The sequence below is a fragment of the Petroclostridium xylanilyticum genome (assembly GCF_002252565.1).
GTDB lineage: Bacteria > Bacillota > Clostridia > SK-Y3 > SK-Y3 > Petroclostridium > Petroclostridium xylanilyticum.
In genome coordinates this window covers 173,014-288,356 of the sequence record NZ_NPML01000029.1, presented here as the reverse complement: position 1 = coordinate 288,356, position 115,343 = coordinate 173,014, and the positions used below count along the sequence as shown (strand labels likewise).

Genomic DNA, 115,343 nt, shown 5'->3' with positions numbered 1-115,343 from the left:
CCGCTTCGGAAATAAGAAAATATCTCTCACCTGTACCCTGATGAAATAAAGCGGTAGGATGGAACTGCACAAACTCCATATTTTCAACCCGGGCTCCGGCTCTTATTGCCGCTGCGATTCCATCCCCTGTTGCCCCTGCAGGGTTGGTGGTATATTTATAAACCTGCCCGATCCCACCCGAGCATATCACTACATTGGGTGATATATATAATTTATAACCCTCATCATATACTACTACCCCGGCAGCCTTTCCTTCATGGGTAACAATATCAACTAAAAAAGTATTCTCTTTCAAAGTTACATTTGATTTGGTTGCAACAAGAGAAAAAAGTGTTTTTTCAACTTCCCGGCCTGTAGAATCTCCTCCGCAGTGGAGAATTCTGTTTTTTGTATGTCCGCCTTCCCTTGTTGCGTGCAAACGGCCGCTATCATCAGCATCAAAATGAACCCCGGCAGATATCAGCCTCTGAATATCCTGCGGTCCTTCACTTACAAGTACTTTTACAGCTTCTGCGTTACATATTCCTGCACCGGCATATAACGTATCATTATAATGAAGTTCAAACTTATCATCATCCTGCACCACTGCCGCAATCCCCCCCTGTGCAAGATACGAACTGCAGCCGTCTATTTTCCCTTTGGACAAAACAGTACAAGACAATTTGCCATCAATATTGAATGCAGTATAAAGTCCGGCAATTCCACTTCCTATGATTACAACATCACAATAAACCTTTTCTAATGCTTCTATTTTACCATAGAATGCAAATCTTCTCACGGCTCTCTCTCCTAAAATTATTTATTAACCTTTTAATCTATATAAGTATTACTAAGTACTTTACATTGTCTATTTTAGTTCACAGTTCACGGTTCACAGGATTTTCTTGGCTAATTTCTGTGAACTGAGAACTGTGAACCGTGAACAAAATAACAATAATGTAACATACTTAGTGTTATATATTTAGTGTTATATATTTAGTGTTATATATAGATAACATACTTAGCCTACATTTAACATTTTATTAAGAGAGCTATATGCCCTGCTTATTTCCTCTTGGCTAAGCTTTATTTCATATGTCATATTCTCCAAAGAATTTAGCACTTCTTTCAGTGTTGTCTTTTTCATGTTTGGGCATATTAGTTTTTGTGAAAGAAGATAGAATTTCTTGCCGGGATTATTTTTTTGCAGCCAATGCATAATCCCTTGTTCGGTGCCAATAATAAATTCTTTGTCATCGGAGTTGGTTGCATAATCTATGATCTGTGCAGTACTTCCCACAAAGTCAGCTTTTTTAACAACTTCTGGTGTACATTCAGGATGAATAAGCAGTTTTGCATCTGGCAGCACCCTCTTTGCTGCATCTACCTCATCTACCTTTACCCTTTTATGAGTTGTGCAAAAACCATTGAATAAGATTATTTCTTTATCCGGAACCTGCTGTGCTACATAATTTCCCAAATTCTCATCAGGAATAAAAATAATTCTTCTGTTAGGCACCGACCGTACCACCTTTAATGCGTTGGATGAAGTACAGCATATATCACTAACTGCCTTCACTTCTGCTGAAGAATTTACATAACAAATTACTGCTGCATCGGGGTATTGTTTTCTTAACTCTGCCACATCCTCAGCAGTTATCATTTCAGCCATAGGACATCCCGCATCCCGGGCAGGCAATAACACAGTTTTTTCCGGACTTAAAATTTTTGCACTCTCAGCCATGAAATGGACTCCACAAAACACAATTATATCGCATGTCATTTCTTTTGCTTTCTTGCTAAGCGCAAAGGAATCTCCTACAAAATCCGCAATATCTTGTACTTCCGGAATCTGATAGTTATGCGCCAGGATAACCGCGTTTTTCTGTCTTTTTAGGCACTCTATCCTATTTATGATTTCCTTCATAATAAACTCCCCTTGTCTATTCACATGTATTTACACATGTATATACTATAATATAACACTTTGCGTTATATTTCAATGTTAAATTATCCAAGACGCTTTAATAATATGTTATATTATATAGAACACACTAAGTATTTTACACGACTGGCCAGAAATGCGACAGACGAACCGTCCCCAAGCCGTATTCCTTCTTACGTGCCCGTATGTAATGTTTTTAGTGTGTTTCATATAGCAGGCAAGTCGCTAAAAAAATGGTAATATTGCATAAATATTGTCTTAATCACGTCTATTTCTCTACATTTTTGTTAAAAATATGATATAAGTTTGATGTATTATCACAATTACATTCTCACTTAGAATGTTTTAAAATAATATCATAGTAGTAAATAAGCAGGTGATTCTATGAAAACAAACGCTAAGTTTTATTTTATGGGTTATGAAGATTTCCAGCACGATGAAAAACCAAAAACATATACTTTACTTTTTGCTTCTGATAAAGCAACTTCTTTATATGAAGCTCTAAAAGAGTTTGAAGAATATGAAATGAAAAATAAAAAGAAGTTTAAAGTGGTAAAAATTCTTGAAGGGGTTCCCGACTCTGAGTTCTAAAGGAGGCACTTTGATGAAAGCAGTTGTGTTTGATGCATCTATTCCAAAGTATTTGACAACAATGGTATTGGGAGCCATCCATAAAGACCTTTATCATTCTCCCCTATCCTGCATTGCATTAAAAGAAATTGACGCTCCTGCTTTGCCCAGTGAAGATTGGGTAAAAATTAAAACCCTTTACGGCGGCATCTGTGGAAGCGATTTAAATATGATACTATTGCATGATAGTCCTTCTACATCTCCCTTTGTATCTTTTCCTTTCGTAATAGGGCATGAAAACCTTGGCATTATTGTAGAAAAAGGAAAAAATGTAAAGGGATTTGACATTGGAGATAGGGTGGTGGCAGATCCTTTGCTATCCTGTGACACCAGACAAGTCTCCCAACCGTGTACAAACTGTGAAAAGGGAAACTATTCTTTATGTGAAAACATTACTAAACCGCCTGTTGCTCCGGGAATCAGTATTGGGTTCTGCAGGGATACGGGTGGAAGCTGGGGAGAATACTATGTTGCCCACCAGTCCCATCTGTATAAGGTTCCTGATCATGTAACAAATGAAGAAGCAGTAATGATAGATCCCATCTGTTCCGCCTTACACCCGGTAATGAATAATTTCCCTGGCGATAATGAAAAAGTATTGGTTGTGGGCAGCGGAGTGATAGGATTGCTGGTGATTGGCTGTATACGTGCTTTAGGAAGCAAATGTGATATTACAGTTATGGCAAAATACCCTTTTCAAGGAAAAATAGCGCAGAAAATGGGAGCAGATAGAATTATATACACCAGAAATACGGATTATTATGATGAATTCAAGAAAATTACCAATGGCGAATTATATCAGCCTATCCTGGGCAAACGGTTTATGCTGGGCGGATTCGATAAAGTTTTTGATTGCGTTGGTTCTTCTTCATCGATAGATGAGTCATTGAAATTTACCCGTGCCAGAGGAACCATGATTTTGGTGGGATTGGCCAGCTACCCTAAAAAAGTAGATTGGACTCCTGTATGGTTTAAAGAATTGAAAGTAACCGGTTCCATGTATTATAGCACAGAACTTTACCAAGACGGAAAAACAGAAAAGGCTTATAAAATTGCCTTGAATTTTTTAAGGGACAGAAAACTTGATGTAAGAAATATGGTCACCCATATCTTTAGAATCGATGATTATAGGCAGGGTATAAGGACAGCTATTGATAAAAAGAACAATGAATGTCTTAAGGTCGCTTTTAAATTTTAAAGGCAGTGAATAAAACCACTGCCTTATCACATCTATCCCATCCTGCGTTTAATAAAGAATATTTCTTTTTCATTCTCAAATTCCTTATTTGCTAAAAAATCTACAGCCCGTTCGATCTGCGTAAGTTTTTCCATTGTTTCTGTATGCCGCTCTGTATTATCCGCCACCTGTTCATAAACTGCCTGCATGTTCTTATCCAGCTTGTCCAAACGTGCATTAACCTCTCTAAACCTATCATCTACTTGCTGCTTTAAGTCTCCAACTTCCTGTTTTAGTCCCCCAACCTCCTGCTCTAAGCCGCCAAACCTTTGTTCCAGACCATCAATTCTTTGCTCCAAGCCGCCAAATCTTTGTTCTAGACCATCAAATCTTTGTTCTAGGCCATCAAATCTTTGTTCTAGGCCATCCAATCTTTGTTCTAGGCCATCAAATCTTTGTTCTAGGCCATCCAATCTTTGTTCTAGGCCATCAAATCTTTGTTCTAGGCCATCAAATCTTTGTTCCAAGCCAGAAATTTTATTCAAAATTTCCTTTAGGATTTCTTCCACAATGCCCACGCCCCTTTCCTACCTGTTCATCATTTGTTCACTTTACTATATAATATATAATCTCATATCAAAAGTAAAGGGCGTATTTAATGAAAACAAAGGAAATTAGGAATAATATTCTTCACTTTTAATTTATACACCTAAAAGTAAAGCTTGCTCTCCAAAATTTTCTTTGCCCTCTCTACCTGTTCCTGGCTAGGCGATTCTACACCATGCAGGGGATATTTTTCCCCGAGCTTCTCCCACTTGTATTCTCCCATCGAGTGGTATGGAAGCACATCTATTCTTTTAACATTCTTCAATTCCCCTATGAAGTCAGCTGCTGCTGCAAGATCGTCTTCTCCATCGGTATAGCCGGGTACCAAAACATACCTTATCCATGCAGCAATACCCTGTTCGGAAAGGTATCGCGCAAAAGCTTGAATTTTTTCATTACCTACACCGGTAAGCACTTTGTGCTTGTCTCCAATAGCCTGCTTTATATCCAGCAGCACTAAGTCGGTATACTGTAAAAGTTCCTTTACCTTCTCTATATTTGCAAAACCGGAAGTATCCAATGCAGTATGCACTCCAAGCTCTTTACATCTTTTGAATAACTCTGTTACAAACTGTGCCTGGAGTGTTGGTTCTCCACCGGTAACAGTAATACCGCCTCCAGAGAATTTTATAAATTCCATATATCCTTTTAAATCTTCAATGATTTCATCTACTGTAACTTCCCTACCGCCTTTGGGGTTCCATGTATCCCTATTATGACAGTACAAACACCTCAAAGGACACCCCTGCATAAAGACAACGAATCTAATCCCCGGACCGTCAACGGTACCGAAAGTTTCTATAGAATGTATTCTACCTTTGATTGGTTCACTCATATTTTCACCCCCACGTGATATGAATGGGCGTATATTTTAGCTTTAAAGAATAGTTCCCCATTAATTAAATCTTCTGATGAAACGTCCTGTTAATTACATCCAACTGCTGCTTTCTTGTCAGCTTTATAAAATTCACCGCATATCCGGAAACTCTTATAGTAAGTTGCGGATATTTCTCAGGGTGTTCCATTGCATCCAGTAACATTTCTCTTTCAAATACATTTACATTGATATGATGTCCGCCTTTGCTGAAATATCCGTCCAACAAGGCTTTAAGATTGCCAATTCTATCTTCTGTATTTTTACCCAGCGCTTTTGGAATAATGGAGAAGGTATAGGAGATACCATCCTGCGCATATTCATAGGGCAGCTTTGCAATAGAGCTTAATACTGCCAAAGCACCTTTTATATCCCTGCCGTGCATAGGATTTGCTCCTGGCGCAAGGGGTTCACCCGCTTTTCTTCCGTCTGGAGTATTTCCGGTTTTCTCACCGTAAACAACATTAGATGTAATTGTCAAAATAGACAATGTAGGTATGGAATCCCTGTAGGTCCTCTGTTTTCTTAATTTATTCATAAACATTTTAACCACATAGGTCGCTATGCTGTCTACACGCTCATCGTTATTTCCAAACTTGGGGTAATCTCCTTCCACTTCATAGTCTACCACAATACCTTCTTCATTTCTAATGGTTTTTACTTTTGCATATTTGATTGCGCTTAAAGAATCAGTAACAACGGATAACCCTGCTATTCCACAAGCCATTGTCCTTAAAATTTCTCGATCATGTAATGCCATCTGTATTCTCTCATAGGCATATTTATCATGCATATAATGGATCATATTGAGTGTATTGATGTATAACCTTGCTACCCAATCCAAAATTGTATTAAATCTCTCCATCACTTCATCATAATCCAGGTATTCCGACTTAATGGGAGCAAACTTTGGTCCCACCTGAATACCGGTCATTTCATCACGGCCGCCGTTAATTGCATATAGCAATGCCTTTGCAAGATTACACCTTGCCCCAAAGAACTGCATCTGTTTACCCAATCTCATCGCTGATACACAGCAGGCAATTCCATAGTCGTCTCCGTAATGCCTTCTCATAATGTCATCACTTTCATATTGGATGGAACTGGTATCTATAGACACCTTGGCACAGAATTTTTTGAAATTCTCCGGCAGATTTACTGACCAGAGTACAGTCATATTCGGTTCGGGTGCAGGGCCTAAATTATATAATGTATTCAAAAATCTGAAGGATGTTTTGGTCACCAGAGTTTTTCCATGAAGGCCCATACCGCCAATACATTCAGTTACCCAGGTAGGATCTCCGCTAAACAGCCTGTCATACTCTGGAGTACGTAAGAACCTTACAATCCTCAGCTTGATAACAAATTGGTCAATGAGTTCCTGCGCTTCTTCTTCGGTTATTTTTCCTTCTTTTAAATCCCTTTCAATATATATGTCAAGGAAAGTAGAAACTCTTCCCAAGCTCATAGCGGCACCGTTTTGTTCTTTTACTGCTGCAAGATAAGCCAAATATAGCCACTGTACCGCTTCTTTTGCATTGGCTGCCGGCATGGATATATCAAATCCATAGCTTTTTGCCATTTCTTTTAACTCATGGAGAGCTTTTATCTGTTCGGTTACCTCTTCCCTTTCCCGGGTAGCTTTTTCATCAAAAAAGTCGTATTCCATCATTGCTTTTTCTTCTTCTTTTTCCTTGATAAGAAAATCTACACCGTACAATGGAACCCTGCGGTAGTCACCAATGATTCTTCCTCTACCATAGGCATCGGGCAATCCGGTAATAATGCCAGCCTTCTTCGCTCTTCTCATTTCGGGAGTATATACGTCATAAACCGCATCATTATGAGTTTTTCTATATTTCGTAAAAATTTCTATAACATCCGGATCTATTTCACATCCATATGCCTCGCACCCTTTAAGAATCATCCTTATCCCCCCAAAAGGCATAATGGCTCTTTTTAACGGTGCATCCGTCTGCAATCCGACAATTATTTCATTTTCTTTGTCAATATACCCAGGTCGATGAGAGGTAATGGTAGATATTGTATGTCCATCTACCGCCAATGTCCCACCTCTTTTCCTTTCTTCTTCCAACAACTCGGTGATCTTGGTCCAAATTTTTTTTGTCTTTCCAGTAGGCCCGACAAGAAAACTGTCATCTCCTTCATAAGGAGTTACATTTTTAATAATAAAATCTCTAACATCAATCTCAGAATTCCAATTTCCTTTATTAAAACCTTTCCAAGCGTCCATAAAATTTTCACCCCATCTACCAGTCATCTTCTATTAATGTTAAAATTTAAAAAAAGTTTAAATAAAAAGGTTAAATTGCAATTAAGTCTAATCTCTTAACTATATAGTTCACAGTTAACAGTTCTCAGTTCACAGTAGTAAACGATTTAACAGCTTTTACTGTGAACCGTGAACTTATTGACTTTATCTGCCATGTAAAATCATTATCAGTAAATATATAATTCTTAATCTTTATATATATATATATATACCCATTTTACCTCAAACAAATCTATAAATATTCACTTTAATGATTTATTTTTTGTAAAGTAAAACTAAAATTACTTCTTTAAATCCGGGAGATTTTTACTTTTTTTTAATTTAAGCCAATATTTTATTGTCATAGGAGATATTTCTATTCCATACGCCCGCAATCTTCTGGAAATTTCTTTTGGCCTAATATTAAGTCTACTCCACCTCAATAATTCTTCTTTATGCTGCTCAAGGATTATAAGAGGATATAACTTTTCTTTATTTTCAGGAATATCAGACCACCCCCATCTATTAGATATTGATAAAGAGAATTTCTTTACGCTTTTCTTTTTTCATATCTATTCCTGCTAACCAATTCAAAAATTTTTATGTTAATTTATGGTACATATCTTGCATAATCTTTGTTCAGCACCTACAAATCCCTATTATATATTAAAATTCTACATATGTATAAAATTTCCTTCTTAAAACCCAAACTTTTGTTCGACAGCCTTCGACAGATAGAATAAAATTTTTTACTGGTAATTTGGTTTTGCATTAAAAAATTCAGCTATATAATGGAACTTTTTGAGAATATCTAAGTCTATATGTGTAAATTATAAAATTTATCAAGAGGTGATAAAATTGAAGAGAAAAATTGCCCTATTTGTAACACTATTCATTTTAGTTACCGTACTAATACCTTCTCAAGTTTTTGCGGAAGGTGACAAAGGCCTGCAAGAGGCCATTAAAGCTGCTAAAGGAAAGCTCTCTATTCCTGACAGTTTTACTGAATTTAACTATAACGTCATTACTGAAGACGACAGACAGGTTTGGTATTTAAGTTGGAACAGTAAAAACGGGAATGACGGCAGTATAAGTGTCAGAATAGACGACCAGGGAACTATATTAAGTTACTATTATTACAGACCTTATGATTATAATCAAAGAAAACTCCCTGCGGTAAGCAGACAGGAAGCCAAGGTTAAAGCAGAAGAATTTATCAAAAAGATTAATCCTGATGCTTTGTCTCAGGTAAAGCTTGTAGATAATCATCAACAAAACTCGCTGATGGAAGTTGCCTATTACTTCAATTTTATTAGAATGGTAAACGGCATCCCTTTTGATGCTAATAATATATTTGTGGAAGTAAACCGTGAAACCGGAGATGTACAAGGCTATCAATATAATTGGTTAAAGAATTTGGCTTTCCCTGCCGCTGATAAAGCAATATCACTTGAAGAAGCACAGAAAGCCTATAAAGAAAAACTAGGCCTGAGACTTATATATGATTATACCGTTGACAGTGACATGGTAAAGGCTTATGCTGCCTATGCACCCAAATACAATTCCAACTACTGTATAGATGCTTTCACAGGAGAAAAAATAAATATCAGCCCTATTTACTACTATGCAGATGGCCGCGGCGGCGCCGAATATAATATGAAGAGGAAAATGGCATCTGAAGCCAAGGCAGAACAGCCAGCACTCTCTCCTGAAGAACTAAAGGCAGTTGAAGAAATTTCTAAATTGCTCAGCAAAGAAGATGCCGAAAGAAAAACGAGAAGTTATAAAATATTGGAATTAACCGATGATTTTAAATTAAACAACGCAAATCTTTCACGAGATTGGCCATTAAAAAAAGATTTCACGTGGTATCTTCATTTTGTTAAAGAACCAAAAGATAAAAATGATGAATATCAATACTTAAGTGTCAGGCTTGATGCCAGAACCGGTGAAATTAGAGGCTTTTATAGGAATACCTCTTACAAGGATGGCGATGCAGCAAAATTTGATGAAGCAGCTTCCAAAGCAGCTGTTGAGAAATTCTTAAAGGAGCTCTATCCTGACAAATTCAGCACTGTTGAATATGATGACAGTGATATTAATCGTTATATCCCTTATGCGGCGAATGAAAAACCTACCCAGTACAGCTTTAGATATACAAGAAAAGTGAACGGTGTCCTGTTCCCTAACAATTCGATAATGGTAAGCTACGATGCTGTAAACGGAAAAATTATCAATTTTGACATGACCTGGTTTGACTTGGACTTTCCATCAGTAGATAAAGCTGTTTCTTTAGATCATGTATATGAGAAAATGTTTAAAGAAATCGGCCTGGAACTGCAGTATAAAGTAACATATACTGATGAGTTAACTTCAAAAATTGTTCCTCCCGACTATTCAAACCGAAAAACTGAAGTAAAGCTTGTATACAGTGTAAAACAAGATAAACCTTTATTGTTTGATGCGAATACAGGTATAATACTGGATTATGATGGAAAGCCCTATAAAGAAAATAAACCTGTTGAGTACACGGATATTTCCGGCAGTTTCGCTGAAAAGCAGATAATAGCACTGGCTGAATATGGTATTGCACTGGAAGGTACGGAATTTAAGCCTGACCAGGAGGTTAGTCAGAAAGATTTTTTCCGCCTTCTTTCAAAAACATTGAATTATTACGGACCGTACCCGGCCTCTAATGGCAGCAATAAAGATATAGATGAAATGTACAGTTTTTTAATTAGAGAAGGTATTGTAAAAGAAAATGAGAAATCTCCTGATTCAACGTTAACCAGAGAAGACAGTGTCAAGTTTATCATAAGGGCCTTAAAATATGATAAGGTTGCTGATATTAAAGGAATTTACTATTGCAACTTCAAAGATGCAGATAAAATAAATGCTGATTTGATTGGATATGTTGTAATTGCCAACGGGCTTAAAATAATAAATGGAAACAATGGCTATTTTAACCCCAAGGATAAATTAACCAGAGCTGAAGCTGCTGTAATGATTTATAATTACTTGCAGAGATAAAATGACATCATAAAAGCACAGAAATACCCCCAGGGCGTATATTTTATTTTTGAAGAATATTATTAACAGGCTCTAAACCTTTCCGCAACGTTCTTTCCATAATATTCTTCAAAAATATTAAATGCGCCCATCCCCCGTGCTTCAACTTTTTAGTTATATGTAGTTTCTCTGTTAAAGTCTCAGTGTTCCCGTAGAAACTTCAATACTTCCTCATAGGGTAACGGCTTGCTAAAATAGTATCCTTGTACCTTATGGCATCTGAAAGCTTTACTCTCTGTACTTAACTGTCTTTTTTCTTTTCTTGTCATTATCTTTTTAGCCCCTTTACGATAAAATAGTTATTTACGTCTATTTCTATTTTATCAAAATCCTTGTGTTGATGAGGCTTATTAACTCGAAAAATTTTTACTCTTCAAAGCTGCTTTATTTCTTTATTTTCTGCTATTCTTTACAGATTATTATACACCTATTTCTCATTAAGTGATGTTAAAACCGCGTAACCATCACTTATCTGGATTCTGGCAGCACTCCCGTTCAATACTCTAAAGCGCCAGCTGCCTTCAATGGTCATACCTAATAAATAAGCAATAATATTTCTTATGCTTCCAAGGTGGGTCACAATTACAACTTTACCTTCCTGATGCTTATTAATAATTTCATCTACTGCTGCTGTTACCCTTTCAAAGGTTTCTCTGGCACTCTCGCCTTTTGGAATCTTAAAGTCAATCCAGTCCTTAACCCACTTGTCATGAAGTTCTCTATGCTTTTCCTTTATTTCATCATAAATAAGGTCTTCCCATATTCCAAAATTCCGCTCTTTTATTGCATCTAAATTAATAATATTTTTTCCATGGTATTTATTGATTGCATGTGCAGTTTGCATTGCCCGTTTTAAAGGGCTTGAATATACCTGGTCAATTGGCTCATTTTTTAAAAGATTTGCAATGTGCTCTGCTTGTTTAATCCCCTGCTCATTAAGCGGTATATCCGTCCAGCCTAAATGCGTACCTTTAATATTGCTATCTGTTTCTCCGTGGCGTATTAAAATTAGTTCAAGCATACAACATTCACCCCATTCAATAATCTTTCCACTATTTTAATACTAACATTAACACCAGAAAAATAGTTTGGTTTAATTCACATGCGGCCCCGCAGGTATCTCCGGTCATCCCTCCAATTTTGGACGTTACAAATTTTACAAACAGATAGGTAAATAGTATCGCTGCACCTACAAAAATAAAGCCTTTTATATTGAATAATGTAAAAGCTGCCAGCAAAGAAATCATGGTTCCAATGATTATTTCATTGATGCCGCATATATCAATAAATGCTTTTCCCAGCCCCTGTCCGCTTCTTGCATAGGTAGCCATTCCTGCAGAACAGACGGAACCTAGCCGCCCTATAGCAGGCATGAAAAACACTGCTTTAAATGCTGCTTCTTTTGAAATAGCGTCTATACATGCTATATTTAACAAAAATACAGATACGATAGTAATTACGGCATTGGTCCCCACCCTGCTGTCCCTCATGATTTCCAGCATCCTGTCCCTGGAACGGTTGCTGAAAAGCCCGTCAAAGGTGTCACCAAGACCGTCAATATGCAATCCGCCTGTAATAAAGGCATAAAAAATAACGGCAGCAACTGCGGGAAATATGCCCTGAGTGATATAACTTGCTCCATAATATACTGCTGCCATTAATCCACCAATGAGCATTCCTACCAATGGTGCAAAAGCCAACCCCTTGCCAAAGTCTTCTTCTGTTACATCTAAAGTTATGGGGATGGGAATTCGGGTTAGAAATTGTGTCATTAGAATGATACGCTTTATCATACAACCTCCATCTACTTATGCCTATTTCTATATAGCCGCACTAATTCTTAATTCTCAATTCTGAATTCAAATAACTCCCCACTATTTTCATATTAGCAGATTATTTAATTCTTACCGGTATCCCCGCTACCACCAGATATACTTCTTCTGCCGCTGCTGCCAACTGCTGGTTTACCCTGCCGGCGATATCCCTGAAGATCCTGGCTAACCGGTTTTCAGGGACAATCCCCATGCCCAGCTCATTGGTAACCACCACAACAGGTACATTGATTTCCCCAGACACCTTTATAAGCTTATTGATTTCTTCTTTAACCTGCAGTTCCAGTCCATTAACTTTATCCATATTACAAGTATTCCAATCTATATCCCCATTACTGAATAGAATATTGGAAATCATGATTGTAATGCAATCTAAAAGTATGCCCTGATGTCCTTTATATATCTCTTTTATCTTTATGTCCAGATTTTTATAGGCTTCCAGCGTATCCCAAAAAGAGGGCCTTTGTTCTCTATGCTTTCGGATCCTATCCTTCATTTCGTCGTCAAAGGGAATAGAAGTGGCAATATATAAAATTTTTGTCCCCAGTCTGGAAACCAGATTTTCCGCGAAGGTGCTCTTCCCGCTTCTGGCACCTCCGGTAACTAATATTATTTTTCCCATTGCTCAATTCTCTCCAATACTTGCTCAAAAGTTCCGACCACTAACGGGTAATCTATACCGGGCCGTGTAATAACGATGATGGGAATGCCTATATCCCGGGCTGCTAATATTTTATCTTCAATCCCTCCAATATTTCCGCTTTCTTTCGTAACTACTACGGCAGTATTGTAATGCTTAAACATTTCTCTATTTAATTCCCGGCTGAACGGTCCCTGCATCGCAATGATTTGTGATGGCTGCAGTCCAAGCCCGATACATTTATTCATGACCTGTACACCGGGAAGTACACGGGCTGCAATTCTTGTCCTGTCATTTATCCCATTTATGAAAATATCAAGGCTGTTGCTGCCTGTCGTAAGAAATACCATCCCGTCCATTTCATTGACTTTCTCAACTGCCTCATGGTAGGAATCTACAAGGACTACGTTTGAATATCCTTCCACGTTCGCACTATCTCTTTCATACCTTAAATAATGGATGGACGTTTCTCTGCAAGCTTGAATAGCATTTTCAGATACGTTTTTTGCAAAAGGATGGGTAGCATCTACAACAACAGAAATCCCCATCGTCATAATAAATTTTTTCATATCCGCCAGCTGTAACTTTCCCTGAATAACTTTAACATTTTCAGCCTGCTGTACAAGTGCAGCCCCATATTCCGAAGCAACCGATACTGTCACATCGTAGCCCTGGAGCCCCAATTGGCAGGCTATTTCCCTTCCGTCCTGCGTTCCCGCCAATACCAGTATCATAATTGATACCCTCTTGGGGTGATCATTTTGCCATTGTCAATATAAGTGGCAGAATTCCCTATAATAACCAATGAAAGCATGTCAATCTCATAGTTAAGCATTTCTTGAAGGTTAGTAACCTGTACCTGCTGCCCGTTCCTCCGGGCGTTTTTTACAATTCCTACGGGTGTAGCCGGGGATTTATATTGTAACATAATCTCCCGTGCTTTTTTAATTTGTTCTGTCCTCTCGTGGCTTTTCGGGTTATATAAAGCAATGATAAAATCTCCTTGCGAAGCATGCTCCAGTCTCTTTTCAATAAGTTCCCACGGTGTTAAAAGATCGCTTAAACTGATAACAGCAAAGTCATGCATAATGGGAGCACCTAATACGGTGGCTGCTGCATTCACAGCCGAAATACCGGGAATAATTTCAACCTCTATTGGCTGCTGTGATTCTTTTACCACCTCAAGCATGATCCCTGCCATTCCATATACACCCGCGTCTCCACTGCTGACAAGGGAAACGGTTTTACCCTCCAGAGCCTTTTCCAGGGCAAACCGGCACCGGTCAACTTCTTTTCTCATACCCGAGCTTTCTATTTCCTTACCTTGTATTAAATTTTCTATGAAACTGATATAGGTCTTATATCCCACAATTACTTCCGATTCCTCAATAGCCTGCACCGCCCGGAAGGTCATATGTTCGTAACTTCCAGGACCTAGGCCGACTACATAGATTTTGCCTTTCATTTACAAACCTCCCTCAATTCTCTCTCCGCTGCCACCGCAACTGTTACCCCATCTTTTTTATACTTACTTCCTATCAATCTTGCATTTTTTCCCGACAATATTGCAGCCGGTTCTGCTGCACAGCCGACCCCTATGGTGTCTTTCACAAACTGCGAACATTCAAACTGGTGTTCAATTTTCTGAATATCTTTTCTGGCAATTATTTTTAGAGGAACTTGCAGTTCTTGCGCAAACCGGACCAATCCTTGTTCATCTTGTTTTACATCTACAGTTGCAATATGTTGAATACATTTTTTACTGATATGTAAATCCTCCAGACATTCCTTTACTGCTTCTGCTATTTTTTGCTTTGTTATCCCCCTTCTGCAACCAATTCCTAAAATTATACTTTTAGGTCTTAGGTAAACACTTGGAATAGAATAGTCTTCGAAAATATAATGGGTGAGAAAAATCGCACCTCCATAAGTTGAATCTATCCCTGTAATACTATCAACGCTAATAACATTATCAGGTAAATCAAAAAAATTATCATACTCACTGTAAAATGCAACTTTTTTGCCGTTTACGATAGCTGCAGTCACGGCAGTAAGAAATTGATCGTTTTCGATACCACACCCTAGCCTTTGAGCAAATAAATCCACTGCGAGGGTATTATTCACATCACTTGCTGTTGTTATTACAGGGTTTGCCCCTGTTATCCGTGCAATTTCAAGTGTCAATTGATTCGCGCCTCCAAGATGTCCGGACAAAAGGCTGATGACATTCGTACCTTTTTCATCCATCACCACCACTGCCGGATCAGTCCGTTTGTCTTTTATAAATGGTGCAATAGTTCTTACCACGATTCCTGCCGCCATAATAAATACAAGAGCATCGTATTGATAAAAAATTGTTTCCATCAGTTCAAGCAGTTTACTTTTAATAGGGTAACATTTATTTTTATCGCTGCAAAATTTTTCGGGAAGATAAAGATGGGCACCTGTTGTTTCAGCCAGTTTTGCTGCCAGTTTGCTGCCCCCCAATGTCAAAGCAATAACAGCGGTCCTCATTCCTTTGCACTCCTGAATTCATGGCTGAATGTCTTATCATACAGCTTTGATAACTCATAATCATTTCCCAGGAAATCTCCTACGACAATTTGTGCTGTCTTTGTAATATTCTCATTCTTTACTTTTTGTGCTATATCTTTTAAAGTGCCCATGACGATTTTCTGGTCAGGCCATGATGCCTTTTGAACGACTGCTGCCGGGGTATCAGGCGGATATCCCTCCAATAGTTCCTCTACAACTCTATCAATCATTCCCACACTTAAGAAAATAGCCATGGACGCACCATGTCGTGCAAGATTTCGCAGCTGTTCACCTTCCGGCACTTCCGTCCTTCCCTCCAGGCGGGTAAGTATGACAGTTTGTGAAACACCGGGCAGCGTAAATTCTTTCTTTAGAGCCGCTGCTGCCGCAACAAATGAACTTACCCCAGGAACAACTTCGTACCGGATTCCCATTTCATCCAGGGCATCCATCTGCTCCCGTATTGCTCCATATATACTTGGGTCACCGGTATGTACCCTGGCAACCGTTTTATCCTCTGCCTCAGCTTTCCTCATTACCTCCAAAACTTCTTCCAATGTCATTCCTGCACTATTATATATCTCTACATTTTCTTTTGCACCATTCAGGACTTCTCTATTCACCAGTGATCCGGCATATATAATAACATCCGCCTCTTTTATAAGTCTCTGTCCTTTTATAGTAATTAGTTCGGGGTCTCCCGGCCCCGCACCGATAAAATACACCATACTTTGTCTCTCTCCTTTAATCATTCTGCATCTATTAATTCTGTATTGACTTTTTCACTATTATCATAGACAAATAATTTACCTTCTGCCCTATGAATTTATCTAAATCATATTCTATAATTTCTTCGTCCAATCCACACCTGCTAACCAATACGGATTTTTCCTTTAGTCGGTGACGTTCAAGCACTTCCACCAGCTGTTCATAATTTCTTGAAACCTTCATGAGTACTATATTATCAAAATCAACCAAAATTTTATCCAGGTTTTCGCATTCATAGGCAGATGGGATAATAGCTACTGTTTCTTTTCCTTCTGCAAGGGGTACATCTATCCGGCTCGCCGCAGCACAGAAGGATGTGATGCCCGGCACTGTTTCCGCTTCATAGCCTTTATCTTTAATTCTCCTAAAAATATAAATATATGTACTATAAACCATGGGATCACCCAGGGTTAGGAAAACAACATTTAAATTCTTATCCAACATGCTGCATATCTGTTTTGCTGCATCATCCCAATGCTTACTTAACTCACTTTCATCATAGGTCATTGGAAAGATAAGTTCAATAATTTTTTTATGATCAGCTAACAAAGGCTTTACAATATTTAAGGCCACACTTTGCTTTTCCATTGCTGTCTTAGGAGCTACGATGATTTCACATTCATCCAGCAGCCTTTTTGCTTTTAAAGTAACAAGCTCGGCATCCCCCGGGCCAACACCTATACCATAAAATTTTCCTTTCACAAAATTTCCCCTTTCCTACAGGTGTATATTTTTTAGTTGATGCGGCTTTTCCTTCGCTGCGTTAACAGGCTCTAAGCCTTTTCGCAACGTTCTTTCCATAATATTCATCAACTTAAATTATATGCGTAACCTTTCCTGCCGGATATAACATATATGGGATTCAATCCTTGAAACATATGTCTTTTACCCACTTTTTTCGCTCTTGCCACCGATACGCATACTACATCTATGTCCTCATATTCATGCTTCTCCAGCCAATTTAAAGTGTCATAGACCGTTTCTATGGTAATACAGTTTGTTACAATCAGGCCGTTGACTTTCAATACCTTATCGGAATAATCCAGTATTTCTTCCAACTGCTCTCCTGCCCCTCCTATCATAATCCTGTCGGGAACAGGCAACTTATCCAACACTTCAGGAGCACTGCCTTCTATTACTTCGATGTTGTATACCTGGAACTTTTCCATGTTTTTAGTAATTAATTCGATTCCTTCGGGATTTCTCTCTATTGCGTATACCTTTCCCCTTTTGCATTGAAGAGCCATTTCAATGGAAATAGAACCGGTGCCTGCTCCGATATCCCATACTGTCATATCTTCTGTCAGCCTTAGCCTGGATAGGGTAATTACTCTGGCTTCCTGCTTTGTCATGGGCACTTCCCCGCGAATGAATAAATCATCAGGAATACCGGAAGTTGTATAATTCCACACTTTATCATTTCTATGACTCATTTTCAATCACCATCACACTCATTTTAAAATTATTCATTTGAGAGATTTCTTCCAGGCTTCCCTCTACAATTCTCTCATCCTCATAGCTGAGGTTCTCTCCCACTGTTACTTTCTTGTCCTTTATACCGTTTGCTATCAGATACCGGGCAATTGCATCAGGAGAAAGCTTATAATCAGTAAGCAATGCTACTTTTGAATTATTTTTTACAATATTAATAAAATTCTCATCCATCCTGCCGTGTAAACTGGTTACATAGGCATCCTGCCACCATGTCTTCATTTTACAAATGAGATATTGTATGGAACTGATTCCAGGAATTACTTCCAATTCCTCTCTGCTAAAATAGCCGGACAAATAATTTAACATGCTATAAAATCCGGGATCTCCCGAAACAAGTACCGCAACTTTATGGGTATCTTTTTTCGCCTTAATAAAGTCAACTACTTCCCGAAGATTATTTTTTATTATCATGGTTTGCTTGCCCCTGGTATCAAATATGTCCAGATTCCTTTGCCCACCAACCACTACTTCCGATTGTCCAACAATTTTTGTCACAATTGGCAGTACATAATCCGGCGAACCAGGTCCTACTCCCAGTACATATACTTTATTCATACTGTTTCAACTCCTGTAAAATGCTCTTCGCAGTGTCATCCATGGCAAGAATACCTTTTTCAAGAGTAAATATCACTGTACCCATTTGCAGCTTGCAGCCGCTTTTCTGCCTGCACCGTTCACTGACTCGTCTCGCAATCATACCATATATTCCTGTAATTCCTGCCTGCTCCAGTAATTGCACTGCTTCTTCAGTGGTATTTGAGTTTAATAACGCCTTTACCGTGTCCCGGTCTGCTCCCTGTGCAGCAGCATAAGCCGTCATGATCTCTGCCCGTGCATCAGCCATATGGCTATGGGTATAAAAGATACCGGCTGCAACCTTAACCAATTTGCCCAAATGTCCTATCAGAAGTACTTTCTCGAATCCATACTCAACACATTTCTCCAGCATATATCCAATAAAATTACTTGTCCTTACAATAATATCTTTATGAATATGTAAACTTTCTATAGCCAGCTGTTCTCCATAGTTGCCCGGTACCAGAACAACCTTCTTATGGCCTGCAGCTGCCAGCATGCTTAGTTCCAGCGCCAGCGACTCTCTCCATGCCTCCTCTGACATAGGCTCTACAATCCCAGAGGTTCCCAGTATCGAAATTCCCCCTGATATTCCTAACCGCGGATTGAAGGTTTTTTTTGCTACTTCCACTCCCTCAGGGATGCTAAGGGTAATCTCTACTCCTTTACCCTTTGGAAGTACTTCACCAACTTCTTTTAATATCATTTGACGCGGAACAGGATTAATGGCCGGTTGTCCCACTTCCACCTGCAAACCTGGACGGGTCACGGTTCCGATTCCTTCGCCGGCTTTTATAACAATTCCTTCTTTATCAATAAGCCGTACACCGGCATATATATGAATTCCATGGGTTGCATCCGGATCATCACCGCCATCTTTTACTACACAACATTTCACCGCATTACTGCTGCGTTCTATTTGTTGTATTGGCAGGGTGATCCGCCAACCCCTCGGCGTATCGATTTCAATGGAATATATATCCCGATTTTCTATCAACATCATGGTTGCAGCTTTACTGGCTGCAGCAGCACAGGAACCGGTCGTAAAACCCCTGCGCATCTTTTTACCATTCACAATTGCATAAGGTTGAAATTCCATGACATTCACCACTTATCCCTACTATTCCTTATCTCCCATCATATACAATAAAGCGTTAACGATTGCAGCGGCTACGGTACTTCCGCCTTTTCTGCCATTGGAAATAATATAAGGAATACCCAGTTCCTTTATTGCCTCCTTGGATTCTACTACATTTACAAACCCGACGGGAACACCAATAATCAGGGATGGCATTGCTTTTCCTTCTTCAATCAATTCCTTTAACCGGAATAATGCAGTAGGGGCATTTCCAATTGCAAATATCTTATTCTTTGGATTTTGCACGGCTACATCCATGGAAGCCATAGCCCGGGTGATTCCTTTCATTTTAGCTGCGTGAGCCACCTCTTCATCAGAAATAAAACAGTGCACTTCCCCGCCAAACTTTTCTAATACCGTCTTGTTAATACCTGAATAAGCCATTTTTGTGTCAGTAATAATATTACTGCCTTTCTTTATTTCATTTAATCCAATTTCAACCGCCCCTTGGCTTATCTCCAGGATGTCTGCATATTCAAAGTCCGCAGTAGTATGTATTACCCTTTTAATAATTTTCGCTTCCTGGTCTGTAAAGTCTCTTTGTCCCAATGTTTCCGTAATAATTTCAAAACTTCTGGCTTCTATGGCTTTAGGATCATGTATATATTCCATCGGTTGCTTTCACCTCTTCCAGTGTTTTCACAAATTTCTCCAGAAATATGTCATTGCTCCTTTGATCTTTAATTGCAATTCTTATATATTTTTCATCCAGAAAAATAAAATTGGCGGCATTTCGTACCAATATGCCCTTCTGGGCCATTTTTTCACATAAATTGTAACTTGTTAAGCGGTCATCAAGCAGCTTTATTAAGATAAAATTGCAAAAGGGTTCGTATACTTTTATGCCATTTATACTGCTTAATTTACTAAAAAATCTCAGTCGTTCAGCCTTAATCCATTTTTTTGTTTCTTCAATATATTTCCTATCCTTAGGAAGTATTTCTGCAGCCAGGCTTGCCATATTATTTAAAGTCCAGGGCTGCTTTTTTAATTCCAACCGCTTGATTAATCTTTCACTGCCTATGCCGTATCCCAACCTTAAACCGGGGATGGCAAAAATCTTTGTAAGGGCTTTTATTATAAACAGGTTTGGGTAAACACTCAATTCATCAACCATCGATATATTAAATTCCTCATCCACAAAGTCTATAAACGCTTCGTCTATTACTACTGTTATTCCCTTTTCCCTGCAGAAATCCAAGATATCCTTCATCGGCTTTCTTTCAATGATCTGACTGGTGGGATTATTGGGATTACAAAGGACAAGCATTTCAATGTCTTCTGTAAGAGATTCCATCAAATCCCTGCTGTCAAGGATATAATCTTCTTCCTCTTTTATCCTATAGTGTTCTACCTCACAATCGGCAAATAACGCTGCCTGTTCATATTCTGAAAAGCTTGGACAGGGAATAAGCACTTTTTTTGGCTTCAGAACCTCCATTATTAAAAAGATGATTTCAGTAGCACCATTTCCCATAATAACATTAGACTCATTTACATGGTTGAATTCAGCAAGGCTTCTTTTGGCTCCGGTATAATCAGGATCAGGATAGCGGGTCAAAAGATTCATATTATTCATAATTGCTTTCTGTAAAGATTCAGGCACTCCCAGTGGATTAATATTGGCACTGTAATCCAATATTTCTCCAATACTTATACCATATTCATCTCTGGCTCTGTATACGTTGCCACCATGAACATCTTTCCGCAAGTTCATAAATTATCTCCATTTCCACCTTTATTATTTTTCTGTTGACTAGGATGTGTATCATCATATACTCCATGTCTTGCCGTCGGCTTATACCGGCATCCGTGCCGGGATAAGCCTAAAATCGCCCTCCATGGCGATTTTCCGGCTGCAACATTCCATATATGATGATACACATCTGCGACAGTGCGGTTGTGTCTCACGCTCTCCCGCTACTTAATGAGTACATACCCTATCCCAAACAATATTAAACTTAAAAAAGATGTAGCATACATAATCCTAATCGCACGTGCAATATCTTCAATTTCCAGAGGTCTCTTTTCGTCTCCGATCGCCGGTTTATACACTTCTTTTCCAAAATACACATTGGTGCCACCCAGTCTTACTCCCAGTGCCCCGGCGACAGCTGCTTCGGGGTAGGCACAGTTGGGACTTTTATGGTTCCGGCGGTCTCTCCACATAATTTTATATCCTCTTGAAATGTCATATCCAATAATGCCGGAAGCAAAGGGTATCACCACCCCCGTAATCCTGGCAGGAATATAATTTGCCAAATCATCCAGTTTAGCAGCAGCCCAACCGAAATTGATATATCTATCATTCATATAGCCCACCATAGAATCCATCGTGTTAATAGCTTTATAAATAAAAGCCAGGACCGGACCACCTATAAAAGCATAAAAAAGAGGTGAAACAATCCCATCCACGATATTTTCAGCCACCGTTTCCACTGCAGCCCTTATTACTTCTTTCTCCGTCAAACTTGATGTTTCTCTGCCTACAAGATATGATAAATATTTTCTCGCTTGAGGCAAATCATTATCTTTTAGGGCAAAAAATACTTTTCTGGTTTCTACAGCCAGGCATTTGGTAGCAAGGCAGGAGAAGAGGAAATAGATAGTTAGTATCGTGAGTAATGGGTAGTGGGTGGTGGGTAGTGCTTGTTTAAAAACCCATACGTCTATCTTTTTCGCAAAGTATAGCAGTATACTAATTATCAATAGAACTGTAAGCAAAACGATCATTACCAGAAATATTCCCGCTATTTTTTCTGTTTTTGCTTTATTTAATTGTTTGGATCTATCTATGGCATTTCTTAAGAATTTTTCTGTTTTGCCAATAAGATTTCCTATAAAACAAATAGGATGGGGTAACCAATGGGGGTCACCAATAATAAGGTCAATTATATATGCAATAGATATGTAATACACCATAAAACCCTCTCCACTAATGCAATAAAATCAGCCCAGTTGCTAACTCTTAATTCTAGATTTTTATAAAAATTATAACATCCGTTCGGACATGATACAATGAACATTTATATGATTATTGGTAATATTTAATTTGATAAATATTATTTACTTTTGAATTAAAAAGACTCTGAAGCTACTGCAAAGATTAATGCCATAAGAGAGGCTATTGAGAATGCAGGACCCGACGATTTGGTCGTATTCATGGATGAATCTGATGTCCATTTGTTCCCTCCTTTGAGGGCGATGTGGATGCCGTCTGGAAAGCAGGTGCGCATCCCTACCCCAGGGAATAATAAAAAGAAAGCAATCTTTGGAGGCATGGATGTGTTGAAATGTGACTTTCAGAAAGATTGCCAACTAATACCACCTTAGTTGTTTTATATAGTATGGTTTATCATCAATACTACAATCGAATATAAACAAATACAAATTACGCACTAATGATTTTAAATACTTAATGTATACACTTTTATTTAATTCTTCAATGCTGAAACCGGATACATTAATAAAAGAAGCACTTGTAAACCTTTTTCGATCAGATAATATATATTTGACATATTCATCATTTTTAAAGCAATTATAATCTTGTTCATCATCCTTGATTTTGTCAGAATCAATATATTCATAAAAAGCTGTTCTATTGCAGTCACATAGAAATGATTTTTCTAACGTAAAAAATTTAAGAATAGGATTAATTTTATCATTCAATATCATGTCTTTAAAAATATCTTTTACAAATTTATTTATACCATTTAATTGAATGATATATGGACTACCATTTTGATCAAAAGGGACAACTACGCGCATAAAAATGGTTGTTAACTTATTAATTTCATCTTCAACCGATTTATTATCAGATATCGTAATTGAACTTACAACTTTAGCATCAAATTCTCTCTCAAAAAAGTATTGATCAGCTAATGCTATTTGAATATTTAAGTTATTGCTTATGATATTTTCTATAAAAGACACATCTATATCCCCTGAGTTTTCACGGCTGTATACTTTTATATCATGTTGTGGAATATGATTTGCGGGATAATGTTTCACCTTTTCATAATTAATTTCTAAAAACATTTTAACCATCCATTCATAAAAATTTTTTTATCCATAAAATTTTTTTATAAGACATAAGAATTCTTTCTATTGAAGAATACGTATTATGGCAGTTACATTTGCGTATGTTTTCGGAAATAGTATATTAGTAGATTTAATATAAATGTTACCGTTTACAGCTGTCAAATTTGGTGTAGTACTTGTCGCTTCCCAATATAAATCTGCTTGTGAGTTTGTCCAATTTCTCACACCAACATGAAAGGTTACTACATCTACTTGAGAGACCGCACTAGTCATCTCCCCTTCAGAAGGCGCACTACGCATTTTGTCTTCTTGAGACATATATTTATAACTGCCATCCGGCTGTTTAACAAAAGTAACAGTAACTCCATCAGAATTCATTGATAAATCTAATACAATTTCTTGGTCTTTAACCGCATAATCGTTAGGACTTGCATAAGCAGTTATTGATATAAAAAATAAACAAACCAGCAACATTATTGGTAATAACTTAAATTGTTTCATAATTAAAACCATCTCCTTTGTTTATAATATATATTTTATATGGACCCATTAAAAACACAAGATTAATATACTATACTTTTCATAAATTTTTTGTAGAAATTTGTAGATTTTTAAAAATTTTTTATGAGCAATTTAGAGGATGTGACATGGGGACCTGTGACATGGGGACGGTTCTACAAGCAGTCAATCGGAAGTTTTGCCCGGTAAGCAATAAAGGTCAGTTTTTTCGCAGTACTAAAGTACTGCTAAGAAGCTGACCCTTTTGCATCACTTAACCTGGGCAAAATTTTCGATTGCGGAGAAGAAGGAAATCGCGGATGTCTGTCGCTATATGGGAATTCAATATTTTTCTTATTCACTTAAAAATATCGAATTGGTTATCTATATATATTACAATAAAGATTTTACATTCGCAGGCATAACCTGTTTATGACCTGCTCCGGAACATTGTTAATTGAATTAATGAAACCCCTTACAGCTTCACGAATCTGTTTTGCAGAGGAGTAGAAGACATTCTTAATTACATCTGATTTCAACCATCCCCTAGCCCTTCAATCATATTAAGTTTCGGGCTATAGGGAGGTAAGAAAACAAGAAGACCATTTTCTTTATATTTATTAACGTAAGTACCTACCGTATGCCGGCATAAGTCAACCATATTGGATATATCTATATTGATATATCCTTTAAGGTGATAACGTACAACCATATAACGCTGGTATATCCGTTTATCCTTGGTTTTGTTAATAGTTTCCTTATAATTTAAAAGCACCGTAGAACATTGCTGCCAAGAACGGTAAAATGCCAAGACCTACGCCGATACTACCGGCTCCACCGGCAGCAAAACCTGCAGCAAAGGCTGCCTGGTTAGCAAATCCTAATGAAATGATTAAGCCAACAACCAAACCACCTATAGCTCCAATTAGAACTAATGAAGAGTAAACCTTAGGCAACTTAGGAACAGGAATATCTTCAGGAGCTAAGATATCTGACCATAGCAATCCCCATTTTTTAATTCTAGGATAAAGCAGTACAAGAACTACAGGACCTAATACAGCAGAAATAATAGCATTGTTGACAGTGATAATTGTTGATAATGCTGCAAAAGGAACCATTTTTAATACATCAAGTCCCCATGCAATAACAATAGCACAAGCAGTGCTTGCTACGACAGTTGCAATTTCAAATTCGACAAACTTTTTAGCTGAATTGATGGTAGGAGTTTTGTCATCTTCTGGCAAGATCCCATATCTACCCCATATTTTATAAGGAATATAGGCATATAGGAAATTACCAACAAATCCAAACAGTGAACCAATTCCAAAGGTACCGAAAAAGTCACCGATTAGATTTCCAATAGCTGACCCCCAGGCACCGGCTGGTCCGAACAGAAGCCCTAATAATACAGGAAATAGGTTTGCCGGCCTGATTTCAGTGAAACCAGGAATTAATGGAATTGCCTTAAAAGGGATTAACACCGCTGCATAAATTGCTGCGGAAAGGGCGGTTAGTACAACCATCTTGGTGTACTTCCACATACGTAATGCGTCTTTCATTTTATCGACCTCCACTTAATTTTATTTACTAAACCTCTTTCGCTTCAACAGACTACTCAAGGCTATAGTATCACACCTTGTACAACTCCATAACCTATGATCCTTAGATATACACTAATAACAATACAAATAATACTAAGAGATATTATAAAAAAGTCTATCTTGCTAAATTTAGAATCTATAATGGAAGAACGAAATTTTTGCGCCCCAAAGCCTTTGGATTCCAAAGCCATACCAAAGGTATTGGTACTTCTTATAATGGATAAAAAAACCGGAATAAGAAGAGGTACGAATTTTTTTATTTTCTGGATTATATTCCCTTCATCTGCATTTAGGCCTCTTGATTTTTGAGCTTCAATGATAGTATAACAATTTGCAATAATGGTGGGTACTAACCTGATCGCCGTTGAAAACGCAAATGCAGCTTGATAGGGTAACCCCAGCTTCATAAGCCCAAGGGATATTTCCTCTATTTTCGTTGATGAAAGGAAAATCATTCCTGCTATAATCATTATATCGATTTTTATTGCCATTGCAATACCATAAAGCAAAGATTCAAGTTCTACCGGACCAAGTAATGGAGTAGTACCCTGTGCAAAAAAAGCCCACATGATAATTGTAAAAATACCAATGGTTAGCAGAATAAACCATATTCTCTTTAAATTTCCCAGTATCTTCCCTGTTGCACCATATACAATCACTGCCAGGCTGAATACTGTTAATGAAATTGGAGAACTAAATAAAATACCTATTATAAAGCTGGCAATCAGTACAATTATTTTCGTCCTGGGATCCAATCGGTGCATATAAGTATCTTTATTGAGATATAAAAACAAATTCATATTGCTTCTACGGCCTCCTTAAGCAAGCAATCATTTCATCAATGGATAAAACGGTATTTCCCATTTTATTTGAAAGTGAAACAATATGCGGGACTTTCAAAAAGCAGTCCTTAAGCATATCTTCCATTTTAAATATTTCTCTTGTTTTTCCATATGCAATAAGATTGCCATTTTTCATTACAGCAACCTTGTGTGCATATTCTGAAACCACCCACATGCTGTGGGTAACGATAATAATGGTATGTCCGTTTTCATTTAGACGCTTTATCAATTCCATCATTCTTCGCTGCTCGCTATAATCAAGGCCTGTGGTAGGCTCATCCAATATAATCACATCAGGTCTGGCTGACAAAATTGAAGCCACAGCAACTCTTTGCCTTTCACCTTTTGTAAGAGTAAAGGGATCTTCCTTTTCATATCCCTGTAAATCTACAGCTTCCAGAGCTTCTTTTACTCTTTGCTCAACTTCCTCCTTGGACAATCCTCTTATTTTAGGGCTAAAAGCAACTTCATCATATACTGTTTCAGCAAAGATTTGATGATCGGGGTTTTGGAATACATACCCTACCTTTTTTCCGATTTGAAAAACATCGTGTTCTTTCGTATTTAAGCCACACACCTGTACATTTCCCGAGGTAGGTTTAAGCAATGCATTTAACAGCTTAACCAGGGTTGTTTTTCCGCTGCCGTTCTGCCCGAGAACAGCAAGAAATTCCCCATTTTTTATTTCCATGTTTACATTCTTTAAAATTGGCCATCCTTCAATATAGGAAAAGCATACGTCCTCCAATTTAATAAGAGTGTCCCTGTAAGCTTTTTCCCTTTTAAGGTCTGATTTCAATATTTCATTATACTGCTTTTCATCAATAACATATCCCAGTTGGTTGATTTTTTCAAAACCTTCCTGAGGTGTCATGGGCAACTCTTCCTTATAACCTAACCGCTGGAATAATTCAGGCACCTGTAGAGGCATTAACCCTATCGATTTCATCTTTTGAACATCAGATAGCATATCCTTGGCATTTCCGTCCGCAATCACTTTACCGTCCTGCATAAATATAATCCTATCGGCATAAAGGGCTTCCTCAGTTTCGTGTTCAATGATGATTAATGTTAGATTTTCATCTTTTCTTAACCTGGAAGCGATTTCAAAAACCTCGCTTTTACCAATAGGGTCCAAGTCTGTTGTCGGTTCATCCATACATAATATTTGAGGCATTACCGACATTACCGATGCTATTGCAAGTCTTTGCTTTTGTCCACCTGAAAGAGTAGAGGGTTCACGTTCCTCAAAGCCTTCCAGCCGAATCAATTTTAAAAGATTATTAATTCTTTTATTAATTTCATCAACGGGCACATTAAAATTTTCGGGGGCAAAAGCTATTTCCAGCTTTACATTTGTAGAAAAGAGCTGAGCTTCAAAATCCTGAAAAACCAAGCCTATATCTTTGGCAAAAGAACTGACTTTATTTTTTCTTGTATCATTGCCAAGAACTGATACGGTTCCTTCAAGCTTTCCCCTGATAAAATGAGGAATCAGACCGTTCAAAGCCGTTACCAGCGTAGATTTCCCTGCACCACTGGGACCCATAATCACAACAAATTCACCTTTTTTGAAATTTAAATTAATATGGGTTAGTGCAGGTTCATTTGTTTTGTTATCCTCAAGGGTGCTATAGGTAAATGAAAGATCCTTAATTTCTATTGCGTTCTCATTAGTACTCATCATGTACACGACCTCTTTTGTAAAACATATTTATAGTAAATGCTTTTATATAAAAAATACATTAAATTCCCTCAATATCCAATTATATCATCAATTTATAATAGTTACAATCGAGTGTTAAAAAATTTTGCAATACAAAAGATATTTCATACTAAAATAATTTGTATTTACTATTTTGTGATCATAAAAAGTTAAAGCCTCCCCCAAAAAGCATATAAAAATATACTTTTTCGAAAAAGGCTCTATTATCAGCGAAATCCTTTGAGATGATTTTATTTAGCTATCCGAATGCGTTTCTTTTAATTCAAATTATTCACAGTATTGCATTTGCCTCTTTAGTCTCTGCGCTGCTTCTTCACTTTTTAAGATGGATACAATGGTAAAGGCAAATTCCATTGCAGTTCCCGGTCCCTTGGAAGTAATGAATTTTCCACATACATTCACCCTATTGTCCTTTACGACTGCTCCCTGTAAGTATTTCTCAAAGCCCGGATAACAAATTGCCTCTATATCTTTTAAATATCCCTTGTTCCCAAGAATCATAGGTGCAGCACAAATTGCCGCAATCCACTTCCCATTATCTACCCCATGCTCCAAGAATTGCTGTACTTTTTCATTTTTTTCAAGGTTTGTCGTCCCCGGCATCCCTCCCGGCAAGATGAACATATCTGCATCCTCAGCTTTTACCTCTTCAATTAAACAATCTGCCAGCACAGGAATACCATGCCCACCTGTCACAAACTTGTCTTTAATGGAGACCGTCCTGATCTCAATATCTGCACGTCTTAATATATCTACTACTGTAAGAGCTTCTATCTCTTCAAAACCATCTGCTAAGAAAATATACACCATATATATCCCTCCCTATATCATTTATTATTTAAGTTTCATAAAGATTTTGCACACATCAATAATAATCATTTATAAAGTTATTACATAATGGAAATAATTTATTAGCTTTTTCGATATCTTTCATGCTCTGTGCCTGCAGCATCCCGAGGTGGTAAGCTTGTACAGGAGAGATAAAACCCATAACCAGTTGTGAAAAAGTATTCATTGAACACTCCAAACCAGCTTGTCTATTGCCCTCATTTGCTATTTTACCACAACAAATATTAAATGTGCCAGTGTTCCATACTGCTAAAGGGTCCTGCACCTTGATACTTATATCTGGTACTTCAACAACACCACAAAGTAATTCCAATATCTTTTCTACATCCAACACTCTTGCCATTACAAAAGGACTCAGAACAATATCACGTCTTGGCTCAGAAAGGAGTACAAAGGCCATATCGTCCATCGGAGCTTTCCAGGTAATCCTTTGTGCCTGGGCAGAGTGGGAGAAAACAAACCACAAAAGTCCCCTGTATGCCTCCCTGTTTGTATATCCCATTTCATGGATGTTAAATACCCCTGAATGGATAGAATACAGGATATATCCTTCAGGTACGCCCTCCTCACCTTCAACCAGGTACGCCGCCCCACCTTCAAAGGAGTGGTCGGTGTAAATGCTTCTCCAGTCTTTATCGCTCCTTACGATGGAACCATTTTTATCAGCGATAAATTTGGCATATATTTTCATAATAGCATCCATATCACTATCAATATTAACCGGTCTCAATTTTCCATACTTTTTGGTTAGAGGTTTGAGATCTGGCATTTCTATCTTGTAAAATTTATGATAGTAACAGGTTTCCCAGCCGTATTTCCTATAGAAATCATATTGGAATGGGAGGAGAATATTAATGATATTTCCTCTTTTATGCATTACTTCAATAGACTTTTTAAGCAACGCCTCCATATATCCTTTACCTCTTGCCTCCGGCAGGGTTGCTGCACCTACTATGTAAGAAATATCTATGACTTTCCCATGAAAATTTAATTTATAAGGCAGCATTTGAAGGCTTGATACAGGGACACTATCCTCATACACCACCAGTGTATTGGCAGCACTATATTTTTCCTGAAAGTACCATGAAAGAAAGGGATCTTTATCTCCAAAGCAGTAACTCCACATTTCTTTAACTTTGATTTTATCTTCTACATCTGCAAATCTTATCTCCATTTTATTCCAACCTCCATAAGCCGCTTCAACAGGTCACAAATATCTCTTAAAATAACTTAAAGAGCGGTTGGGTGGATTTTACTCCCCACTGCCCACTCCCCACTATTTTTATATCATTCTTTAAGAACAGCTATAGACTTTTCTATCATCCTGACCGGCCGGTAGGAAAGTTTTGCTTTCCTCAACCCTTCTATCCCCATATCTTCTTCACGGTTAATATACTTAACGTTGCTCCACTCTTTCTCACAAAATTTTTGATTAATCATTGCGTATGATCCCTGTATATCCGGGTCTGCTTTTTCCACATGAATAACAGCCATATCCTTCGCAAATTGTTCTCCAAAGGTAAATGCCACTACTTTATTATTTACCTTTATGATACCACCCTTAAATTTTAATCTTTCAAAATGATTCAGTGCATCAATAATAGCAGCTTTTTCCTGCTCCAGACCCTCACTTTCGTCACAATTCCGTTTTTGACACCATTCTTCCTCCGCTGCAATACATTCATCTACCAACTCTGCCGTCAGAGGATGATATGTATAATCGTATGTGGATAAAAACTTGTTAATATGATTCCTCTTTGCATGAAATTTTTTACCTTCAAGATAAATGAGGTCCTCACTCAAATAGACATAGTCATATAAACTTCGTTCAGGTTTGAAGATAAATTTTCCGGGTAACCGGCTCTCAATTTCACTTATCATATCATTGGTAAGCGACTTGATAATTAGTTTGTTCCCCTGGCTGTCGAAGTATGTTATTAATTCTTCTATAACCGGCGTAATATCTCCTGTTCCTACCGGCATCAATGTAAAAGGATTGTTATTTTTATACTGTGCAAAAATGCAAAGGAAATCATTGATAATTGCGTATTTAATATTATAGCTGTTGCGCCACATAAACAGGTTAGTAAAAGTAAAATCCGAAATTTCGTACTGCTTCATCGAAAAGTATTTATCAAATAATTCTTTGTTGTCAATTGTAATGTCTGATAATTGAATCATTTTCCAAGCTCCCGATAATAATTTTTGTATTAATATAAATTACTATTATTTTACCATCTAATTATAACAATTAAACCGGAAGTTTTCAATGCAAGTTATTTCCCTGGGGTGCATATTTTATATTTGACGAATATTATGGAAAGAACGTTGCGGAAAGGCTTAGAGCCTGTTAACGCAATGAATATATATTCTTCTCATGACAGCTCTTAAAAATCATATCTAAAATACTTTACCAAAATCCTTTATCGTATATTTATTGCATTTATAAAATGAGGATCATCTACGCTTGCAATGATATCATTCAAAAAGCGTTTAGCTTGAAAACCTGCATTAAATTATTATTGATATGCTATATCAACATATGATATAAATATACAGAGAAACTGTACAATTCTAACAGGAGATGATTATCATGGAACAACGTAATTCTTTGGAGACAAAAGCAGAACAGACATCATGGCAGGGAGAACCTGCGGTACACTTTTGTGCCGGTGGTTATGAAGCATTGATGATTCCTGGTGTAGGAGCAAACGTCATTGAGTTAAAAGATACTGTTAGAGGATTAAACTTACTTAGAACTCCTAAAGATGCAGAGAGTTTTAAAGCCAGACCACAAGTGTATGGTATTCCTGTATTATTCCCACCAAACAGGATAGAAGATGGAACCTTTGAGGCTGCCGGAAAAGTTTATCACTTCCCTGTTAATGAAGTAAACCGCAATAATCATATCCATGGTTTTTTACATACCCGTCCATGGAAAGTAACAAAAATAGGTGCTGTTTCCAAGGGGATTGCAGAAGTAGAAGTTACTTATAAAGCAGACAGCACTTCGGATTTTTATAATTATTTCCCTCATGAGTTCGAATGTAAACTATTATACCGTTTATCCAGCGCAGGTTTAAAACAGACGATCTCCATTACAAATAACAGCAGCAGTCCCATGCCGATGGGCTTGGGCTATCATACAGCTTTTAGTGTCCCGTTTCACCCTGAAAGCACGGGTGAGGATTATAGAATGTGGGTATCAGTAAATGAAAGATGGGAATTAAGCGAGAGAATATTGCCTACCGGTAAACGCTTGCCTCTCACCGAAAAAGAGATGTCATATCGAAATCAGGGCATGCCCCCACTAGGCGACCCTATCGATAAGCACTATACGGTATTACCTTTGAATATAAACGGAAAAGAATTCCATGGAGCAATTCTTGAAGATACTTCTAAAGGACTTAGGTTGGTTTATGAAGTAGGGAAAGGCTTTAAACACTGGATGCTGTGGAATATGGATGGCAACAGCGGCTTTGTCTGTCCTGAACCCCAAACCTGGGTGGTTAATGCGCCTAATGTAAAGCTTCCTGATGAAATAACAGGGATGAAATTATTAGCACCGGGTGAAACATGGGAAGAAACCTGTAAAATATTTGTGCAGGAAATTTGATTACAATAAAAGGGTAAAGTGCTTCCTTTACCCTTTTATGATTGCATATATTTTTTCCATATCCAGGTTTTCCCGTACTATTTGCGCAAGCCGGTCGTATTCTCTCTCCTTAAACTCTTTGAAGGACATTTGTTTACCATCAATACGTTCCAGCCCTTTTAATTTTCTTACATTATTGAGCAATCCTCTTAGAAAATCAGTGTTATCAAAAATACCATGGATATAGGTGCCAAAAACATTGCCTTGACTGTTGCAGAATCCATCTGCGACCATCACTTCATTGTCCAGCCTCTTATAGATCTCTATCAAAGGTATACACCCTCTACCCTGTTCACTAATGCCCATGTGGATTTCATAACCGTCTATGTCATACTGCTCCAACCCTTGAAGATAAGGACTTTGTGCAGCATGAACTTTTGCCTTTACCCTGGTAGTAATTTTTTTACTTTCAAAAGTTGTCGTCATATTTAATAATCCTAATCCTCTGATACTATCCAGGTTAGATTCGGTATGTAAAGGGTCATTGATTTCCTTACCCAACATTTGATAGCCGCCACATATTCCTATAATAAGCTTTCCTTTTTGGCTTAGATCATTGATTTTTCTTTCAAATCCGTTTTCCCTAAGATATGCCATGTCTTCTATCGTATTCTTTGAACCAGGAAGTATCAAAACATCCGGTTCCCCTATCTGTTCAGGTTTCGAAACGTATTTTATACTCGCGTCCGGCTGATTTTCCAGGGCAACGAAGTCAGTGAAGTTTGAGATATGAGGTAGTCTGATGATTTCAATAAGTATTTCCTGTGAACCTTGGGTCTTCTTGTGAAATCTTTCACTTACACTATCCTCATCCTCAATATTAACATCCGCATAGGGTATTACCCCTAATACCGGAACCTTAATGATATCTTCCAGCATCCTTAGACCTGGTTCAAGAATTTTTACATCTCCACGGAATTTATTGATGATGACGCCTTGCACTCTTTTTCTTTCTTCTTCAGTCAGCAGAAGCATTGTTCCGGCAAGTGAAGCAAAAACCCCACCTTTATCAATATCTCCTATTAAAATAACCGGGGCATCCGCCATCTCTGCCATCCCCATATTTACAATATCTTTGTCCCGTAAATTTATTTCTGCAGGACTTCCGGCACCTTCAAGCACAATGATGTCATTTTGGGACTCCAGCCTGTCATAAGCCTCCTTTACTTTTTGTGCCAGTTGGGGTTTGAATTCGTGGTATTCTGCTGCCGACATATTGCCGTATACTTCACCCATTACAATTACCTGCGCTTTTTTATCGGTTGTCGGCTTTAAAAGGACGGGGTTCATTTCTACTGCCGGCTCCAGCCCGCAGGCTTCCGCCTGGACAACCTGTGCCCTGCCCATTTCCTTACCGTCACTGGTGATGTACGAGTTCAAAGCCATGTTTTGGGCTTTAAAGGGCGCCACTTTATAGCCATCCTGCTTGAAAATTCTGCATAAAGCGGCTGTCAGCAAGCTTTTGCCAACAGAAGAACCGGTTCCTTGCAGCATGATGCATTTTCCTTGCATATGTTTCACCTACCTTGTTTAGTTCGAAGTTCGGAGAGATTGTGTGCGGGAAAATTCATACGTTTGAGCGCTTGCTAAGAAGTGTTGAGCTACTGCCGGATTACTCCAGAAGTGGACGTGAGCGTATCCTGCAACCACATTATGCATAGCATAACCGCACTGCCACGTTGATAACAATCCGCCATCTCTCATTTTACTTACATTATAGCAGCATTCAACCCCTTTAGCATCTACAATTGACCGATGAAATTCATGGGCTCTGAATTTCAGGCCTTTTTGCCCAATGATGCAATCTCTATTTAACTCTACATTTACATAGCCAAACCGCTGCAGTTTTCCGGTCATTTTACTGCAGCCCGGAATAACGCCAACCATTTGATATTTTTTACCTTCAAAATCCTCTATGCTTTTGGTAAGATACATAAGACCTCCACATTCTGCATAAACGGGAAGGCCACTCTCAATGTGCTGCTTTATGGATAGACGCATGGATTGATTCTGCTCCAGCTGTGCGGCAAAGACCTCCGGAAATCCTCCCCCTAAATATAATCCGTCTATTCCTTCCGGAAGTTTATCATCATTCATTGGACTGAAATAAACAAGCTCCGCTCCTAATTGTTCAAGAAGTTCAAGATTGTCATGATAATAGAAATTAAATGCTTTATCCCATGCTATGCCAATTTTTACTTGATTCATTTTCTGCATGCTTTCAACCGGATTTTTGAATTCATCTATTTTACTAACATGATGAGATATCTCAATGAGCTTGTCTATATCTACATATTGTTCAACCAAACAACGGATTTTTTTTATCTTGCTATTTAAGTCATCCATTTCCACACTGGGCACCAGTCCCAGATGCCTGCTTGAAAGACTTATTTCAGAGTTATTTGGGATATATCCTACCGCAGGTATTCCCGTATCCTTCTCAATAACGGTCTTAAGAAGCTCAAAGTGTTTTTGTCCGCTTACTTTGTTAATAATAACACCGGCAATTTTGACATCCGGGTCATAATGTTTATACCCCATCACCATTGCAGCAGCACTGCTTGATATGCCATTACCGTTAATGATCAATATTACCGGAGCATTAATAATTTTTGATATATGTGCCGTACTTCCACTGTCTTTTTCAGTTCCAAATCCGTCATACAGTCCCATTACACCCTCAACAACAGAAACATCCGCCTGCCGGGAATTTCTATTAAATAAATACCTTATTGTATTCTCATCCAACATCCAGCTATCCAGATTTCTACATTTATTCCCCGTTACATGGGTGTGATAGGCCGGATCGATATAGTCGGGTCCTACTTTGTAAGGTTGAACTTTCAAACCACGTTTTGCGAGTACAGCCATCAACCCAATGGATATGGTTGTCTTGCCTGCTCCACTTTGGGCACCGGCAATGACTAATCTTGGTAGTATCACAATAACCACTCCAAGTAAAAATCCTGAACAAACGTGTTCAGGATAGTATATTATTTATGTTTGATTATAGCATGAACCTATTAATCAAACAATGCAATATTATTATATAAATAGTAAAATTCTATTCAAATAATGCATATCATTATCAATTGATAACAAATATCTGTAAAAAATAGTTGCAAATTCTATATTTTTAGCATATATTATATATTATTATACTTTTCAAATGATAATGAGGTGTTGACGTGGACAATGAAAAGAGATTTGAAATTGGAAACAGGATATCTAAAGTTACTATAGCAGTTAATGTAGTTTTAACCATTATAAAACTCATCATCGGAATAATAGCCCGCAGCAGTGCCATGATTGCCGATGCAATACATTCCCTATCCGACGTATTGAGCACCATTGCTGTCATCATCGGACTTAAACTATCCAAAAAGGATGAAGATGAACATCATCCCTATGGGCATGAAAAAATCGAACCGATTATGGCAAAATTGCTTGCTACCATATTGTTTATTACGGCAGGAGCTATCGGATATACCGGCATTAAAACCATCATACATAGAGATTTCTCTACCCCGGGTACAATAGCTGTATACGGTGCAATACTATCAATTGTAGTAAAGGAATGGATGTATCAATATACTGTGAAAGGGGCTAAACAAATAGAAAGCACAGTCTTACTGGCAGACGCATGGCATCACCGTTCAGATGCTTTCTCTTCCATTGGAGCACTCATAGGAATTGCAGGTGCCATCATGGGATATCCGGCGTTAGACCCCTTAGCTTCATTGGTGATTTGTATTTTGATAGGCAAAGTAGCCATAGATATCTACTGGCAGGCTATAAAACAGTTAATTGACCATGCAGTGGATGCAGAAACCACAGAAAGTATCCGGCAGGATATACTAAACACGGAAGGTGTTATTCAGATTGATGACCTTAAAACAAGGATACATGCCAACAAATTATATGTAGACGTAGAATGTTCGGTGGATAAAAACTTATCTTTTGCGGCTGCCCATGAAATTGCGGAGCAAATACATGATACAATTGAAAGGAACCAGAAAAATGTTAAGCATTGCATGGTGCACGTAAATCCTTATGATGGATAGGGGAATGACCTATTACCACCTTACCTTTTACAAAAGTATAAACCACCTCAAACCTATCATTTATTACGACTAAATCGGCATCTTTCCCCTGTTGTATACTCCCTTTACATTTGTCTATCCCTATAACCTTTGCCGGGTTAATGGTAACCATTTTTACAGCGTCTTCCAATCTTATTCCAAACTCTACAACCTTCTTAAGACATTGAAGCAGCGTGACAGTACTACCGGCGATGTTTCCATCTTTTGTTCTTGCAACACCATCTTTTACAATAATCTCCTGTCCACCTAAATCATATTTATCATCTTTAAGACCTGCAGCCCTCATGGAATCACTTATTAATACAATTTTATCTGCCCCAACCAATTTATATACCAGCCTGATAATTGCAGGATGGAGGTGTATACTATCACAGATTAGCTCTACTGAAAGACCGCTGTCCAGTACAGCACCAATTATTCCTGGTGCCCTGTGATTCAAACCTGCCATTCCATTAAACAGATGGGTTGCATGTTTTGCACCATATTCTATAGCCTTTAGAGCCGTATCATAATCAGCCCCTGTATGTGCTAAAGAAATAACGATATTATCTTTTGAAACTTCCTTTATAAATTCCATTGCCCCATCAATCTCTGGAGCAATACTTATGATCCTGATATTTCGTCCGCTTAATTCCTGCAGTTCAGTTACATCCGTTATAGAAGGCAACCTTAGGAATTTCTCATTCTGCGCACCTTTGTATTGTTTGGAAAAATAAGGTCCTTCCATGTGTATTCCCACAATATCTGCACCTTCTACGCCTTTATCAATAGCGTTTCTTATGTTTAAAAAAGCATTTTTTATTGATTGGTAAGTTTCTGACATGGTTGTGGGTAAAAATGAAGTTACTCCATTCATCGCCATAAACCGGGACATGTTGTTTAGCGCTTCATATGTGGCATCCATCGTATCATATCCTGCACATCCATGCGTATGGATGTCAATGAACCCCGGTAATATCCTGTACCCGCTTAAATCAAGAACTTCATCATGATTTGTTGTATTATATTCATTTTGTATATATAAATTATCTATCTTACCGTTATTCACCTCTATATCAAGATTAGAAAAGGCAAAGACTCCATTAAGGACGCTGGCATTTTTTAAAAGCATGGCAGCTCACCTCACAACTAGTAATTTCATGATACTAACTTATAGGCCGCTTCCTCATCTACAATAATTGTTGTATCGGGATGTAACTGAAGTAATGAAGCAGGTATGTTCGTAGTAATTTTACCATTAAGTATTTTACCCATGATCTCCGCTTTATTCTTCCCGCTAATTAAAAGTATAATTTTTTTCGCTTTGAGGATGGTAGCCATTCCTACAGTAATGGCCTGGGTAGGAACCTGGTCAATACTATCAAAAAACCTCGCATTGGCACGGATTGTATCTATAGAAAGCCGGGTTAAGTGGGTCTTGGAATTTAATTCTGTTGCAGGTTCATTAAACCCGATATGTCCGTTTACCCCAATCCCCAGTACCTGTAAATCTATCCCACCCGACTGTTCGATCATCTTATCATAATTGCTGCATTCTTCTTCTGCATTTTCCGCGCTACCGTTAGGAATATGAATGTTTTGAGGATTTATATTTACGTGTTTGAAAAAATTTTCATGCATATAATAATTATAACTCTGCGGATTATCTTTATCAATTTTATAATACTCATCCAGATTAAAAGTTTTTACCTGTGAAAAATCTGCCTGCCCGGCTTTATACATTTGAATAAGTTTTTTATACATGCCAATAGGTGTTGAACCTGTAGCCAATCCCAGCACTGAATCGGGTTTTTGTCTCACCTGGCTAATAACCATATCGGCAGCAATGTTGCTCATTTCATCATAGTTTTTACAAATAATTTTATTCACAGATAACCCTCCTATACTTATAGTGGTCTATACCAGTTAATTATATTATATATCTTTTTAGCGAATAACTCAATAGATTTTGAAGGATTTTTTAAATACTTATAGAAATAATAAATATGTATTTACCGGGTGCATTCAATTGAGCTGATGAATATTTGAGCTTATTCTAAAATTATAAGGTGGTAACTATGTTTATTGATAAACAAAGTCCTATTCCCGCATACTTTCAGTTGAAAAATTATATTTTGGACCAGATTTCATCGGGACAATGGCAAAAGGAACAGCCCATACCTTCAGAACGTGAGCTCAGTGCACTGGCCAGGGTCAGCAGGATGACCGTACGACAGGCTATCAATGAGTTAGTAAATGAGGGTATCTTATACCGGCTTAAAGGAAAAGGTACATATATCACTAAATCGAAAATTGAACAAAGGAATATCATGAGCTTTTCTGAAATGGTTAAAAGTAAAGGTATTACACCAGTCACTGAAATACTGGAGTTTGAGAAAAATGCACTATTCCCCGCCATTGCAAAGATTCTTGGCGTTGAAGCCGAAACAAAATTCTACAGGGTTAAAAGGCTTAGAAAGGCGGAGGAGATTCCTATAGGAATTGAAGAAGTATTTATTCCTGAAAAGTATTGTCCTGACATTGACAGGTTTGACTTAAGCGGCTCATTATATAGAATACTGCTTGAACAGTATCAATATAAAATTGAACGGATCAATTTAAGTATAGAGGCAGTACTTCCAACCGAGAAAGAGCATCAATTGTTACAGGTAAGCAAAACTATGCCTTTATTGAAAGTATCAGGTAATAGTATTACAAGTACGGGATTGGAACTTTTTTACGAAGTAAGCTACTACAGGTCAGATAAATTATCTTATAAAGTAAGCATTTTTAACAGAAAAGATTACTAACAAAAACTCTTAGCTAGTAATAGCCTTTATTCTATTATTTTTTACTTGCTGGTTTATATGTTTTCTAGTCAATTATATTTTACAGCTTGATTTGTATGATGGGAAGAGGTATTTTGCCTCTTCCTTTTATTTTTGCCAATAATAATTATACTCTAAGATTGGCTATGACAAAAGCAGAAATGCGACAGGATATACTCCTCTGTCGTATCCTTTTATTCTTTATATATGCTAGTTATTAAAATATGCCCTAATAAAATTGAGGTAAATATTTCAAAACTTTCACTATATAATATTAATTTCAAAAATGATGGTAAAAAAGAAAAATCCATTAAATAATAAATAGTCTCATAAAATATAAGAAATAAAGAAGGTATTCCCACAAGAACTAACTTTTCTAAATTTACTTTCCATTTTCCTTGTTTTTTAATTTCATTTACTATATAATCTATATTAATTATCATTCCGAAAAGAATAGATATAATAATGCTGCTATAAAAATAAGGAAAGTGTATAAAAGTTTTACCTTTAATATTGTGAAAATACTTTAGCAACCATTGGGTAGAGTAAATATATACTAATAAAATTAATAAATATATAATACTTTTTTTAATTCTATTCACCTGCATATACCTTTCCCCTTTACTATCAATTAATTACAAATATTCATAATGCTGTTAAATATAAAATGCTTTTCTATAAAAATCTATAAATTTATATAAATTCTTTTGAATTAATGGGCAAATACACCAAATTGCCCATTAATTCAAAACATTTTAATACCTTAATAATTAGCAGAATACTCTTTCTTATTGATTTGAAGATATTTTATTTTAATGATACTATTAAAAATCAACTTATGTTTTTTAAATAAATCTATATATTTCTTTATTTCCCAGTATAATTCTACCATAATGTTACTTAAATCTCCACTGTACTTTAGTATAGTCTTTTTCAATCTACCGAAATCAAATTAAGCTGCAAAGCCTTCATTTTAGTGTACTCCTTTCAAAATTTGGTGTATTTTTGTCGGGATAGGACAACAACTAAAGCGCTATAAATTAACTCCTTTCTATATGAATCTCCCTTGCATAAATATCCCATCGTGGTGTATAATTAAACATGAGCGCTCTTACCACTTTGTGTAAGGGGCCCGGACACCTTCAAGTCAAATGAGTTTTTAGCAGGAATCCATTGACTTAAAGGTGTTTTTATTTTTAAATGGTAAAAAACCAATTAAATACAGAAAGTAGATATGCCTAATTTACTATGGGCAGCAGATTACTTTTTTACATATTATGACTAAATCTTTTATTTTTTGCTATTTTTATTTATAATTAATCTAACATACTTTTGAGAAATAGTCCATAGCGAATAATGACTTGTTTTGTCGAAAATGGTATTATTATAAAAAAGATGAACTCTTAAGGCAAAACAATCGTTTTAGGAATGAGTTAATAAACATAATTATTAAAAATATGCATTGCAAAATGTAGAATTTATAGAGAAAGCCAAATAAAACAAAAGAATAGACTTGATAGTCAGATTATGAAAATTTCTAGTGTTCTAAATCAAGTATTAGTAGTATAATGATAATACAAACGGAAATAGCGGTTATAATCAATTTATACATATCATTAAGTATAGGAGGGGATAGCTGTGGATGAAAAGCGTAGGAGCCGGAGAGTTCCTTTTAATTCGAAAATATCAATTGAATCACTTTTCAGGTCGGGCGAACAAGAACCTATAAAAATCAATGCGGATATTATTATTACCAATATCTCAAAAACCGGGATCGGCTTTATCTCAGAGGTTGATTTGCCGGTAAATCATTTCTTTAACAGTAAAATTGTCATAGATGATGAGAGAATGTTCTATTGTGTGCTGAAAATTGTAAGGAACAAAAAAATCAATAAAGGCTATCAAATTGGTGCCGAATTTGTTGGCCTTGCAGAAGTATTAGGACACCATATTGACGATTACATAGGAGAATTTGATGAATAAATAGACAAAAGCGCATTAGCTATTTTCATACGACCCAAAATAATACATGGAAACGGTTTTTATATCACGCCATCAATCAAGCGCAACAGCAAAACCGTTTCCATGTATCATTCCATGCTTAACTTTCATTGAGTTTTAGAGTCATATATCCATGATGTCCCATTCTATTTGATTCCTGCAAATAAGTGGCAAGCAGTAAAATGCCCTTTTTCAACTTCTTTCCACTGCGGCTCCTCTTTTGTACAGATATCCATTGCTTTCGGGCATCTTGTGCAAAATGCACAACCTTTAGGCGGATCGAGAGGACTCGGTACTTCCCCTTCCAGTACAATCCGTTCCCTCTTTCTTTCAACTTCCGGATCAGGAATGGGTACCGCTGAAAGTAACGCCTGGGTGTAAGGATGGAGCGGCTTATTATATAATGTATTACTTTCTGCCAACTCTACCATGTTTCCAAGGTACATTACCAGTACGCGGTCTGAAATATATCTGACCATTGACAAATCATGAGCGATGAATAAATAAGTTAACCCCATTTTGGCCTGCAGCTCCTTAAGAAGGTTAACAACCTGTGCCTGAATGGATACATCCAAAGCCGATATTGGCTCATCGCAAACAATGAACTTCGGCTCTACTGCAAGTGCCCTGGCAATTCCTATTCTCTGCCGCTGGCCGCCGCTAAATTCATGCGGAAATCTTCCCATGTGCTCCGAAGCCAGTCCTACTAATTTTAATAATTCTTCAATGCGTTCCCTGCGCTTGCTTCCAGATGCCAGGTTATGAATATCCAGTGGTTCTCCAATAATATCCTCAACGGTCATACGTGGATTTAAGGAAGCATAAGGGTCCTGGAAAATCATCTGCATTTGCTTCCGAATTTTTTTCATCTCACTTTTTGAGTACTTATAAATATTTTGACCTTCAAAGATTACTTCCCCTTCTGTAGGTTCATATAAACGAAGAATTGTCCGGCCAGCTGTAGATTTTCCGCAGCCGCTTTCACCTACAAGGCCTATTGTTTCTCCACGGTATATGTCAAAGTTCAAACGATTTACAGCTTTTAAATAACGGTCGCCCACTTTGAAATACTTCTTTAAGTTGCGCACCTGCACAAGAGGGATATCGTCCAAGTTATTTTCTACTCCAGGGGAGTGAAACCGTTTCGTACTCATCATCATCCCTCCTTTACCACTGTGCTGCAGCTACCTGGGCCATCGAATGTTGAAGCCAGCAGGCTGCATAATGAGATTCTTTTATATTTTCCAGGTCCGGGTCATAATTTTCACATATTTTCATTGCATTTTGGCAGCGCGCAAAAAACGGGCATCCTGCCGGCGGATTAAACAGGTCAGGCGGCGTACCAACGATAGGATGAAGGGCTTCATTCCTATTCATATCCATACGCGGGACAGATTTTAATAACCCTTTTGTGTAAGGATGCTGCGGGCTATAAAAAATATCATCTATTGTTCCTGTTTCTACTACCTTACCGGCATACATAACGATTACGCGGTCACACATCTCTGCAACAACACCAAGGTCATGGGTAATCAAAATGATAGAGGTCCCCGTCCTTTTCTGTAAATCCTTCAGCAATTCCAGAATTTGTGCCTGGATGGTCACATCCAGGGCAGTAGTAGGTTCATCTGCAATTAATAGTTTAGGTTCACAGGCAAGTGCCAGGGCAATCATGGCACGCTGGCGCATACCACCGGAAAATTCATGGGGATACTGGTTTACCCTCTTGTCAGGCTGTGCTACCGCTACCATTTCTAACATTTTTATGGCACGGTTATATGCTTCATGTCTTGAAAGTTTTTTGTGCTTCATCAAACTTTCTGCAATTTGCCGTCCAATTTTTATCGTCGGGTTAAGCGATGTCATAGGGTCCTGAAAAATCATGCCTATTTCGTTTCCACGAATATGCTGCATCTGCTTCTCACTTTTCTTTAACAGGTCCTGCCCTTCAAATAGAATGGAACCTTGCTTATATTTAGCAGGCGGCATGGGAAGAAGCTGCATAATGGATTGGGCAGTTACACTTTTGCCGCATCCCGACTCTCCCACAATTGCAAGTGCCTCACCCTTATATACTTCAAAATTAACACCCCGGACTGCCTTTACTTCTCCTGCATAAGTGTGGAAAGACACATGTAAATCTCTAACTTCTAAAATTTTATTCATTGATTGTTTTCCCCTTCCCTTCACTATTTACGCAATCTAGGATCAAGTGCATCCCGCAAACCATCACCTAACACATTAAAAGCAAACATGGTTAACGAAATGAGGAAAGCAGGAATGAACAACTGATATTCATACCCAACCAATAAGCTGGATAGAGCATCATTGGCCATTGTCCCCCAGCTTGCCATAGGTGCCGGCACTCCAAGTCCCAAAAAGCTTAATGTTGCTTCTGAAAAAATGGCTGTAGGGACTGTTAAAGTAATGTTAACAAGAATAGGTCCCATAGTATTTGGAATCAAATGCTTGAGCAAAATCCAGCTTGTACTGGCCCCAAGCGCATTAGCTGCCTGCACATATTCCTGCTCTTTCAATTGAAGTACCTGCCCCCGTACAAGACGTGCCATAGGAATCCACCCCGTCATGGTCATTGCCAATATAATGGTCCATAGCCCCTGCCCCATTACAACCATCAATAGGATAACCACCAACAGATACGGAATGCTATATAAAACTTCTGCAATTCTCATCATAATTTCATCAACACGGCCTCCTTTTAAGCCGGAAATGCCTCCATAGATAACTCCCATGATGAAATCAATGGCTGCAGCCATAATCCCTATAAATAAAGAGATTCTCGCCCCATACCATGCCCGGGTAAAAATATCACGCCCGGCCGAATCTGTCCCGAACCAGAACTCACTGTTTGGTGCAAGGTTCTTTTTGGTAAAATCCTGTTCATAGTACGTATACCCGTTAAGATACGGACCAATAATGGCAAAAATAATTAATAGGACAATAATAAACAACCCAAACATTGCCAATTTGTTTTGTCTCAGTCTGCGCCACACATCTGACCAGTAGGATATACTGGGCCGGAAAATTTTTTCTGCATCTTCAAAGTTATGAGTTACCGGCAAAAACATATCCTGTGTAAAATTAATCTGATTCTTCATTAATGACTCCCCTCCGTGATCTTGATGCGTGGATCAATGAAAGTATAGGTAACATCCACCACAAAATTCAATAAAATTAAAATTGCACTGTAGAAAACCGTAGAACCAAGGATAACAGGATAGTCGCGGTTAAAAATTCCTTTCACAAACATTTCACCCATGCCTGGTATACCAAAAATTCTTTCTATTACAAAACTGCCTGTTACCAAGTTGGCAGTAATAATTCCCAGTACGGTAACAATAGGCAAAATTGCATTTCTAATTGCATGTTTAACAATAATAACGCCCCGTGACAATCCTTTTGCTTTTGCTGTTTTAATATAGTCCTGCCTAAGCACTTCAAGCATGCTGGAACGCATCAACCTGGCAATATAGGCCATTGGCATCATAGCCAGCGATATGGAGGGAAGTACAGTATACTTCCATGATTTCCATCCGGACACAGGAAACAACTTCCATTCCACTCCTGCATAATTAATCAAGACAGTTGCAAGAATAAAACTTGGCACCGAAATGCCAATGATTGCAATCACCATTGATAAATAATCGGGCCAGCTGTTATGGTTTAAAGAAGCAACCACCCCCAGTATAAGCCCAAAAGTAATGGCAATAATAAGTGCCTGAATTCCCAGGTGTAAAGACACAGGAAAGCCGTTCTTAATGTAATAGTTAACCGTGATGACAGATGATTTTAGTGAAGGACCAAAATCAAGCCTGAGAAGCGATTTTAAATAGAGAAAATACTGGACTGCCAATGGCTTGTCCAAATTGTAATATTTTAATAAATTTTCATAAACACCCGGCGGCATCTTTCCTTCCTTTGCAAAAGGATTGCCGGGAATTGCGTGCATCAGTATAAATGTGAGCGTAATTACAACCCACAACGTCAATAATGCCATTGCAAATCGTTTTAATATATACTTTGACACAATACGCCTCCCCCTAACTATACGTCTTATATTTTAATATTTTATTTTTCACTAGAAAATGAGGTATGCCCGCAATTGAGCATACCACATTTTTATGCCTGGTTCAATGTTTATTTCTGGATGTCTGCATAATGGAACTGCGGATATCTATTAACCGGAGTATATACCCCTTTTACATATGGTTTCTGCGTAAAAGGTTTTGTATAGAAATAAATCGGCATAACAGGCATTTCTTCTATAAAAATCTTTTCAGCGTCATGCATGGCTTTCATACGTACGCTGTTATCCATTGTAGTTTTTGCCTGATTGATAAGCTTGTCGAAATCCGCATTTGCCCAACCGGTATCATTTTGCTGGCTCTTAGATTCAAACATATCAAGGAACGTCATAGGATCAACATAGTCACCGATCCATCCAGCTCTAGCTACATCGTAATCAAGCTTATCCTCACGGTCAATCTTAACCTGGAATTCAACATTTTCCAATGTAACCTCCACGCCAAGGTTTTTACGCCACATTTCCTGGATGGCTTCGGCAATTTTCTTGTGCTTGTCGTGGGTGTTATACAACAGGGTAAAGCTCAATTTGTCCATTTTTTCTTCTTTTAACCCTTCAGCTAATAACTGCTTTGCTTTTTCAACATTTTCCTCAAATAAGTTGCCGGTATTTTTCTGGTAATCTCCCTGCACATCCGGAATTCCGGGAGGTACTATTCCGTAAGCCGGTCTTTCACCGCCCTGTGCAACACTTTCAACGATTACTTTACGGTCAATTGCCATTGATAGTGCTTTACGGACTTTTACATTATTGAATGGTTTCTTGGTATTATTAAAACGATAGAAATAGACTGACAAATCATCACCAATTACCAGTTCTGGATCTTTAGATGCATTCAACTGTGCAGTTACATCTGCAGGTATCGGGTACAGCAGGTCTAGATCACCGGTACGGTACATCTGCCATGCGGTATTTTCATCTTCCAGCATGACAAACTCGATTCCATCCAGCTTGATTTTGTCTTTATCAAAATAATTCTCATTTTTTGCAAGCTTGATGCTTTCCTTATGTTTCCATTCAGCAAGTTTGAATGCTCCGTTGGATACATAGGTACTGGCTTCATTCGCCCAATCTTTATTAGCTTCTTGTACTTTTTTATTAACAGGATAATATGTGTAGAAAGATACCAGTTCAAGGAAATAGGGTGTTGGCTGTGCCAATTTAACTTCCAGTGTTTTATCGTTAAGCGCCTTTACGCCTACGGCATCTTCCAAAGCTTTTAACTTGGCAGCATCGGTTTCCTTGGTAGTGTTATATGCCTCAGCACCTGCAAGGTAGTAAAGCTGATATGCATATTCAGAGGCAGTAGCCGGATTTAACGCATATTTCCATGCAAATTCGAAATCCTGTGCGGTAACAGGGTCACCATTGGACCACTTGGCATCATCACGCAGGGTAAATGTATAGGTTAAGCCATCTTCACTAATCTTCCATTCTTTAGCCACCCCTGCTTCAATACCACCGGCAGGAGTTTTTCTAGTTAACCCTTCAAATACATGCTCCAATACCCAGGAATCATGGGTTCCCTGTGCTTTTCCAGGATGTAAAGAACCTGGCTCACTTTGGTTGTTGGTCCTCAAAATTTTAGGTTGAGCTTTGGTAGCATTTCCACCAATATTGGGTTCAGTTCCTTTCTTGCTTTCACTCCCTTTTTTGGAAAAACAAGCTGTAAGCATTAGTGATAATACAAGCACCATGCTTACAATCATCAATGATTTTTTCTTCACTAAAATCCCTCCACTTAATTTTATAATTTTTATATAGAGATAGAATGCAAGAATATTAAAATTCAGCATCCTTTACTCCCAAAGATTTAATATTATTATATGGAACATACTAAATTATTTTGTATAAAGTGAATAATTATTAATTTCGACGAATAAATATTCATATCGTGCCATATTTTCAATTTTTTTACATTTTAGGCAAAGACATCACCTTACTCTACTTTATTATCTTTATCTATAATATTCAAAAACTTTTATTTATTATACAACAACAAAAAACGCCTAAAAAACTTAACTTAGTCGTTAAATTTTTTAAAAGCGCTTTTGATACCATTTAAGTCGAATTATATTTTATATTCTTTCAGCAATTGAATAAATTATAGCATTTTGTCAACTGAATTTCAAGAATATTTGTCAAATTTTATGTGCTTGTTTTGTATTACTTTCAATTTTATATAAATTAATTTATGTTTTTATATTTAGAAGCTCTCAGTTAACCTTATACTGGTCCAATAACCTTTTCGTCACTTTAGTTATAATCTCTATCATTTCTGATTTATTAATATCCTTTTCCATATCAGTGCCATCTTCATTTTTGGATTTACAAGTGTTTTTTTCTGGTAAGCAGCCTTTGTAACCAGGGTGTCTGCCAGGAATATTAAATTTTTTCCTAATTTCCATTAATTTTTCTACTTGATCAGGTGAAAGTTCTTTTTCTCCCCCTAATTGCCTTGCAATAAGACTAACCCTTGCATAAAATTCAAGGGTTTCCATTTTAAAATAAGCACTGAACAAATCTTGTCCTACCGTTAAAGCACCATGGTTCTGGAGTAGAATTGCGTCATGGGTTTGAAGATATTTGCTGATTGCATTCGGGACTTCGTCTGTAGAAGGTGTACCATATTCGGCAATAGGTACGCTTCCTAAAAATATAACCGCTTCCGGCATAATATATTTATTCAGTGGAATACCTGCAACCGCAAACCCCGTTGCAGTTGGGGGATGGGCATGGACAACTGCGCCTACATCCGGTCTTTCTTTATAAACTCTAAGATGCATTTTTAATTCGGAAGAAGGCTTCCAGGTCCCTTCCAATACTTTACCTTCCATATTTACTTTAATGAGCATATCAGGAGTCATAAATCCCTTGCTTACCCCGGTAGGAGTTGCCCAGAATTCATTATCATTTACTTTGACAGTAATATTCCCATCGTTTGCTGCCACAAAGTTTTTTTCATACATTCTTCTGCCGATTTCACATATATCTTGCTTTATTTTAAATTCAGAATTCACAATTAACCTCCTTATGTTAAATAAATGCTCCTACAGAATATTATGTGCTAGGAGTACCTCCTTTAATTTCTGAATTATTATACATTTTTCACTATTGAGTGTCAATAAACCCCTATTAGGGCGTATTAGTTCTAAACCTCTCATTTATCGAAGAATGTCCCTATGTCCATAAAAACAGGTTAATTTTCTTAATTTTAATTCTTATTATGCTATAACATACCTATTTTGTTAATAATTTTTAAAAATTAAATATATTAATAATAGATTGATTTTTCTAATCTTATTTCTTAGGTACCGATTCCCAGTCTTTTAAGAACCTTTCTATTCCTATATCGGTAAGAGGATGCTTTGACATTTGTTCGATAACTTTGTAAGGGACCGTTGCGATGTGGGCGCCCAGTCGTGCTGCTTCTATGACATGGATAGGATTCCTGACACTGGCAGCAATAATTTCCGTCTGGATGCCATGGGTTGAAAAGATATCAACAATTTCCTCAATTAATGTCATACCCGTATTTCCTATATCATCCAGTCGTCCCAGGAAAGGACTTACATAGGTTGCTCCTGCTCTTGCAGCCAGAAGTGCCTGTGCTGCCGAAAAGATTAGAGTGACATTTGTTTTTATTCCTTCTGCTGAAAGAATTTTTACTGCCTTTAATCCTTCCAGTGTCATTGGGATTTTGATAACAATATTCCGGTGTATCTTTGCCAGTTCTCGTGCTTCTCTTACCATCCCTTCCGACTCAAGGCTTATCACTTCTGCACTGATGGGGCCGTCTACGATGGTCGTGATTTCTTTTACAACTTCTATAAAGTCTTTTCCTTCTTTAGCGATTAAAGAAGGATTGGTGGTTACACCACAGATTACTCCCAGATCATTTGCTTTGCGGATTTCCGCAACATTTGCCGTGTCAATAAATAATTTCATAAATAAGCACTCCTTCCTTGAATATCAAAATTTTAAAAAATAAGTATAGATGTGGACTCTTAAAAAGACACATACCTACAATGGGTGCATTTAATTTATATGCCCATGCTCTTACTATATCCAAATTTAAATACAAAATTATAAAATTTAAATAAGACACAGCCTCCAACTCATATTTCTTCATTTGTGCTTGATTTAAGTTTAGTTTTAAAGTCACACCCTTATAGAGAATAATAAATTTCATCTAGTACTGCTTTTATTTCTTTCAAAGAGTTGAAAACAAGGTTTGGTTTAATATTAGATTTTGCCAGATCTTCCTCTTTGGTTTCTCCAGACAATACAAGAATGGTAACTGCTTCGTTATCCTTTCCTATTGCCATGTCTGTGTATAGCCGGTCACCGATAAAGGCTATTTCCCGTTCCTGGAATCCTGTATAGTCCAATATATACTGAAGGGTATATTGCGAAGGCTTTCCAAAGAAGACCGGAACAACTCCCGTAGATGCAGTAATCAAAGCACAAATGGAACCACAGTCAGGAATAAATCCTTTCTCAGTTGGACAGTTAAAGTCAGGATTAACCGCCAAAACGGGAATTCCATTTCTTATAAAATCACACGCCTTTGATAGCCGGTCATATTGCAGGGTTGTATCAAAACCTACAACTACCAAATCAGGAACATCTTCCGTAATTTCAATGCCAGCCTTAGTAAAATCCGATAGGAGGTATTCGGTACCTAAAAGGTAAACTTTTTTTCCGGGCATATACTGTTTAATATGTTTAATAATTACCTGGTTTGAAATAAGTACTTTTCCGTCTTCCACATTACAGCCCATCTTTTTAAGCTTGTTTTGATAAAATTCAGCATTTTTTGATGAATTATTTGTAAAGAAATAAAATTCCTTATTATATTTCCCCAATGAATTTATGAAATCTATAGAGCCATCTATCAACTTATCTCCAAGATAAAATGTCCCATCCATATCAAGAATAAAACATTTCACCTTTTTTAGTATTTCTTTTGTGTTTTGATTATGATACAATTTGTCATTTTTTTGTTCATTTTTAAAATAGTTTTTTATGCCACCTGCAAACTCTTCAAGTAGTCCAATGTCCCATAAAAGCTGTAAGATTGTATACCGGTTTCTAATCTCTTTTGCCAGCAATACACTGTTAAACACGGTATCATCATCTACACCTATTTGTGCAGGATTAATAGGGGCACCGGCTTGCTTTAAAATTGCTTCAAATTCATGGGTAGAAGGAATAAGTTCTTGTATAGCATGAATAATATCATTCCATCTTTCTTTTATAACTGAAATTCGCTTAGCATGCTCTTTAAGTGAATTTTTATTGGCTTTTTTCTCTAATTCAATAATACCCGAAGCTGCATTCTTATACGTTTTATTAACTAGTTCTATCCATTTATGTTGATTAAAAGTTTTAACTTTATCAATTGCAAGGTTAAAGTCAACTACTGCAGTTTTTAGCATTTCATACAACTTGACTATTGCAATTGTAGTAATTCCTACCTTCGTCCCATGTAAAACCGCCTCTTTGCCATCAAACAAAAATTTCATTTCCCAGAAATGGGCAAGATGGTGTTCCGATCCTGATGCCGGCCTGGAATTTCCTACAAAGCTCATGGCGATACCGGACAACACAAGTCCTTCCATGAGATTTTTTATTGCCTCATCATTTCTGACCTTAATTCCTTCAATGCTGCCTGCACATTTTTTAATAGAGTTTCTTACCAGTTCTACAACAGTACTGCAATAGTATTCTTCATTAATGATTCTACCCAATTCCCAGTCACATAAGGAAGTATATTTTCCGAGAATATCTCCCAAGCCTGCTAGAATCATGTCCATAGGTGCATTTTTGATGATATTGATGTCTGCGATAATTGCTTTAGGACTGACGGTCTCGTATGTAGTTTTCAGGTTATTAATGATTAATGCTGAAACTGTAGAAGCATAGCCATCCATAGATGGAGCAGTAGCTACAATAAAATAGGGAATTTTTAATTTGTAACTTAAAAACCTGGACAAATCATTTAGAGTTCCGGAACCAACTGCCAAAATCAAGTCTGTATCATTGTCAATTTCCACTATAAGTCTGCCTATGGCTTTTTCATCCGGGACCAGTTGTTGTTTCCCCTCAAATACATGTTTTTGAAGCTTAAATCCGTTCTTTAGTAATACTGTCTCTACATGCTCTCCTGCAATTTTATACGTATTTGTATCTGCAACCATAAATATTTTTTTAAAATTATATCTATTGATTAATTCAGGTAAAGCCAGGATCGCATCTTTGTCTATTACAATATTTTCAATATCCGCGCTATGTTCTTTTCCGCAGTCGCACAGAAAACTTGTTCTAAGGAAATCCTGAATTTTAAATTCTTTTAGATCCAGCAAAATTAACCCCCCATTCCAAAATATGCATAAAAACCTAAAATTATATAGGTATATTATAGCATATTGTGATATGTTATAATATACCTATTATGAATAACTTTTATTTTTATTTCTCGATTAAAGCAATGATTGAATCTGCCATACTTGCCAATAGTAAATAGCAGGAAGTTGCTCCTGCATCTAATATGCCTCTTGAACGTCCTCCAAGCCTGCTTGCTCTTCCCACTTTTGCTACCATATCTCTTGTGGAATCTTTGCCTTCCTCTGCTGCTTTTTTCATAGCTTTCAATGCATCTACGAAGCTTTTTCCTTCGTTAAGTGCAGCCTCATACGCATTGAGCGCAGGAACCAGCGTATCCAGCAGTGTTTTGTCTCCTACTTTGGCATTTCCTAAAGATTGTATCTCTGTTAGGGCTGCTTTTAGCATATTAAAAAAGACTTGTGAAACAATGGGGACGGTTCTCATTGTCAAGATTTGCTAACAGCAGTTCTATTAATACCTGTTATCCTAAAATATATCCAGAACAGACATAATCTCTATTTCCCTAGCTCTGTTCAAGTAATTTATCAACAAGAACCGTCCCCATTGTCCATCCACACTTCCATTCATCATTTACTTGCTACTTAGATTTCATAACCTTGATAAGTCATTTATTTTTAACAGCAGTTGATTGAAGTCATCAAATACATAATCAGCCCCTGCTTCGCTCAATGCTTTACCATCAAACGATGATGTATAGCCGCAGGTAAACATTCCTGCCCTTTTAGCACCTGTAATCCCATATATAGAATCTTCAATAACGATACATTCTGAAGGGTCTAACCCTAACTTTGAAGCGGCATATAAAAATATATCCGGCTCCGGTTTGCAATTTTTTACATCTGATCCGCCACAAATAATGTCAAAATATTTTCCCAACTTTGTTTTTTTTAATGAAAACTGAATTGTCTCGTGTTGGCTGGTAGAAGCAATAGCTAAAGAGACATTTATTTTCTTTAACTCATCCAGAAGCTCTTTGACCCCTGGCATGGCAGCCAACTCTTTTCGTGCAACAATTTTATAATATTCCTCTTTTTTGCCAACAATATCTTTATCTAAAATAGCACCTGTCTTTTTTGTATAGTAACCTGGAACATGACTACAGCTAATACCTGTAAAACGCCTGAGTTCTTCATCATCGGTTTTTATACCATACCCACCTAAAATTTCCAACCAGGCCTTCCGATGGAGAGATTCACTGTTTATTAACACCCCGTCCATATCAAATATAATACCCCGTATCAATAAAATTCCCCTTTCATACGGCAAAAAAATATTCAAGAATTTTTCTATGTAAATCGCATTAAAGATTTTACACAACTGGTCAGGAATACGGCTTGGCAGCTGCTTTATAGTTTAGCCAAGCTTTCATAAACTTTCTCCAAAGAATGATAACATTCATCAAATATAGGCATAATCTCTTTATATTTTTTACTATTGCTTTCTATCGGTTCCTGGACACTTTCTACTTTTATAAATTTATTAATTACCTCAAAGTCTTTGAACACTCCAACACCAACTCCACCGGTAACTGCTGCACCCATGGACGTAGCTTCTTCCAGGTAATTTGGCTTTAAAATCTTGAGGTTATATACGTCTGCCATAATTTGACGCCATACCTTGCCCTTTGCTCCTCCACCGATCACAATCATTTCTTTTATATCAGCATACTGTTTAAATACCTCTAATATGATATTTAAATTCAATGCAACTCCCTCAAGCACTGACCTTAAAATATCATTTCTTTTGTGTTCCATTTTAAGTCCTATGAAAGCTCCTCTAGCATTAGGATTCCATCTCGGACTCCTTTCACCTAACAGGTAGGGAAGATATATTAAACCATTCGCTCCTGCCGGGGATTTTGCAATTTCCTCATCAATGATTTGATAGGGACTTATACCCTTTTCTTGCGCTTCTTTTGTCTCTATTTTACAGATTTCATTTTTCAGCCAGTTATAGGAACCTCCTGCACTTTGCATAGTTCCACAAGGAGCAACATAGCCAGGTATAATATGAGCCCAGTTAAATGTACGCATTTGATCGTCATAAACAGGTTTTTGCGTAGTTAATGCAATCCAGGAAGAAGAACCCACATAGCTAAAAGCCGTACCTTCCTTAATGCATCCAGAACCTACTGCGGCACATACGCCGTCTCCTCCACCACATACAACCGGGGTCCCGGCCGCAAGCCCTGTCTGCCTTGCCGATTCTTCCGTTACTCCTCCTACTACATAAGTCGACTCTTTAAGAGCAGGAAGCTTATCTCCATCAATCCCGGTAATACTTATAATTTCCTCTGACCATTTTAGTGTATTTAAATCCAAAATACATGTCCCGGTAGCATCCGAATAATCAGTAACAAATTCACCGGTTAGCTTAAAAATAATATAATCCTTTGAATTAAGTATTTTATAGGTATTACGATATATCTCAGGTTCATTATTCTTAACCCATAAAAGCTTTTCAAGGCTATAAGACGGGCTAATGCGATGACCGGTAATTTTATAAAATTTATCTTCACTTATTTTGTCCCTGATAAAATCTGCCTCTTTTGCTGCTCTCTGGTCTGCCCAAATAATAGACTTCCTTAAAGGGACGCCATTTTTGTCAACACATAAACACCCCATCATCTGCCCGCTAAACGATACAGCTACTACATCATTTTTATCTATATCTTTGAGAATCTCTTTGGTGGTAGAACAAACTGCACTCCACCAATCCTCGGGTTCCTGTTCCACCCAATTATTATTAAAGTAATTTGTATCATAAGAATATACTTTACTCTTAACCAGATCACCGTCTGTGGTATATAATGTTGCCTTATTACCAGAAGTACCTAAATCATGGGCCAATAAATATTTAGCCATATTACCTGCTTCCCTCCCCTTGTAATGTTTTTGATAAGAATCAAAGAATATTGTACCTCATTTTAAATGTTATCAGTTCTTTTTCCTTTTCCATAAAGATCTTCCCAGTCTTTAACAAATTGTTCTACACTCCAATTAGTTAACGGATGATACAACAATTGGTTCATAATATCAGGACCGGCCGTGATTGAATGTGCTCCTGCCAGGCAAGCTTTATGTATCTGTTCAACATTTTTAAAGCTGGCGGCTAATACTTTTGCATCCACACCATGTACATTGAAAATTTGGACAATCTCTGATACAACCTTAATGCCATCTGCAGAGATATTATCCAGACGATTTACGTAAGGTGCTATATATTCTGCTCCTGCTTTTGCAGCCATAAGTGCCTGTAAAGGGGTGAAAACTGCTGTAGCGGTTGTTTTTATTCCTTTTTCTTTTAAAATCATAATAGCTTTTATTCCCTCCTCTACTACAGGGATCTTTATATACAGGGTTCCTCCTATTTTTGTGTTTAAATATTGTGCCTCTTCCACAATCTCTTCCGCAGTTTTACCAAGAGCCTGAACATGCAACATTTTTCTATCGCCTATAGTTTCCCTTATTTCCTTGATTAATTCAATAAAATTTCTTTTTTGTTTAGCAACAAGCGATGGGTTAGTGGTAACCCCATCTATAGGATACATTTTAGTAAATTTTTTAATTTCCTGTACATCTGCAGTATCCAGCATTATTATCATTTATACATCTCTCCTTTAATACTTTTAGTGCTTGCATGTAAATGCTGCTGACAATGATTTGCATGTATAAGTACGAATCTTTTTCTTCTCAAGTCACTTCCCCTTACTTTAATACTATAAGCAAATTTTTAAAAATTCTTATTTAACCAATTTATCTTTTTATTAATAATAGATTTTTAAATTTGCTCTTATTTACGCCAATTTACTTTTCTAGACATTTATAATTATATCACTTATAATCAAATTATACAATATGTAATTACATATTTACATGCTTATATGTTTACATATATTACACTTATACTTTTAAGGAGAGTATTTGATGTCACTTTTTCAAAGTAAAACTTTAAATAAAGATATTCCTATCCCCTTGTATTATCAACTAAAAGAGATACTGTTAGAATATATAACAAAACACCATACTGATATCGATCAGCCTATTCCGACTGAAGTCGAGCTCAGTTCACATTTTAATATAAGCAGACCTACTGTTCGACAGGCAATCAATGAACTGGTTGTAGAGGGTTATCTATATCGTGTTAAAGGAAAAGGAACATTTATATCAAAACCCAAAATCAAGCAAGACTTTCTCCAAATTTTAGATAGTTTTAATAATGAGATGCAGAAAAAAGGGCTAACTCCTTCAACCAAGATATTAAGTCTTAAAGTAATCAAAAGCGATGAAAAAGTTAGTGAAGCCCTCAATTTACCCATAGAAAGTGATGTTGTCCAGCTAAGGCGGTTACGATTTGCAAATGATGAACCTATTGTCGTGGTGGTGACTTATCTGCCCTATGAGAAATGCCCTGGCATCATTACAAAAAACTTAGAAAACGAGTCACTATACAAAATTTTAGAAAACGAATATGGTCTTACCCTTGCTAGCGCAACCAGGACCCTGGAATCAGTATTGGCAGGTGAATATGAGGCTAAATTGCTTCAAATAGAAAAAGGAGCTCCTATACAATTTTTTGAAAGTATAACTTACCTAGCAGATGGTACACCTATTGAATACTCTCTAGCAAAATATAGAGGTGATAGAAATAAATTTACTTTTGAACTAAAAAGAAAAGATATATAATCTTTTTTTCATCTAAATGTAATGACATAATTACATACTGACAATATAGTTACATTTATTATTTTGGCGATTAGTGAAATGTAACTATTTAAAATATAACAAATAAATTATTAAACAAAGGGGTGTCAATATGGCAAAAAAAATTTTAATAACTCCTAAATCCTTTAAAACCTATAAAGATAAAGCATACCCTCTCCTAGCACAAAAAGGGTATGATATTATCGAAAACACATTAGGTCGCACCATGTCAGAACAGGAGATTGTTAGTTATGCAAAAAAAGATGTGGTCGGTATTATCATAGGTATTGATCCTTTGCCTGCTTCAGTACTAGAACAATGTAAAGACCTTCGCGCAATCTCAAAATATGGCGTAGGTATGGACAATATCGACCTTAATAGGGCGAAAGAATTAGGAATAAAGGTAAAAAATGCGGTAGGTACTAACAATATCTCTGTCGCTGAGCACACCATTGCCTTAATGTTTTCTATTGCGCGAAATATCCCTTCTATCGCATCAGGCATCAAGACAGGCGGCTGGGACCGGGTGATAGGTTTTGAACTCACCGGTAAAAAACTTGGTCTGATTGGTGGTGGACAGATAGGCAGAGAAGTAGCAAAAAGGGCAAGAGGACTCGAAATGGAAGTTTCCATCTATGACCCATACTTTACCGATGAAGCCTTTGCATCAAAATACAATATTCATAGATGTATTAATTTAGATGATCTTTTTAAAGAATCTGATGTTATTTCTCTGCACGTGCCTGCTACTCCCGAAACAAGAAGAATTATCAATAAACATGCACTGGAGCTTATGAAATCTACAGCACTGCTCATCAATACATCTCGAGGAGAACTTGTAGATGAGGAAGCGTTATACGATGCTCTTATTAGTAAAAAAATTGCAGGGGCGGCACAAGATGTGTTCTCCATTGAACCCCCTTCCAAAGATGAAAAACTATTAAAGCTTGATAATTTTATCTTAACATCTCACATTGGTGCTTTTACCCATGAAGCAGTTGAAAAAATGGTAATAGTGTCAACACAAAATCTATTGGATATGCTTGAATAGAAAGTAGGGAAAAACAATGCATAAAATGCCTGCTAATTGCATTATGACAGTCAATGGCCCCATTTCAAATAGCGATCTAGGATTTTGCCACAGCCACGAACATCTCTTTCTGGCCGAGGGGCAATCTGCCAAGTTAAATCCTGCTTTAAAACTGGATAATTTTGATAAAACCGTTGCTGAACTTCGCCTTTTTAAAAAATCAGGTGGTGCAAGTATTATAGATGCCCAGCCTGTAGGATGTGGAAGAATTGCACAATACCTGGTTCAAGCTTCTGTTAACACCGGTATCAATATTATTGCTTCTACAGGTTTCCATAAACTCATTTTCTACCCTGCTGACCACTGGATTCACTCAATGAATGAATCGGAACTTGCCCGTTTGTTTATTAGTGAATTTGAAGATGGCATGTATATAGATGGTGACAGTAATCTCCCTACCCGGCGAATTGCTGCTAAACCCGGCGTCATTAAAACAGCTTCAGATATTGACGGCATAAATGGAAAGTATCATAGATTATTCGAAGCTGCCGCCGAAGCTTGTAAAGAGACAGGTGCACCCATTTTGAGTCATACTGAGATGGGAAAAGCAGCATTAGAACAGATTCAACTATTTACGGATTATGGAATTTCCGTCGATTCACTGATTATATGTCATCTTGATAGAAAGATAGATGATATAAACTATCACCTGCAGGTAGCAGAAACAGGTGTTTATATGGAATTTGATACCATCGGGAGATTAAAATATCATTCCGATGAAGCCGAAGCCAAGTTTATTGTAAAAATGGTTGAACGTGGCTATGAAGACAGGATACTTATAGGCCTGGATACAACCCGTGAACGAATGAAAAGCTACGGTGGTTCCCTTGGGCTTGACTATATCTCTTCAAGTTTTATACCGCTGCTTAAGAAATTCGGGCTATCCGATGAGATCATTAAAAAATTTACTGTTTACAATCCCGCAAGGGCATTTATAAGCAACAAAAACAAAATTTGAAAGGAGAATAAGTATGAATTTACCAGCAAAAGCAACTCAACCCACCATGTATTTTATAGGTGTAACAACAACCAAATCCTCTATTATGAAGCTTTTCCCTCTATGGTCAGAAGCCTTGGGATTAAAAAATGCAGTTATTAAGGGGATTGATATTGAAATCCATGCAAAACCGGAGGTATACAGAGAGGTAGTTGAATTTATCAAGAATGATGAATTATCTCTGGGTGCACTGGTTACTACCCACAAAATCGACCTCTATAATGCTGCAAAAGACATGTTTGAATATCTTGATCCTTATGCGACAATGTTTGGGGAACTGTCCTCCATCTCTAAAAAAGACGGAAGACTTGAAGGCTATGCTAAAGATCCTATTTCCAGTGGTCTCGCTATGGAAGCGTTTATTCCAAAGAATTACTGGAAAGATAATGGTGGCGAAGTATTCATCATGGGCGCAGGCGGAAGTGCTATTGCTATAAGTTCCTACCTGCTTAATAAAAACAAAGGCGACAATATCCCATCTAAATTAATTGTTACCAATAGAAGCAAACCAAGATTAGATGAAATTAAAAGAATTGTAAAAGAAATCAACCCCGATGTGCCAGCAGAATTTTATCTCGCACCGGAAGAAGTACAGAATGATGAAATACTTAAAAGATTAAAGCCTCATTCTTTAGTCATCAATGCTACCGGGTTAGGCAAAGACAGACCCGGGTCTCCCCTATGCGACGATTGTGATTTTCCAAAAGATAGTTTAGTATGGGAACTTAATTACAGAGGTGAACTTGACTTTATGCACCAGGCATTAAGACAAAAAGATGCCAAAAATCTCCATGTAGAAGACGGTTGGATTTATTTCATTCACGGTTGGACACAGGTGATTTCGGAAGTATTCCATATTGATATTAAAGGTGAATTATTTGATAAATGTGAAAAAATTGCAAATGAAATGAGGTAGGTGGATAAAACTTAAAATAAAAATGTGAGGTGCTTATAATGAGTAAAGAAATGACTATTAAACCGTTTACAATGTATTTTGATTTGAAAAATGGCATGTCTAATGAAAGAAGTTCTACAAAGAGATACCTTTCTAATATGAAGGGTATGTTTGCAGACGAAGCTGCACTAGAAAGAATGCTAAAAAACGGTGATCCTCTTGTTTATGAATTTTATGAATTGGGTCTCCCTGAAACACCTGGAGAATTATTGTTTGGTACCAGTATCACCTATCCCGGCAAGGTTGGCAATGAATATTTTATGACAAAAGGACATTTCCACACTATATTGGATACTGCCGAAGTGTACTACTGCTTGAGCGGAAAAGGTTATATGTTAATGGAAAATCCTGAAGGGAACTGGGATGTACAAGAACTGACCCATGGAAAAGCCGTATATGTTCCTCCAAGATACGCCCATAGAAGCATCAATGCAGGCAATGAACCTTTGGTTACCTTCTTCGTATTCAGGGCTGATGCAGGTCATGACTATGGAACAATTGAAACTAAAGGATATAGAAAGCTGATTGTTGAAAAAGATGGTAAGGTAGAAATTGTAGATAATCCGAAGTGGAAATAAAAACAGGTATCTCATTACCTTTGATTACAAAAAAACAAATCTTTTTAATACAACGGGACTATAAAACATAAATAAAGAGTCAATTAAAATTTTAATTGACTCTTTATTTATGTCCAGTTTTGAAAAACGTCTAGAGTTTTTTTATGATGTAACCGTACTCTGTAAATATACTTTTTCTTAGGCAAAAATAAAACGCTAATCAAAAATTGACCAGCGTTTCGCCTTTTTAATTTACTTCATTTTTATAACTTCTTTCACTTTGCTTACAATATTTTTAGCAGTAAGTCCGTACATTTCAAGCAGCGGCTCCGGTTTTCCCGACCTTCCGAACTTATCTTCCACTCCTACCCTTTTTAATGGTACAGGATATTTTTCGGAGAGTACTTCTGCTACTGCACTGCCAAGGCCTCCTATAATGTTGTGCTCTTCTGCAGTAACGATTGCTCCGGTTTCTCTTGCTGCTTTTACAATGATGTCTGCATCAATTGGTTTTATCGTATGTATGTTGACAACCCTGGCACTTATCCCCTCTTCATCCAGTATTTTTCTTGCTTCTAAGGCTTCGGGTACCATCAGTCCTGTTGCGATGATGGTGACATCTTTTCCTTCTTCCAACTGTACACCTTTTCCTAACTCAAACTTGTATGTAGACTGGTCAAATATCACAGGTACCGCCAGTCTTCCAAACCTTAAGTATACAGGACCATAGTGTTTTATTGCTGCTTCTACGGCTGCCCTTGCTTCTACGGCATCGGCAGGGTTTATTACCACCATATTGGGAATGGTCCTCATGATGCCTATATCTTCTAAGCACTGGTGGGATGCCCCGTCTTCTCCTACTGAAATTCCTGCATGGGTTGCCCCTATTTTTACATTTAAGTTTGGATAGCCTATGGAGTTTCTTACCTGTTCAAAGGCCCTTCCTGCTGCAAACATGGCAAAGGAGCTTGCAAATACTACCTTACCGCAGCTTGCAATTCCTGCTGCTGTGGACATCATGTTTCCTTCTGCAATCCCCATGTTGATAAATCTTTCGGGAAACTTCTTTTTAAAGGTTTCAGTTTTGGTTGATTTGGATAGGTCTGCATCCAATACGACGATGTCATATTTTTCTCCAAATTCAGCCAGTGCATTCCCATAGGCTTCTCTTGTTGCTATCTTTTCTGCCATTTATTCCACCTCCAATTTTGATAAAAGTGCATCCAGCTCTTTTATGGCCTGTTCATACTGGTCTTTTTTGGGTGCATTTCCATGCCAGCCTGCTTCATTTTCCATATAGGATACACCTTTACCTTTAATGCTTTTTGCGATAACCATGGTAGGTTTACCTTTTGTGTTTTTTGCTTCACTCACTGCATTTTCTATTTGTTCATAGTCGTGGGCATCGATGACGATGACATGCCAGCCAAAGGCTCTGAATTTTTCATCGATTGGAAGGGGAGACATGACTTTAGAGATATCTCCGTCTATCTGCAGGCCATTAAAGTCTACAAAAGCGGTCAGGTTATCCAATTTATAATGGGGTGCAAACATGGCTGCCTCCCATACCTGCCCTTCCTGGAGTTCTCCATCTCCTAGTATTGCATATACCCTGTAGTTTTTGTTATCCAACTTTCCAGCTAATGCCATACCGTTTGCTGCAGAGATTCCCTGGCCTAGAGAACCGGTGGACATGTCCACTCCCGGTACGCCTTTCATATCGGGATGTCCTTGAAGGAAGCTGTCAATGTGGCGGAAGTTTTTAATCTCGTCAGTGGAGAAAAAACCTCTTTCTGCCAGTGCTCCATAGAGTGCAGGGGTACAGTGGCCTTTGGACAGTACAAATCTATCTCTGTCCTCCCATTTTGGATTCTTAGGATCCACATTCATTACATCAAAGTATAATACTGCTAAAATGTCTGCGATGGAAAGTGAACCGCCGGGATGGCCTGAACCTGCACTGTATACCGCTTCAATCGCATGTTTTCTAATCTTTGTAGCAGTAATGGATAGCTGCCTTATTTTTTCCTTGTCCATACATCTTGCTCCTTTCATTTATTCATATGTTTTAAAGCCCTCACCCAATACTTCCCTGACATCAGTAAGGATGATAAAAGCATTTTTATCAATTTCTCTGACAATAGATTTTAAAACTGGAATTTCTGGTCTTCTTAATACGCACATCAAAACCGTTTTATCCTGGCCGGTATACATACCGGTGCCATCCAATCCTGTCACACCCCGGTCCAGGTCTTTCATGATTCTTTCGGCTATAAATTTTGATTTGTTAGAAATAATAAATACCGCTTTTGCAAAATTGACTCCTTCCAAAAGCCCATCAATTACCTGCGAAGAAACAAATAAGGTAACAATCGCATATAATGCAAGGTCGTAATCTTTAAATACAACAGCTGCAAAAACGATCACTGTAAAATCAACAGCTAATAAAAGCTGTCCCAGGGTTAAAAACGGTATAAACTTGTGAATAATTTTAGCTGCAAGATCGGTCCCTCCGGTCGTAGCCCCGGAACGGAATACCAAACCCAATCCTGCCCCCATTATTATACCTCCATATATGGAAGCAAGCAATGGTTCTCTAGTTAAAACAGGCAAAAAAGTTGTTAAATCCACAACAACGGAAAGGACAACCGTGCTAAAGAGAGTTTTAACACCGAAAACCCCTCCTAAGTGCCTTATTCCTAAAATAAAGAGAGGAATATTCAGGACAAGCATGGTAGTACCCACAGGAAACCCAAATAAGTAGTAAAGAACTGTAGCAATACCACTTACTCCCCCCGGGGCAATCTTATTGGGAACAAGAAACATATTGATGGATATTGCAGTTATAACAGAACCAACAATGATTAGTAAATAACTTTGCCAATCGCCTAAAAGCTTTCTCAAATTGAATCGGGACATATATCCTTCTCCCATCATGTAAATTTCAATCTTTGCAGGTGTATACTTTTTAGTTGATGAATATTATTTAACAGGCTCTAAGCCTTTCCACAACGTCCTTTCCATAATATTCATCAACTAAACTAAATGCACCCGTCTTTTCCTGTATCTTTTACCGCCAAATCCAATAGTTCTTTAAGTCTTTGATTATTCTTTGCTAAATAGAGATAACCCAGTAAAGCTTCAAAGCCAGTTGCATGACGGTATTCATTGACATCTGCATTTTTGGGAACCGTACCTGACTTTGCATTTCTTCCTCTCTTAAAAATTAAAAGTTCCTCTTCTGTAAGCGCTGTTTCAATTTTATGGATAATATCACTTTGTGCTTTCGCTTTTACAAAAAGAGTTGCCTGCTTATGCAGCCTGTGAACCGGAGCATTTCCTTTTTTTACAAGCATGGTACGAATATATAGTTCATACACAGCATCTCCGATATATGCCAGCACCAGCGGCGAATATTGGGATGGATTAATAATCTGCTCCTCATTTATTATACTTGATGCATTATTAATAAATTCGTTAAACATAGATATTCCTCATGCTCAGCCCCAGAATATTTCATCGTAGCTTTCTTCCTGCTCTTCAATTCTAAAAAAATCAATGTATAATATCTTATCCTTATCAATCTCATCTACTTTTACAGGTTTTGTATAAAATCCTATTCTTGCATAAAATTCCGGTTCTTCTACCTGATCCCGGGCAGAATGGTCATAGGGTAATCCCTCAACCCTGTAAATCCCTTCCTTTTCAAGGTCTTTTATTAATTCGTCCAACTCTTCATCCGTATCTGCATCCGCTTCCACCAATCCGTTTTCTTTAAGCTTTTGGGCTATTTCCTTCACTTCTCCGGTCTGATATCTAAATCCTCTCCACGACATGGTCATGTCACTCTACCTCCTATACTCAATTAAAAAAGAAGTAAGACTTCTTACTTCTTTTTTGATTTTACTATTATCTTACCCCGAAATCACATTATATTAACACACTTTTATCTATCATTCACAACATAATTCCTAAATACTACCTGCGTCTGAACTATAAAAATTTTATCATACAATGCTGGATAAGACAATATGTTTTTCTAATTCTCTAATTCTCCCCGATTTTTTCCAAAAAGTCATCATAGTTTTTTGCCCATTTGAATTTGACATTCTTTGCAACCGCTTTAAAATGCAGTTTGCCACATCTAAAATATCGGTTGCATAGCCCTTTGCACCATAGCTTCCGTCATCAGTACTTACAAAGGTGTTAATGCTGTTTAGCTTGAAATCGTTTTGGAATTTTCATGGCGATAGCCACACCATAATGTTCATTATCAATTGTACATTGATTTAATTACCACATTTTCATTACTGTTTGAACTATTAGCGAAACTTCTGCAACAGCAAACCAGCAGCAAAGCCCTAAGAATATGGGTTTAAAGCCGTTTGTAACAAGCTTTTTAAGGTGTGTATTAAACCCGATTGCCGCCATAGCCATAACTATTACAAATTTTCCTGCTGTAACTAATCCGTGCGAAACCTCTTCCGGAATATTTGTAAAGGTATTGATAACTGCCGCTGCTACAAAGCCTAAAACAAACCACGGAAAAACCTTTGCAAAATTAAAGGTACTGCCATTTGCCGACTTTGCACTTTCCCTTGATGTGTATATAGCAAGTACAAAGGTTATAGGAACAATCATAAGTGTGCGTGTAAGCTTAACTATTGTTGCAAAATTCAGTGCAATATCGTTGCCTGCCGAACTGCTCCAAGCAGTTCCTGCTGCGACAACCGATGAAGTGTCATTTATGGCTGTGCCTGCCCACATACCAAAGCCCATATCGCTCATACCGAGAAGATGTCCGAGTGCTGGAAAGATAAATACGGCTACAATATTAAAGAGAAATATTGTTGAAATAGAGTGTGCTACGTCCTCGTCTTCAGCTTGTATAACAGGAGCTGTTGCTGCAATTGCCGAGCCACCGCAGATAGATGTACCAACGCCAATTAGGGTTACCATTTTGCCCTTGAGCTTTAAGGCACGGCCTACAAAAAATGCGGTCAAAAAAGAAGCCGACAAGGTAAACAGCATAACAAAAAGTGACTGACCGCCAACCTTGATTACATTAAACAGGTTCATTTCAAAGCCCAGCAATATAATGGAATATTGCAGCAGCTTTTTTGAGGTGTACTTTACACCGTCATCAAAGAATTTTGGTTTTCTTATAAGTGCAATAATCATTCCAAAAAGTATTCCGAAAACAGGGCCGCCAACTATTGGAAAAACCTTGCCCAAAAACCACGCCGGAACCGCGATAGCAAGGCAGAGTAAAATGCCGGGCAATATTTTTTTAAGCTGTGTCATAAAAATATCATCTCCTAAATTTGTCTATTTACATTTTACTATTTTACTTCTTGTATTTTGTTTTGTAAAATACTATAATACAATATATATTATAGGTATTTGACTATGCATTGGAGTTGATGTATTATGACCTTGAGGCATTTAAAAATATTTATTACAGTTGCCGATTTAAGCAGTATGACTAAGGCGGCTGAAAGCTTGTATATTGCACAGCCGACTGTAAGTCAAGCGGTTTCAGAGCTTGAAAGCTACTACGATGTTAAGCTTTTTGACCGCCTTTCACGGCGGCTGTATATAACCGAAGCCGGTAAGCAGCTTTTAGGATATGCACGTCATATCACCGCTTTATTTGACGAAATGGAACAGGCTATGAAAAATACTAAGAAAAACGGCATACTTAAAGTGGGTGCAAGTGTTACTGTCGGAAGCGTTCTTTTACCACAGCTTGTGAGTGAGTTTGCAAGAACTCACCCATCAATGCAGATAGAAGCTACAATAAAAAACACAAAGGAAATAGAAGCTTTGATAATCAAAAACGTCATTGATTTTGGAGTGGTTGAAGGTGTTGTCCACACACCAGACATTGTTTCCACTGCATTTATGGACGATGAGTTAGTGCTTGTCTGCGGCAAAAGCCACTCATTATATAATGCTAAAAGCATTACACCCTTTGAACTTTCAAAGCTAAAGTTTATTGTAAGGGAGAAAGGAAGCGGCACAAGAGAGCTTTTTGAAAGTATGCTTGCATCAATGGATATAAAATGGCAGCTTTTATGGGAATGTAACGGCTCAGAAGGCATAAAAAGCGCTGTTGCTTCTGGTATTGGTGTAACTGTTATTTCAAAGAGGCTTGTTGAAAAAGAGGTTCAAAATGGAGAAATGTCGGAAGTTGCCATTGACGGTATCCGTTTCATTAGAAAATTCAGCATAATTTATCATAAAAACAAGTATCTTACTGAGGCAGTAAAGGATTTTATTAAACTGTGCTATTCCTTTGCAAAAGAGTAGAACATTGTCTTTATCTATTTTCCCGTAAAAAGACCACCGCTTCTATAAGCAGCGGCAATTCACATAATTTCCTCTGCGGTCGCATTGATATTAAGAGTCCCAAATTCTTGACCACAGTTGCTCAACTGTAGGATTATATTCACCACTGCTAATTCGTCTATCAAACTCCAAGCATCCTTGAATACTTCATTCTTATCCACGCTAATTCCCCTTTCAATATTTTATCTAATATCTGATCTAATAAATGCTTAATTTGCTCAATTCTTTCGTTAGCAACTTGTATTGCCTTCGGTGTAATCTTTTGATTGCTTTTCCTCAAACGTACATAAAAATAAAGCTATTTGCCCACTTAAATTCGACATCCTTAAATTATAAACTCCGAACCTCGAACTCCGAGCTATTTCCTTATTAATAAGAAAAGCTGCAGATAATACATCTCATATTATCTGCAGCTTTTCTTGCTGAATCTTATTAATAAGTTTCCACAAAAACTTCAAAGTATCCTTGAGGATGTGCGCATGCCGGACATGTTTCAGGGGCACTGCCGCCTTCATGGATATATCCGCAGTTATTGCACTTCCAGCGGACAGCAGTATCTTTCTTAAAGACCGTCTCTTTTTCCAAGTTTTCAAGTAATTTTCTGTAACGGGTTTCATGGTGTTTTTCTACTTCAGCAATTTTTCTGAACACTACTGCTACGGCAGGAAATCCTTCTTCATCGGCAACTTTGGCAAATTCAGGATAAAGGTCTGACCATTCTTCATTTTCACCATTAGCTGCTGCAAGCAGGTTGGCTTTGGTATCACCAAGAGCAACAGGATAGCAGGCATTGATTTCAACCATTTCGCCATTTAGGCTTTCATTCAGGAATTTGAAAAATCTTTTTGCATGTTCCTTTTCATTTTCAGCCGTTTCGGTAAACAAGTTGGAAATTTGTATATACCCTTCCTTCTTGGCTACCGATGCGTAATATGTATATCGGTTTCTTGCCTGTGACTCGCCGGCAAAGGCTTTCATCAAGTTTTCAGCAGTTTTTGTACCTTTTAATGATTTCATTGATATACCTCCTCAATTTTTATTTAAAAGACATTTTGGACAAATGCCTTTATAATACACATTTTTCTCGTTTATTTTAAAACCATCTAAATTCTTTGTTTCAATGCTTTCTACATGAATCTGAAAATCAAAAACATGACCGCATTTCTCGCATTTAAAATGCCCATGGTCAGATATATCGGCATCATATCTTGTCTCATTTTCTTCAATTGTAACAACCCTTGCAATATTGGCGTCTATTAAAAGGTCCAAAGTATTATATACTGTTGTCTTTGATAATGTGGGTAATTCTTTTACCAGTTCACTATATATTTCATCCACCGTTGGATGGTTTTTTTTTGTTACCAGATACTCATATATCTTAATTCTGGGATAAGATGGCTTTATATTGTGGTCAATTAGATACTCACTAATATTTTTAATCATATTGGTAAAATATCTCCATTCTTGCAAAGATTTGTTATTAAAGCAAATGTATTATTTCCATTTTTGTAATGATTACAATTTTATTATAATTACCTACCAAATAATTGTCAATACTTTTTAATAATTTTTTGCGTATTTATTTTTTATAATTAACCAACTTTAAAACTAAATACTGTTTGTTTTAAAGTCGCTTAATTTCATCGATAACTGCATTAATTTATTTTTAACCATTAATGCTGGTTATCGATATATTACGTAAAAAACTTCGAAAAGTCCTAGAGCCTGTTAACTTGCGGCTGGGTTCAGGGGGCATTTCTAAGCGGAGGAAGTTGTGCCCTACTGACCTAAGACACAAGTTTACAGGCTCTTGTGGCTTGAGTATTTGGATAACATTCTTTTTTGTTTTTTTAGTTGTTTGCAATCTTAATAGCAATCAATTGAAGCTCTGTTAGATCAATCTTTCCGTCTCCGTTGATATCATAAGTTTCTATGTTATGCCAGTTATCATTATTTGAATCTGTCCCATAATAGTACGCCGCTATTGCAAGGTCTCCAACATCAACTCTCCCGTCGCCATTTAGGTCAAACGTCTTGTATGTGACAGTAACATTAATTTCAACAGGAATATCCGTTTCGGCGACCTTGTCTCTTATGGTTCCGTTTACCGTAAAGCTCGTTCCTATCGTACCTTCTCCTGTGTACAAATTCGGATTTGGCAAAATCCAGTTCACATCGGCATCTATAGTAGTACCATTGGACAAATATGCTTTTACGGTTTTCGGAAGTTTTGGCACCTCGTTCACCACCGTGCTTATAGGTTCTGGATTTTCCACCGATTGGACAACCGGCAATTGTTCACCGATATTTCTTGTCTTATAAAACGAAATGTCGTCTATATCCAGTATCCACGCCCATTCAGCCAAACTATTGTTAAGTTCTACTGCTATGCCGATTGTGCATCTTCCCGCAGTTACTTTGACATTTTCAAGTTTCAAAGTAGTAAATTCACTGGAGTTTATTTGATCTTTACATTCTTCACTGGTTTCGTCCGATTCATCCGTATCAGTCACAAACAATTTCAATGATTCGATTCCACTTATATCCCCCTGTATCTTCGCTTCCAGCGTGTATATACCGTCAGGCAGTCTGTCGCCGTCTGTGCCATACACAGCTTGTGTTACGGTCCCTCTGTTTTCGACACCTGTAGACTTTATGCTCAATACCTTGTTTTCCGAACCGCTCAGCCATGTATGCGGTTCAATGCCAGACGATACCATCCAGTTGTCCGGTTTCCAATTTGAATCGCTATCAGTTTCAAAGTCTCCATTTACCACATAGTTGGTCTGTTCAACTGCCAATACCACCGCATTTGGAACCAAAGTTCCTGCCAGTAGAAACACTGACAGTATAACTGATAAGAATTTAGTTTTATTTCTCATGCAGTTTTCCTCCTACAATATTGCATATAGTTTTCAAAAAGGTGATAAACGCCGTTTCCAGCACCTTATACACTTTATTCATACAGCATGCCGGAACATGTTTCCGTATCCATGCGTCTAAACATGTTCAACACCAAATTATTAATTTTTTGACGCTCTATATATAATTACTGCCGCTTCCGCCCTGGAAGCATCGTCTTTTGGATGGATAAGTCCATTTCTGCCGTTTACAATACCTTTATTTACAAGTACTGAAACAGATTCCAATGCGTAATCTGATATTTCCGATACATCCTTGAACTTTTCCAAATCTTCTGCAAAACCCTCAGACGACAGTCTTTTAGCTGCTTTAAGAGCTCTTGCCGTCAACACCATCAAATCCTGCCTTGTAATGCTTTCTCCGGGATTGAAGTTGTTATTGTCAGTCCCTGTGACTATCCCCAACTTTTTGGCAATACCAACGGCTTGGTAATAGTAATCGGTGCTTTTTACATCGTTAAAGTTCCCATCCACTTTTGCAGTGAGACCAAATGCTCTGACAAGCATTACAATATACTCGGCCCTTGTTATATTTTTTTCCGGTGTAAACGTTGTCTCGGAAGTACCTTTGACTATGCCTTTAGATGCAAGGACCTGTATAGGTTTCTTCGCCCATTCAAATTGATCCATATCATCAAATGTTTTATGCACAAATGCAACTGCAAATTTGCTGAAATGTGTCGTAGAAAATACAACCCCTCCTCTGGTTGCATCATACTTTGAATTCGGAACCACCGCAATATTTCCGCTATCATCTATATGCCATACAACGATATGTTCTTGAACCTTCAATTCTTCAGCAGCTGGCGTATAAGGAATGGATACTGTAACAGGAGCATCAGGATTATCCCATGATATTTCTTTTTCATCAAGTTTTACCTTAATCTCTATTATCGGCCTATCCAATATTTGTGCTTCAAGCGTATTACCAAGGCCGGCCTTATCCGCTTTGGTCATTACAATACTCACTTTTTGCACTCCCTGAGTTTCAGAAATGCTCAGCATATTAGCAGGCACAATTATCATTCCTATGCCTGTATCAATTTTTATCATATATTTTAAATCTTTTGTTGCAAGGCTTGCAGCTGGAAGAATTACCTCATACGCGGACCGTCCTTCAATTTTGTCCACTGAGACAAGCACAGTTTTCATGCCTTTGGCATCCTCTTGAACAGTTTCAAAAGCATTTTTAAGCGCAATTTCGTCTACGGAAATTTTTACTATACCGTTTTCTACAACAGGCGTTTTAACCGCCACTTTTACTAACTCGCTGCTTGTCGAAGGCGTCGTTTCCACAGGAACGGAAGGCGAATCTGCTCTGCTGCTGCCATTGCTGCTACTGCTTGGTTTGGCTGTTCTTGTGGTTGTCAATCCTGCCGGTTCTACCACAGATCCTTCAGGGGCTGTTCCCATCAGCACTCTTGAGATGGTTATGTCGTCTGTTCCGATAGACCCACTTTTTGCCTTGAAGAAAAGACTAAGCACATCTGCATTCCAAGATAACCCTCCAGTACCTGTATTTGCGGCAATAATCCTTACCATTCCGGGTATCTCAGTGTCTTTGCTCAGTACTTTTATATCGCTGCTTGCACCGACTGCGTCTACAAATTCAAGCTTGTCCTTATCATAATTTATGGCTATGTCCTGGGCATATACATTGTAAATCAGGTTGCTGTACGAAAGCTTAACCGTAAAGTTGGAACCTGCACTTATGGAATACGGCAAAGCCAGATTGGCTGAAGAAAGGTCCGGGTAAAGCTCAAAATCGTCCAGTTTGCCCCATGTGCCACTTCCCGCGGTAACAATCCTGACACCTATCGTACACTGGCCGTTTGTAACGTTAATGTTCTTAATTTCAGGTTGTTTCCAATCCCGCCATCCGGTATTGGCAAAACTCACCTTTTTTTCTTCTCCGCCGTAATCCTTGGCAAACAAATATCTTTCAACCGTACCGTAATCCCCGCCGTGGGATACGACCTTCAAGGTATAAGTTCCGTTTGGAAGGCCGGTAATTGTCTGCTGCACGGTAAAACCGGACGAATTGGGGGAAATGTAGTAGTGAAACACCCTGTCTCCCGTATATGCGTTGTTGCCGGGACTGCTCTCAATGTAAGCCTGAACACTGTCGGAATCTCTGGTGACCGTCCAATTCGACAAATTACTGGATTCAAAACTGTAATCTTTTACATAATTTTTCTTTCCTATCACGTTAAGGTTTAATACGGCTTTTTCAGTAGTCCCCTCCACACTGCCGTATACAGTAATTGTATGCAGTTTTAAAAGATCTGAAGATTTAATATTATCCCATTTTACGCAGACATCCCTTATTGTTCCGTCGCTGTATTCGGCCTTTACGGTAGCAGGCAGTTCAGACGTTTCAGAGACTGTTACTGTAGCGCTTGCTGGACGCAACTTTATTATTTTTGCTGAATAAAGCTTGCCTTCAGGTAGTTCAGATACACTCTTTCTAACATCCTTGAAAACATTAATTGATGGAAGAACTTTCCCGTTAAAATCGAAAAGTGCCCTGTTTTCACTATCATTTCCTTGACCTGTGATCCATCCTGCAAGATTATTGCCTTTGTCGTCCAAAACAGGAATCCACTCAGGCGCCCAATAGAATACACCTATCCCTTTGCTGTTTCCTTCACTATCCTTAATCTGTGAAACAGCCTCCATGACATCCCTTAACAGCTGTGCCTGTCCCTGAACGGTGGCCTGATAACCTCCGATCTCGTCCATACCTTCTCCGAAGGCATTGCTTTGGCTGTCCCCGTTTGCAAAGGTATAACCGTAGCCAATCTCGGCCACAGCAATTTCCTTTCCATATCTTTTGGCAATATCGTCAATGTTAGCTTTGAATTTATCCAAAGAACCATGCCAAAATGGATAATAGGACAAACCTATCACATCAAAATCTATCCCACTCTTTCCCTCGTTATATTTATCAGCTGATGCAATATAGTCTGTAGCATCGGAAAAATCTGTAAGTTTATCAAAAACCCTTCTGTACAAAACATTATCCCCACCATCGGCAAGATGAATCATTATTTTGGTATTTGTTCCTCCCACTTCCCTTACAGCTTTTGTGGCCGCATTAATCAATCCTATCCATCCGGCGTAGCCATTGGACGTTTTACCGTCTGGCCACAGCATTCCGCTGTTTGTTTCGTTTCCGATCTGTACCATGTCTGGCATTGCACCGGCGTTCTTCATATTGTTGAGCACGGTTTTGGTATAATGATATACTGCATCTTGCAAACCTTCTCCTGTCAGTTCTTCCCAAGCTTTCGGCTTTGTCTGCTTTCCGGGGTCAGCCCAGAAATCACTGTAATGGAAGTCAAGCAATACCTTAAAGCCAAGCCCCTTTGCTCTGACCGCAAGCCCTGTTATAGTGGCTTCATCACAGTTACCGCCTCCGGCTTGTGTTCCCTCGGGTGCCGGACTTCCATTAACTGTTACGATATCATTTCCTGCTTTTCCATTTGCGTCGGTTGTAGGGTCGTTCCAAAGCCTAAGCCTTATCCAGTTTATTCCATGTTCTTTCAGAATCTGGAGACAATCCTTTTCTACTCCGTTCTGATCATAATACCTTCCGCCGTTTTTTTCAATTTCGGCCAGCATTGAAATGTCTGCACCCATGATGAAATCAGGGTTAAGCCCTTTAATAGGATTTACGCAAATGCTTTCTGCGACCGTCTCAGAAGCATATGTTGGCGCAAATATTGAAAATACCACTGCAAACATGATTATACTAACAACAGTATTTTTCAAATGTTTCATGTTATTCCTCCTTCTAATCAGTTTAAAGGCCAGCTATATTATCCTTCCAACCCTTACAATTACATTGATAATGATAAAATAATGGTGAATTTTTATCACATCTTTTGTTTTATTGAGACTTCATATACCGGTATCGCCTGAATCGAATGGATTTCTGCAATTTCCTGTTCGCATAATTCCATCCGTGCAGCCATTGTCGAATCACTTTTTACATGTGCTCCTTTTTTCAATGGTGATATGTGGATATACATTCCCTTTGAAACAAGCTCGCTCTCATATCTTTTAAGGCCAATTTCCCAGACGGCGCCATTGCAGAAGTTATCATTGATAAGCCTGCCATCAATGAATGCATAGCCTATATCTCCCGTATAATCAACACGGAGAAGAATTTCCTTCAGGCCATTGAATAAATTATCTTTAAAGCTGATAACCGCTTTTGATTTTTTGATTTTATTGATTTCAGGCGTAATTTTTTTATAAGGTATATTGATCATATAACCGGAAAATATTCCGCTTTTAATTGGTTCCCCGATTTTTGCACCGGCAATCAATACTTCCCCCTCTATTTCCGGGAACATACCAAAGTTGATCGTCTCCTTGTCCACACACTCTAATTTCAGTTCATTTTCCGAAACAATAAGATTCGCGTCGGTGATAATTAATCTTTCTCTTCCCCACAGATGAACCTTCCATAGATTGAGAGCCTGTTCTCTTGTCAATGTACATAGATTTATTTTATTGCCTTCACAGGAAGTCAGCTTAATAATGCTCATGCCGGCTTCATTGACCCGGACTCTGATGATTCCCCCGTCCTTTTCGATCTCCCCATGGTCAATCTCAATACGGTCAGTCCGGATTGAATCAAAACCATATTCTCCCTTCATTCCCGGCGGGATAAAGAAAAAGTAATATTTTTCACCATTGTGTTGGGTACATGTAATCAACTGCGTTGTCGCATATTTCAGCCGCACCCCGTCCATTTCCAAATTAAAGGGAAAGATACAGCAGGCGTCTTTTCCAAGAGTCAGTCCGCCTTTTTCGGGTATCGTTATTTTTTCACTGCCAAATTGCAGATGGATACAAAAGTCCTTTTGCTCTCTTGTTTCGACGTGGTCCTGATAGTTGTTGATGAACAAAAATCCTGCACGATCTTTTACTCTGGCCGCATACCGCAGTATTTCAATGTCATACGGATCCATATCTTCGGTATTATACGGAAGCACTGTCTTCATGCTGCACAGGCTTTCTTCAAAATCTTTAAAGAAATAATGGAGAAGTTTGAGCCTTTTATAATGCTCTCTTATCTGCCCGTACTCACCGATGGGAGCCTGGAAATCATAGGATATTTTAGGCGTTGCGTGCTCGTTTAAATATACTATATGTTTCCCGGTTGGGTTCGACCCACCATGGAACATATAATATCCAACAAAATTGCATCCTCCTGCGGCTTTTACCAGCGCCATCGCTTCAACACTTTCAGGAGGCAGTTGGAACCTGTATTTATAGAATACCGTCATTCCTCCACCCATTTCGCAACACGCATACGGATAGCTTTCAGGTGGATATCCCGGTTCAAAATTGTAGCATTTTGGTATGGCATTATTGTGGTAGTCCCTGAAAATAAATTCAGGCGTGGCAGGATGTTCTTTGACATCCCCATAAAAAATCCACGGCCAGAAAGCATAGCCTCCCCAAAGAGGAAGCATTTCATCTTCCGGCGCGGCTGCCCCTCCCCAGGCTGTACAAGTATAAATGGGTGTATCGATGCCTGATTCAATAGCAATCTGCTTTAACTTTTTCATGTGTTCGATTCCATCCCTGCCGGCAGGCAACCATTCATTACTTACGCCGGTGGTCATCTCCAATGGAGCCCCGGCGTGCATATATTCATTTTCAATCTGGGTGCCAATCACCGGCCCGCCATCTTTATACAATAAGCCCTTGACCTGTTTGCCTATTTCCCTGTATAACCTTCGCACGTATACCAGATATTCCTCATCATTTGACCGCACATCAAAGGGACGCCCGAAAAGCCAGTCAGGCATTCCCCCATTTCGGCATTCCCCATGGTCAAAAGGTCCAATTCTTATGATTACATATAAGCCATGCTTTGCACACAAATGGATAAAACTTCTGAGATTTTTATTACCGCTCCATTCAAAAACGCCTTGCTCCTCCTCATGGTGGATCCAGAAAATATAAGTAGCAATGATGTTGATCCCGCACATTTTCATTTTGATGATTTCATCTTCCCAGAACCGTTCATCACAGCGGCTAAAGTGGAATTCACCGCATATCCCGAAAAAAGGCTTTCCATTCAGCTCCATATAGTAATTTGTAAAACTGATTTTGTCCCCCGTTAGACTGGTCCCTCCCAATTTTATGTGTCCTGAATAAATTTTCTTATTTGAATTTTCCAGATTGATACTGTATTCTCTCATGTCAGCACCTCAAGCCATAGTATTGAATAGTTTTGGGCGCATTTAATATTTTTGAAGAATATTATGAAAAGAACGTTGCGGAAAGGCTTAGAGCCTGTTAACGCACTATTATTTTAACCTTTTACAGCACCTGCCGCCAATCCTTTTATGAAACTCTTGGAACCAATTGCAAATATGATGAGCAAAGGGATTACCGATACTGCCAAAGCTGCACCTCTTGCCCCCCAATCCTGCGTATAGGCTGTCGCCAGAGATTGTATGCCCAGTGGTATGGTAAACAATTCTTTTTTATTAATCATAATCATCTGTAATAGGAAACTGTTCCATGACCATAAAAATATCAGCATAAACAAGCTTCCGACAGCAGGCTTTATAAATGCTGTTACGATTTCAAAAAATATCCTCAGCTCATTACAGCCGTCTATCCGTGCACTTTCAATAACTTCATTGGGTACCGACTGTTTCATGTACTGCATCATGAAAAATACAGCATAAGAACTGGCACCCCATATCAGAATGAGGGGTACGTGCGTCCCGGAAAGCTTAAGATGCCTCATCTGAACAGCATATCCTATCATGGCAATCTGGCCCGGAACCATCATGGTCAATATAATAAATGTTGTAAGCTGCTTTTTCAGCCTGAAATCATATTTTGTCAATGCAAAACCGGCTAATGCACTGACTAATACACATAAAGCGGCAGATAAAACGGATATATAAAAGCTGTTCCAATAGTAACGTAAAAAACCGCCATGAATGATAGTCTTAAAATTTTCTATAAAAGCATATCCGGGAAAAAATATATCTCCTTTATAAATTTCTGCCGTGGTGTGGGTAGACATCACGAACACAAAATAAAAGGGAAATACGGAAATTACGGTTATAATCGCCAGAGGAACGATAAATAACAGCTTTTTCACTATCTTTCCTCCTCTCTGTATAGCAGCCTGGAGCTAATGAAACTTAACAATACAATAAAAATGAAAATTCCGTAGGTAATCGCAGCGCCGTAGCCCAGAAAAGTCGTACTTTTAAATGCCCTATCATAGAAATATATCATTCCTGTAAGGCACGACCTGTCCGGACCCCCAATCAGGAAGGGTCCTCCTCCGCTTCCTCCAAATAAAACCATTGGCTCGTCAAACAACTGAAGCCCTCCGGTAATACTTGTAATAATAAGGAATTGTGTGATCGGTCTCAAATAAGGCGTGGTAATCTTAAAAAATATCTGCCTCTCATTGGCGCCGTCAACCAGTGCAGCTTCTGTCAGTTCTTCCGGTATTGTGGATAATCCCGCAAGATAAATAATTAAATAATATCCAAAATTTTTCCATATCAGCATCAGGATAACAACAAATCGTGCCGTACTTCCAATACCGAGCCAGTTGATGCCTTCCTGTACAAGGCCGGAGGCAACAAGGATTTTGTTGATAATACCGGTTGACCAGTCAAACATAAACGCAAATATGACGCCTATGGCTGCAGGTGTTGTGATATAAGGAAGTACGTTCAAAGTTTGGAACAACCGGCGGTTGCTTTTTAACTTATATAATAAGACAGCCAGCACCAATCCGCCAAATATAACGACGGGAATATATAAAACCATAAACAGCAAAGTATTGAATAAAGATTTATAAAAAAGGGTATCGCGGGTAAATAGCCGGATATAATTTGCCAATCCGACAAATTTCATTTTATTGATCCCGGCCACCCCGTCCCAATCTGTTAAACTAATATAGAATGAATAAAGGGTCGGATACGCAAAAAAAGCAGTATATAGTGCAAAAAACGGCAACAGGAATAAATACGGCCAGATATTATATTTTTTGCGTTTCAAGTAAGCAGTGTTATTTTTCGCATTTGACATTACTTCCATAGTGATACCATCTTTCATTTAAAATTAATTGGTGAGAGCAATACAAAAAAATGATGAAAATACATTCCCACGGATGGGTACCATCATGTATTCCATGTTTTGCCGTCGGCTTATACCGGCATCCGTGCCGGGATAAGCCTAAAATCACCCTCCATGGTGATTTTCCGGCTGCAACATTTTATATATGATGATACCCACCCACATCGGTTCTATTGTGTCTCACATACTCCAAACTCTGAGCCCCGAGCTCCAAGCTATTTTCATACTATTCTATCTGTGCATCGGGAAGCTTGTTTTTAATTTCCTCAATCAATTTCTTCAACGCTTCATCCGAAGTCATTTGCGGATTAGAATTTAAAGCAGTAGTTACCAATTGCATTGCGTCATGAATGATATTGTCATCCTTGGTCATCGGTCTTAGCTTAATTTGAGGGATTACCTGCTCTATAAAGAATTTTCCTGTATCCTGGCCTCCAAACCATTCGTCTTTGAAGGATGCAAAATTGGGATCTTTGTAAGGTTCTTTTGCAGAAGTAAAATTCCCGATCTGTTTAATTGCTTCTGCTCCTTCCTTGGAAAGTGTGGCAAACTTAATAAACTCCCAGGCTGCGTCCTTATTCTTGCATGTTTTTGAAATTCCCAGCGTGGTACCGCCCCAGCTGATATTGCCGCCCGGAGCATTCATCAAGCCCCAATGTCCTTTACCTTTGCCATCTTTGTCATTGGGTTGGATAACAAACTGTGATGTCCATGTTGCGCAGCCGGCGAACATATGTTTCCCCTGTCCATAGGAAGCATACCATGCCGGTGACCATGCATCAAGTTTGTCAACAATACCGGCATCCCTGAATTTTACCAGCAGGTCAAGTGTCGGCTTGAGAGATTTGGTGGCCATGATTTTACCATTTTCAACCCACGGGCTGGGATTTTGTTCCCTGATAAACTGCGCTGCATCTCCCATCCCGGGCCACATAAAGATTTCACCGCCGCTTTTCTGCTTTATTTCCTTGCCCTTTTCAATAAAAGCGTCCCAGGTAGGTAACATCTTTTCCAGTTCTGCAGGGTCATCTGTTCCCAGATACTGCTTTGCCAAATCTCTTCTATAGGCAAGGCCGGCAGGACTGACACTTTGCTCGATACCGCACACATCGCCTTTTGAGTTTACCATAACAGGTTTCAAATAATCAAACACCTGATTAATATCAAAATTATATGGGGGCTTGTTTAATGGTTCCCACATGTCCAGCTCGAAAAGCTTGGCCCTTGAATCGATGATGGCCCATGCAATATCCGGCAGCTCAGTCCCTGCAGCAAGTGCAGTCTGGTATTTCTGCACCGAATCACCATTTGCCATAGGCGTGTATTCAAATTTTACATTCGGGTATTTCTTGTTAAAGGCTGAGGTTACAGTATTCCAGTAATTCTCATCCCAGCCCCAGGTTGTAAGCGTACAGTTGTAGTCTTCCGGTTTTTTGTCAGCCGAAAATTCAGTTTTTGCCGTCTCCTCTTTTTTTGCGGCATCTTCTGCCGGCTTTGTGGCATTATTGCCAGCGCACCCCGCAAGCAGGCTGCTGAGCATGAATACGGCCGCCACCATGCATATTGCTTTTTTCCATTGAATTCTGTACATTGAAAATCCTCCTCACACGGCTTAATAATTTTTACAGTTTTATGGTATCACACCGATTCCTAAAGCAAAACATAACAACTTTAAGATTTTGTATAAAATTTTAAGATTCACCCATCACAAAGGGAACTTTTAAAGTAATTTTTGTACCTTCACCCGGCCTGCTGTCTATTTCAAGCCGGTAGTCTTCACCATATAGGTATTTAAGTCTGTCCCTGATATTGGAAATCCCGATATGCCTTACACTATCCCCGGAGTTGAGATGCTTTTCTCCTATTAATATGGAATCGATCATATCCTGGTCCATCCCGACACCATCGTCTTCAATAATAATTTTTACATCCTTTTCATCTTTAAAAATGGAAACAATAATTGTCCCCTTTTCATCTTTAGGGCAAATACCGTGAAATAGTGCATTCTCTATCAAAGGCTGGATAAGTGTCTTGGGAATCAGGCAATCCAGGAGACTCTCGTCCACTTTCCACTCCAGTACAAAGATTTCACTATAACGGAATTTTTGTATTTCAACATAATGATTAACGATTTCCATCTCCTGCCGGATACTGGTATACAATCCGCTTTTTCCAAGCTTTATGCCATCCTGCAGTATTCTTATCAATGAATCTGTAACTTTTGCAATGTTTTGATTTTTCTCCTTTCTGGCCATGTATATAATTGTATTGAGTACATTATAAATAAAATGAGGATTTATCTGAGACAGCATGATATCAAATTCCATTTTCCTTTTCACCTTCTCGTGCTCAATGGATTCATTGATATGTCTTTTTATATCTCCTATCATTTTGTTAAATCCCGTACATAAAGCCTCCACTTCATCTCCGCTGGATATCTGTATTTCTACATCAAGATTGCCGCCGGAAACCTCTTTTATCTTTCTTGTGAGCTTTGTGATGGGCTTTGTAATATTGAGAATGATAGGCATAATAACGGCTATGATAAAAATCAGACTTGCAAGAATAAAAAAAACAAAAAAGTAAAAAATATATTCTATACGCTGAAAAAGCCGTTTGTTTGAAGTAAAGGATACCAGTTTCCATCCGTTGTCCATTGACCGGTCCAATACAATGTATCCGTCCGGCTTTGAAATCAACTGGGGCTCTTGTACAGGCGGTCCCGAAACATAGGCAGCAATGTCCTTCACATCAAGATATTTTTTATCACCGGCTTTGGCATATATTATACAGTTTTCCTGGTTAACCCACATGAAATCATCAAACCCTTTGCTTGCTTCATCAATATACTTTATAAAATACGGCATACTCAGATTCAGAATTAACTCTCCCAGTACCTTGTCCGACTGATTAACGCTTTGAATGGTCACAATACAGCTGATTACGTCAGCCGGCACGCCCCGTATGTCCATATGATGGGGCCTGGAAAAATAATAGTTGTTTTTTCTGTCCTCATAGGCAGGATACCAGTCTTCTTTCAGGTGATTCCTCATATAATCATCACTGAAAGGCACTAAATTAAAGCAAATACTGCCGTCATTTTTAATCAGGACAGCACTGTGGATGTAGCCGCCCCTCAACGCGATATAATCTTTCAAGCGCTCAATGACCTTACTTTTTGCAGATAACATGGCAAATGGATCTTCAACCGTATTATCCTTCCGCATATATTCCTGCACATCTTTATCAGTAATAATATTTTGCGAAAATTTGATGATATCTTCTGAATAGTATTCCAATTGGCGTGCGGTTTGCCGAAGCTTTACCTTGTCATCCTTCACCGCCTGTTCTTTTAAAATATTTGCAAAATAGTAATAGGCAAATGTTCCACTCAGGATAAGGGAAACCATAATGACAAGACTTGTACTTAACAGAATTTTTGTTTTAATGCTCATTTTCATCATTTTCCCCACCTTCCATAAAGTCCAGCGGATTGATACCGGTCACCTTCCGGAATACCTGGCTGAAATACTGGCTTGTTTTGTACCCTACCATTTCCGCTACTTCATAGACCTTATATTTTCCGGTAGCCAGCAAATCTTTTGCTGCTTTGATCCGACAGTTGGTGAGATATTCCAGAAACGTGTATCCCGTTTCTTTTTTTAACAACTGGCTTAAATAAATGCCGTTGATTTCAAACAGTTCTCCTAACCTTTCGGCGGTCAGGTCGTCACTGTAATGCTTTTCGATATAGTTGATTGCCTTCTGTACTTTTTTGGAATATCCGTTGGCCTTAATATCCATGACGCTTTTCAGCGCTTTGGCGAACTCTTCTTTAAACCAGCACTTTATCCCGTCAACAGAATACCAGCAATCTGTCCATTCATCATTCCGATTGGGTACATCAGCTGATATTGAAGCCAGGGCGTTATTCTGCCTGTAATTTTCTAATAAATATAACAACCCGCTGCATACTTTTTTCAACCCAAAGTAATTCCAGCCGGGAAAGGTTGCCAGCATAAATAAATTCTCAATTTCTGCCTCTACCAGGTTAATTTCCACACTTTTCAAACTTTTTGACATTCTCCCGAGTCCAGGTTCAACATTGATTGGACTATGGCTTATCCTGTCAAACAGTTCCTGGTGGCGGAAAATTTTTTCCCTCCCTGCAAAGACACTGTAGCGGATAACATTCAAGGCTTTTTGGTAAAGCGGGGATATACCTTCTATGCCACAACTGGTTGACGTCATGACAATTGATACCGTATCCCCCCATTGCTGCCTAAATTTTTTCTGGATGTGACATGCTGTCTGGTACAGTGTTTCCCTGACCTCACGCTGGCTGTAGATTTTTTTAATGGAAACAAGGATAGCAAGCGTTTCATGATCAATACTTATCTTTTCCATGTAATAGATGCTTTCAGGCAATATTAGTCCGGTTAAATCCAGCCTTTCATCGATAGGATTTCCTGTAATGTGTACAAACCCATCCATCACCGGGTACGGGACATCAAGATGTACCAACAGTAAAGCAAAATTTTCTTTTGGATTCTCTATATAGTCCTTATTTTCATATCTTATCCATTCATCAGGAGTCCTGCCCTCTAAAACTTCCTTTAAAAATTGCTGTCTCAGAACGCCATGCCTTCTTTTTTCCGTCTCCAGTTCCTTTTTTATCTTGTTGAGTTCACTCAGGAGACTCTGTTCATTGATATCATGTTTTAAGATATAGTTGGAAACACCTATTTCTATTGCCTGCTTTGCGTACTCAAAATCTTTATAAGCAGTCAAAAGTATAATTTTGGTATGTCTTCCATGGGAGAGCAGCCTCCGGCTGAATTCCAAACCGTCCATTACCGGCATGCGTATATCGACAATTACGATCTGTGGAAAATACTTTTCATAAAGTCCTAAAGCTTTTTTCCCGTTGGTGGCTTCAGCAACAATTTCAAACCCATATTCATCCCACCGGATTAAATTTCTCAGGTCTTCAATCGCAAGTCTTTCATCGTCTACAAGCATGACGCTGATTGCTTCCATTTTGACCAGCCTCCTGTTATTTGTTATTAACCGCCATGCTGCAATACAGCACAAAAACCGTTCATTGTTCACGATAAACAGGGATATACATCGTACTTGGTACATCACATTGGGCTGAGTATCATTTTTCTGATTTATACCTTTCTCCACTTTACCCCCTGTGGAGTATCTTCAAGTACGATTCCCATTTCTTTTAACTGGTCACGTATACTGTCGGCTAAAGTCCAGTTTTTCTCTTTCCTCGCCTGTTGCCGTTTAGCAATTAGTTCTTCTATTTCAGCATTCAGAGAATTCTGCTGTGACTTTTGCAATATTCCTAATACGTTCCCTAACTCCTTTAGCAGGTTTGCAGCAAATTCTATAATTACTACGGATGAATTGCTTGTAGCCGTAATATTTGCATTGATTTCCCTGACCATTTCAAACATGGCCGCGATAGCATCAGCAGTATTCAAATCATCATCCATGGCTGCAATGAAGTTCTCTTTATACTTATTTAGCCTGCTGGCCAGTTCCATCTCCTGTCCATTCATGGCCCTATCCTGGGCATTTTGTTTGAAAAATTCCAGGTTGCCAAGGCAGGTGTACATTCTTTCCAACCCGCCTTTTGCCTGTTCCATTAAATCTTTGCTAAAGTTAATGGGGTTGCGGTAATGAGCTGATAACATAAAAAATCTTATTACTTCATAATCATATTCTTTTGCTACATCCCTTACCGTAAAGAAATTATTTAACGATTTTGACATTTTCTGATTATCTACATTGATATAACCATTATGCAGCCAGTAGTTGGCAAAAGGTGCCTCGTTGGCGGCTTCACTCTGTGCTATCTCATTTTCATGATGAGGGAAAATCAGATCCTGCCCGCCGCTGTGTATATCAATGGTAGTTCCAAGATACTTATTTGCCATTGCAGAACATTCAATATGCCACCCCGGTCTGCCCATTCCCCAAGGGCTCTCCCATGCAGGCTCACCCGGCTTTTGCTTTTTCCACAATGCAAAGTCCATGGGATCTCTCTTTTGTTCATTTACATCTATTCTCGCCCCTGCCTCCAGGGCCTCGAGCGGTTGATGGGACAACTTTCCGTACTCTTTGAACTTTTTAGTATTAAAATAAACATCTCCATCTACATTATAGGCAAATCCTTTTTCTTCTAATTTTTTGATAAGTTCAATAATGGCATCTATATTTTCAGTAGCTTTTGGATGTACAGTTGCTTCTTTGATTCCCAGTCCCTTTGCATCTTTAAAATATTCGGCAATAAATCTTTCACCCAGTTCCTTAACAGTAATTCCTTCTTCGTTGGCCTTCTTAATCATTTTATCGTCTATATCAGTAAAATTCTGTACAAAGGTTACTTTATAACCTCTATATTCAAGATATCTTCTCAATGTATCAAATATAATAAATGGTCTTGCATTACCGATATGAAAATAATTATATACTGTAGGGCCGCAGGAATACATTCTTACCTCACCTGGGGTAACTGGTTTAAATTCTTCTTTTTGTCGTGTAAGTGTATTATATAGTTTCATGATTGTTGTCCGTTATAAGAAACTTATAAAAAGTTATAAATTTTATAACTTTTATGTTCTTTTCCTTATTCATAGAGTCCGCTTTCGGAATCCTACTTGCGTTTGGTATGACTCTCCAAAGGCTTAAATTCCGATGTGACGACACCGTACATACCAACATAATTCGTTAAGTGAATTATGCTGATTTTCCATATTTCATTAGATTTATAGCTGCATTTATATCTCTGTCATGCATTATTCCACATTCAGGACACACCCATTTTCTTGTTGATAAAGACATCTTATCTAAAATATATCCACATTCACTACATGTCTTGCTTGATGGATAATACCTGTCTGCTACTATAAATCTAATATTGTTCCATTTACATTTATATTCTATTATTCTACGAAACTCACTAAATGTTTGTTCTTGTATGGATTTTGCTAATTTATGATTTTTAACCATGCCTTTAACGTTTAAATCTTCCATACATACAAACTCTGGCTTGGCTTTCACCAGTTTAGCAGTTTCTTGATGTAAATAATTTGTACGAATGTCTTTTATTTTTTTATGAACTTTACGAATAAGGTACTCCAACTTAATAATGTTTTTAGTTTTCTTATAACGGTTTACACCTCCTTCTTTTTGTTTTTCATATTTTCTTGATAATTTACGTTGGAGTCTTTTTAATTTTTTATTTAATCTTCTTATTTCTTGACTCTTATTAATATTAGGTATTTTTCTACCATCATTAATTACTGCTAAATCTTTAACTCCTAAGTCAATGCCTATTCCATCTGAATACTTTTGGTTGTTGGTAGGTTTATAATCAATACTTACGGTTATAAACCAATTAAAACCATCAAATTTTATTCTTGGATTATAAAATTTTTCCGCTGTTTGTAATTCGATTCTATTTTCAGATAGTTTAATCCATCCTATCTTTTCAAGTTTTACTTTATCACCTTTAAATTTTAAATGTCCTAAATCTTCTCTGTGATAAAACCCTTGTTGTACATCTTTTTTGCTTTTAAATTTTGGATGTCCTTCTAAATCATAAACTGTCAATTGTCTACCTTGTCTTAATGCTTTTTTCTTAGTTTTTTCAGAATAATGTTTATTTTCTATTCTGAAAAAGTTTTTATAAGCTATGCATAAATCCTTTATTGCTTGTTTTGGTATTTGTGCTGAAACTTCATTTAACCAATTATATTCAGGATTTTTCTTTAGTTGTGTTAGTTCCTTTCTTAACTCTCCATCGTTTATAAACTTGCCACCGTTTTTAAAATTTTCTAATTGCTTAGATAAAGCCCAATTATAAGCCCATCGTGCCACATCTGCACATTTCTTTAATAAAGTCTTTTGTTTATTGTTAGGTAATAATTGTACTCTAATTGTCTTTATCATCTTCGGTCAACTCCTCAATCATTTTACGTGCTTTGTTTGCTCTTTTACCTTGAAGTTTACAAGAAAATACAGTTATTATTTGCACTAAATCTTCAACAAGTTCTTGTTGTTCAGTTTTTTCTGTACTATCTATTACTTCAATTTCACATCCATACAGATTAGATATATATTCCACCAATTCAAAACCAAATCTTAACAATCTATCTTTATAAAGAACAACGACTTTTTCAACTTCATTGTTGACTATTTTTCTTAATAATGTTCTTAATCCTTTTTTAGTATAATTAATCCCACTGCCTATATCTTCAATTATTTCATAATTTTTATTTTGTTTGTCTAAATATAATTTCATGTTTTCAACTTGTCGTTGTAAATCGTCTTTTTGTTTATACGAAGATACTCGGCAATATCCTATAATAACTTTTGATTTTTTATCTTCTTTAATATTTAATACTTGTTTTAATTGGTCATGCGAATAATATCTATATCCATTAGCACCTGTATGATGTGGAATAAGTAATCCTTTTTTGTCCCAGTTTCTTAATGTTTGAGGAGTTTTTCCAACTAATTTAGAAAACTCATGTATAGTATAATACTTCACATTAACCACCTCTAATTGTATTAGACTATACTAAATTATAAATGTCAACATTAATTTATAACTTTTTATTAACTGTTGTCAACCTCCTTTATGAATTTGTTCCACTTTCATGGTAGCGCAATTATTCGCAATATATTTAAAGTGCGAAGTAGTGGGGAGTGAGGAGTGGGGAGTAAATTACCGATCAAGTTCAAAAAACACTCCCCACTGTCCACTCCCCACTATGACACATCATAAATATATTGCGTAGTTTATGGTGTAATAGATACGTTTTTCATGATTATGTTTCACTTTCTTTTATACTGGTATCGTTGTTTCTTTGTCGCAACTGACAATCGTGCAGCTCTTGCTGCAATTGTTCAATTTTTGCCAATAATCTGCACATTTCCATAGATACCGGATCGGGCAGATGAATCTGGTCTAAATCCACCCCAATGGCAGGGGCCACTCTCTTATTATCCTTTGTAACAACTCTGCCGGGCACGCCGACAACGGTACTGTTAGGCGGAACTTCCCTAAGCACTACTGCGTTGGCAGCAATCTTGGAATTATCCCCAACTTTGAAAGGTCCCAAAACCTTCGCACCTGAACCTATCAGCACATTGTTACCAATGGTAGGATGTCTCTTACCTTTATCTTTCCCCGTTCCTCCAAGTGTTACACCTTGATATATGGTACAATTGTCGCCTATTTCAGTTGTCTCTCCAATAACCACGCCCATACCATGGTCTATAAACAATCCCTTGCCTATTTTAGCTCCGGGATGTATCTCGATGCCTGTAAAAAACCGGCTTATCTGAGATATTGCCCGGGCAATGAAGAACATCTTCCGGTTATAAAACCAGTGTGCAAGCCTATGGCTTAATACAGCATGAAGGCCGGGATAGAGCAATAATACCTCCAGCCAGCTTCTTGCTGCCGGATCCCTTTCCAGTATTACTTTTATTTCTTCCTTAATTGTTTTAAACATATTATAACCCCCACACCTTTGATTCCCCTTAATACTATCCAACATTATATCGATAACCAATATCAAAATAAAAAACTTCGCTCCTGCGCATAAAAGCACAGAGGCGAAGTTGTTCGCGGTCCCACTCTGTTTGAGAATTCCTTCTCATCTCCTATGGCATTTAACGGTGCCAACCGGAAAAAGATACTATCCTTTCCCCTTTTCTGCTCATGAGCGCACTTCAGATACATATGACATTAAGACTGCTTTCACCCGGCGGCAGTCTCTCTCTGTAAGCATATGTAACTTACTCTTCTCAATCGAAGCATTTATCTTTCAATATTTTAGATGTCTTACTTATTTATTATATGCTATTATTATACCACAAATCAAGATGAAATTAACAATGGGGTGCATTTAATTTAAACGTCTTGATCTCATAAGGTTTAATTTGGAAAGAGAAACTATTACCCTCAGGGACGATTTCCTCCAATTCTTTTTCCATTAGATTGCATTCAACTACCCGTCTTAATTCCTTATAAAACGTTACCCGGACATTACTTCGCCGGTTATGACATTCATACAACCTTATGATAATCTCATCGCTGTCCTCTGCCTTTTTAACTGCTTCAATGATTACATTATCCCGGCTCACATGGACCATGGACAGGCTGGAGGGTAATATGCCATCATGAGGTTGCTCTACCTTAGTATATAGTGGAATATTTAAGCTGTATGCCATCTGAACTGTCCTGCCGGCTTTCCAGTCTCCTCCATGGGGATAGAGTGAATAAGTAAAATAGTGTTCTTCCCTGTCAGCTTCCTTGTTCGGGTGAATCCCTGATTTAATTAAAGTTAATCGTATATTCCCATCCTTAATGTCATGGCCGTACTTGCAGTCATTTAACAAGCTAACCCCAAATCCTTCTTCAGAAATATCCGCCCATTTATGGGCACACACTTCGAAACGTGCCACATCCCAGGAAGTGTTCCAGTGGGTTGGACGTTCTACATTTCCATATTGTATTTCATAGGTAGCTTTATCGGCATGTACGTCTACCGGAAAAGCTGCTTTTAACAGCACCTGGTCTTCTTTCCAGTCTACATAGGTATCAAAATCTATTCTTGGGACATCTTTATAAATATATATATTCTGGATAATGGTAGAGTCGAGGAATTTCTTATAAATTCTCACCCCGCCCCGAACCGGACCATTTTCTATAACCTCTACTTTTTCTACCTGGTCTACTTCCCACATCTTTTCCTGATAGTAGATATCTATGTCCCAGTTGTCGTAGTTCATAGGTTTATCTTCGAATGCCTGGAGCTGGTTGCCCCGCCCACCTTGCTTGAGTACCTCCCGTCTATTGATCTTGTCATAGACAGACGACAAGGTCCCCTTTTCATCTATTTCAATGGCAAAGTATGCATTCTCAAGTTTGTTCTCACTAATATTAAGATTACTTACTTCACTGGTTTGTGCCTCTTCCAAAACATAAGTTCTATACCCTTTCGCCGGAATGTTTTCCGCAAAAAACATAGCTTTTCTTTGTCCTTGTCCTTCAACTGCCTGGCATGGAACTTTATAGCCCAATTCATCTACAATACATGGGTTAACCATACCATCAGGTATATCAAAAATTGCTATGTCACTCCGTTCAAAAGATAAGGTATTGTATACTACAACCGAAAGTTTTTCCAGTTTAATATTTGCAGCAATGCTGTCTACAGCCTGTCTGGCCATCTTATTTCCTTCAGCCAGTACTTTTTCATACTGCTCCCTTGATTCTTCATAGACTTCCTTAATGGAAGAACCGGGCAGTATATCGTGGAACTGATTGAGTAAAATGATTGCCCAGTTCTGATTAATGCTCTCTTGCGGATATTCCTTACCTAAAGTCATAGCGAGTGTGGATAAAAATTCTACATCCTGATAGAGAAGCTCACTCTTGCGGTTATATTTCTTGTTTCTGCCCATGGAGGTATAGGTCCCTCGATGGTATTCAAGATATAGCTCTCCTACCCATTTAGGCAAATACTTGCTTCCTGCTACCTTCTTCTCCAATTTTCTAAAATATTCACCGGCTGTGCCCATCTTTACCTTTGGACATCCGGGAATACCTCTTCCCATTCTCCGGGCATTCTCCAGCATTTCCTTGGTTGGACCGCCGCCGCCATCACCATACCCAAAAGCAATGAGAATATCATTATTAATATTTTTTTGCTGGTATCTTTCCCAGCCTCCCATAATGGCAGTTGGGTGAATATGGCCATTATAGGTTGTAAAGTTGGAATTTCCACTATGCTCCTGGGATTTATGATCTCTTGTAGTAATAAAATGGGTTAAGATTTCTGTCCCGTCTACACCTTTCCACATAAAAGTATCATACGGTATTTTATTAAACTGGTTCCAGCTTATTTTAGTGGTCATAAAATAATGAATATCCGATTTTTTTAAGATTTGTGGAAGTGCAGCACTATATCCGAATACATCCGGCAACCACAATATTTTATTTTTGATTCCGAATTCTTTCTCAAAAAATCTTGTCCCAAACAGTAGCTGTCTTACCAATGACTCTCCGGAGCATAGATTGCAGTCAGCTTCAAGCCACATAGCACCTTCCGGTTCCCATCTTCCTTCCCCTACTCTTTCTTTAATTTGCCCGTAAAGCTCAGGATGGTCTTCTTTTATGAACTTATAAAGCTGGGGCTGGCTTGACATAAAAATATACTCAGGATATTCTTTCATCAGGTTGAGTACTGTAGAGAAGCTTCTTGCTGCTTTTTCCCTGGTTTGTGCTATTGTCCACAGCCACGCTACATCGATATGGGTATGACCCACACAATGCGCTATGACATCCTCACAGCCACAGTATTTACCATAGAAATCTTCTTCTAAAAACCGGTTGGCTTCTTTAACAGAACGATTATAGCTTTCTGAAAAAGGCTTCCTGAGGTCCAGCATGTTTACTGCCTGATTAAGAAAATTCAAAATGTCAATTCTTCTTTTGTCTTCCTTATCCAGAAGAACAGCAACCTGAAGAGGTACACTAATATTGTAGTACAGCTTTTCTGCTTCTTTATCAAGCACTGCGATCCTGGAATTTAGTTCCACCAGTCCGTCATTCATTCCTGAATAAGCATGTAACGCTATTTCAAAGACTTCCCCGGCATTAGCTTTTTCAGAAAGTATAATTTCCCTGTGGTTTACATCCAGACCTTGTATAAGCTTTCCATTTACATAGATAAGAAACTGGGGGTTTGTCGCGTCCCATTGCCCTTCTCTTCCAGTCCTTACTTCAAACACTACTGTTTTCCCATCAAATCTGGCAGGTATTGTAACTTCCGTCCTGAACCAGCAGTGCTGGTCTCTGCCGCCCCAGCGTTCTCCCGGAAGGAACGAATCCCATGCGGTGGTCTCCAGTCCCATCCGCTCACCACCTTGCAAAGAGCCCTGCTTCATTTTATATGAAGCTATCGTCTCATATTCCGGGTATATATATTTGTCCAGGTCACTCAAAATCCTTTTAATTCTTTCCTCGGCAAAAAACATATCCATACCTCCTTGTAATTTGATGCTTCTATTATATTAACAATGGCGGTATGGATAAATTTAAAAAAAGGACTATTTTTTAATATTTTTGGACATTTTGTACGTTATCTCTAAAAATGCCGGGAGGAAACCCTTCATGCCTTTTGAAAAACTGACTAAAATAATATTCGCTGGAAAACCCAAGTGCATCTGCTATTTCTTTTATTGAAAGGCCTGTATTTTCCAGTAATTCTTTTGATTTTTTCAGTTTCATCTGAAGGATGAAATCTTTTGTAGAGATTCCCATTCTCTCCTTAATGATGCGGCATACCTGTTTATCACTCAGGCACATGTATCTTGCTACGTCTATTGTTGAAATAGGATTTGAGATATTATCCTCAATGAATTTTTGTATTTGCAAAAACCGGTAATCATCTTTTTTTCGCTTGAAAGGCACATCATATCTGACCGCTGAATCCCGGTTCATCGCCCTAGCAGCTGCTGTAATGATCTGTACAACAATACTTTTAATGTTATTATAAAATCCTATATTCTGCTGGTGTGCCTCCCCCAATGCCTTATCAAAAAGTCTTATTGCTCCCTGGGAGTCTTTAAAAATCATACAGGGGGTTTCTCTTAGTATTCTTATAAGATAATATGCTTCTGAAATTTTATCTTCAATAAGGCTAATATCACAATTTAAGCTATATTCAATAAATTTTTCCTTACCAATATTCCTTTGTTCATGATGTATCCCAGGAGCGGTTAAATAAAATTCACCTGCACTCGCCTTAAATTCTCCACCATCAAGTATAACCCTACAACAGCCGGAAGAAATAAAGTGAAATTCATAGGTAGAATGAGTGTGCCTGTTGATTATCCAATCTCCTTCATTAACCATTGCCCTAAACCATAAAACATCTATTAGGAGATTATCTGCTATAATTTTTAAGTCAAGTTCCGAAAGGTTACGTGAAGCTTTTAGTAAATCAATTTTCAAAACAGTTCCCCCATTACCCTTAAAATAAAAATTTATGTCGAACCGTCCCCAAGCTGCATCCCTTCTTCCTGTGCAAACATGACTTTTTTAGTAGTTTCGGACGGTACTTGCATTCGCATAACCGAGAAAAAGTTTATTACTGCGATCACCGCTGCGCAGAGGAAAACATACTCATATCCAAATTGGTCCCACAGAATCCCTCCGATAAACGGTATGGTCATTGCAACAACATGGTCGATGCTTACTCCCATTGCAATGGTAGGTGAAATATCTCCCGGTTCCTCTGCTATCTTTTTGATATATGTTGCCCTTGCCATACTTACGGCCATTAGCATCTGGTCTATAATGAAGCAGGTAAAAGCGAGATATATCGCATATTTGCCTAACCCCAATTTTTCAGCATATCCGTATCCTATACATACAAACACCAGTATGACAGCTTCTGCTGCCAATATGAATTTTTCCCCCAGCAAATCAATTAATTTCCCCAGTACGGGTTTAAAAAACATGCCTGTAACCGCACCTATAATCCCCAGTACTGCAAATATTTCCACATCCTGCTTAAATATTTTAATCAGTACCCATGGAGCAAAAGTCAGAAATACCTGTTTACGGGCACCGTAGAGTATATTCAACCAGTAAAATAACAGGTATCTTTTTTTAAGCAATACTCTCGTTTTACGGGGTTGGTATGTCCCCCGGGTCATGGACATAAAAATCAATGCTGCACATGCCAGTGCTATTGCTGAAATTGAAAAGGTAATCCTGTAGTTAAAATTAAAAAATCTAAAACCCAGCCAGACGACGGCACACCCCATTACGGTAGCAGCTGTAGAAATACCCTGAAACATCCCTAAAACACTGCCATCTTTTTTGCCATCGGATAAAGACATTCCTATGCTTGAAGTTAAAGGTAAGTAGATGTGAATACCTGAACTCATAATAAAAAGCCATATTAATAAAATTCCGTAAGTAGGTGCAAAAAAGCCAATGCCCACCATACCCACTGCTGCAATCATATTCGCAATGATAGCCAACCGTATATCCCCTAAAAAATGAAAAACAGAAAAAGAAATGAGTACAACAAAAAATCCGGGGAATTCCCTCGGGAACTCGGTTAATCCCCTCATAAAAGGCGTAATGCTATAGGTCTTATCCAGAAAGTTATTAAAAGTAGTTTCATTTATTCCCATTCCTATTCCTATAAATATACTGCAAAGTATAAATAATAAAAAGTCCTTACTGTAGTTATTTAGTGCTTTCCCAATCATAATCATATTAACCTCCACATATTCTTCAAGAACAAAGGCGCCACAGTTTTTTGCACAAGCTGTTTCCTTAATAGACAAAAATATTGCTGTCTATCTACAACCTACTCTACTACTCATTTTTCTAATTTCACAAAAAACTTCATCAATATATATCCAATAACAACAAAAATAATAGAACCCATAAACATTATTTCATAATTGAATATGTCTGCTGCCACCCCTGCAAGCAAAGGCACAAACGCAAAGAAAGGTCCAAGCAAAGTATTTCTTAAACCTACATAGGCCGGCTTATCCTGTTCTCTTGGACATATTGCTATGACCAGGTTGTTTTCCCCTGAATTCCGCGCACTTTGTGCAAACCCAAATAATGCCACTGATACATAGAGCATAAAAATGTTATCCATTAACAGCATGGCGACAATAGCCGGAATAAACAACAGCGATGACATTTCTATAGATTTTTTGTAATTAAATTTAGTGTTAATGTAGCTCCAAAAAATGTATCCGGCAGTCTGGCTGATGAATATGCCCGTTGCAATAAATGCAGCCTGTTCACTGCTAATACCCAGCTTTACTTTAGCGTAAATAACCTGGAAGGAAAATCCTGCTTTCCCTAAAATAATAGCGACGGTAGAAATAAAGTACATCAAAAAGTTCCTGTCTTCTATCAATATTTCTTTGATTCTCGAAAAATAACCCGTTTGTCTTATCTTCTTTACCTGGGTAGGAAGTTCATATACATTGGACATAAAATAATATGAAACCATCAAAAGGATAAATACTATAACAAAGATTATTCCATAGTTTGTTGGATATGGAACAAATTTAAAAATCATGGAAGCTGCAAATGAACCCAATATTTCCGCCGCTCCACACAATGAATACCTTACCCCGAAGAACCTAGCTTGGTGGTCGTGGGGGATAACTTTGGTAATCAGACTTATCCACAAAACAGAACAGGCACTGGTAAATAATCCAAATAAACCATAAAAAAAATACAACAGCACCAGGTAGAAAACAGGAAATTTTTGTGCCAACAGAAATGTACTGATTCCTAATAACAACCATACTACTCTTTGAAAAAATCCCAGCATTTTTAGCGCAGGCTTGTATGTTTCCTTTTTTTCTACATAGGGTGCTACAAAAAATTGCGGGACGTTTACCAGCAGTGAGTGTAAAGTAGTTAATAAACCAATGACCGCATTAGAACTAGTAAAGGTACTTACAAAATATGTAAGTACCGTCCCGGATGCCATTCCCGTCCCCAAAGTAAAAAATATTCCATCAGTGATACTATTGACAGCATTATATTTCATATGTACAAAATACTGCCTTGAAATATCTGAAATTCTCTGTTTATCTGTCTCCTGTGACATATTAAATTACCTCGGTAATTTTAAGTATTTTTAATGATAAACACATTATAGTCCCGTTAAATTTGATAGTCAATAGTATATGTCTGGTTTTTTTTAACAAACTTTTTTAAGTTTTTTTGTTACGATTGTCATCTTCTCTTTACCCAAACAACATAAAAAGAGGACTGCTTCAATACAGTCCCCTTTTTATGTTATATATCCTGTTTTATACTTTCAATACAAAGTCTGCATAGGCCTGTGTTGCATGTTCACCATGATCGAGCCCCAATTCTTCATCCTGTCTGTCAACCCTTAATCCTACAGTTGCCTTCAACGTTTTGAAGAGAATAAATGTTGTTATTAATGTCCATGCAGCTACTGCCATAACTCCTGTCAGTTGGACAAGTAGAAGTTTCACTCCTCCTCCATACAGCAGACCGCCTTCTGTTGCAAACAGCCCTACCAAAATCGTACCTGTGCTTCCACATAAGCCATGTACACCTATTGCACCTACAGGGTCATCTATCTTAAGTACTTTATCTATAAATTCTATTCCATAAACAATAACAAATCCTGCAATTGTGCCGATTGCAACAGCACCCCACATACTTACTGCCGCAGTACCTGCTGTAATAGCTACCAAGCCGCCCAAAGCACCATTAAGCGTCATACTGACATCCGGCTTGCCATATTTTAACCAGGTCATGATCATTACGGTACAAGCTCCCGCTGCAGCGGCCAGGTTTGTAGTCATTGCAATTCTACCTGTATCCAGATTGGCGGCCAGTGTACTGCCCGGGTTGAATCCAAACCAGCCAAACCAGAGAATAAATACTCCCAGCGCCCCTAATGTTATATTATGTCCTGGTATTGCATATACCTTGCCGTTTTCACCATACTTGCCTATCCTTGGACCGATAATGGCAGCTCCCACCAGTGCCGCCCATCCACCTACCGAGTGAACAACTGTAGATCCGGCAAAATCAATAAATCCCATCTTGGACAACCAGCCGCCTCCCCATGTCCAGTGACCAACTACCGGATAGATAATCAAGCTTATCACTGCACTGTAAATTACGTAGGCTAAGAATTTAGTCCTTTCAGCCATTGCCCCGGATACGATGGTTGCAGCTGTTGCTGCAAACACTGTCTGGAATATAATAAATACCTCGATGGGAATGCTTAAGCCAAGATGCTCCATGCTGCTGGTGCCAAAAAAGCCTGTTGACCCTATAAATCCACCGATATCTTCACCAAACATGAATGCAAAACCAAAAGCAAAAAATATGATAGAACCTATTGCAAAATCCATAAGATTTTTCATGATAATGTTGCTTGCATTTTTTGCTCTGGTAAAACCAGCTTCTACCATTGCAAAACCTGCCTGCATAAAGAATACCAAAAACGCTGCAATGAGTACCCACACAACGTCCAGTCTTACCTGTAAATCTGCAACCGTAGGCTCATCTGCCGCAAATACCATAATGGGCACTAAAACAATACTTGCAATTAATAATATAATAAAAATACGTCTTAACATTAAAACCACCCTTTCATATCTAAAATAAATTTTTTATATTTGTTTTTTTTATATTAACTGCCACGCCGGGCTGCCCCGGCACAAATAATGATGAAGATACACTGCATACAAAGGTACATTGTTGCTAAATTGCACTTTCTCCTGTTTCTCCTGTCCTGATTCTTACTGCATTTTCCACATTGTAAATAAAAATCTTTCCATCTCCCACATTCCCGGTATTTACTGTATCTCTAACCTTTTTGATAATTGTTTCAACCATACCGTCTGCCACAATTATTTCTACTTTTAGTTTATGGAGCAAATTAATGGTCAGCTCTGTACCTCTGTACATTTCTTTAATACCTTTCTGGTTTCCACACCCCATTACAGTAGAAACCATCATCCCTTTAACCCCAACCTTATTCAAGGTTTCCTTGAGATCCTCCAATTTCTCGGGACGAATAATAATTTCAAGTTTTTTCATACAAATGCACCTCTCCTTTATATTTATTGATTTTTTAATATAAAAAAAAGGCGCCTGTGATGATTCACGGCGCCTTAGCCACATTATTAAACTGCTCAACGATGAGCTATTTAGTTAGTACAAAAATAGTTTATAATTCATAGTCCTGTCTGTGGTAAAAATATTTAGCAGTTTCTGTTTTTAACTTATGATATTTACTGTTTACAACATCCTTAATCTGAATCTAAATCTGAGTCTTAAAAACTACTGCATTGTATCAATTATCACCTTCGCAATATCTTTCATAGGAACTCCGGTATCCATACTCTGTTTTTGTATCTTTCTATAGGCTTCCGGTTCTGAAAGTCCCAGTTTTTCCATTAAAATTCCTTTTGCTCTGTCTATTATTTTTCTATGTTCCAAACTTTTCTTTAATTCGTTAACCTCTGCTTCAAGTCGCTTTACTTTTCTCTTGCTTCGCAAAATAAGGTCAATGGTCTGAAGCAATGTTGTCTTATTCAAGGGTTTGTTCAAACATATAATATCCAAATCGCCAATCAAGCTTTCAGCATACTCTTTTTGGGTCTGGTTGGTTAAAAGTATTACCGTGCTTAATTTATCTCCGGCAATAATTTTAGCAACCTCAAATCCTGTAGTATCCGGAAGTTCAAAGTTAATAATCAACAGGTCCGGCTTTAACATACGAACCTTTCGAATGGCCTCATTCCCTGAAGAACACACGTCAATTACGCTTAAACCATTTTGGTTAAGTACATTCCTGATGCGGTTTCCCAAGTCCATGTTGTTGATTGCGACAATGATATCCGAATGATTCATCACCTACACTCTCCCATCATCTCATCAACTGATGTCGATTAATATCTGGTGAGATACTGGTCGATTTCCCATTGATGAACCTTTGTCCTGTAATCATTCCATTCAATCAGCTTAGCTTCAACATATCGTTCAAATGCATGAGGCCCAAGAGTCTTTTTGACTAACTCATCATTTTGCATTTCTATTATTGCCTCATACAGGCTGCCCGGCAAACTTTCAATGCCATGTTCTTTTCTTGCTGCTTCATCCATGTGGTAAATATTTTTTTCAACACTCGCCGGAGGCTTTAACCCATTCTTTATTCCATCCAACCCGGCTGCTAACGAAACTGCAAGGGCAAGATACGGGTTACAAGCCGGATCTGGATTCCTCATTTCTATTCTTGTGCTTGCTCCTCTTGCTGCAGGAATACGTATCAATGGGCTCCTATTTTTAGCAGACCAGGCAATATATACCGGCGCTTCATAGCCCGGTACCAATCTTTTATATGAGTTAACAATAGGATTGGTAACGGCAGCCATTCCTTTTATATGCTTTAATATGCCTGCAATAAAGTTGTACGCAATTTCACTAAGGCCTAATTGATCATCCGGGTCGTAAAAGGCGTTTTTACCATCCTTGGAAAGGGACATATTGGTATGCATCCCGGAACCATTGATTCCAAAAATAGGCTTAGGCATAAAAGTTGCATGTAATCCATGCCTTTGGGCCATCATTTTTACTACTAGCTTAAAAGTCATAATATTATCTGCTGTAGTTAATCCTTCAGCATACTTAAAATCAATCTCATGCTGGCCTCTTGCAACTTCATGGTGGGAGGCTTCTATTTCAAATCCCATTTCTTCAAGCATCAGGCACATATCTCTTCTGGCATTTTCTCCAAGGTCAATAGGTCCTAAATCAAAGTACCCGGCATTATCATGGGTAATAGTGGTAGGATCTCCGTTCTCGTCAGTAAGGAATAAAAAGAATTCACATTCCGGCCCAACGTTAAAGGTATATCCCATATCTTTTGCTTCTTTAATAACTTTTTTGAGAATGTATCTTGGATCCCCTTCAAAAGGTGTTCCATCCGGGTTATATACGTCGCATATCAGTCTTGCCACTCTCCCCGGCTGTGGCCGCCATGGAAATATTGCAAAAGTATTGGGGTCAGGTCTCAAGTACATATCCGATTCTTCGATTCTTACAAATCCTTCTATGGAAGAACCATCAAACATGCATTGATTATTTAATGCTTTCTCTAATTGACTGGAAGTGATAGCAACATTCTTAAGCGTTCCAAAAATATCGGTAAACTGAAGCCTTATGAATTTAACATCCTGCTCTTTTACCATCCTTATTACATCTTCCCTGGTATAGTTAGGCATATATATCAAACTCCTTTCATTATTAATTTTAAAATGTTCCCAACTTTTATATTTTCATTCTATTCTAAATTAAAAATAAAAAAGACGTCCAGTATAAAGATAGTATAAAACTGCTATCTTTAAAGAACGTCGTTGTCCCAAAAACTTTTAAATTTTTTGTTTATAAATTGATAATCATCAAGCTTAGTTTTATTATACCATAAATTTTCAAAAACGCAAGAGGTAATTTAATTTTTTTTGCAATTTTTATATTACAAAATTGCATTTTATCGTTTGTATACATATGAAATAGTAATTTTTAATAAATTTTATGCATTTTTATTTTAAATTTAATTCATAAATAATATAAACACCTTAGATAAGTACATTAACTAATTATATTATTGATAACTGAAATGCAAAAACATATACTAAGATAAATTTTATGAAAGAGAATGTACATCTAAAAACTTTTGTACATTCTCTTTTTATGATTTTTATTATTTACCTTCTTACGTACTCCAAAGTAAATTATTTAGGTGATTTATATAATCTCAATTGCTTTTAATATGCTGTATAAAGGTTCTTATACGGTCTCTTATTGTACGCGATGAGCTTGATGAAAGGCTTATTCATTACAAAATCCACACTTCTCTGGAAGTAATGGCAGTACTTTTTAACATAGTTTCTTATGATTTTGTAATCCTCTTCACCAGGCTCAACAGCTTTTACCTCTTTGCCTAATTTATAAGGTTCAACTTCTCCGCGGATATACATTACTCCACCGTGCATGCCAGTTCCACAGAATTTGCCTACCATTTCCTCCCCGTCCTCAAGGTTTAATCCAAGAAGAAGTATCATTCCGCCGGCCATATACTCCCCCAAAAAATCTCCTGCTTTACCACCTATGACAATAACGGGTTTTGCCTCCATGTACTCTTTCATATGAATGCCTACACGGTATCCTACATTGCCTTTGATAAAAATCTCTCCGCCTCTCATTGCATATCCGGTAGTATCCCCGCAGTTGCCATGGACGATAACTCTTCCGCTATTCATGGTATTGCCTAAAGCATCCTGCCCATTTCCGAAAACCTCAATCTCAGGACCATTCATATATGCAGCCAAATCATTGCCGGGGGTTCCGTATATTTTAATTTTTCCGTCCCCGTGTAAACCATCCCCAATATAGCGCTGCCCGTTAACATCTTTTAAAATAATCTTCTTATCCGATTCAAAAATACGTCTTATTTCCTTGTTTAATTCAACATAAGGTCTTAATCCGGCAACCAATTCCATTATTCTTTCCCTCCCATCAACATTTTTTCTTTACGTATTGATTTCGGGAAGGCCTTCAAACCGAATCCGTCTTCCAGCAGATCGTGTTTTATCATTTTTAAGGGTACCTTATCTCTTATCAAGCTGGTATATATTCCTGCCCTATCTACTTTATTTAACAAAATAAACCCTACAAGAACATCACCTTTCACTACAAATTTCTTCAACCATTCCTCATCTTCGTTGTACTCCATGTATATGGAATATTGATCTCCCACTGGGTTCACAATCCCCGCAGTAATCATAGGCAGTCCGAAAAATCCTATGGCATTCATAGGGAATGCCCCATTGAACTGCATTGTTCCGCCGGACATGTTGCAGCCGGCTATTTCCCCCTGGTAATACGCATTAGGCCATAAAGCAAGTATCCGATTGGTATTTACTGTGATATCCATACTTTCGGTAACATCTCCGGCAGCATAGATATCCTCTACACTTGTTTCCATCCTGCTATCTACCATAATACCACGGTGTACCTGCACTCCTGCAGTTTGAGCCAAAGCTACATTAGGCCTAACGCCGATGGCAACTACAAGGATATCACAAGGCAGCTCAGTGCCATCTTTAAGGACTACCTTTTCAACCTTACCTTCACCGCATATCTTTGATACTGTATTATTCAAAATAAATTTAGTTCCCTTGTGCTCCATGTGTCTTTGTACAATGCCTGCCGCCTGATTATCAAGAATTGTGCTCAATACCCTGTCGGCAAGTTCTACCACAGTGACATCGTCACACAGCTTATTTAGCCCTTCAGCTGCTTTTAAGCCGATCAAGCCTGCACCTATGATAACCACTTTGGAATCTTTATTCACCTTATCCTTTAAAGTGATAGAATCGTCCCATTTAAGAAAGGTAAATATATTTTCTTTATTCTCCAAACCTTCCATAGGCGGTACAAAAGGAACGCTGCCGGTAGCGATAAGCAGCTTGTCATAAGCTACCTGCTCTCCATTCTCAAGAACTACTTTCTTCTGCTCCTGTTTTATTTCAACCGCTTTCTTCCCAAGAATAGCTTTTACATTATTTTTAATATAAAAATCCTGGTCCCGGTAGTACATACCTTCGGTTTTCACCTTATCTCCAAGGTAATAGGAGATCAATGGCCGTGAATAGGTATGGTGCCTTTCATCAGAAATGAGGGTGATATTGCCATCCTTGTCATTTTTTCGGATGCCTTCTACTGCTGCAACAGCTGCTGCAGAATTTCCAATGATAACATATTCCATACTCACTCACCCCTCTCCTCAAACTTTAATGCTTCATTAGGACAATTTTTTACACAAGCCGGAATGTCACCGGATTCAGAACAAAGGTCGCATTTTGTAGCAACCTTTTTGTCCTGCTCATTTCTAACAATGGCCCCGTAGGGACAGACCAGTATACAGGTCCAGCAGCCCACGCAACGTTCTTCTCGATTTGTAACAACTCCCGTCACTTCATCCTTATGCATTGCCCCGGTAATACACGCTTTTGTACATGGAGCATCCTCACAATGCCTGCACTGCAATGCAAAGGATACAGGCATATCTTCTTCTACGATTACCCTTGGCAGCGGCCTTGGATTTTCTTTTTTATAGGCTTTTATGATATCTTTTGATTTCGAGTGAGCTACAACACAATGCACCTCACATAATTTGCATCCTACACAATATTCTTCCACTGCATAAACCTTTTTCATAACTGTCAACCCCCTCCTTACTCTCCGGCGTGCTTAATGCCCAGAATTTCAAGCTCTTTTTCATTTAACCCGATACCTCTTAACATTAAACGGTTGCCTCTCAAACTATCTATCGAGTTGATACCCATTCCACCCAGCATCTCTTTTATCTCGTGATCCCAGGCATGTACAAGGTTGACAAGTCTTTTATAAGCAATTTCAGGATTTAATCTTTTCACCAAATCAGGTCTTTGCGTTGCGATACCCCAGTTGCATTTGCCGGTATAACATTTCTGGCACATATGGCATCCCATTGCAATAACGGCAGCACTGGCAATATAAACTGCATCTGCCCCCAATGCAATAGCCTTCACCACATCGGCACTGTTTCTTACACTACCTGCAATAACAAGAGATACCTGATTTCTTATTCCTTCATCTCTTAATCTCTGGTCTACTGATGCGAGAGCCAGCTCTATCGGAATACCTACATTATCCCTAACTCTCGTAGGTGCAGCTCCCGTACCTCCCCTGTAACCATCCATCACAATAACATCGGCCCCGGCCCTGGCTATACCCGATGCTATTGCTGGGGAATTGTGAACAGCGGCAATCTTTACAAAAACGGGTTTTTTGTAGTCGGTTGCCTCTTTTAGGGAGTAAATCAATTGTCTTAAATCTTCAATGGAGTATATGTCATGATGCGGAGCCGGGGAAATCGCATCAGAGCCCACAGGAATCATTCGGGTTGCAGAAACTTCTTCTCCAACCTTTTCTCCGGGAAGGTGGCCGCCAATACCCGGTTTTGCCCCCTGCCCTATTTTGATTTCAATAGCGGCCCCTGCATTCAGGTATTCATTATGAACGCCAAAACGGCCGGAAGCCACCTGTACAATGGTATTCTTACCATATTTATAAAATTCTCTGTTCAAACCGCCTTCTCCTGTATTATAGAGGATTCCAGCTTCTTCTGCAGCCCTTGCCAGGGATTCATGAGCATTTTTGCTGATGGATCCAAAAGACATTGCAGAAAACATGATGGGTGCAGAGAGCTCTATTTGAGGAGGCATTTCTGTAATCAAATTGCCATCTTTATCAAATTCCAGTTTTTCAGGTTTCCTGCCTAAAATTACTTTCGTTTCCATAGGTTCTCTTAAAGGGTCTATGGAAGGATTGGTTACCTGGCTGGCGTTTAATAAAATTTTATCCCAATAGATAGGGTAAGGCTTTGGATTACCCATCCCGGACAGCAGTACTCCTCCGCTTTCGGCCTGCCTGTAGATTTCATTAATCGCACTGGCAGTCCAGTTGGCATTTTCCTTAAATTCAAGAGGATATTTCCGGATGGTCAGTGCCCTGGTAGGACACATTAAGACACATCTGTGACAATTTACACATTTTATATCATCGGCATTTACTATATTCTCTTCTGCATCGTAGGTATGCACTTCATTTGCACACTGGCGGACACATACCTGGCATTGAATACATTTCCTTTCGTTTCTTTCAAGAATAAATTCGGGCATATTATAACTTAAACTCATGCGCTAACCTCCTCCAGCAAACCAATTACAGGTTCTCCACCTTTTGGCGCCCAAACCTTATCCGGATGTTCACATATTACCCGGATAGCCGATTCTTCACTGGCTACATACAGCATATCGTCCTTTTCAGCAGCGACTAGAGAACGTAATTTAATTCTGTCATTTAACGCTACCATCCCATTCTTGAATCCCAGAATAATTGAAAATGGGCCGTTTACAAGGGCACTGGAGTAAACTGCTCTTAAGTTCTTTAATTTTTGCGCCTCTTCAGGGCTTTCTCTTTCTATATCACTCCATATTGGAGCAGCAAGTACTTTCACTGCAAGCTCCAACGGCATCTTATGCTTTCTAAGCAATAAATCAAATAAATAGGTAATAACTTCTGTATCGGTCATAAGATTGCATTTATATCCAAACATCTCTACATACCTTCTATTGGTATCATAGGATGAAATCTCACCATTGTGGACAATCGACCAATCCAGCAACGTGAAGGGGTGGGCTCCACCCCACCAGCCCGGCGTATTGGTAGGAAATCTTCCATGTGCAGTCCATAAATAGCCCTTGTAGGTATCCAGCATGTAGAATTCCCCTACGTCTTCAGGATATCCGACCGCTTTAAAAGCCCCCATGTTTTTTCCGCTGGAAAATATAAAGGCACCGTCAAAATGAGTATTAATTTTAATTACACAACGTGCAGTAAATTCCTCTTCATTCAGTTCTGATTCAATAAGTTTAAAATTTCTTGGCTTTACGAAATATCTCCAGATAATCGGATTATCGGTTATACTTGCAACTTTTCTGGTAGGAATTTTACCGGAACTCTCAATATCAAAATGTTGGTTAAGGAAATCTTCGGTATTGATTTTAGCTTGAATATTGTCATAAAAGACATGAAGCGCAAATAGCTCTTTATATTGGGGATATATTCCATAGGCAGCAAAACCGCCACCCAAACCGTTTGAACGTTCGTGCATCAGCGCGATAGACTTGATAATTGCTTCCCCGGAGAATACCTTTCCTTTTTTATTCATAATTCCGCTTATAGCACACCCTGAAGGTATTCTAACCTGACCCTCTCTCTTTAACATTTATAACCCCCCTTGGCCATGAAATATTTATGATTTAATCTTGCATTACTTAAAAGTGAAAATATATTATAAAAATAACAAAAAAGCGTACTCAAACAAACCACATTTGTGGTAAATATTGAGAACGCCGTTGTTCTGCATTATCTATTCATTTAACGTAGCTTAATTATAATATATGTTTATAAAAAACGCAAGACCTTTTTTGATAGTTTTGCAATTTATAAGCTAAAATATTGCAAAAATAATTAATTATTTGTCATACTTAACCAAAGGATGCCTGATGTAACTGATCAGGAGCGCGACATGGGAAATGATTAAAAATTAATCATACATACATAAAAAATTAAATGCCTCTATCAACATTTAAACTGTCCTCCTGCTCCTCATGAGCAGAAGAATATGTATTTTGCAAACATACATGGATAAATCCTTTAATATCCCTTCGTTTTTCTTCATCCAATTTTCTATAGCCATTGATTAGTTCTTTTTCATCTTCATTGAGTAAATAGGTTGTACTTTCGGCTTCTTTTATAAAATAATGAGTGCTTTCTTCATCATTTTCAGCCTTTTGTATTCCCGGCAAATGACCCTCTGTGGATTCCTCACCCGTCAAAATCCAATCGATAGACACATCCAATGTTTTTTTCAAAGCAATTAATGCACTGGCGGAAGGCATAAATTTATCATTTTCGAGTTCACTTAAATTTCCCGTAGATAATCCTGTTAAATTTTTTATATCTGTTAAAGTCAATTTTTTCTTTTTTCTGGCAAGTCGAATTCTTTCTCCTATTGAAGTCAAGGAACCACCTCCATTTTTCTCTTTTAATAGAGAAAATATGCAAAATTATGTTAATAAATTGAAAAAAAGGTTGACATTCTCTGAAATCCGATATATTATTAAAGTATGCATATAGTATGATTAATTTTTAATCGGCTTTATTGTATCATATTTTTTGAACAAACGAGAACAGTATTTTTTATAAAAGAAAGGTGAAGCTGTTATGAAAAAAAGAAAGCTAACGCCCTTTGGCAAATTAGTGAATAACCGTTTAATTGAATTAAATATGACACAAAAAAAGTTAGCAGAGAAAGTGGGAACTTCAGAAGCATATTTAAGCATGATTCTTCGCGGAAAACGTTCCGGTGAAAAATATCTGGATAATATCATAAAAGTTTTAAATATTGACAAGGAAGAAATAGAAAACAATATGTATTATTAATTATAGTAAATCATAATATTTATAAAGAGGTTTTTGAGATGAGAAATAAAAATTTACAATACATAAATAATGAAATACAAGAGCTAAAAAAGTTAGTTTGGGACCTGGAAAAAAATAATACCGACACTAACAAGGAAGAAATATTAGAAATAAGTAGAAAACTGGATCGCATATTAACTTCATATATAAAAATTTCAAAACAAAAATGAACTTTTAAATGCCTACATATATTAAATTTACCCTTACGAAACTGGACGTTGCTATATAATAAAAAACCACAGAGTATTCATGCTAATACTTCTGTGGTTATAGAAATTAATTTTTAAAATGTATAAAAAGTTAATTATCCGTGTCTTAATAATTCAATTATTTCAAATTTGTAGACCCCATCAGGTACCGGTCACACTCCCGGGCTGCAGCGCGTCCCTCGTTGATTGCCCAAACCACAAGGCTCTGGCCGCGGCGCATATCCCCTGCAGCAAATACACCTTTTATATTGGTTGTAAATTTCCCATAAGGAGCATTTACATTGGTACGGGCGTCACGTTCTATACCAAGCTGTTCTAGAATAGCGTCTTCCGGACCTGTAAAGCCCATGGCAAGCAGTACAAGCTGTGCCGGCCATACTTTTTCGGTACCCGGGATTTCTTTTGGAATAAATCTTCCCTGTTCATCTTTTGTCCATTCGATACTAACCGTATGGACTTCTTTAACCGCACCTTTTTCATCTCCAACAATCTTCTTGGTCATAATACAGTATTTACGGGGGTCTTCTCCAAATATTGACGCAGCTTCTTCCTGCCCGTAATCGGTACGGTGAATCTTAGGCCACTGTGGCCATGGATTATCGGCAGTACGCTGTGCCGGCGGTTTTGGCAGAATTTCAAGCTGTACAACACTTCTGCAGCCATGCCGTATGGAAGTTGCTACACAGTCAGTCCCGGTATCTCCACCACCAATAACTATTACATCTTTGTCTTTTGCACTGATGTAATTGCCGTCCTGGTGATTGGAATCGAGAAGGCTTTTGGTGTTTGCATGGAGAAATTCCATTGCAAAATGCACACCTGCCAGATTTCTCCCTTCCACCACAAGGTCTCTTGGTTTTGTAGCACCACAGCATAACACTACGGCATCAAAATCTGACAGCAGCTTTTCCGCCGGATAGTCTTTACCCACTTCCGTATTTGTAACAAATTTTACACCTTCCGCTGCCAGTAAATCAACTCTCCGCTGTACAATCTTTTTATCCAGCTTCATGTTTGGAATACCATACATCAACAATCCCCCGATGCGGTCTGCCCTTTCAAATACCGTTACCCAATGTCCGGCTTTATTAAGCTGTGCTGCACAGGCAAGTCCTGAAGGTCCCGAGCCTACAACCGCAACTTTTTTATCGGTCCGTACCTGCGGCGGCTCAGGTACTACCCATCCTTCTTCAAAAGCCCTATCAACGATATGGCATTCAATATTTTTAATAGTTACTGCCGGCTCAAGCATTCCTAATGTGCATGAACCTTCACAGGGAGCAGGGCAAACCCTGCCTGTAAATTCGGGAAAGTTATTTGTCTTGTGTAACCTGTCAATAGCTTCCTTCCACAGTCCTCTATACACCAAGTCATTCCATTCAGGAATCAGGTTGTTGATAGGGCAGCCTGATGCCATACCGTTTAAGAGTATACCGCTGTGACAAAACGGTATACCACAATCCATACACCGCGCCCCCTGTATTTTAAGCTTTTCTTCATCAAAATGCTCGTGAAACTCCTGCCAATCACCAATCCTCTCGGAAGGTGCACGATCTACAGGCAGTTCACGTGAATATTCCATAAATCCTGTTGGTTTACCCATCTCATGTCCTCCATCCTTGTGATTGCAGCTTAGTTTCCACTTACACGGGCCACATCACGATTATTTTCTTCAAACGCTGCCATCAGCGCCTCTTCACCGCTTAATCCAGCCTTCTGAACTCTCTTCAATGCCTCAAGCACTACTTTATAATCCTTTGGAATAACCTTTACAAATTTTTTAACCATCTCATCCCAATTTGCCAGAACTTTTTCACCCAATTCACTTCCGGTATAAAGTACATGCCGCTCGATCATGCCTTTTAATTCCTGTATGTCCTCTTCGTTTTCCATCGTTTCAAGAAGGACCATTTCCTGATTGCACCGTTTCTTAAAGTCACCTTTTTCGTCCAGAACGTATGCTATACCACCGGACATCCCTGCTGCAAAGTTACGTCCCGTCGGACCCAGTACCGCAACGCGTCCTCCGGTCATATATTCACATCCGTGGTCTCCTACCGCTTCAACTACCGCATATACACCGCTGTTTCTTACACAGAAGCGTTCTCCGGCACTTCCACGGATATACGCTTCACCGGATGTAGCACCATAAAATGCAACATTTCCGATAATGACATTTTCTTCAGGCACAAATGTACTTTCTTTTGGCGGTACAACAACAATTTTTCCGCCGGAAAGTCCTTTTCCAATATAGTCATTGGAATCGCCTTCCAGCTTCATAGTAACGCCCTTAGGTACAAATGCACCAAAACTCTGCCCGGCCGAACCTTTAAAATATAAATTGATAGTATCTTCCGGAAGTCCTTTCAAACCGTATTGTTTTGCGATTTCACTTCCCAGAATTGTGCCTACGACACGGTTCGTGTTTTTAATTGGCAGGGTTGCTTCAACCCGCTTACCATATTTAAGTGCCGGTTCGCATATAGCTAGTAACATCTGTTGATCAAGAGATTTTTCCAGTTCGTGGTTCTGTTTGATTGTACAATATCTGCCTACCTTTTCATCCACCTCAGGCTGATACAGGAGGGCGGACAAGTCAACACCTTTTGCCTTCCAATGTTCAACAGCCTTTTTGGGCAATAGTTTATCGACACGACCAACCATTTCATCTACTGTCCTAAAGCCCAGTTTTGCCATCCACTCCCGTAAATCCTGTGCGATAAATCTCATAAAGTTTACCACATGGTCCGGACTTCCCATAAATTTCTTCCTTAATTCAGGGTTTTGTGTTGCAACTCCCACCGGGCAGGTATCCAGGTGGCATACTCTCATCATTACACAGCCAAGCACAATAAGAGGTGCAGTTGCAAAACCGAATTCTTCAGCACCTAACAATGCGGCAATAGCTACATCCCGTCCGGTAAGAAGTTTGCCATCTGTTTCTATCACAATTCGGCTTCTTAAATCATTCATAAGAAGTGTCTGATGAGTTTCGGCAACACCAAGTTCCCATGGAAGTCCTGCATGGCGGATACTAGTCCTTGGAGATGCTCCGGTACCACCATCATAACCGCTGATTAATACGACATCAGCACGCCCTTTTGCCACTCCTGCAGCAATGGTCCCTACACCAACTTCTGACACAAGTTTTACGCTTATCCTTGCATCCTTATTTGCATTTTTAAGATCGTGAATAAGCTGTGCAAGGTCCTCAATGGAGTAAATATCATGGTGCGGTGGCGGTGAAATTAATCCTACACCAGGCGTAGAATATCTTGCCTTAGCAACCCATGGATAAACTTTTCGTCCAGGCAGCTGGCCGCCTTCTCCCGGTTTTGCACCTTGTGCCATTTTAATCTGTATCTCTTTGGAATTTACCAGATATTCAATGGTAACACCAAATCGTCCCGATGCCACCTGCTTGATGGCACTACATCTCGAGTCTCCGTTTGCATCAGGTTTAAAGCGCTCAGGATTTTCTCCCCCTTCACCGGTATTGCTCTTACCCCCAATACGGTTCATGGCAATAGCAAGACTCTCATGTGCTTCCTGGCTGATGGAACCGTAGGACATAGCCCCGGTCTTAAACCTCTTGCAGATGGATTCTACCGATTCCACTTCTTCAATTGGTACAGGCTCTTGTTCCAGTTTCATATCCAGCAGTCCTCTGATGGTGCAAAGGCTTTGTGATTGTTCATTAATCAACGACGCATATTCCTTATACAGGTTATAATTACCGGTCCTGCATGCCTGCTGTAACTTGTGGACTGTCTCAGGATTAAACAGGTGATATTCTCCATCTTTTCTCCACTGGTAATTTCCACCCGTTTCAAGGGTTTTCACATCTGTCTGTCTCTCTGCAAAGGCACTGTCATGACGCATTTTTACTTCCTTGGCGATTTCCTTGATGCCAATACCGCCAATCCTGGACGGCGTCCATGTAAAATATTTATTGATTACTGCCTCATTAAGGCCAAGTGCTTCAAAAATCTGTGCTCCCTGGTAACTCTGTATGGTAGAGATACCCATCTTGGACATAACCTTTACCACGCCTTTGGTAACAGCCTTGATGTATTTGTTGACAGCAGTTTCATAGGTTATATCTGTAAGCAATCCCTGTCCAATCATATCTTCAATCGTTTCAAACGCCAGGTACGGGTTCACAGCACTTACTCCATATCCTAAAAGGAGGGCAAAGTGATGTACTTCGCGAGGTTCCCCGGATTCCAGCAGAATGCTTACTTTTGTACGGGTCCCTTCACGGATTAAGTGGTGGTGCAGTCCTGCAACAGCTAAAAGTGCAGGAATGGGAGCTTTTTCATTATCAACCCCTCTATCGGACAAAATTAACAGGTTATATCCGTCTTTTATCGCAGCACTGGCTGCACTGCACAACTCATCCATTGCATTTTCAAGTGCCTTGCCATCTTCATCAACTTTAAAGAGTATAGGAAGGGTAATGGCTTTAAACCCATCTTTTTGGATAACCCTTAGTTTTTCCAGTTCTTCATTGTTCAAAACAGGTGTCTTTAATTTAATCTGCCTGCAGCTCTTCGCTTCAGGATTTAATAAATTTCCTTCCGAACCAATCATTGTAATGGTGGAAGTAATTAATTCCTCACGAAGTGCATCGATAGGCGGGTTGGTTACCTGGGCAAAAAGCTGTTTAAAATAATTGTAAAGCAGCTGAGGCTTGTCAGATAAAACCGCCAGCGGCGTATCGGTACCCATTGCCCCAATCGGATCGATACCGTCTTTTGCCATAGGTCCAATAATAAGTTTGAGCTCTTCGGAAGTATAACCAAATGCCCTCTGCCTTTTAAGCACCGACTGGTGTTCTTTTGCCGGTACATGCTCCACATCCGGTAAATCTTTCAACTCAATAAGATGCTCATTTAACCATTTGCGGTAAGGATGCTGGGCTGCAATGCTTTGCTTTAATTCTTCATCTTCAATGATCCTGCCTTCTTTTGTATCAATTAAGAACATCCTCCCCGGATGAAGCCTTTCTTTTTTCAAAACATTTTCGGGCGGAATGTCCAATACCCCTACCTCTGAAGCTAAAATTACCAGGTCGTCTTTTGTAACATAGTAACGTGAAGGCCTTAAACCGTTTCTATCCAGTACTGCACCAACATATGTGCCATCGGTAAAGGCAATGGCTGCCGGACCATCCCATGGTTCCATCATGCAGCTGTGGTATTCATAAAAAGCTCTCTTTTCATCACTCATACTCTCGTGATTTTCCCACGGTTCGGGAATAGCCATCATAACTGCATGTGGAAGCGATCTCCCTGCAAGTGTAAGAATCTCCAGGCAATTATCCAGCATGGCTGAATCGCTGCCATCCGGATTAATTACCGGAAGGACCTTTTTGATATCATCACCGAACAATTCGGATTCAAACATTGCCTCCCGGGCATGCATCCAGTTTACATTTCCCCGCAAGGTGTTAATTTCACCATTGTGTATAATATACCGGTTAGGATGTGCACGCTCCCAGCTTGGGAATGTATTGGTACTGAACCGTGAATGTACAAGGGCAATGGCTGTTTTCATATCACTATCCAGCAAGTCGGGATAAAACTCTTCTACCTGTTGGGGAGTCAGCATCCCTTTATAGACGATGGTCCTAGAAGAAAAGCTTGCAAAATAAAAGTATTGACCGCCTTTCATTCCCGAATAACGAATGGCTTTTTCCGCCCGCTTGCGGATTACATACAATTTCCTTTCAAAGGCAAGTTGGTCTGTAATCTGCTCATTCTTTTTAACAAAAACCTGGCGGATAAACGGCATACCGGCTTTTGCAACTTTTCCCAGGGAAATATCATTTACAGGTACAGTCCTCCACCCCAGGACACTTTGGCCCTCTTCTTCAATAATTTTCTCAAGGCATTTTTCATTTTCTTCACGTTCTTGCGGGTCTGGGGATAAAAAAAGCATTCCTACCCCGTATTCTCCTTCTTCAGGCAGGCTAAAACCGCTTTGCCTGCACACTTTTACAAAAAAATCATGCGGAATTTGCATCAATATGCCGGCACCATCACCGGTATTGATCTCACACCCACATCCGCCACGATGTGTAAGATTTAATAAAATTGTAATAGCCTGACGTATGATTTCATGTGACTTCTTACCTTTAATATTTGTCACAAAACCAATTCCACAGGCATCGTGTTCAAATCTCGGGTCATAAAGTCCCTGTTTTTTTGGTATTCCAAGATACTGCATACTGGCCAACCTTTCTATTCTTATTTATATAAGTCTGGTACTTTGAATATATCGATAACCAATATTTAAGTTAAAAATAAATTAATGTAGTTATCGATGAAATTAACCAACTTTAATACAGCAATTTTTAGTTTTAAAGTTGGTTAATTATAAAACTAAAGCTGCTATGAAACTCAAGTTCCATAACAGCCATGATGCAAATATTTTAATTTAGCCTGTTGTACTAGTTTATTTCAAAAGGAAAACTACATTAATAATCTCTAAGCCCTTCCGCAAATCTTTCTACATGAACTAGCACAACAAGTTAATTTCTTCCTTAATCCTTGTAAAACAATAAATATTTTACTTCAATTATTCAGAAATTAAAAAATAATAACATCATTGCTATTATTGAACAAAACAACACAGCATTTTACTGCAAAATTATAATCTATTATCATATTACAAACTGGTGCAAGAGAACCAGTTATCAATGCATTTATACAATTACGCCGGCCCCGGCTCTGGCTATGTCCGGTGTAATTGCTGGGGAATTATAAACAACGGCAATTTTTACAAAAACGGGTTTTTGTAAATAATTGCTTCTTTTAGGGAGTAAATTAATTGTCTTAAATCTAAAATTAAGTATATGTCATGATGCGGAGCCGGGGAAACCGCATCAAAACCAACAAAATACATGACAAAATACATGAAATATTAATTTGTGTTTCCTGCACAACGTAATATAAAAGATTAAAATAACAAAATAACAAAAAAGCGCACTCAAACAAACCACCTGAATAGTGATTGCTGAGAACGCCATTGTCCTACTAACCAATATTTAATTTCGTGTCTTAATTATAATATATATTTAAATAAATTTCAAGACCTTTATTGCTGTTTTTGCAATATACTATTTATAAAATTGCAATTAACATTAAAAAACGTAACTTTTTCAGTGTTTTCATAAATCCATCAACTGTGAACTATTAACGATGAACTATTTCACAGTTTTAACCTTGTCTTAAACCTTTCTACAGCTTCTTCTGTATTTTCTTTGTTTCCAAAAGCAGTTAGCCGGAAATATCCCTGTCCGCTTGGTCCAAAGCCTACACCTGGAGTACCTACAATATTGGCTTCGTTTAACAGCTTGTCAAAGAATGCCCAGGAATCCAATCCGTTAGGAGTCTTTAACCAGATATAGGGGGCATTTACGCCGCCAAATACTTGAAGGCCCAGGCTCAATAAACCTTCTCTGATAATTTTTGCATTTGTCATATAATAATCTATTAAAGCTTTGATCTGCTTCTGTCCTTCTTCAGTATAAACAGCCGCAGCACCCTTTTGAATAATATATGGAACTCCGTTAAACTTGGTTGTTTGTCTTCTATTCCATAATTTGTTTAACTGCACTACTTCGCCTGTACTTGTGTATGCAACTACTTCTTTAGGTACAACAGTGAATGCACATCTTGTCCCGGTAAATCCGGCATTTTTTGAAAAGCTTCTAAACTCGATGGCAACTTCTTTTGCACCTTCTACTTCATAGATGCTGTGAGGCACATCTGCTTCCTGTATGTAAGCTTCATAAGCTGCATCATAGAGAATAATGGCTTTATTAGCTTTTGCATAGTCTACCCATTTCTTTAACTCTTCTTTTGTTATGGTCATACCTGTAGGGTTATTGGGGAAACACAAATAAATCAAATCAACCTTTTGGTCAGGCAGGGCAGGTACAAAATTATTTTCGGCAGTACATGGGATGTAAACAATTTTGCTCCATTTCCCCTGTTCAGTTAGTTCGCCTGCTCTCCCGGCCATTACATTGGTATCTACATACACGGGATAAACAGGGTCAGTTACAGCAACAACATTATCTACACCAAATATCTCCTGAATATTTCCTGTATCGCTCTTGGAACCATCGCTTACAAATACCTCATCTACATCCAGTTTGATTCCCCGTGGTGCATAATCAAATTGGATGATTTTTTCAATAAGAAAAGCATAGCCCTGCTCCGGGCCGTATCCTCTGAAGGTTTCTGCATGAGCCATTTCATCCACTGCTTTATGCAGGTTTTCAATAACAGCAGGCGGAAGTGGTCTGGTAACGTCACCTATTCCCAATCTTATAATCTTTGCATTTGGGTTTTCCTTCTGGAAGCTGCTTACCCTTCTTGCAATTTCAGCAAATAGGTAGCTGCCGGGTAGTTTCAGGTAATTTTCATTTACTAAAGCCATTATCATTCATCCTCTCTTTATTCTATATTAAACACATGTAAAATCATTATCACATTATATATAGATAAATATTAATATCTTATTCTCATCAAGTCTCTTTATCTATATCTGTATCTAAATCTCTATTTCCCCATCAAATACTTTTACCGCAGGTCCTGTCATGTATACATGATTGTCTTCTTGGCTCCACTCAATTAAAAGGTCTCCGCCTTTTAACTTGACAGTTGCTTTTCTTTCACTTACTCCGTTCAGTACTGATGCTACTAATACAGCACAAGCCCCTGTACCGCAAGCTAAGGTTTCCCCGGCTCCCCTTTCCCATACTCTCATCTTTAATGTTTGCCGGTCAATCACTTCTACAAATTCAGTATTAGTCCTTCTTGGGAAAATTTTGTGATGTTCAAATTTGGGACCAATCTCTTCTATTTTTAGATTATCTATATCTTTCATATAAATTATTGCATGTGGATTACCCATAGATACACAGGTAACCTTGTATTTTTCTCCATCCACTTCAACTTCTTCATTAACAAATCTTTCTTTAGCATGTATCACGGGTATTTTTTCCGGCTCAAGAATAGGCTCTCCCATATCTACTCTTACCATCTTTACCTTGCCATCTTCAATTTCCATCTTAAGGATCTTAGTCCCGGCAAGGGTTTCTATTGAAATAGTATCTTTATCAGTCAGGCCGTTATCATATACGTACTTACCCACACATCGAATAGCATTTCCACACATCTCGGCTTCTGACCCGTCAGAATTAAACATTCTCATTTTGAAGTCCTCTGTATCTGAAGGCATAATTAACACCAAGCCGTCTGAGCCTATACCAAAATGTCTATCACTTATCTTAACTGCAACCCCTGATGGATTTTCAACTTTTTCTTCAAAACAATTTACATATACATAATCATTACCAATGCCTTGCATTTTCGTGAATTTCAAGACAATCCCTCCCTACTGATATATTTTGCGCATTTATATTATAACATTAAACAAATAAAAGTCAATTCAATACGCTACTACCGACTTCACTTTTACACCTTTGATATTGCCC

101 protein-coding genes, 2 pseudogenes and 1 other annotated feature (2 of these 104 only partly in view) are annotated in these 115,343 nt (G+C 38.2%); of the genes and pseudogenes, 15 read left to right on the top strand and 88 right to left on the bottom strand.

The genetic code is table 11. The features are described from left to right. On the bottom strand, positions 1–778 hold the start of the coding sequence (nadB, locus tag CIB29_RS17835) for an L-aspartate oxidase (protein WP_094552005.1). It extends 779 nt beyond the left edge of the window; the window shows 778 of its 1,557 coding nt (coding positions 1–778); the start codon lies at positions 776–778; the stop codon falls past the left edge of the window. A 222-nt stretch (positions 779–1,000) separates the two neighbouring features. Beyond that, complete coding sequence (gene nadA / locus CIB29_RS17830; protein WP_094552003.1) at positions 1,001–1,906, bottom strand: quinolinate synthase NadA; 906 nt, start codon at positions 1,904–1,906, stop codon at positions 1,001–1,003. A 402-nt stretch (positions 1,907–2,308) separates the two neighbouring features. On the opposite strand from nadA, the gene CIB29_RS17825 reads away from it, so the two are divergent. Both CIB29_RS17825 and CIB29_RS17820 read left to right on the top strand, forming a co-directional pair. Then, on the top strand, positions 2,309–2,515 hold the full coding sequence (locus CIB29_RS17825) for a hypothetical protein (RefSeq protein ID WP_094552001.1): 207 nt from the start codon (positions 2,309–2,311) through the stop codon (positions 2,513–2,515). 13 nt (positions 2,516–2,528) lie between these two features. Then, positions 2,529–3,752: a zinc-dependent alcohol dehydrogenase gene (locus CIB29_RS17820; RefSeq protein WP_094551999.1), complete on the top strand. Its 1,224-nt coding sequence runs from the start codon at positions 2,529–2,531 to the stop codon at positions 3,750–3,752. Positions 3,753–3,784: 32 nt separating this feature from the next. On the opposite strand, the gene CIB29_RS17815 is transcribed toward CIB29_RS17820, so the two are convergent. The 3 genes from CIB29_RS17815 to pflB all read right to left on the bottom strand — a co-directional run bounded on the left by CIB29_RS17815 (position 3,785) and on the right by pflB (position 7,465). Beyond that, positions 3,785–4,300, bottom strand: a complete 516-nt coding sequence (locus CIB29_RS17815; protein WP_094551997.1) for a hypothetical protein — start codon at positions 4,298–4,300, stop codon at positions 3,785–3,787. Between the two features lie 140 nt (positions 4,301–4,440). Beyond that, entirely contained in the window at positions 4,441–5,172 is a 732-nt protein-coding gene (pflA, locus tag CIB29_RS17810; RefSeq protein ID WP_094551995.1) for a pyruvate formate-lyase-activating protein, read from the bottom strand. A 64-nt stretch (positions 5,173–5,236) separates the two neighbouring features. Then, positions 5,237–7,465 (bottom strand): formate C-acetyltransferase, encoded by a 2,229-nt coding sequence (gene pflB, locus CIB29_RS17805; protein WP_094551994.1) that lies wholly within the window; start codon positions 7,463–7,465, stop codon positions 5,237–5,239. 876 nt (positions 7,466–8,341) lie between these two features. Here pflB and CIB29_RS17800 point away from each other — a divergent pair. Then, on the top strand, positions 8,342–10,513 hold the full coding sequence (locus tag CIB29_RS17800) for an S-layer homology domain-containing protein (RefSeq protein ID WP_094551992.1): 2,172 nt from the start codon (positions 8,342–8,344) through the stop codon (positions 10,511–10,513). A gap of 179 nt (positions 10,514–10,692) precedes the next feature. Here the strand turns inward: CIB29_RS17800 and CIB29_RS19550 are convergent, their stop codons facing one another. From CIB29_RS19550 to CIB29_RS17680, 25 genes and pseudogenes are all read right to left on the bottom strand, one after another. Then, a complete protein-coding gene (locus CIB29_RS19550) occupies positions 10,693–10,821 on the bottom strand; it encodes a hypothetical protein (RefSeq protein WP_278335885.1) in 129 nt (42 codons plus the stop codon). A gap of 158 nt (positions 10,822–10,979) precedes the next feature. Next, complete coding sequence (gene cobC / locus CIB29_RS17795; protein ID WP_094551990.1) at positions 10,980–11,573, bottom strand: alpha-ribazole phosphatase; 594 nt, start codon at positions 11,571–11,573, stop codon at positions 10,980–10,982. 31 nt (positions 11,574–11,604) lie between these two features. Beyond that, positions 11,605–12,345, bottom strand: coding sequence for an adenosylcobinamide-GDP ribazoletransferase (cobS, locus tag CIB29_RS17790; protein ID WP_094551988.1), 741 nt, complete (start codon positions 12,343–12,345; stop codon positions 11,605–11,607). 100 nt (positions 12,346–12,445) lie between these two features. Then, complete coding sequence (cobU, locus tag CIB29_RS17785; protein WP_094551986.1) at positions 12,446–13,006, bottom strand: bifunctional adenosylcobinamide kinase/adenosylcobinamide-phosphate guanylyltransferase; 561 nt, start codon at positions 13,004–13,006, stop codon at positions 12,446–12,448. Further along, positions 12,994–13,758: a cobalt-precorrin-6A reductase gene (locus tag CIB29_RS17780; RefSeq protein ID WP_094551984.1), complete on the bottom strand. Its 765-nt coding sequence runs from the start codon at positions 13,756–13,758 to the stop codon at positions 12,994–12,996. The genes cobU and CIB29_RS17780 overlap by 13 nt, the downstream gene beginning before the upstream one ends. Further along, positions 13,755–14,489, bottom strand: coding sequence for a precorrin-3B C(17)-methyltransferase (gene cobJ / locus CIB29_RS17775; RefSeq protein WP_094551982.1), 735 nt, complete (start codon positions 14,487–14,489; stop codon positions 13,755–13,757). The genes CIB29_RS17780 and cobJ overlap by 4 nt, the downstream gene beginning before the upstream one ends. Beyond that, complete coding sequence (gene cbiG / locus CIB29_RS17770) at positions 14,486–15,538, bottom strand: cobalt-precorrin 5A hydrolase (protein WP_094551980.1); 1,053 nt, start codon at positions 15,536–15,538, stop codon at positions 14,486–14,488. Before cbiG ends, cobJ begins: the two co-directional genes overlap by 4 nt. Then, entirely contained in the window at positions 15,535–16,311 is a 777-nt protein-coding gene (gene cobM / locus CIB29_RS17765; protein ID WP_242965329.1) for a precorrin-4 C(11)-methyltransferase, read from the bottom strand. Before cobM ends, cbiG begins: the two co-directional genes overlap by 4 nt. A 10-nt stretch (positions 16,312–16,321) precedes the next feature. Then, on the bottom strand, positions 16,322–17,029 hold the full coding sequence (gene cobI / locus CIB29_RS17760) for a precorrin-2 C(20)-methyltransferase (RefSeq protein WP_094551976.1): 708 nt from the start codon (positions 17,027–17,029) through the stop codon (positions 16,322–16,324). 107 nt (positions 17,030–17,136) lie between these two features. After that, entirely contained in the window at positions 17,137–17,760 is a 624-nt protein-coding gene (gene cbiT / locus CIB29_RS17755) for a precorrin-6Y C5,15-methyltransferase (decarboxylating) subunit CbiT (RefSeq protein ID WP_094551974.1), read from the bottom strand. Next, a complete protein-coding gene (gene cbiE, locus CIB29_RS17750) occupies positions 17,750–18,376 on the bottom strand; it encodes a precorrin-6y C5,15-methyltransferase (decarboxylating) subunit CbiE (protein WP_094551972.1) in 627 nt (208 codons plus the stop codon). Before cbiE ends, cbiT begins: the two co-directional genes overlap by 11 nt. Continuing rightward, on the bottom strand, positions 18,369–19,496 hold the full coding sequence (cbiD, locus tag CIB29_RS17745) for a cobalt-precorrin-5B (C(1))-methyltransferase CbiD (RefSeq protein ID WP_094551970.1): 1,128 nt from the start codon (positions 19,494–19,496) through the stop codon (positions 18,369–18,371). Before cbiD ends, cbiE begins: the two co-directional genes overlap by 8 nt. A 21-nt stretch (positions 19,497–19,517) precedes the next feature. Further along, positions 19,518–20,147 carry a precorrin-8X methylmutase gene (locus tag CIB29_RS17740; RefSeq protein WP_094551968.1) on the bottom strand — a complete coding sequence of 210 codons (630 nt, stop codon included), beginning with the start codon at positions 20,145–20,147 and terminating at the stop codon, positions 19,518–19,520. Further along, positions 20,131–21,252, bottom strand: coding sequence for a threonine-phosphate decarboxylase CobD (gene cobD / locus CIB29_RS17735; protein WP_094551966.1), 1,122 nt, complete (start codon positions 21,250–21,252; stop codon positions 20,131–20,133). The genes CIB29_RS17740 and cobD overlap by 17 nt, the downstream gene beginning before the upstream one ends. Beyond that, positions 21,249–21,446 carry a hypothetical protein gene (locus CIB29_RS17730; RefSeq protein ID WP_094551964.1) on the bottom strand — a complete coding sequence of 66 codons (198 nt, stop codon included), beginning with the start codon at positions 21,444–21,446 and terminating at the stop codon, positions 21,249–21,251. Before CIB29_RS17730 ends, cobD begins: the two co-directional genes overlap by 4 nt. 9 nt (positions 21,447–21,455) lie before the next feature. Then, entirely contained in the window at positions 21,456–22,457 is a 1,002-nt protein-coding gene (gene cbiB / locus CIB29_RS17725) for an adenosylcobinamide-phosphate synthase CbiB (protein WP_094551962.1), read from the bottom strand. Positions 22,458–22,853: 396 nt separating this feature from the next. Next, entirely contained in the window at positions 22,854–23,573 is a 720-nt protein-coding gene (locus CIB29_RS17720) for a hypothetical protein (RefSeq protein WP_094551960.1), read from the bottom strand. Positions 23,574–23,639: 66 nt separating this feature from the next. Continuing rightward, positions 23,640–24,077 carry a hypothetical protein gene (locus CIB29_RS17715; protein ID WP_094551958.1) on the bottom strand — a complete coding sequence of 146 codons (438 nt, stop codon included), beginning with the start codon at positions 24,075–24,077 and terminating at the stop codon, positions 23,640–23,642. A gap of 404 nt (positions 24,078–24,481) precedes the next feature. Next, a pseudogene (locus tag CIB29_RS19715) lies at positions 24,482–24,675 on the bottom strand (transposase); the annotation flags it as partial. Positions 24,676–24,832: 157 nt separating this feature from the next. After that, positions 24,833–25,633, bottom strand: a complete 801-nt coding sequence (locus tag CIB29_RS17705; protein WP_094551954.1) for a QueT transporter family protein — start codon at positions 25,631–25,633, stop codon at positions 24,833–24,835. A gap of 62 nt (positions 25,634–25,695) precedes the next feature. Further along, the gene (locus CIB29_RS17700) at positions 25,696–26,475 is read right to left on the bottom strand and encodes an energy-coupling factor transporter transmembrane component T family protein (RefSeq protein ID WP_094551952.1); all 780 of its coding nucleotides are present in this window, start codon (positions 26,473–26,475) and stop codon (positions 25,696–25,698) included. Between the two features lie 7 nt (positions 26,476–26,482). Then, a complete protein-coding gene (locus CIB29_RS17695) occupies positions 26,483–28,204 on the bottom strand; it encodes an ABC transporter ATP-binding protein (RefSeq protein ID WP_198543969.1) in 1,722 nt (573 codons plus the stop codon). 306 nt (positions 28,205–28,510) lie between these two features. Next, the gene (locus CIB29_RS17690; protein WP_094551950.1) at positions 28,511–29,053 is read right to left on the bottom strand and encodes a DJ-1 family glyoxalase III; all 543 of its coding nucleotides are present in this window, start codon (positions 29,051–29,053) and stop codon (positions 28,511–28,513) included. Positions 29,054–29,108: 55 nt separating this feature from the next. Then, positions 29,109–30,266 carry a GNAT family N-acetyltransferase gene (locus tag CIB29_RS17685; RefSeq protein ID WP_094551948.1) on the bottom strand — a complete coding sequence of 386 codons (1,158 nt, stop codon included), beginning with the start codon at positions 30,264–30,266 and terminating at the stop codon, positions 29,109–29,111. 113 nt (positions 30,267–30,379) lie between these two features. Continuing rightward, the gene (locus CIB29_RS17680) at positions 30,380–31,273 is read right to left on the bottom strand and encodes a DUF2156 domain-containing protein (RefSeq protein WP_094551946.1); all 894 of its coding nucleotides are present in this window, start codon (positions 31,271–31,273) and stop codon (positions 30,380–30,382) included. Between the two features lie 412 nt (positions 31,274–31,685). Here CIB29_RS17680 and CIB29_RS17675 point away from each other — a divergent pair, with 412 nt between their 5' ends. Continuing rightward, positions 31,686–32,708, top strand: coding sequence for an aldose 1-epimerase (locus CIB29_RS17675; RefSeq protein WP_094551944.1), 1,023 nt, complete (start codon positions 31,686–31,688; stop codon positions 32,706–32,708). Positions 32,709–32,735: 27 nt separating this feature from the next. Here the strand turns inward: CIB29_RS17675 and CIB29_RS17670 are convergent, their stop codons facing one another. Together CIB29_RS17670 and CIB29_RS17665 are read right to left on the bottom strand one after the other, a co-directional pair. After that, the gene (locus CIB29_RS17670) at positions 32,736–34,259 is read right to left on the bottom strand and encodes a cobyric acid synthase (RefSeq protein ID WP_242965328.1); all 1,524 of its coding nucleotides are present in this window, start codon (positions 34,257–34,259) and stop codon (positions 32,736–32,738) included. Positions 34,260–34,277: 18 nt separating this feature from the next. Beyond that, positions 34,278–35,690, bottom strand: coding sequence for a cobyrinic acid a,c-diamide synthase CobB (locus CIB29_RS17665; RefSeq protein ID WP_242965327.1), 1,413 nt, complete (start codon positions 35,688–35,690; stop codon positions 34,278–34,280). Positions 35,691–35,935: 245 nt separating this feature from the next. Here CIB29_RS17665 and CIB29_RS17660 point away from each other — a divergent pair, with 245 nt between their 5' ends. Then, complete coding sequence (locus CIB29_RS17660) at positions 35,936–36,811, top strand: cation diffusion facilitator family transporter (protein ID WP_094551943.1); 876 nt, start codon at positions 35,936–35,938, stop codon at positions 36,809–36,811. Here CIB29_RS17660 and nagA read toward each other — a convergent pair. Both nagA and nagB read right to left on the bottom strand, forming a co-directional pair. Continuing rightward, on the bottom strand, positions 36,771–37,961 hold the full coding sequence (nagA, locus tag CIB29_RS17655) for an N-acetylglucosamine-6-phosphate deacetylase (RefSeq protein ID WP_094551941.1): 1,191 nt from the start codon (positions 37,959–37,961) through the stop codon (positions 36,771–36,773). The genes CIB29_RS17660 and nagA overlap by 41 nt on opposite strands. Positions 37,962–37,987: 26 nt before the next feature. Further along, positions 37,988–38,719: a glucosamine-6-phosphate deaminase gene (gene nagB / locus CIB29_RS17650; protein ID WP_094551939.1), complete on the bottom strand. Its 732-nt coding sequence runs from the start codon at positions 38,717–38,719 to the stop codon at positions 37,988–37,990. Positions 38,720–38,907: 188 nt separating this feature from the next. Here nagB and CIB29_RS17645 point away from each other — a divergent pair, with 188 nt between their 5' ends. Further along, a complete protein-coding gene (locus CIB29_RS17645) occupies positions 38,908–39,639 on the top strand; it encodes a GntR family transcriptional regulator (RefSeq protein ID WP_094551937.1) in 732 nt (243 codons plus the stop codon). A 212-nt stretch (positions 39,640–39,851) separates the two neighbouring features. On the opposite strand, the gene CIB29_RS17640 is transcribed toward CIB29_RS17645, so the two are convergent. Then, on the bottom strand, positions 39,852–40,265 hold the full coding sequence (locus CIB29_RS17640; RefSeq protein ID WP_094551935.1) for a hypothetical protein: 414 nt from the start codon (positions 40,263–40,265) through the stop codon (positions 39,852–39,854). Between the two features lie 1,030 nt (positions 40,266–41,295). On the opposite strand from CIB29_RS17640, the gene CIB29_RS17635 reads away from it, so the two are divergent. Continuing rightward, entirely contained in the window at positions 41,296–41,640 is a 345-nt protein-coding gene (locus CIB29_RS17635) for a PilZ domain-containing protein (protein WP_157910357.1), read from the top strand. A 164-nt stretch (positions 41,641–41,804) separates the two neighbouring features. Here the strand turns inward: CIB29_RS17635 and CIB29_RS17630 are convergent, their stop codons facing one another. From CIB29_RS17630 to fsa (CIB29_RS17570), 12 genes are all read right to left on the bottom strand, one after another. Beyond that, the gene (locus tag CIB29_RS17630; RefSeq protein ID WP_198543976.1) at positions 41,805–42,815 is read right to left on the bottom strand and encodes an ABC transporter ATP-binding protein; all 1,011 of its coding nucleotides are present in this window, start codon (positions 42,813–42,815) and stop codon (positions 41,805–41,807) included. A 10-nt stretch (positions 42,816–42,825) separates the two neighbouring features. Continuing rightward, the gene (locus CIB29_RS17625) at positions 42,826–43,824 is read right to left on the bottom strand and encodes an ABC transporter ATP-binding protein (RefSeq protein WP_094551929.1); all 999 of its coding nucleotides are present in this window, start codon (positions 43,822–43,824) and stop codon (positions 42,826–42,828) included. A gap of 23 nt (positions 43,825–43,847) precedes the next feature. Continuing rightward, on the bottom strand, positions 43,848–44,777 hold the full coding sequence (locus CIB29_RS17620) for an ABC transporter permease (RefSeq protein WP_094551927.1): 930 nt from the start codon (positions 44,775–44,777) through the stop codon (positions 43,848–43,850). Then, entirely contained in the window at positions 44,777–45,706 is a 930-nt protein-coding gene (locus CIB29_RS17615; RefSeq protein WP_094551926.1) for an ABC transporter permease, read from the bottom strand. Before CIB29_RS17615 ends, CIB29_RS17620 begins: the two co-directional genes overlap by 1 nt. A 110-nt stretch (positions 45,707–45,816) precedes the next feature. Next, the gene (locus CIB29_RS17610; protein ID WP_094552113.1) at positions 45,817–47,490 is read right to left on the bottom strand and encodes a peptide ABC transporter substrate-binding protein; all 1,674 of its coding nucleotides are present in this window, start codon (positions 47,488–47,490) and stop codon (positions 45,817–45,819) included. Between the two features lie 489 nt (positions 47,491–47,979). Then, on the bottom strand, positions 47,980–48,783 hold the full coding sequence (locus CIB29_RS17605; RefSeq protein WP_094551924.1) for a class II aldolase/adducin family protein: 804 nt from the start codon (positions 48,781–48,783) through the stop codon (positions 47,980–47,982). A gap of 280 nt (positions 48,784–49,063) precedes the next feature. After that, positions 49,064–49,711 carry a fructose-6-phosphate aldolase gene (gene fsa / locus CIB29_RS17600; protein WP_094551921.1) on the bottom strand — a complete coding sequence of 216 codons (648 nt, stop codon included), beginning with the start codon at positions 49,709–49,711 and terminating at the stop codon, positions 49,064–49,066. Between the two features lie 221 nt (positions 49,712–49,932). Beyond that, entirely contained in the window at positions 49,933–52,131 is a 2,199-nt protein-coding gene (locus CIB29_RS17590) for an HAD-IIA family hydrolase (RefSeq protein WP_094551918.1), read from the bottom strand. A 106-nt stretch (positions 52,132–52,237) separates the two neighbouring features. Further along, complete coding sequence (locus tag CIB29_RS17585) at positions 52,238–52,597, bottom strand: dihydroxyacetone kinase family protein (protein WP_094551916.1); 360 nt, start codon at positions 52,595–52,597, stop codon at positions 52,238–52,240. 165 nt (positions 52,598–52,762) lie between these two features. After that, positions 52,763–53,416, bottom strand: coding sequence for an HAD family hydrolase (locus CIB29_RS17580; protein WP_094551914.1), 654 nt, complete (start codon positions 53,414–53,416; stop codon positions 52,763–52,765). Positions 53,417–53,520: 104 nt separating this feature from the next. Beyond that, complete coding sequence (xylB, locus tag CIB29_RS17575; RefSeq protein ID WP_094551912.1) at positions 53,521–55,038, bottom strand: xylulokinase; 1,518 nt, start codon at positions 55,036–55,038, stop codon at positions 53,521–53,523. Between the two features lie 62 nt (positions 55,039–55,100). Continuing rightward, positions 55,101–55,778, bottom strand: coding sequence for a fructose-6-phosphate aldolase (gene fsa / locus CIB29_RS17570; RefSeq protein ID WP_094551910.1), 678 nt, complete (start codon positions 55,776–55,778; stop codon positions 55,101–55,103). Positions 55,779–56,100: 322 nt separating this feature from the next. Between fsa (CIB29_RS17570) and CIB29_RS17565 the strand changes: the two genes are divergently transcribed. The 5 genes from CIB29_RS17565 to CIB29_RS17545 all read left to right on the top strand — a co-directional run bounded on the left by CIB29_RS17565 (position 56,101) and on the right by CIB29_RS17545 (position 60,497). Then, positions 56,101–56,859, top strand: coding sequence for a GntR family transcriptional regulator (locus CIB29_RS17565; RefSeq protein ID WP_094551908.1), 759 nt, complete (start codon positions 56,101–56,103; stop codon positions 56,857–56,859). Between the two features lie 130 nt (positions 56,860–56,989). Continuing rightward, the gene (locus CIB29_RS17560; RefSeq protein WP_094551906.1) at positions 56,990–57,928 is read left to right on the top strand and encodes a phosphoglycerate dehydrogenase; all 939 of its coding nucleotides are present in this window, start codon (positions 56,990–56,992) and stop codon (positions 57,926–57,928) included. A gap of 16 nt (positions 57,929–57,944) precedes the next feature. Continuing rightward, entirely contained in the window at positions 57,945–58,925 is a 981-nt protein-coding gene (locus CIB29_RS17555; RefSeq protein WP_094551904.1) for a phosphotriesterase family protein, read from the top strand. 13 nt (positions 58,926–58,938) lie between these two features. Further along, positions 58,939–59,880: a shikimate dehydrogenase family protein gene (locus CIB29_RS17550; RefSeq protein ID WP_094551902.1), complete on the top strand. Its 942-nt coding sequence runs from the start codon at positions 58,939–58,941 to the stop codon at positions 59,878–59,880. A 38-nt stretch (positions 59,881–59,918) separates the two neighbouring features. After that, a complete protein-coding gene (locus CIB29_RS17545) occupies positions 59,919–60,497 on the top strand; it encodes a glucose-6-phosphate isomerase (RefSeq protein WP_094551900.1) in 579 nt (192 codons plus the stop codon). A 231-nt stretch (positions 60,498–60,728) separates the two neighbouring features. Here CIB29_RS17545 and CIB29_RS17540 read toward each other — a convergent pair whose 3' ends face one another. The 6 genes from CIB29_RS17540 to CIB29_RS17515 all read right to left on the bottom strand — a co-directional run bounded on the left by CIB29_RS17540 (position 60,729) and on the right by CIB29_RS17515 (position 65,780). Next, positions 60,729–61,667, bottom strand: coding sequence for a transketolase family protein (locus CIB29_RS17540; protein ID WP_094551898.1), 939 nt, complete (start codon positions 61,665–61,667; stop codon positions 60,729–60,731). Beyond that, positions 61,668–62,513: a transketolase gene (locus tag CIB29_RS17535; protein ID WP_094551896.1), complete on the bottom strand. Its 846-nt coding sequence runs from the start codon at positions 62,511–62,513 to the stop codon at positions 61,668–61,670. An 18-nt stretch (positions 62,514–62,531) separates the two neighbouring features. Beyond that, complete coding sequence (locus tag CIB29_RS17530) at positions 62,532–63,395, bottom strand: YitT family protein (protein WP_094551894.1); 864 nt, start codon at positions 63,393–63,395, stop codon at positions 62,532–62,534. Positions 63,396–63,517: 122 nt separating this feature from the next. Next, the gene (locus CIB29_RS17525) at positions 63,518–63,961 is read right to left on the bottom strand and encodes a Mini-ribonuclease 3 (protein ID WP_094551892.1); all 444 of its coding nucleotides are present in this window, start codon (positions 63,959–63,961) and stop codon (positions 63,518–63,520) included. A gap of 15 nt (positions 63,962–63,976) precedes the next feature. Further along, on the bottom strand, positions 63,977–64,318 hold the full coding sequence (locus CIB29_RS17520) for a hypothetical protein (RefSeq protein WP_094551890.1): 342 nt from the start codon (positions 64,316–64,318) through the stop codon (positions 63,977–63,979). 451 nt (positions 64,319–64,769) lie between these two features. Further along, entirely contained in the window at positions 64,770–65,780 is a 1,011-nt protein-coding gene (locus tag CIB29_RS17515; protein WP_094551888.1) for a YeiH family protein, read from the bottom strand. A 126-nt stretch (positions 65,781–65,906) separates the two neighbouring features. Here CIB29_RS17515 and CIB29_RS17510 point away from each other — a divergent pair, with 126 nt between their 5' ends. Further along, entirely contained in the window at positions 65,907–66,788 is an 882-nt protein-coding gene (locus CIB29_RS17510) for a LysR family transcriptional regulator (RefSeq protein WP_094551886.1), read from the top strand. A gap of 160 nt (positions 66,789–66,948) precedes the next feature. Here CIB29_RS17510 and CIB29_RS19070 read toward each other — a convergent pair whose 3' ends face one another. The 29 genes from CIB29_RS19070 to CIB29_RS17370 form a co-directional block, all read right to left on the bottom strand. Next, on the bottom strand, positions 66,949–67,107 hold the full coding sequence (locus tag CIB29_RS19070; RefSeq protein ID WP_198543968.1) for a hypothetical protein: 159 nt from the start codon (positions 67,105–67,107) through the stop codon (positions 66,949–66,951). A 152-nt stretch (positions 67,108–67,259) separates the two neighbouring features. Next, positions 67,260–67,844: a rubrerythrin gene (gene rbr / locus CIB29_RS17505; RefSeq protein WP_094551884.1), complete on the bottom strand. Its 585-nt coding sequence runs from the start codon at positions 67,842–67,844 to the stop codon at positions 67,260–67,262. Positions 67,845–67,856: 12 nt separating this feature from the next. Next, a complete protein-coding gene (locus CIB29_RS17500; RefSeq protein WP_094551882.1) occupies positions 67,857–68,270 on the bottom strand; it encodes a Fur family transcriptional regulator in 414 nt (137 codons plus the stop codon). A 407-nt stretch (positions 68,271–68,677) separates the two neighbouring features. Further along, complete coding sequence (locus CIB29_RS17495; RefSeq protein ID WP_094551880.1) at positions 68,678–69,709, bottom strand: dockerin type I domain-containing protein; 1,032 nt, start codon at positions 69,707–69,709, stop codon at positions 68,678–68,680. A 141-nt stretch (positions 69,710–69,850) separates the two neighbouring features. Next, positions 69,851–73,531 (bottom strand): glycosyl hydrolase 53 family protein, encoded by a 3,681-nt coding sequence (locus tag CIB29_RS17490; RefSeq protein WP_094551878.1) that lies wholly within the window; start codon positions 73,529–73,531, stop codon positions 69,851–69,853. 95 nt (positions 73,532–73,626) lie between these two features. After that, positions 73,627–75,972 (bottom strand): beta-galactosidase, encoded by a 2,346-nt coding sequence (locus CIB29_RS17485; RefSeq protein WP_094551876.1) that lies wholly within the window; start codon positions 75,970–75,972, stop codon positions 73,627–73,629. Positions 75,973–76,085: 113 nt separating this feature from the next. Beyond that, positions 76,086–76,892, bottom strand: coding sequence for a carbohydrate ABC transporter permease (locus tag CIB29_RS17480; protein WP_094551874.1), 807 nt, complete (start codon positions 76,890–76,892; stop codon positions 76,086–76,088). Next, on the bottom strand, positions 76,892–77,848 hold the full coding sequence (locus tag CIB29_RS17475) for a carbohydrate ABC transporter permease (protein WP_242965325.1): 957 nt from the start codon (positions 77,846–77,848) through the stop codon (positions 76,892–76,894). The genes CIB29_RS17480 and CIB29_RS17475 overlap by 1 nt, the downstream gene beginning before the upstream one ends. Before the next feature lie 265 nt (positions 77,849–78,113). Continuing rightward, on the bottom strand, positions 78,114–79,478 hold the full coding sequence (locus tag CIB29_RS17470) for an ABC transporter substrate-binding protein (protein WP_094551872.1): 1,365 nt from the start codon (positions 79,476–79,478) through the stop codon (positions 78,114–78,116). Between the two features lie 100 nt (positions 79,479–79,578). Beyond that, positions 79,579–81,351, bottom strand: coding sequence for a sensor histidine kinase (locus tag CIB29_RS17465; RefSeq protein WP_094551870.1), 1,773 nt, complete (start codon positions 81,349–81,351; stop codon positions 79,579–79,581). After that, positions 81,332–82,927: a response regulator transcription factor gene (locus CIB29_RS17460; protein ID WP_198543967.1), complete on the bottom strand. Its 1,596-nt coding sequence runs from the start codon at positions 82,925–82,927 to the stop codon at positions 81,332–81,334. Before CIB29_RS17460 ends, CIB29_RS17465 begins: the two co-directional genes overlap by 20 nt. 134 nt (positions 82,928–83,061) lie before the next feature. Next, the gene (gene cysS / locus CIB29_RS17455) at positions 83,062–84,465 is read right to left on the bottom strand and encodes a cysteine--tRNA ligase (RefSeq protein ID WP_094551866.1); all 1,404 of its coding nucleotides are present in this window, start codon (positions 84,463–84,465) and stop codon (positions 83,062–83,064) included. 175 nt (positions 84,466–84,640) lie between these two features. After that, on the bottom strand, positions 84,641–85,855 hold the full coding sequence (locus CIB29_RS17450) for an RNA-guided endonuclease InsQ/TnpB family protein (RefSeq protein ID WP_094551864.1): 1,215 nt from the start codon (positions 85,853–85,855) through the stop codon (positions 84,641–84,643). Beyond that, positions 85,839–86,456, bottom strand: coding sequence for an IS607 family transposase (locus tag CIB29_RS17445; protein ID WP_094546561.1), 618 nt, complete (start codon positions 86,454–86,456; stop codon positions 85,839–85,841). The genes CIB29_RS17450 and CIB29_RS17445 overlap by 17 nt, the downstream gene beginning before the upstream one ends. 280 nt (positions 86,457–86,736) lie before the next feature. Continuing rightward, entirely contained in the window at positions 86,737–87,426 is a 690-nt protein-coding gene (gene epsC / locus CIB29_RS17440; RefSeq protein WP_094551862.1) for a serine O-acetyltransferase EpsC, read from the bottom strand. Between the two features lie 96 nt (positions 87,427–87,522). Beyond that, positions 87,523–87,738 (bottom strand) — a binding site (T-box leader). A 67-nt stretch (positions 87,739–87,805) separates the two neighbouring features. Then, a complete protein-coding gene (locus tag CIB29_RS17435; protein ID WP_094551860.1) occupies positions 87,806–90,958 on the bottom strand; it encodes an alpha-mannosidase in 3,153 nt (1,050 codons plus the stop codon). Between the two features lie 79 nt (positions 90,959–91,037). Then, a complete protein-coding gene (locus tag CIB29_RS17430) occupies positions 91,038–91,937 on the bottom strand; it encodes a helix-turn-helix domain-containing protein (RefSeq protein ID WP_198543966.1) in 900 nt (299 codons plus the stop codon). Between the two features lie 32 nt (positions 91,938–91,969). Continuing rightward, positions 91,970–93,286, bottom strand: coding sequence for an MFS transporter (locus CIB29_RS17425; RefSeq protein ID WP_198543965.1), 1,317 nt, complete (start codon positions 93,284–93,286; stop codon positions 91,970–91,972). 35 nt (positions 93,287–93,321) lie between these two features. Then, positions 93,322–94,584 (bottom strand): MFS transporter, encoded by a 1,263-nt coding sequence (locus CIB29_RS17420; protein WP_094551856.1) that lies wholly within the window; start codon positions 94,582–94,584, stop codon positions 93,322–93,324. Positions 94,585–94,789: 205 nt separating this feature from the next. Next, entirely contained in the window at positions 94,790–96,046 is a 1,257-nt protein-coding gene (locus CIB29_RS17415; protein WP_198543975.1) for an ammonium transporter, read from the bottom strand. 181 nt (positions 96,047–96,227) lie between these two features. Beyond that, complete coding sequence (locus tag CIB29_RS17410; protein ID WP_094551852.1) at positions 96,228–96,566, bottom strand: P-II family nitrogen regulator; 339 nt, start codon at positions 96,564–96,566, stop codon at positions 96,228–96,230. A gap of 243 nt (positions 96,567–96,809) precedes the next feature. After that, positions 96,810–97,382 carry an ANTAR domain-containing response regulator gene (locus CIB29_RS17405; RefSeq protein ID WP_094551850.1) on the bottom strand — a complete coding sequence of 191 codons (573 nt, stop codon included), beginning with the start codon at positions 97,380–97,382 and terminating at the stop codon, positions 96,810–96,812. 38 nt (positions 97,383–97,420) lie between these two features. Further along, positions 97,421–98,752: a type I glutamate--ammonia ligase gene (gene glnA / locus CIB29_RS17400; RefSeq protein WP_094551848.1), complete on the bottom strand. Its 1,332-nt coding sequence runs from the start codon at positions 98,750–98,752 to the stop codon at positions 97,421–97,423. 543 nt (positions 98,753–99,295) lie between these two features. Then, positions 99,296–100,030 carry a GltB/FmdC/FwdC-like GXGXG domain-containing protein gene (locus CIB29_RS17395; RefSeq protein ID WP_094551846.1) on the bottom strand — a complete coding sequence of 245 codons (735 nt, stop codon included), beginning with the start codon at positions 100,028–100,030 and terminating at the stop codon, positions 99,296–99,298. Next, positions 100,030–101,298 (bottom strand): NAD(P)/FAD-dependent oxidoreductase, encoded by a 1,269-nt coding sequence (locus tag CIB29_RS17390; RefSeq protein ID WP_094551844.1) that lies wholly within the window; start codon positions 101,296–101,298, stop codon positions 100,030–100,032. The genes CIB29_RS17395 and CIB29_RS17390 overlap by 1 nt, the downstream gene beginning before the upstream one ends. Before the next feature lie 2 nt (positions 101,299–101,300). Then, a complete protein-coding gene (locus tag CIB29_RS17385; protein WP_094551842.1) occupies positions 101,301–101,750 on the bottom strand; it encodes a 4Fe-4S dicluster domain-containing protein in 450 nt (149 codons plus the stop codon). Between the two features lie 17 nt (positions 101,751–101,767). Beyond that, positions 101,768–103,273, bottom strand: coding sequence for a glutamate synthase-related protein (locus CIB29_RS17380; protein WP_094551840.1), 1,506 nt, complete (start codon positions 103,271–103,273; stop codon positions 101,768–101,770). After that, positions 103,270–104,364 (bottom strand): class II glutamine amidotransferase, encoded by a 1,095-nt coding sequence (locus CIB29_RS17375; RefSeq protein ID WP_094551839.1) that lies wholly within the window; start codon positions 104,362–104,364, stop codon positions 103,270–103,272. The genes CIB29_RS17380 and CIB29_RS17375 overlap by 4 nt, the downstream gene beginning before the upstream one ends. A gap of 343 nt (positions 104,365–104,707) precedes the next feature. Next, positions 104,708–105,163 (bottom strand): helix-turn-helix domain-containing protein, encoded by a 456-nt coding sequence (locus CIB29_RS17370; protein ID WP_094551837.1) that lies wholly within the window; start codon positions 105,161–105,163, stop codon positions 104,708–104,710. Between the two features lie 202 nt (positions 105,164–105,365). Here CIB29_RS17370 and CIB29_RS17365 point away from each other — a divergent pair, with 202 nt between their 5' ends. Together CIB29_RS17365 and CIB29_RS18440 are read left to right on the top strand one after the other, a co-directional pair. After that, the gene (locus CIB29_RS17365) at positions 105,366–105,584 is read left to right on the top strand and encodes a helix-turn-helix domain-containing protein (RefSeq protein WP_094551835.1); all 219 of its coding nucleotides are present in this window, start codon (positions 105,366–105,368) and stop codon (positions 105,582–105,584) included. A gap of 38 nt (positions 105,585–105,622) precedes the next feature. Beyond that, entirely contained in the window at positions 105,623–105,793 is a 171-nt protein-coding gene (locus tag CIB29_RS18440; protein WP_117434618.1) for a Spo0E family sporulation regulatory protein-aspartic acid phosphatase, read from the top strand. Positions 105,794–105,950: 157 nt separating this feature from the next. Here the strand turns inward: CIB29_RS18440 and CIB29_RS17360 are convergent, their stop codons facing one another. The 6 genes and pseudogenes from CIB29_RS17360 to CIB29_RS17335 all read right to left on the bottom strand — a co-directional run. Further along, the gene (locus CIB29_RS17360) at positions 105,951–107,435 is read right to left on the bottom strand and encodes a glutamate synthase subunit beta (RefSeq protein WP_094551833.1); all 1,485 of its coding nucleotides are present in this window, start codon (positions 107,433–107,435) and stop codon (positions 105,951–105,953) included. Positions 107,436–107,464: 29 nt separating this feature from the next. Then, on the bottom strand, positions 107,465–112,063 hold the full coding sequence (gene gltB / locus CIB29_RS17355; RefSeq protein WP_094551831.1) for a glutamate synthase large subunit: 4,599 nt from the start codon (positions 112,061–112,063) through the stop codon (positions 107,465–107,467). Positions 112,064–112,547: 484 nt separating this feature from the next. After that, positions 112,548–112,729: pseudogene (locus CIB29_RS19710) on the bottom strand (glutamate synthase-related protein); the annotation flags it as partial. A gap of 318 nt (positions 112,730–113,047) precedes the next feature. Beyond that, positions 113,048–114,283 (bottom strand): LL-diaminopimelate aminotransferase, encoded by a 1,236-nt coding sequence (locus CIB29_RS17345; RefSeq protein ID WP_094551829.1) that lies wholly within the window; start codon positions 114,281–114,283, stop codon positions 113,048–113,050. A gap of 114 nt (positions 114,284–114,397) precedes the next feature. After that, the gene (gene dapF / locus CIB29_RS17340; RefSeq protein WP_094551827.1) at positions 114,398–115,231 is read right to left on the bottom strand and encodes a diaminopimelate epimerase; all 834 of its coding nucleotides are present in this window, start codon (positions 115,229–115,231) and stop codon (positions 114,398–114,400) included. A 66-nt stretch (positions 115,232–115,297) separates the two neighbouring features. Further along, on the bottom strand, positions 115,298–115,343 hold the end of the coding sequence (locus CIB29_RS17335; protein ID WP_094551826.1) for a TM1266 family iron-only hydrogenase system putative regulator. The gene runs 200 nt beyond the window's last position; the window shows 46 of its 246 coding nt (coding positions 201–246); the start codon falls outside the window, past its right edge; the stop codon is at positions 115,298–115,300.

What these genes read in the sequence shown, in the direction of transcription:
- CIB29_RS17565 (WP_094551908.1), top strand. Translation starts at nt 56,101, where the DNA reads ATGTCACTTTTTCAAAGTAAAACTTTAAATAAAGATATTCCTATCCCC.
- CIB29_RS17385 (WP_094551842.1), bottom strand. Translation starts at nt 101,750, where the DNA reads ATGAAAAAGGTTTATGCAGTGGAAGAATATTGTGTAGGATGCAAATTA.
- CIB29_RS17690 (WP_094551950.1), bottom strand. Translation starts at nt 29,053, where the DNA reads ATGGTGTATATTTTCTTAGCAGATGGTTTTGAAGAGATAGAAGCTCTT.
- CIB29_RS17485 (WP_094551876.1), bottom strand. Translation starts at nt 75,972, where the DNA reads ATGAGAGAATACAGTATCAATCTGGAAAATTCAAATAAGAAAATTTAT.
- CIB29_RS17390 (WP_094551844.1), bottom strand. Translation starts at nt 101,298, where the DNA reads ATGGAATATGTTATCATTGGAAATTCTGCAGCAGCTGTTGCAGCAGTA.
- CIB29_RS17515 (WP_094551888.1), bottom strand. Translation starts at nt 65,780, where the DNA reads ATGACACAGCTTAAAAAAATATTGCCCGGCATTTTACTCTGCCTTGCT.
- CIB29_RS17410 (WP_094551852.1), bottom strand. Translation starts at nt 96,566, where the DNA reads ATGAAAAAACTTGAAATTATTATTCGTCCCGAGAAATTGGAGGATCTC.
- fsa (WP_094551910.1), bottom strand. Translation starts at nt 55,778, where the DNA reads ATGATAATAATGCTGGATACTGCAGATGTACAGGAAATTAAAAAATTT.
- CIB29_RS17780 (WP_094551984.1), bottom strand. Translation starts at nt 13,758, where the DNA reads ATGATACTGGTATTGGCGGGAACGCAGGACGGAAGGGAAATAGCCTGC.
- CIB29_RS17520 (WP_094551890.1), bottom strand. Translation starts at nt 64,318, where the DNA reads ATGACCATGTCGTGGAGAGGATTTAGATATCAGACCGGAGAAGTGAAG.
- cobD (WP_094551966.1), bottom strand. Translation starts at nt 21,252, where the DNA reads ATGAACTTGCGGAAAGATGTTCATGGTGGCAACGTATACAGAGCCAGA.
- nagA (WP_094551941.1), bottom strand. Translation starts at nt 37,961, where the DNA reads ATGCTTTTAAAAAATGCCAGCGTCCTTAATGGAGTCTTTGCCTTTTCT.
- CIB29_RS17540 (WP_094551898.1), bottom strand. Translation starts at nt 61,667, where the DNA reads ATGGCAGAAAAGATAGCAACAAGAGAAGCCTATGGGAATGCACTGGCT.
- nadA (WP_094552003.1), bottom strand. Translation starts at nt 1,906, where the DNA reads ATGAAGGAAATCATAAATAGGATAGAGTGCCTAAAAAGACAGAAAAAC.
- CIB29_RS17450 (WP_094551864.1), bottom strand. Translation starts at nt 85,855, where the DNA reads ATGATAAAGACAATTAGAGTACAATTATTACCTAACAATAAACAAAAG.
- CIB29_RS17670 (WP_242965328.1), bottom strand. Translation starts at nt 34,259, where the DNA reads ATGCAAGGAAAATGCATCATGCTGCAAGGAACCGGTTCTTCTGTTGGC.
- CIB29_RS17460 (WP_198543967.1), bottom strand. Translation starts at nt 82,927, where the DNA reads ATGGAAGCAATCAGCGTCATGCTTGTAGACGATGAAAGACTTGCGATT.
- fsa (WP_094551921.1), bottom strand. Translation starts at nt 49,711, where the DNA reads ATGAAATTATTTATTGACACGGCAAATGTTGCGGAAATCCGCAAAGCA.
- cobU (WP_094551986.1), bottom strand. Translation starts at nt 13,006, where the DNA reads ATGGGAAAAATAATATTAGTTACCGGAGGTGCCAGAAGCGGGAAGAGC.
- cobM (WP_242965329.1), bottom strand. Translation starts at nt 16,311, where the DNA reads ATGATTAAAGGAGAGAGACAAAGTATGGTGTATTTTATCGGTGCGGGG.
- CIB29_RS17585 (WP_094551916.1), bottom strand. Translation starts at nt 52,597, where the DNA reads ATGAGAACCGTCCCCATTGTTTCACAAGTCTTTTTTAATATGCTAAAA.
- CIB29_RS17705 (WP_094551954.1), bottom strand. Translation starts at nt 25,633, where the DNA reads ATGAAAGACGCATTACGTATGTGGAAGTACACCAAGATGGTTGTACTA.
- cobC (WP_094551990.1), bottom strand. Translation starts at nt 11,573, where the DNA reads ATGCTTGAACTAATTTTAATACGCCACGGAGAAACAGATAGCAATATT.
- CIB29_RS17620 (WP_094551927.1), bottom strand. Translation starts at nt 44,777, where the DNA reads ATGAAGAATCAGATTAATTTTACACAGGATATGTTTTTGCCGGTAACT.
- CIB29_RS17420 (WP_094551856.1), bottom strand. Translation starts at nt 94,584, where the DNA reads ATGTCACAGGAGACAGATAAACAGAGAATTTCAGATATTTCAAGGCAG.
- CIB29_RS17525 (WP_094551892.1), bottom strand. Translation starts at nt 63,961, where the DNA reads ATGTTTAACGAATTTATTAATAATGCATCAAGTATAATAAATGAGGAG.
- CIB29_RS17435 (WP_094551860.1), bottom strand. Translation starts at nt 90,958, where the DNA reads ATGTTTTTTGCCGAGGAAAGAATTAAAAGGATTTTGAGTGACCTGGAC.
- CIB29_RS17695 (WP_198543969.1), bottom strand. Translation starts at nt 28,204, where the DNA reads ATGATGAGTACTAATGAGAACGCAATAGAAATTAAGGATCTTTCATTT.
- CIB29_RS17700 (WP_094551952.1), bottom strand. Translation starts at nt 26,475, where the DNA reads ATGAATTTGTTTTTATATCTCAATAAAGATACTTATATGCACCGATTG.
- gltB (WP_094551831.1), bottom strand. Translation starts at nt 112,063, where the DNA reads ATGCAGTATCTTGGAATACCAAAAAAACAGGGACTTTATGACCCGAGA.
- CIB29_RS17500 (WP_094551882.1), bottom strand. Translation starts at nt 68,270, where the DNA reads ATGATTAAAAATATTAGTGAGTATCTAATTGACCACAATATAAAGCCA.
- cobS (WP_094551988.1), bottom strand. Translation starts at nt 12,345, where the DNA reads ATGATAAAGCGTATCATTCTAATGACACAATTTCTAACCCGAATTCCC.
- CIB29_RS17640 (WP_094551935.1), bottom strand. Translation starts at nt 40,265, where the DNA reads ATGCAGGTGAATAGAATTAAAAAAAGTATTATATATTTATTAATTTTA.
- CIB29_RS17530 (WP_094551894.1), bottom strand. Translation starts at nt 63,395, where the DNA reads ATGTCCCGATTCAATTTGAGAAAGCTTTTAGGCGATTGGCAAAGTTAT.
- CIB29_RS17630 (WP_198543976.1), bottom strand. Translation starts at nt 42,815, where the DNA reads ATGATGAGTACGAAACGGTTTCACTCCCCTGGAGTAGAAAATAACTTG.
- CIB29_RS17345 (WP_094551829.1), bottom strand. Translation starts at nt 114,283, where the DNA reads ATGGCTTTAGTAAATGAAAATTACCTGAAACTACCCGGCAGCTACCTA.
- CIB29_RS17415 (WP_198543975.1), bottom strand. Translation starts at nt 96,046, where the DNA reads ATGGTATTTGCGGCAGATGAGCCTACGGTTGCAGATTTACAGGTAAGA.
- CIB29_RS17375 (WP_094551839.1), bottom strand. Translation starts at nt 104,364, where the DNA reads ATGTTAAAGAGAGAGGGTCAGGTTAGAATACCTTCAGGGTGTGCTATA.
- CIB29_RS17645 (WP_094551937.1), top strand. Translation starts at nt 38,908, where the DNA reads ATGTTTATTGATAAACAAAGTCCTATTCCCGCATACTTTCAGTTGAAA.
- cbiB (WP_094551962.1), bottom strand. Translation starts at nt 22,457, where the DNA reads ATGGTGTATTACATATCTATTGCATATATAATTGACCTTATTATTGGT.
- CIB29_RS17510 (WP_094551886.1), top strand. Translation starts at nt 65,907, where the DNA reads ATGACCTTGAGGCATTTAAAAATATTTATTACAGTTGCCGATTTAAGC.
- CIB29_RS17625 (WP_094551929.1), bottom strand. Translation starts at nt 43,824, where the DNA reads ATGAATAAAATTTTAGAAGTTAGAGATTTACATGTGTCTTTCCACACT.
- CIB29_RS17405 (WP_094551850.1), bottom strand. Translation starts at nt 97,382, where the DNA reads ATGAATCATTCGGATATCATTGTCGCAATCAACAACATGGACTTGGGA.
- xylB (WP_094551912.1), bottom strand. Translation starts at nt 55,038, where the DNA reads ATGGCTAAATATTTATTGGCCCATGATTTAGGTACTTCTGGTAATAAG.
- CIB29_RS18440 (WP_117434618.1), top strand. Translation starts at nt 105,623, where the DNA reads ATGAGAAATAAAAATTTACAATACATAAATAATGAAATACAAGAGCTA.
- CIB29_RS17360 (WP_094551833.1), bottom strand. Translation starts at nt 107,435, where the DNA reads ATGGGTAAACCAACAGGATTTATGGAATATTCACGTGAACTGCCTGTA.
- glnA (WP_094551848.1), bottom strand. Translation starts at nt 98,752, where the DNA reads ATGCCTAACTATACCAGGGAAGATGTAATAAGGATGGTAAAAGAGCAG.
- pflA (WP_094551995.1), bottom strand. Translation starts at nt 5,172, where the DNA reads ATGAGTGAACCAATCAAAGGTAGAATACATTCTATAGAAACTTTCGGT.
- CIB29_RS17740 (WP_094551968.1), bottom strand. Translation starts at nt 20,147, where the DNA reads ATGGAATATATACATGATCCTAAAGCCATAGAAGCCAGAAGTTTTGAA.
- CIB29_RS17545 (WP_094551900.1), top strand. Translation starts at nt 59,919, where the DNA reads ATGAGTAAAGAAATGACTATTAAACCGTTTACAATGTATTTTGATTTG.
- CIB29_RS17675 (WP_094551944.1), top strand. Translation starts at nt 31,686, where the DNA reads ATGGAACAACGTAATTCTTTGGAGACAAAAGCAGAACAGACATCATGG.
- cbiD (WP_094551970.1), bottom strand. Translation starts at nt 19,496, where the DNA reads ATGGAATTTCAACCTTATGCAATTGTGAATGGTAAAAAGATGCGCAGG.
- epsC (WP_094551862.1), bottom strand. Translation starts at nt 87,426, where the DNA reads ATGTTTAAAACAATTAAGGAAGAAATAAAAGTAATACTGGAAAGGGAT.
- CIB29_RS17820 (WP_094551999.1), top strand. Translation starts at nt 2,529, where the DNA reads ATGAAAGCAGTTGTGTTTGATGCATCTATTCCAAAGTATTTGACAACA.
- cobJ (WP_094551982.1), bottom strand. Translation starts at nt 14,489, where the DNA reads ATGAAAGGCAAAATCTATGTAGTCGGCCTAGGTCCTGGAAGTTACGAA.
- cbiG (WP_094551980.1), bottom strand. Translation starts at nt 15,538, where the DNA reads ATGAGGACCGCTGTTATTGCTTTGACATTGGGGGGCAGCAAACTGGCA.
- CIB29_RS17550 (WP_094551902.1), top strand. Translation starts at nt 58,939, where the DNA reads ATGAATTTACCAGCAAAAGCAACTCAACCCACCATGTATTTTATAGGT.
- CIB29_RS17715 (WP_094551958.1), bottom strand. Translation starts at nt 24,077, where the DNA reads ATGAAACAATTTAAGTTATTACCAATAATGTTGCTGGTTTGTTTATTT.
- CIB29_RS17535 (WP_094551896.1), bottom strand. Translation starts at nt 62,513, where the DNA reads ATGGACAAGGAAAAAATAAGGCAGCTATCCATTACTGCTACAAAGATT.
- CIB29_RS17555 (WP_094551904.1), top strand. Translation starts at nt 57,945, where the DNA reads ATGCATAAAATGCCTGCTAATTGCATTATGACAGTCAATGGCCCCATT.
- CIB29_RS17380 (WP_094551840.1), bottom strand. Translation starts at nt 103,273, where the DNA reads ATGAGTTTAAGTTATAATATGCCCGAATTTATTCTTGAAAGAAACGAA.
- CIB29_RS17365 (WP_094551835.1), top strand. Translation starts at nt 105,366, where the DNA reads ATGAAAAAAAGAAAGCTAACGCCCTTTGGCAAATTAGTGAATAACCGT.
- CIB29_RS17475 (WP_242965325.1), bottom strand. Translation starts at nt 77,848, where the DNA reads ATGGAAGTAATGTCAAATGCGAAAAATAACACTGCTTACTTGAAACGC.
- CIB29_RS17825 (WP_094552001.1), top strand. Translation starts at nt 2,309, where the DNA reads ATGAAAACAAACGCTAAGTTTTATTTTATGGGTTATGAAGATTTCCAG.
- pflB (WP_094551994.1), bottom strand. Translation starts at nt 7,465, where the DNA reads ATGGACGCTTGGAAAGGTTTTAATAAAGGAAATTGGAATTCTGAGATT.
- CIB29_RS17470 (WP_094551872.1), bottom strand. Translation starts at nt 79,478, where the DNA reads ATGTACAGAATTCAATGGAAAAAAGCAATATGCATGGTGGCGGCCGTA.
- CIB29_RS17680 (WP_094551946.1), bottom strand. Translation starts at nt 31,273, where the DNA reads ATGATTCAATTATCAGACATTACAATTGACAACAAAGAATTATTTGAT.
- CIB29_RS17685 (WP_094551948.1), bottom strand. Translation starts at nt 30,266, where the DNA reads ATGGAGATAAGATTTGCAGATGTAGAAGATAAAATCAAAGTTAAAGAA.
- CIB29_RS17395 (WP_094551846.1), bottom strand. Translation starts at nt 100,030, where the DNA reads ATGGAATTGGTTGCCGGATTAAGACCTTATGTTGAATTAAACAAGGAA.
- cbiT (WP_094551974.1), bottom strand. Translation starts at nt 17,760, where the DNA reads ATGAGTCATAGAAATGATAAAGTGTGGAATTATACAACTTCCGGTATT.
- CIB29_RS17495 (WP_094551880.1), bottom strand. Translation starts at nt 69,709, where the DNA reads ATGAGAAATAAAACTAAATTCTTATCAGTTATACTGTCAGTGTTTCTA.
- cbiE (WP_094551972.1), bottom strand. Translation starts at nt 18,376, where the DNA reads ATGAATAAAGTATATGTACTGGGAGTAGGACCTGGTTCGCCGGATTAT.
- CIB29_RS17490 (WP_094551878.1), bottom strand. Translation starts at nt 73,531, where the DNA reads ATGAAACATTTGAAAAATACTGTTGTTAGTATAATCATGTTTGCAGTG.
- CIB29_RS17560 (WP_094551906.1), top strand. Translation starts at nt 56,990, where the DNA reads ATGGCAAAAAAAATTTTAATAACTCCTAAATCCTTTAAAACCTATAAA.
- CIB29_RS17465 (WP_094551870.1), bottom strand. Translation starts at nt 81,351, where the DNA reads ATGATGAAAATGAGCATTAAAACAAAAATTCTGTTAAGTACAAGTCTT.
- CIB29_RS19550 (WP_278335885.1), bottom strand. Translation starts at nt 10,821, where the DNA reads ATGACAAGAAAAGAAAAAAGACAGTTAAGTACAGAGAGTAAAGCTTTC.
- CIB29_RS17720 (WP_094551960.1), bottom strand. Translation starts at nt 23,573, where the DNA reads ATGTTTTTAGAAATTAATTATGAAAAGGTGAAACATTATCCCGCAAAT.
- rbr (WP_094551884.1), bottom strand. Translation starts at nt 67,844, where the DNA reads ATGAAATCATTAAAAGGTACAAAAACTGCTGAAAACTTGATGAAAGCC.
- cysS (WP_094551866.1), bottom strand. Translation starts at nt 84,465, where the DNA reads ATGAAACTATATAATACACTTACACGACAAAAAGAAGAATTTAAACCA.